84 protein-coding genes and 1 pseudogene (1 of these 85 running past the window's edge) are annotated in these 92,036 nt (G+C 72.6%); 51 read left to right on the top strand and 34 right to left on the bottom strand.

Annotation, left to right across the window (positions count from 1 at the left end):
* Positions 1-1,145, bottom strand: a 1,145-nt coding sequence (locus tag AMK13_RS08375) for an IS256 family transposase (protein ID WP_158077679.1), incomplete at its 3' end; no start/stop codon positions are given.
* 233 nt (positions 1,146-1,378) lie between these two features.
* Between AMK13_RS08375 and hemG the strand changes: the two genes are divergently transcribed.
* Both hemG and hemQ read left to right on the top strand, forming a co-directional pair.
* On the top strand, positions 1,379-2,809 hold the full coding sequence (gene hemG / locus AMK13_RS08370; protein ID WP_074001690.1) for a protoporphyrinogen oxidase: 1,431 nt from the start codon (positions 1,379-1,381) through the stop codon (positions 2,807-2,809).
* Positions 2,806-3,531: a hydrogen peroxide-dependent heme synthase gene (gene hemQ / locus AMK13_RS08365; RefSeq protein WP_049651284.1), complete on the top strand. Its 726-nt coding sequence runs from the start codon at positions 2,806-2,808 to the stop codon at positions 3,529-3,531. Before hemG ends, hemQ begins: the two co-directional genes overlap by 4 nt.
* A gap of 66 nt (positions 3,532-3,597) precedes the next feature.
* Here hemQ and AMK13_RS08360 read toward each other — a convergent pair whose 3' ends face one another.
* The 4 genes and pseudogenes from AMK13_RS08360 to AMK13_RS46390 all read right to left on the bottom strand — a co-directional run bounded on the left by AMK13_RS08360 (position 3,598) and on the right by AMK13_RS46390 (position 7,621).
* Positions 3,598-4,185 carry a hypothetical protein gene (locus tag AMK13_RS08360; RefSeq protein WP_074001689.1) on the bottom strand — a complete coding sequence of 196 codons (588 nt, stop codon included), beginning with the start codon at positions 4,183-4,185 and terminating at the stop codon, positions 3,598-3,600.
* Positions 4,186-4,250: 65 nt separating this feature from the next.
* Positions 4,251-5,033 (bottom strand): TIGR04222 domain-containing membrane protein, encoded by a 783-nt coding sequence (locus AMK13_RS08355; protein ID WP_074001688.1) that lies wholly within the window; start codon positions 5,031-5,033, stop codon positions 4,251-4,253.
* An 89-nt stretch (positions 5,034-5,122) separates the two neighbouring features.
* The gene (locus AMK13_RS08350) at positions 5,123-6,208 is read right to left on the bottom strand and encodes a TIGR04222 domain-containing membrane protein (protein ID WP_074001687.1); all 1,086 of its coding nucleotides are present in this window, start codon (positions 6,206-6,208) and stop codon (positions 5,123-5,125) included.
* Positions 6,209-6,332: 124 nt separating this feature from the next.
* Positions 6,333-7,621: pseudogene (locus AMK13_RS46390) on the bottom strand (DUF692 domain-containing protein).
* Between the two features lie 327 nt (positions 7,622-7,948).
* Between AMK13_RS46390 and AMK13_RS08340 the strand changes: the two are divergent.
* The 7 genes from AMK13_RS08340 (at position 7,949) to AMK13_RS08310 (ending at position 14,864) form a co-directional block, all read left to right on the top strand.
* The gene (locus AMK13_RS08340; protein ID WP_074001686.1) at positions 7,949-8,908 is read left to right on the top strand and encodes a GNAT family N-acetyltransferase; all 960 of its coding nucleotides are present in this window, start codon (positions 7,949-7,951) and stop codon (positions 8,906-8,908) included.
* Positions 8,909-9,128: 220 nt separating this feature from the next.
* Positions 9,129-10,139 carry an MBL fold metallo-hydrolase gene (locus AMK13_RS08335; protein WP_074001685.1) on the top strand — a complete coding sequence of 337 codons (1,011 nt, stop codon included), beginning with the start codon at positions 9,129-9,131 and terminating at the stop codon, positions 10,137-10,139.
* 107 nt (positions 10,140-10,246) lie between these two features.
* Positions 10,247-12,223: an ATP-binding protein gene (locus AMK13_RS08330; protein WP_074001684.1), complete on the top strand. Its 1,977-nt coding sequence runs from the start codon at positions 10,247-10,249 to the stop codon at positions 12,221-12,223.
* Positions 12,220-12,651 carry a roadblock/LC7 domain-containing protein gene (locus AMK13_RS08325; protein ID WP_049649591.1) on the top strand — a complete coding sequence of 144 codons (432 nt, stop codon included), beginning with the start codon at positions 12,220-12,222 and terminating at the stop codon, positions 12,649-12,651. Before AMK13_RS08330 ends, AMK13_RS08325 begins: the two co-directional genes overlap by 4 nt.
* Positions 12,648-13,001 (top strand): DUF742 domain-containing protein, encoded by a 354-nt coding sequence (locus tag AMK13_RS08320; RefSeq protein WP_049649592.1) that lies wholly within the window; start codon positions 12,648-12,650, stop codon positions 12,999-13,001. The genes AMK13_RS08325 and AMK13_RS08320 overlap by 4 nt, the downstream gene beginning before the upstream one ends.
* Positions 13,002-13,071: 70 nt before the next feature.
* A complete protein-coding gene (locus AMK13_RS08315; protein ID WP_079272039.1) occupies positions 13,072-13,674 on the top strand; it encodes a GTP-binding protein in 603 nt (200 codons plus the stop codon).
* The gene (locus AMK13_RS08310) at positions 13,671-14,864 is read left to right on the top strand and encodes a cytochrome P450 (protein WP_049649594.1); all 1,194 of its coding nucleotides are present in this window, start codon (positions 13,671-13,673) and stop codon (positions 14,862-14,864) included. The genes AMK13_RS08315 and AMK13_RS08310 overlap by 4 nt, the downstream gene beginning before the upstream one ends.
* A 73-nt stretch (positions 14,865-14,937) precedes the next feature.
* On the opposite strand, the gene msrB is transcribed toward AMK13_RS08310, so the two are convergent.
* From msrB to AMK13_RS08290, 4 genes are all read right to left on the bottom strand, one after another.
* The gene (gene msrB / locus AMK13_RS08305) at positions 14,938-15,342 is read right to left on the bottom strand and encodes a peptide-methionine (R)-S-oxide reductase MsrB (protein ID WP_049649595.1); all 405 of its coding nucleotides are present in this window, start codon (positions 15,340-15,342) and stop codon (positions 14,938-14,940) included.
* A gap of 40 nt (positions 15,343-15,382) precedes the next feature.
* On the bottom strand, positions 15,383-16,792 hold the full coding sequence (gene murC / locus AMK13_RS08300; RefSeq protein ID WP_074001683.1) for a UDP-N-acetylmuramate--L-alanine ligase: 1,410 nt from the start codon (positions 16,790-16,792) through the stop codon (positions 15,383-15,385).
* Positions 16,793-16,912: 120 nt separating this feature from the next.
* Positions 16,913-17,374, bottom strand: coding sequence for an indole-3-glycerol phosphate synthase (locus AMK13_RS08295; protein ID WP_107086353.1), 462 nt, complete (start codon positions 17,372-17,374; stop codon positions 16,913-16,915).
* Between the two features lie 57 nt (positions 17,375-17,431).
* Positions 17,432-18,217: a pyrimidine reductase family protein gene (locus tag AMK13_RS08290; RefSeq protein ID WP_074001682.1), complete on the bottom strand. Its 786-nt coding sequence runs from the start codon at positions 18,215-18,217 to the stop codon at positions 17,432-17,434.
* Between the two features lie 148 nt (positions 18,218-18,365).
* Here AMK13_RS08290 and zapE point away from each other — a divergent pair, with 148 nt between their 5' ends.
* The 6 genes from zapE to AMK13_RS08260 all read left to right on the top strand — a co-directional run bounded on the left by zapE (position 18,366) and on the right by AMK13_RS08260 (position 24,341).
* Complete coding sequence (gene zapE / locus AMK13_RS08285) at positions 18,366-19,412, top strand: cell division protein ZapE (protein ID WP_241852830.1); 1,047 nt, start codon at positions 18,366-18,368, stop codon at positions 19,410-19,412.
* 58 nt (positions 19,413-19,470) lie between these two features.
* Entirely contained in the window at positions 19,471-19,848 is a 378-nt protein-coding gene (locus AMK13_RS08280) for a type II toxin-antitoxin system RelE/ParE family toxin (protein ID WP_074001680.1), read from the top strand.
* Complete coding sequence (locus tag AMK13_RS08275) at positions 19,845-20,153, top strand: helix-turn-helix domain-containing protein (RefSeq protein WP_049649601.1); 309 nt, start codon at positions 19,845-19,847, stop codon at positions 20,151-20,153. The genes AMK13_RS08280 and AMK13_RS08275 overlap by 4 nt, the downstream gene beginning before the upstream one ends.
* 44 nt (positions 20,154-20,197) lie before the next feature.
* Positions 20,198-22,288, top strand: a complete 2,091-nt coding sequence (uvrB, locus tag AMK13_RS08270; RefSeq protein WP_049649602.1) for an excinuclease ABC subunit UvrB — start codon at positions 20,198-20,200, stop codon at positions 22,286-22,288.
* A gap of 267 nt (positions 22,289-22,555) precedes the next feature.
* Positions 22,556-23,134, top strand: a complete 579-nt coding sequence (locus AMK13_RS08265; RefSeq protein ID WP_049649603.1) for a TerD family protein — start codon at positions 22,556-22,558, stop codon at positions 23,132-23,134.
* Between the two features lie 226 nt (positions 23,135-23,360).
* Positions 23,361-24,341 carry a TerC family protein gene (locus AMK13_RS08260; RefSeq protein WP_049649604.1) on the top strand — a complete coding sequence of 327 codons (981 nt, stop codon included), beginning with the start codon at positions 23,361-23,363 and terminating at the stop codon, positions 24,339-24,341.
* A 103-nt stretch (positions 24,342-24,444) separates the two neighbouring features.
* On the opposite strand, the gene AMK13_RS08255 is transcribed toward AMK13_RS08260, so the two are convergent.
* The gene (locus tag AMK13_RS08255; RefSeq protein WP_049649605.1) at positions 24,445-25,098 is read right to left on the bottom strand and encodes an MBL fold metallo-hydrolase; all 654 of its coding nucleotides are present in this window, start codon (positions 25,096-25,098) and stop codon (positions 24,445-24,447) included.
* A 48-nt stretch (positions 25,099-25,146) separates the two neighbouring features.
* Complete coding sequence (locus AMK13_RS08250) at positions 25,147-25,875, bottom strand: maleylpyruvate isomerase family mycothiol-dependent enzyme (protein ID WP_074001679.1); 729 nt, start codon at positions 25,873-25,875, stop codon at positions 25,147-25,149.
* 279 nt (positions 25,876-26,154) lie between these two features.
* Between AMK13_RS08250 and uvrA the strand changes: the two genes are divergently transcribed.
* From uvrA to AMK13_RS08195, 11 genes are all read left to right on the top strand, one after another.
* Positions 26,155-29,067, top strand: coding sequence for an excinuclease ABC subunit UvrA (gene uvrA / locus AMK13_RS08245; RefSeq protein ID WP_049649607.1), 2,913 nt, complete (start codon positions 26,155-26,157; stop codon positions 29,065-29,067).
* A gap of 107 nt (positions 29,068-29,174) precedes the next feature.
* The gene (locus AMK13_RS08240) at positions 29,175-29,609 is read left to right on the top strand and encodes a Rieske (2Fe-2S) protein (RefSeq protein ID WP_074001678.1); all 435 of its coding nucleotides are present in this window, start codon (positions 29,175-29,177) and stop codon (positions 29,607-29,609) included.
* Positions 29,610-29,693: 84 nt separating this feature from the next.
* Positions 29,694-31,733 (top strand): excinuclease ABC subunit UvrC, encoded by a 2,040-nt coding sequence (uvrC, locus tag AMK13_RS08235; RefSeq protein ID WP_074001677.1) that lies wholly within the window; start codon positions 29,694-29,696, stop codon positions 31,731-31,733.
* Between the two features lie 118 nt (positions 31,734-31,851).
* A complete protein-coding gene (rapZ, locus tag AMK13_RS08230; protein ID WP_234348205.1) occupies positions 31,852-32,736 on the top strand; it encodes an RNase adapter RapZ in 885 nt (294 codons plus the stop codon).
* Positions 32,737-32,799: 63 nt separating this feature from the next.
* Complete coding sequence (locus AMK13_RS08225; RefSeq protein ID WP_079271949.1) at positions 32,800-33,897, top strand: gluconeogenesis factor YvcK family protein; 1,098 nt, start codon at positions 32,800-32,802, stop codon at positions 33,895-33,897.
* Positions 33,888-34,868, top strand: coding sequence for a DNA-binding protein WhiA (whiA, locus tag AMK13_RS08220; RefSeq protein WP_049649611.1), 981 nt, complete (start codon positions 33,888-33,890; stop codon positions 34,866-34,868). The genes AMK13_RS08225 and whiA overlap by 10 nt, the downstream gene beginning before the upstream one ends.
* A gap of 306 nt (positions 34,869-35,174) precedes the next feature.
* A complete protein-coding gene (gene gap, locus AMK13_RS08215; RefSeq protein WP_049649612.1) occupies positions 35,175-36,182 on the top strand; it encodes a type I glyceraldehyde-3-phosphate dehydrogenase in 1,008 nt (335 codons plus the stop codon).
* A 154-nt stretch (positions 36,183-36,336) separates the two neighbouring features.
* On the top strand, positions 36,337-37,548 hold the full coding sequence (locus AMK13_RS08210; RefSeq protein ID WP_074001676.1) for a phosphoglycerate kinase: 1,212 nt from the start codon (positions 36,337-36,339) through the stop codon (positions 37,546-37,548).
* 6 nt (positions 37,549-37,554) lie between these two features.
* Positions 37,555-38,340 carry a triose-phosphate isomerase gene (gene tpiA / locus AMK13_RS08205; RefSeq protein WP_049649614.1) on the top strand — a complete coding sequence of 262 codons (786 nt, stop codon included), beginning with the start codon at positions 37,555-37,557 and terminating at the stop codon, positions 38,338-38,340.
* 87 nt (positions 38,341-38,427) lie between these two features.
* On the top strand, positions 38,428-38,664 hold the full coding sequence (secG, locus tag AMK13_RS08200; RefSeq protein ID WP_049649615.1) for a preprotein translocase subunit SecG: 237 nt from the start codon (positions 38,428-38,430) through the stop codon (positions 38,662-38,664).
* Between the two features lie 205 nt (positions 38,665-38,869).
* Positions 38,870-39,157: an RNA polymerase-binding protein RbpA gene (locus AMK13_RS08195; RefSeq protein ID WP_030238413.1), complete on the top strand. Its 288-nt coding sequence runs from the start codon at positions 38,870-38,872 to the stop codon at positions 39,155-39,157.
* A gap of 96 nt (positions 39,158-39,253) precedes the next feature.
* Here AMK13_RS08195 and pgl read toward each other — a convergent pair whose 3' ends face one another.
* From pgl to tkt, 5 genes are all read right to left on the bottom strand, one after another.
* Complete coding sequence (gene pgl, locus AMK13_RS08190; protein ID WP_049649616.1) at positions 39,254-40,042, bottom strand: 6-phosphogluconolactonase; 789 nt, start codon at positions 40,040-40,042, stop codon at positions 39,254-39,256.
* Positions 40,039-41,151, bottom strand: coding sequence for a glucose-6-phosphate dehydrogenase assembly protein OpcA (gene opcA / locus AMK13_RS08185; protein WP_074001675.1), 1,113 nt, complete (start codon positions 41,149-41,151; stop codon positions 40,039-40,041). The genes pgl and opcA overlap by 4 nt, the downstream gene beginning before the upstream one ends.
* The gene (gene zwf, locus AMK13_RS08180; RefSeq protein WP_049649618.1) at positions 41,148-42,704 is read right to left on the bottom strand and encodes a glucose-6-phosphate dehydrogenase; all 1,557 of its coding nucleotides are present in this window, start codon (positions 42,702-42,704) and stop codon (positions 41,148-41,150) included. The genes opcA and zwf overlap by 4 nt, the downstream gene beginning before the upstream one ends.
* A 61-nt stretch (positions 42,705-42,765) precedes the next feature.
* Entirely contained in the window at positions 42,766-43,908 is a 1,143-nt protein-coding gene (tal, locus tag AMK13_RS08175) for a transaldolase (RefSeq protein WP_074001674.1), read from the bottom strand.
* Positions 43,909-43,988: 80 nt separating this feature from the next.
* Complete coding sequence (gene tkt, locus AMK13_RS08170) at positions 43,989-46,088, bottom strand: transketolase (RefSeq protein ID WP_074001673.1); 2,100 nt, start codon at positions 46,086-46,088, stop codon at positions 43,989-43,991.
* Between the two features lie 462 nt (positions 46,089-46,550).
* On the opposite strand from tkt, the gene AMK13_RS08165 reads away from it, so the two are divergent.
* A complete protein-coding gene (locus AMK13_RS08165) occupies positions 46,551-47,498 on the top strand; it encodes a heme o synthase (RefSeq protein ID WP_074001672.1) in 948 nt (315 codons plus the stop codon).
* A 65-nt stretch (positions 47,499-47,563) separates the two neighbouring features.
* Here AMK13_RS08165 and AMK13_RS08160 read toward each other — a convergent pair whose 3' ends face one another.
* Positions 47,564-48,205 carry a DUF2461 domain-containing protein gene (locus AMK13_RS08160; protein ID WP_049649621.1) on the bottom strand — a complete coding sequence of 214 codons (642 nt, stop codon included), beginning with the start codon at positions 48,203-48,205 and terminating at the stop codon, positions 47,564-47,566.
* Positions 48,206-48,278: 73 nt separating this feature from the next.
* Here AMK13_RS08160 and AMK13_RS08155 point away from each other — a divergent pair, with 73 nt between their 5' ends.
* A complete protein-coding gene (locus AMK13_RS08155) occupies positions 48,279-48,605 on the top strand; it encodes a hypothetical protein (RefSeq protein WP_053111946.1) in 327 nt (108 codons plus the stop codon).
* A 70-nt stretch (positions 48,606-48,675) separates the two neighbouring features.
* On the opposite strand, the gene AMK13_RS08150 is transcribed toward AMK13_RS08155, so the two are convergent.
* On the bottom strand, positions 48,676-49,656 hold the full coding sequence (locus tag AMK13_RS08150; protein WP_074002120.1) for a COX15/CtaA family protein: 981 nt from the start codon (positions 49,654-49,656) through the stop codon (positions 48,676-48,678).
* A 258-nt stretch (positions 49,657-49,914) separates the two neighbouring features.
* On the opposite strand from AMK13_RS08150, the gene AMK13_RS08145 reads away from it, so the two are divergent.
* Both AMK13_RS08145 and AMK13_RS08140 read left to right on the top strand, forming a co-directional pair.
* A complete protein-coding gene (locus AMK13_RS08145) occupies positions 49,915-51,234 on the top strand; it encodes a choice-of-anchor A family protein (protein WP_074001671.1) in 1,320 nt (439 codons plus the stop codon).
* Between the two features lie 413 nt (positions 51,235-51,647).
* The gene (locus tag AMK13_RS08140) at positions 51,648-52,325 is read left to right on the top strand and encodes an LAETG motif-containing sortase-dependent surface protein (RefSeq protein WP_158077678.1); all 678 of its coding nucleotides are present in this window, start codon (positions 51,648-51,650) and stop codon (positions 52,323-52,325) included.
* Positions 52,326-52,400: 75 nt separating this feature from the next.
* Here AMK13_RS08140 and AMK13_RS08135 read toward each other — a convergent pair whose 3' ends face one another.
* Both AMK13_RS08135 and AMK13_RS08130 read right to left on the bottom strand, forming a co-directional pair.
* Complete coding sequence (locus tag AMK13_RS08135; protein ID WP_074001670.1) at positions 52,401-53,177, bottom strand: ABC transporter permease; 777 nt, start codon at positions 53,175-53,177, stop codon at positions 52,401-52,403.
* Positions 53,178-53,197: 20 nt separating this feature from the next.
* Complete coding sequence (locus AMK13_RS08130; protein WP_074001669.1) at positions 53,198-54,124, bottom strand: ABC transporter ATP-binding protein; 927 nt, start codon at positions 54,122-54,124, stop codon at positions 53,198-53,200.
* Between the two features lie 154 nt (positions 54,125-54,278).
* On the opposite strand from AMK13_RS08130, the gene AMK13_RS08125 reads away from it, so the two are divergent.
* From AMK13_RS08125 to AMK13_RS08090, 8 genes are read left to right on the top strand one after another with little or no spacing between them, the layout of a single operon-like run.
* Positions 54,279-55,103: a helix-turn-helix transcriptional regulator gene (locus AMK13_RS08125; RefSeq protein WP_259316761.1), complete on the top strand. Its 825-nt coding sequence runs from the start codon at positions 54,279-54,281 to the stop codon at positions 55,101-55,103.
* 50 nt (positions 55,104-55,153) lie between these two features.
* Positions 55,154-56,569 (top strand): Fe-S cluster assembly protein SufB, encoded by a 1,416-nt coding sequence (gene sufB, locus AMK13_RS08120; RefSeq protein WP_049650590.1) that lies wholly within the window; start codon positions 55,154-55,156, stop codon positions 56,567-56,569.
* A 54-nt stretch (positions 56,570-56,623) separates the two neighbouring features.
* Positions 56,624-57,853 (top strand): Fe-S cluster assembly protein SufD, encoded by a 1,230-nt coding sequence (gene sufD, locus AMK13_RS08115; RefSeq protein WP_074001668.1) that lies wholly within the window; start codon positions 56,624-56,626, stop codon positions 57,851-57,853.
* A 5-nt stretch (positions 57,854-57,858) separates the two neighbouring features.
* On the top strand, positions 57,859-58,176 hold the full coding sequence (locus tag AMK13_RS08110) for a bifunctional 3-phenylpropionate/cinnamic acid dioxygenase ferredoxin subunit (RefSeq protein ID WP_049650588.1): 318 nt from the start codon (positions 57,859-57,861) through the stop codon (positions 58,174-58,176).
* A gap of 6 nt (positions 58,177-58,182) precedes the next feature.
* Positions 58,183-58,947: a Fe-S cluster assembly ATPase SufC gene (gene sufC / locus AMK13_RS08105; protein ID WP_074001667.1), complete on the top strand. Its 765-nt coding sequence runs from the start codon at positions 58,183-58,185 to the stop codon at positions 58,945-58,947.
* The gene (locus AMK13_RS08100) at positions 58,944-60,203 is read left to right on the top strand and encodes a cysteine desulfurase (RefSeq protein ID WP_049650586.1); all 1,260 of its coding nucleotides are present in this window, start codon (positions 58,944-58,946) and stop codon (positions 60,201-60,203) included. The genes sufC and AMK13_RS08100 overlap by 4 nt, the downstream gene beginning before the upstream one ends.
* 19 nt (positions 60,204-60,222) lie before the next feature.
* The gene (sufU, locus tag AMK13_RS08095) at positions 60,223-60,675 is read left to right on the top strand and encodes a Fe-S cluster assembly sulfur transfer protein SufU (protein WP_049650585.1); all 453 of its coding nucleotides are present in this window, start codon (positions 60,223-60,225) and stop codon (positions 60,673-60,675) included.
* Between the two features lie 21 nt (positions 60,676-60,696).
* Positions 60,697-61,074 (top strand): metal-sulfur cluster assembly factor, encoded by a 378-nt coding sequence (locus AMK13_RS08090; RefSeq protein WP_079271946.1) that lies wholly within the window; start codon positions 60,697-60,699, stop codon positions 61,072-61,074.
* A gap of 238 nt (positions 61,075-61,312) precedes the next feature.
* On the opposite strand, the gene AMK13_RS08085 is transcribed toward AMK13_RS08090, so the two are convergent.
* The 4 genes from AMK13_RS08085 to AMK13_RS08070 all read right to left on the bottom strand — a co-directional run bounded on the left by AMK13_RS08085 (position 61,313) and on the right by AMK13_RS08070 (position 64,983).
* Positions 61,313-62,203 (bottom strand): hypothetical protein, encoded by an 891-nt coding sequence (locus tag AMK13_RS08085; RefSeq protein ID WP_074001666.1) that lies wholly within the window; start codon positions 62,201-62,203, stop codon positions 61,313-61,315.
* A 142-nt stretch (positions 62,204-62,345) separates the two neighbouring features.
* Entirely contained in the window at positions 62,346-62,777 is a 432-nt protein-coding gene (locus AMK13_RS08080; RefSeq protein ID WP_074001665.1) for an NUDIX hydrolase, read from the bottom strand.
* A gap of 161 nt (positions 62,778-62,938) precedes the next feature.
* Positions 62,939-63,553, bottom strand: coding sequence for a GNAT family N-acetyltransferase (locus tag AMK13_RS08075; protein ID WP_079271945.1), 615 nt, complete (start codon positions 63,551-63,553; stop codon positions 62,939-62,941).
* Positions 63,554-63,576: 23 nt separating this feature from the next.
* Positions 63,577-64,983 carry a hypothetical protein gene (locus AMK13_RS08070; protein WP_198959327.1) on the bottom strand — a complete coding sequence of 469 codons (1,407 nt, stop codon included), beginning with the start codon at positions 64,981-64,983 and terminating at the stop codon, positions 63,577-63,579.
* Between the two features lie 371 nt (positions 64,984-65,354).
* Between AMK13_RS08070 and AMK13_RS08065 the strand changes: the two genes are divergently transcribed.
* The 6 genes from AMK13_RS08065 to alaS all read left to right on the top strand — a co-directional run bounded on the left by AMK13_RS08065 (position 65,355) and on the right by alaS (position 71,792).
* Positions 65,355-66,188 carry an aspartyl/asparaginyl beta-hydroxylase domain-containing protein gene (locus AMK13_RS08065; protein ID WP_074001664.1) on the top strand — a complete coding sequence of 278 codons (834 nt, stop codon included), beginning with the start codon at positions 65,355-65,357 and terminating at the stop codon, positions 66,186-66,188.
* A gap of 36 nt (positions 66,189-66,224) precedes the next feature.
* Entirely contained in the window at positions 66,225-67,097 is an 873-nt protein-coding gene (locus AMK13_RS08060) for a hypothetical protein (protein WP_074001663.1), read from the top strand.
* Positions 67,094-67,693 carry an LOG family protein gene (locus AMK13_RS08055; RefSeq protein ID WP_241852795.1) on the top strand — a complete coding sequence of 200 codons (600 nt, stop codon included), beginning with the start codon at positions 67,094-67,096 and terminating at the stop codon, positions 67,691-67,693. Before AMK13_RS08060 ends, AMK13_RS08055 begins: the two co-directional genes overlap by 4 nt.
* Positions 67,690-68,241: an orotate phosphoribosyltransferase gene (locus AMK13_RS08050; RefSeq protein ID WP_074001662.1), complete on the top strand. Its 552-nt coding sequence runs from the start codon at positions 67,690-67,692 to the stop codon at positions 68,239-68,241. Before AMK13_RS08055 ends, AMK13_RS08050 begins: the two co-directional genes overlap by 4 nt.
* Complete coding sequence (locus tag AMK13_RS08045; protein ID WP_063780102.1) at positions 68,238-68,906, top strand: HAD family hydrolase; 669 nt, start codon at positions 68,238-68,240, stop codon at positions 68,904-68,906. The genes AMK13_RS08050 and AMK13_RS08045 overlap by 4 nt, the downstream gene beginning before the upstream one ends.
* 228 nt (positions 68,907-69,134) lie before the next feature.
* Positions 69,135-71,792, top strand: coding sequence for an alanine--tRNA ligase (gene alaS / locus AMK13_RS08040; RefSeq protein WP_074001661.1), 2,658 nt, complete (start codon positions 69,135-69,137; stop codon positions 71,790-71,792).
* Positions 71,793-71,861: 69 nt separating this feature from the next.
* Here alaS and AMK13_RS08035 read toward each other — a convergent pair whose 3' ends face one another.
* The gene (locus tag AMK13_RS08035; RefSeq protein ID WP_158077677.1) at positions 71,862-72,323 is read right to left on the bottom strand and encodes a GNAT family N-acetyltransferase; all 462 of its coding nucleotides are present in this window, start codon (positions 72,321-72,323) and stop codon (positions 71,862-71,864) included.
* Between the two features lie 427 nt (positions 72,324-72,750).
* Positions 72,751-74,085 carry an MFS transporter gene (locus tag AMK13_RS08030; protein ID WP_079271943.1) on the bottom strand — a complete coding sequence of 445 codons (1,335 nt, stop codon included), beginning with the start codon at positions 74,083-74,085 and terminating at the stop codon, positions 72,751-72,753.
* A 361-nt stretch (positions 74,086-74,446) separates the two neighbouring features.
* Between AMK13_RS08030 and AMK13_RS08025 the strand changes: the two genes are divergently transcribed.
* Positions 74,447-76,063, top strand: a complete 1,617-nt coding sequence (locus tag AMK13_RS08025) for a hypothetical protein (protein ID WP_107418699.1) — start codon at positions 74,447-74,449, stop codon at positions 76,061-76,063.
* Between the two features lie 26 nt (positions 76,064-76,089).
* Here AMK13_RS08025 and AMK13_RS08020 read toward each other — a convergent pair whose 3' ends face one another.
* Positions 76,090-76,563: a VOC family protein gene (locus AMK13_RS08020; RefSeq protein ID WP_049650575.1), complete on the bottom strand. Its 474-nt coding sequence runs from the start codon at positions 76,561-76,563 to the stop codon at positions 76,090-76,092.
* 148 nt (positions 76,564-76,711) lie between these two features.
* Here AMK13_RS08020 and AMK13_RS08015 point away from each other — a divergent pair, with 148 nt between their 5' ends.
* Together AMK13_RS08015 and AMK13_RS08010 are read left to right on the top strand one after the other, a co-directional pair.
* Positions 76,712-78,022 (top strand): hypothetical protein, encoded by a 1,311-nt coding sequence (locus AMK13_RS08015; protein ID WP_143204503.1) that lies wholly within the window; start codon positions 76,712-76,714, stop codon positions 78,020-78,022.
* Positions 78,023-78,243: 221 nt separating this feature from the next.
* Complete coding sequence (locus tag AMK13_RS08010; RefSeq protein ID WP_049654998.1) at positions 78,244-79,734, top strand: alkaline phosphatase PhoX; 1,491 nt, start codon at positions 78,244-78,246, stop codon at positions 79,732-79,734.
* A gap of 36 nt (positions 79,735-79,770) precedes the next feature.
* Here AMK13_RS08010 and AMK13_RS08005 read toward each other — a convergent pair whose 3' ends face one another.
* A complete protein-coding gene (locus tag AMK13_RS08005; RefSeq protein WP_241852794.1) occupies positions 79,771-81,372 on the bottom strand; it encodes a PucR family transcriptional regulator in 1,602 nt (533 codons plus the stop codon).
* 388 nt (positions 81,373-81,760) lie between these two features.
* Here AMK13_RS08005 and pruA point away from each other — a divergent pair, with 388 nt between their 5' ends.
* Positions 81,761-83,389 (top strand): L-glutamate gamma-semialdehyde dehydrogenase, encoded by a 1,629-nt coding sequence (gene pruA / locus AMK13_RS08000; protein ID WP_049654997.1) that lies wholly within the window; start codon positions 81,761-81,763, stop codon positions 83,387-83,389.
* 160 nt (positions 83,390-83,549) lie between these two features.
* Positions 83,550-84,479, top strand: coding sequence for a proline dehydrogenase family protein (locus AMK13_RS07995; protein ID WP_049654995.1), 930 nt, complete (start codon positions 83,550-83,552; stop codon positions 84,477-84,479).
* 65 nt (positions 84,480-84,544) lie between these two features.
* Here AMK13_RS07995 and AMK13_RS07990 read toward each other — a convergent pair whose 3' ends face one another.
* Positions 84,545-85,105 carry a Uma2 family endonuclease gene (locus tag AMK13_RS07990; protein ID WP_074002113.1) on the bottom strand — a complete coding sequence of 187 codons (561 nt, stop codon included), beginning with the start codon at positions 85,103-85,105 and terminating at the stop codon, positions 84,545-84,547.
* Between the two features lie 153 nt (positions 85,106-85,258).
* Between AMK13_RS07990 and AMK13_RS07985 the strand changes: the two genes are divergently transcribed.
* A complete protein-coding gene (locus AMK13_RS07985; RefSeq protein ID WP_049654991.1) occupies positions 85,259-85,951 on the top strand; it encodes an RraA family protein in 693 nt (230 codons plus the stop codon).
* Between the two features lie 17 nt (positions 85,952-85,968).
* Here AMK13_RS07985 and AMK13_RS07980 read toward each other — a convergent pair whose 3' ends face one another.
* The 4 genes from AMK13_RS07980 to AMK13_RS07965 form a co-directional block, all read right to left on the bottom strand.
* Positions 85,969-86,457: a GNAT family N-acetyltransferase gene (locus AMK13_RS07980; RefSeq protein WP_074002112.1), complete on the bottom strand. Its 489-nt coding sequence runs from the start codon at positions 86,455-86,457 to the stop codon at positions 85,969-85,971.
* A gap of 101 nt (positions 86,458-86,558) precedes the next feature.
* Positions 86,559-87,524, bottom strand: a complete 966-nt coding sequence (locus tag AMK13_RS07975; protein ID WP_049654985.1) for an SGNH/GDSL hydrolase family protein — start codon at positions 87,522-87,524, stop codon at positions 86,559-86,561.
* Positions 87,525-87,648: 124 nt separating this feature from the next.
* Entirely contained in the window at positions 87,649-88,944 is a 1,296-nt protein-coding gene (locus AMK13_RS07970; RefSeq protein WP_074002111.1) for a TerD family protein, read from the bottom strand.
* A gap of 172 nt (positions 88,945-89,116) precedes the next feature.
* A complete protein-coding gene (locus tag AMK13_RS07965; RefSeq protein ID WP_143204502.1) occupies positions 89,117-90,325 on the bottom strand; it encodes a hypothetical protein in 1,209 nt (402 codons plus the stop codon).
* Between the two features lie 329 nt (positions 90,326-90,654).
* On the opposite strand from AMK13_RS07965, the gene AMK13_RS07960 reads away from it, so the two are divergent.
* Positions 90,655-91,155 carry an SsgA family sporulation/cell division regulator gene (locus tag AMK13_RS07960; RefSeq protein ID WP_074001657.1) on the top strand — a complete coding sequence of 167 codons (501 nt, stop codon included), beginning with the start codon at positions 90,655-90,657 and terminating at the stop codon, positions 91,153-91,155.
* Between the two features lie 30 nt (positions 91,156-91,185).
* Here the strand turns inward: AMK13_RS07960 and AMK13_RS07955 are convergent, their stop codons facing one another.
* On the bottom strand, positions 91,186-92,036 hold the 3' portion of the coding sequence (locus AMK13_RS07955; protein ID WP_074001656.1) for a helix-turn-helix domain-containing protein. 586 nt of this gene lie beyond the right edge of the window; the window shows 851 of its 1,437 coding nt (coding positions 587-1,437); its start codon lies beyond the right edge, outside the window; it ends in the stop codon at positions 91,186-91,188.

Genomic DNA, 92,036 nt, shown 5'->3' with positions numbered 1-92,036 from the left:
GCCAGGTAGAGGCGTTTCAGGGCGGCCTGCTCGTTCGGGAAGTGGCCGCAGGCGCTGGCGGCCCGGCGGTAGCGGGAGTTGAGGCTCTCGATGGCGTTGGTGGTGCAGATGATCTTCCGGATCTCGGTGTCGAAGCCGAGGAAGGGGACCATCTCGGGCCAGGCTCTCTCCCACAGTCGCACCACCGCCGGGTAGTTCGCCTCCCAAGCGGCCGTGAACTCGGCGAAGCGGTCCAGGGCCGCGGCCTCGCCTGGTGCGGTGTAGACGGGTTTGAGGTCTCGGGCCACCGCTGCCCAGTCCCGCTTGGCGGTGTAGCGGAAGGAGTTCCGCAGGAGGTGGACGATGCAGGTCTGGACCACGGTCTGCGGCCAGACTTGGGCGACGGCGTCGGGCAGTCCGGTCAGGCCGTCGCAGACCAGGATCAGGCAGTCCTTGACGCCTCTGTTCTTGATCTCGGTCAGGACGGACTGCCAGTACTTCGCGCCCTCGCCGCCGCCGGTGGTCCACAGGCCCAGGATGTCGCGGTAGCCGTCGGCGGTGACGCCCAGGACCACGTAGACGGGCCGGTTGGCGACCTGCCCGTCGCGGACCTTGATGTTCACGGCGTCGACGAACAGGACCGGGTATACCTCGTCCAACGGACGGCTTCGCCAGTCGGCCATGCCCTCCAGGGTCCGGTCGGTGATCGTGGAGACGGTCTCCTTGCTGGTGGTCATGCCGTAGACCTCGGCCAGGTGAGCGACGATCTCACCCGAGGTCAGGCCCTTCGCGGTGAGCGAGACGACCAGGTTGTCCAGACCCTCGGTGCGACGCGAATGCCTCGGCACCACCTTGGGCTCAAAAGTCCCGGCCCGGTCCCGCGGGACCTCGACGGTGACCGGGCCGGCCTCGGTCATCACCGTCTTCGAGCGGTAGCCGTTGCGGGCGTTGCCGCCCTTGCGGGAGCTACGGCCCGACCCGGCGGTGCCGGCCAGGTGCTCGTCCATCTCGGCTTCCAGCGCCTCCTGGAGCAGGTGCCGGGTCAGCTGCTGCAGCAGTCCGCCCTCGCCCAGCAGCTGCATCCCGCCGGCCCTGGCCTGCTCGGCCGCCAGCTCGGCGACCGACGCCACCACATCCGACCCGCCGGTGTTCTTCCTCGGACCCATGTCCAAGGCATCGGCCGATCCCTGCCCCGACGAAACCGATCCGTCAGGAACCGACTCGATCCGGTGATCCGACAGCGAGCTCATCAGTGTCTCCCTTGATCAGGGTGTCCACCGAATTCATGACACTCCCCCTCTCGGTCGGGACCGTACCGGGAGCGACGGTCACCGGCCTGCTCTTTTCGGGTGTGCAGCGGATTGAGGGTCCGGTGTAAGGGTCTGCGAGACTGCGGAGCATGTCGGATGCACAGGTCGTCGTCGTCGGTGGTGGGATCGCGGGGCTGGCTGCGGCCGCCTTCCTGAGCGGGGCGGCCGGGGGGCCGGCGCGGGCGCGGGTGACGGTGCTGGAGGCGTCCGGGCGGGTCGGCGGGAAGCTGTGGGGCGGGGAGGTCGGCGGGGTCCGGGTGGACCTCGGGGCCGAGTCGGTGCTGGCCCGGCGGCCGGAGGCGGTGGAGCTGGCGCGGGCGGTCGGGCTCGGCGGGGAGCTGGAGCCGCCGACCACCGCGAAGGCCGCGATCTGGACCCGCGGCGCGCTGCGGCCGCTGCCCGGCGGGCAGGTGATGGGCGTTCCCGGTGATCTGGAGGCGCTGGCCGCCTCCGGGGTGCTGACCGACGAGGGCCTGGAGCGGGCCCGGCACGAGCGGAGCACCGAGGTCGGCGACGACGTCGCGATCGGCCGCTACGTCGCCGACCGGCTGGGCCAGGAGGTGGTGGACCGGCTGGTCGAGCCGCTGCTCGGCGGCGTCTACGCGGGCCGCGCCGAGGAGATCTCGCTGCGCGCCGCCGTGCCGCAGCTGCTGTCGATCGCGCGTGACGGCGGCTCGCTGGTCGCGGGGGTGCACGAGCTGGCCTCGCGGCCGAAGGTGGTCGGCACCCCGGTGTTCCAGGGCCTGCGCGGCGGTCTCGGTACGCTGCCCGGCGCGGTCGCCGCGGCCTGTGTCCGGGCGGGGGTGGACCTGCGCACCGACGCCCCGGTGGACGAGCTGCGCCGCACCCCCGACGGCTGGCGGGTGGTGACCGGCGGCGAGGTGCTGCACGCGGACGCCGTGGTGCTGGCCGTCCCGGCGCCCGCCGCGGCCCGGCTGCTGCGCGAGGACGCCCCGGCGGCCGCCACCGAGCTGGACGCCGTCGAGTACGCGGGCATGGCCCTGGTCACCCTGGCCTTCCGCCGCGCCGACCTGGCCGAGCCGCCGAGCGGCAGCGGCTTCCTGGTGCCGCCGGTGGACGGGCGGCAGATCAAGGCGTCGACCTTCTCCTCGAACAAGTGGGGCTGGCTGGAGCGCTCCGCGCCGGACGCGTTCCTGCTGCGCACCTCGCTGGGCCGGTACCGCGAGGAGGAGGCGCTGGGGCTGCCGGACGAGGAGTTGGTGGCGCGGTCGCTGGCGGACCTCAGGGAGGCGATCGGGCTGACCGCCCGGCCGTACGACACCTTCGTCTCGCGGTTCTCGGCCGGTCTGCCGCAGTACCCGGTGGGGCACCTGGACCGGGTGGCCCGGGTGCGGGCGGCGGCGGGGCGGGTGGGGAAGCTGGCGCTGTGCGGCGCCGCGTACGACGGGGTGGGCATTCCGGCGTGCATCGGTTCGGCGGCCGCCGCCGCGGCCGCCGTCGACAGACTGCTGACCCCGGCGACCGGGGAAGGTTCCACGGAGAGGACAATGGGCGCATGACTGAGAGCGTTGAGCGGGAGCCGGAGCAGCGGCCCGAGAAGAAGAAGGCGCGCGACCTGAACCAGGTCATCCGCTACACCATGTGGTCGGTGTTCAAGCTCAAGGGCGGCCTGCCCGAGGACCGCACCGCCCTGGCCGCCGAGGTGGACGAGCTGTTCGCGCAGCTGGACGCCAAGGACGTGACCGTGCGCGGCACGTACGACGTCTCCGGTCTGCGCGCGGACGCCGACATCCTGGTCTGGTGGCACGCCGCCGACTCGGACGACCTCCAGGAGGCGTACAACCGCTTCCGCCGCACCGGCCTCGGCCGGCTGCTGGAGCCGGTCTGGTCGAACATGGCGCTGCACCGCCCGGCCGAGTTCAACAAGTCGCACATCCCGGCCTTCCTGGCCGACGAGCGCCCGCGCGACTACGTCTGCGTGTACCCGTTCGTCCGCTCCTACGAGTGGTACCTGCTGCCGGACGCCGAGCGGCGCGCGATGCTCGCCGAGCACGGCCAGATGGCGCGCGGCTACCCGGACGTGCGGGCCAACACGGTGGCCTCGTTCGCGCTCGGCGACTACGAGTGGCTGCTCGCCTTCGAGGCGGACGAGCTGCACCGGATCGTCGACCTGATGCGCGACCTGCGCCCCTCCCGGGCCCGGCTGCACGTCCGCGAGGAGGTGCCGTTCTTCACCGGGCGCCGCAAGCCGGTGAGCGAGCTGCTGAACGGCCTGGTCTGATGAACGGCCTGGTCTGAGCGGCCCGGCCGGAGCGGCCCACGGCTCCCGGAGGCCGGTTCCCCCTTGTCACACGGGGGAGCCGGCCTCCGTGCCGTCGCGGTCCGGTCGCGGACCGGCGAACTCGCGCAGCACGGAGGTGTAGTGGTCGCCGAGGCCGACCCGGGTGACGTCGCGGAGCCGGTACTTGGTCGGCTGCGGGTACCAGCGCGCCTCGGTGTCGACCTCGTGCAGCCGCAGTGAGCGGGGGCGCAGCCCGGTGACGGTGCCGACCCGGCAGACGTCCGGATCCAGGTGTTCGGTGTGCAGGGTGATCAGGCCGTACTCGGCGCAGGCGGCGGTGAGCAGCCCGGACAGGTCGTCCAGCGGCAGGTCGGCGCCGGGCGGGCGGACCGGCCACAGGCCGCGGCGGCGCAGCGCCCGTACGGTCAGGCCCTCCTCGCCGCCCCGGTCGCGGACCTTGCGCAGGTCGGTGGTGCGGACGGCGCTCCAGCCGTCGAGGCGGTGGTCCGTACAGCCGGCGAGCAGGGTCCAGACCGGGCCGGTGCCGAGGACGAAGCCCTCCAGCCGGTCCGCGCCGGGGAGGGTCCGGTGCAGCCGGACGAGCCGGCCCTCGGCCCGGGCGCGGTCGAGTACGGCGTGGTGGTGCTGGTCCATGGGCGGGAGTCTGCCCTGGTGGGAGGGGTCGGCGCAGCCGGTTTTCCCGGCTGTTGGCCGCCGCCCTAGCCGCGGTGCGGGCGCAGGGCGGCGCGGAGCCGGGCGTCGGGCAGGGCGGCGGGGCCGTTCATGGCGACGGCGGTGAGCAGTTCGCGCTCCTCGTCGTCGGCCAGGCCGCGCTGGCGGGCCGGGCGGACCTCGCGCAGCACCTCCTGCCCGATCGGGGAGGCCCAGCGGGTGTACGGGTAGACGTCGACGCGGGCCATCAGCAGGGTGCCGGAGGTGAGCACCAGCGGCAGCGAGAACCAGGCGAGCGGGGCGAGGGTGTCACCGCCGGTGAAGCCGTCGAGGGCCAGCGAGGCGGCCAGCAGGAGCAGGGACAGCAGCAGCGCGTGCCGGACCTGCCGGATCACCACCACGGTGTTGCGCTGAACCAGGGCCGGGGTGGCCAGGCCGGCCAGGGCGAGCCGGGCGCCGATCTCCAGCACGTTGGGGTGCTCGGCGACCGCCTGGCGCAGCTCGTCGGTGCGGCACTGGCCCTCGGGGCCGACGGTGGCGATGACCGCCCGCTCCAGGCGGCTGCGGCCCCTGGGGTCGACCACGGTGGTCCAGCCGGTGTGCGCCAGGTGGAGCCGTCCGCGGCCGGCCATCAGGACGAGGGCGAGTTCGACCACCCGGCCCGGGCCGCCGGCCAGGTAGGCGGTCTCGTACAGGCCGATGCCCACGGCTTCGGGGGGCCGCAGGCCGTTCTGGTCGGCGAGGGCGTCGGCGGTGGCGGTCATCCGGACCAGTCGGACGCAGGACAGGACAGCCGCGACACAGGCCGGTATGAGGAACAGCAACCACATGGGCTTGTTGTATGCCTGTGCCGACTGCGCGCGGAACGCCTTCCCGGTTCGCGATACCGAACTGTGACATCCGCCGGGTGCCGCCGGAGTCAGGAGCCGCAGCCGCCACCGCCGCAGCTCGACCCGCAGCTGGAGGACGACGAGGAGCCGCAACTCGACGAGCTGGAGCCGCAGCTGGAGGAAGAGGAGCCGCAGCTCGCCGAGGAGGACCCGCAGCCGGACGAGCCGCAGCCGGACCCGGAGGAGCCGGAGGAACCGGAGTCGGAGGAGCCGCACCAGGCGGCGGAGCCACCGTCGGAGCCGGAGGAGCAGGAGGACCCGGACGTGCCCGACGACGAGGACGAGGAGGTCGCGGAGCCGTTCGCGGCGGTGGCCTGCCGGAAGAACTCCTCGTCGTCGGTCGACGCGGCCAGCATCGCGGCCTCCAGCTCCGGCTCCCCCAGCCCGGCGGCGGCCAGGCCGCCGAGCGCGAGCGCGCCCAGCAGTGCGCCGCCGGCCAGCCGGGGCGACACCCCGGCATTGGGCTTCCACGGCCCCTGCATCAGGGACAGCTGGCGCTGCCCGGCCGGGGTGATCCGGCTCTTGACGAGCGGGGTGACGAGCAGCGAGACGACGCCCACGATCAGCAGGATGACCGGGATCCAGAGCTTCGGGCGCTCGTGGCCGGCGGCGCCGTCGTCGAGCAGCGGGGCGGCCACCATGGAGGCCGCCACCAGGAGCAGCGCGAGCCAGAGCAGCCGGCGGGCGGTGCGGGCCCGCCGCAGCCGCTCGGGGCGGCGCATCAGGCCGCGGTCGGCGAGCCGGTCGCCGATCTCCTGGACGGCGGTGGAGCGCATCACGGTGCGGCGCAGCGGGCCGAGCTGACGGCTCCCGGTCGGTCCGACGGCGTCCTGGACGGCCTTGTCGACCGCGTCGTACGGCTTGGCGCCGGTGAGCGTGACCAGGCCGGAGCGGCTGACCACGGCCTGCTCGCTCATGTGCATCCGGACCAGGGCGGTGTCGAACACCCGCGCCGGCCCGCCGGACAGGAACGCGGTGTCGAGCAGCGGCAGGCCGCGGCCGGGCAGGCCCTTGGCGTACCGGACCTGGCCGATGCGCTGCCGGGTCCGGACCGCGTGGACCGCGGCGGCCGCCAGCAGGACGGCCGGGACGATGAAGTAGCTGTTGTGCCACATGGGCGGTTCCCCCCGAGGTGGTGATGGTTCGTCAGGGCCCGGTGGCCCCGCGGTCGCCGACGGCCGGCCGGGTGTCCGACAGTCGACGGCTGCCGGCTACCGGCTACCGGCTACCGGTTACCGGTTACCGGCGCAGGGCCCGGCGCAGGCGGGTGAGCGGGCCCGGCGGTCGTACGGGGGCCGGGTGGAGCCACTGCTCCAGGGCCCGGCGGTGGTCGGCGGCGAGCGGGCCGCCGTCGGTGAGCACCCACTGCGCGAAGGCCCGGGCGTCGGCCCGGTAGCCGCCGGTCTGCGGGTGGGAGCGGGCGTAGTCGAGGAAGAGCGGCCCGTACCCCGCCCCGAGCGTACGGGGCAGGTCGGGGGCCACCTTGGCGGTGGTGTCCCGCCGCTTGGCGGCCAGGCCGGTGGACTGGGCGCGGACCTGGCGTTCGTCGAAGCCGGGCGGGACGGGGCCGCCGGCCACCAGGGCGGCCAGCAGCTCCTCCTGGCGCCGGGCCAGGCGCCGCCGGGCGGCGGCGAGGTCCTGGTCGGCGGTGTCCCGTGCGGTCCCGGTCAGGTCGGTCATCGTCGGGTGCTCCCCTCCAGCACCCGGCGGATGGCGTCCAGTTCACCGGCCAGCTCGCTGGGCGGCGGGAAGTTGGCGTCCCGCTCCAGCAGGACCCCGGGCGGGGCGGTCCGCGCGCACAGCTCGGCCAGCACCTCCAGCACCGGCTCGGTGACGGGGTGGGCGTGGGTGTCGTGCCAGACGCCGTCGACCAGGGTGCCGCCCGCGACGTGGACGTAGGCGAGCGCCTCCAGCGGCAGGCGGTCGAGCTCGGCGGCCGGGTCGATGCCGAGGTTGACCCGGTTGGTGTGCAGGTTGGCGACGTCGATCAGCAGCCGGACGCCGGTGCGCTCGACCAGCTCGGCTAGGAACTGGCCCTCGGTGAACTCGTCGTCCGGCCAGGCGAGCTGGGCGGCGATGTTCTCCAGGGCGAGCGGCACCGGCAGCTGGTCCTGGGCGATCCGGACGTTCTCGGCGATCACCCGCAGCGAGTCCCGGGTGCGGGGGACGGGCAGCAGGTGGCCGGCCTCCAGGCCGCCGGCCCGGACGAACGCCAGGTGCTCGGTGACCAGCGGGGAGCCGAGCGCCAGCGCGGCCTCGGCGAGCCGGGCGAGGCGGGCGGGGTCGGGCAGGTCGGCGCCGCCGAGGCCGAGGCCGACGCCGTGCGGGACGACGGTGACGCCGCGTCCGCGCAGGACGGTCAGGGAGTCGGGCAGGTGGTCGGCGCAGATGTTCTCGGCGACCACCTCGACCCAGTCCAGGCCGGGCTGGCGCTCGACCACGGTGTCGATCTCGCCGCGCCAGCCGAGGCCGACGCCCAGGCGGGGCGCGGCGTCCCGGGAGGCGGTGTCCCGGGGCGCGGTCGCCAGCGGTGCGGCGTCCTGGGGCGCGGTGTCCCGGGGTGCGGTGGCCAGGGCAGGGGAAGTCATCGGTTCGCCCCCTTCGGAGGGCCGGGTGGGAGAGCCGTCGACCGGTGCGGCGTCGTCGCCGGACCCGTGCGGCCGTGTTGCTGAGGATGTCCCCGGGTGGGGTGGCTGCCAAGCCTCACCCGGTCTTCTCAGAGCATTATTTGAGCATGTCGTTCCGGTCGTGAGGGACTTGGGTCCCGAGCCCGGGCCGTCCCCCGCAGGTGGGGGTGCCCTCCGGCGGATAAATCGGAGGCGCCGGGCGGGTGGGCGCGGCTAGCGTGGGAATCCATGACTTCTTCGAATTCCTCCCCCCTGACGATCCGGGACTTCCGTCCCGAGGACGCCGAGGCCGTGGCCGCGGCCCACCGGGCCGGGCGTGAGCACCTGGTGCTCTCCGCCGAGACCCTGCTCTGGCTGAACGGCCGGCCGAGCCCCGAGGAGCACTTCCGCACCTTCGTCGCCGAGCTGGACGGCCGGGTGGTCGGCGCGGTGCGCTGCGGGGTGGTGCTCGGGACGTCGGTCGCGGGTGTCGGCTACGCCAACGGCAGTGTGCTGCCCGGGTTCCGGCGGCGCGGCGCGGCCACCGCGCTGCTGGCCGCGGCCGAACGGCACCTGGTCGGGCACGGGGTGACGGAACTGCACACCTGGATGGACGACGAGCCCGCCTCGGTGGCCTTCGCCACCGCCCGGGGGTACCGGCTCGGGCGCACCATGCAGTTCGCCGGACGGGACCTGGCGCTGCCGCTGCCGCCGGCGCCCGTACGGCCGCCCGGCGTCGAGCTGCGCCCGGCCGCGGACTGGGCGGCCGACCCGCACCCGGTGTTCCTGGTCGAGGCGGACGCCATCCTGGACGAGCCCGGCAGCGAGGTGCCGATGGACGCCCTGGAGTACGAGGACTGGCTGCGCGACGACTGGAACCGGCCGGACCGGGACCTGGCCCTGAGCGTCGTCGCCGTGGTGGACGGCCGGCCGGCCGCGTTCAGCATGGTGCAGACCGACGGGGTGGACCGCTACTGGTCCGCGTTCACCGCCTGCCACCGGGAGTTCCGCGGCCGCGGGCTGACCAAGTCGGCCAAGCTGGAGTCCCTGCGGCTCGCCGCCGAGGCGGGCCTCCGGCACGCGTACACCAGCAACGACACGACCAACGGGCCGATGTTGGCGATCAACGCCTGGCTGGGCTACGAGCGCTGCGCGGCGGAGCGCAAGGGGATCAAGCGGCTGGGGCGGCCGTCGGAGCAGGACGCCTGACGCCGCCGGGCCGCGTCCCCGGACGCGGCCCGCGCCCGTACCTGTAGCCGTGCCCGTTTCGCCCCCGGTTTCGCAGTGGCGGGGGCCGGGCCACTTCGGCCAGATGTGGTCCAGACCACGTGGGACGAATCGGGACAGCCCGGGCTGCTTCGGGCGCGAAGTGGCTTGAACTGTAATGGTTTTGCTCCACTCCTGTCACGACCTGGGCATAATCGCGCACATGACGATCAGCCGTGCGAACGTGAGCGCGATTGCCGAGGACCTGTACGTGTGGCTCCCGCCGAAGCGGGGGTGGGGCCTGGCCAACTGCGGCCTGCTGGCCTCGGAGACCACCGCGCTCTGGATCGACACGCCGTACGACCCCTCGATGGCCGGGGAGTTCCTCGCCGCGAGCCGGCGGCTGCTGCCGGACGGGGTCGGGGTCGACCGGGTGGTCGTCACCCACGCCAACGGGGACCACCTGTGGGGCGCCGGGGTGCTGCCGGACGCCGAGGTGATCGCCACCCGCGAGGCGCTGGAGCACATCCACTGGGAGCCCACCCCGCAGCAGCAGCACGCGCTGGTCGCCAACAGCGACCCGGACTCGCCGCTCGGCGGCTACCTGAAGGAGCACTTCGGGCAGTTCGACTGGTCCGGCACCGAGCCGGTGCGCCCCGACACCGTCTTCACCGGCGAGCTGGAACTGACCGTCGGCCGCTACCCGGTGCGGATCACCAGCCTGCCCGCCGCCCACACCGGCGGCGACCTGCTGGTCCACCTCCCGCACCAGCGCGCGGTGTTCACCGGCGACGTGATCTTCTCCTCGACGCCCGAGCAGCCCGGCGACCACCCCTCGCACTGGGCCGGACCGCTGGAGAACGTCATCGGCGCCTGCGAGCAGGCCCTGGCCACCGGCGCGGAGATCTTCGTCCCCGGCCACGGCCCGGTGCTCGACCGTGACGGCGTCCGCGAGCACATCGGCTACCTCGCCTACGTGCGCGAGCGCGCCCACGCCCTGCACGCCGCCGGGATACCCGCGCTGGACGCCGCCCGGCGGGTGATAGCCGAGCAGCGCCACCCCGAACTCGGCCTGCCCGAGCGGCTGGTGATCACCGTCGCGGCCGAGTACCGGCACCTGGACGGCTCGGCGGCCCCCGGCGCCCTGGAGGCCCTGGGCCAGGTCGCCCTGGTGGCCCGGGAACTGGCCGAGGACGAGGCCCGCGCCCAGCGCCCGCGCACCGCCCGGCCCTGACCCCGCCAGGGCCCGGCACCGCCCGATCCTGATCCCGTCCGGCCCCGTCGCCCGGTCGTCCCGGCCGCACCACCCGGTCCACCCCGCAAGCACCCCCGAGGACTTCGATGACGCAGATCGCGCTGATCGTCCTGGCGCTGGTCGCCGCCGCGGCCGCGGCCGTGCTCGCCCGCGGCCGGGCCGTCGCCGTCACCCGGGCGACGGCCGCCGAGACCGCGCTCGGCCGGGGCGAGGAGCGCGCCCGGACCGCCGAGGGCCGGCTCGCCCGCGCGGAGCAGCAGCAGCGCGACGCGCAGGAGGCCGCCCGGCGCTCCGCCGAGGAGGCCCGGCGGGCTGAGGAGCGCACCCGGGCCGCCGAGGACAGCGTCCGCGAGGCGCAGGAGGCGGCCCGGCAGGCGCAGGACACCGTCCGGGACGCCATGCAGCAGGGCTCCGCCGCGACCGCCCGGGCCGAGCAGGCCGAGCGCGCGCTCGCCGAGGCCGAGGCGCGCGGCACCGCGCTGCTCGCCGAGATCGGCCACCTCGCCCAGGAGCGGGTCGCCGCCACCGCCGTACGGCTCACCCACGGCAACGCCCCGCTGGTCGGCCCGCTGGACCCGCAGGCTGTCGGCCCGGAGGCGGTCCGGGCGTTGCAGGGCGTCCTGGACGCCGCCCAGGCCGCCCTCGCCGACGAGCGCGAGCGGGTGGACGCCGCCGCCCGCGCCGCCATGCGCGGCGCCACCTCCCGGATCCAGACCCTGCTGTACCAGATCCAGAGCCTGGTCCAGCAGCTCCAGCACGAGAACGACGACCCCCGGCTGCTGGAGGTCGACTTCCGCAACGAGGTCGCGCTGCGCCGGATCCAGACCATCGCGGTGCTCTGCGAGGCCTGGCCGGGCCTGGCCCGCACCGACTCGCCGCTCGCCGAGGTGGTCGTCGGCGCGCTCTCCCGGGTGCCCGGCTACGCCCGGATCAAGGTCGCCAACCACCTGCGCGAGCAGCGCCTCGCCGTGGTCGCCCGGGCCGCCGAGCCGATCGCCGTCACCATCGCCGAGCTGCTCGCCAACGCCACCGCCTGCTCCCACCCGGAGACCGACGTCCCGGTCACCGTCCAGCAGGGCGGCCGCGGCGCGCTGGTGATCATCGACGACAGCGGCATCGGCATGGACGAGGACCAGCTGCGCCGCGCCCGCCGGCTGCTGGCCGGCCCGCCCGACATGCTGCTCACCGAGCTCGGCAACCCGCCCAAGACCGGCTTCGCGGTGATCGGCAAGCTGGCCCGCCAGTACGGCTTCTCCTGTCACATCGAGCCCTCGCCGTACGGCGGCATGCGGACCATCCTGCGCATCCCGGCCGCGCTGGTGACCGTCGTGGACGACGAGCAGCCGCTGTCGGTGCTCACCCCGCTGCCGCTGCGGGCCGGCTCCGGCCCGGCCCCGGCGCCCACCGTCGCGGCCGTCCCGCCGATGCGCGACGCGGACGAGCAGGACGGCCCGCGGCTCGCCGACCGCCACAACCAGCCGGGCCCGCACCCGGCCCCGGCCATCCGCGTGGTGCCCGACCCGGTCGCGGACGGCCCGGTCGCGGACGGCCCGGCGGGGGAGGGCCAGGCGGGTGCGTCCGTCCCGGCCGAGCCCGGCCCGGACGCCCCCGCGACGGACACCCCCGCGACGGACACCCCCGCGACGGACACCCCCTCGACGGACGCGTCCGCGGCCGACGACGGCACCGGCTTGCCGACCCGGCGCCGCCGCCGTCCGCTGGCCGCCGAGCAGCCCGCCGCCGTACGGCCGGCCGCCGCGAAGCCCGCTCCCGCCCGCGCGGCCGCGCGCACCCCCGAGCAGGCCGCCGCCCACTGGCAGGCGCTGCAGCAGGGCACCGACTCCGGCCGGGCCGCCGTGGCCCGGGCCGAGCGCGAGGAGGCCGCCGGCTCCGCACCCGGCCGGACCACCCCCGGAAACAGCGACAGCACCACCGGCACGACCGGCACCACCGGCATGAGCGCCACCGGTGGCAGGACCGCCACCACCCCCGGCGACACCACCGCCGACCGCGACCCCGGTGACCCGAGCACCGGTCCGACCTCAGAAGGAGCCGAGCAGTGAGCAGCACGCCCAGCCCGACCGCCACCGACGAGATCTCGTGGGTGCTGACCCCGCTGCTGGAGCTCCCGGGGGTGCTGCACGCCGTCATCGCCACCGGGGACGGCCTGGTCGAGGGCGCCTCGGACGGCCTGGAGCGCGCCTCGGCCGAGCGGGTCGCCGCGATGACCGCCACCGTGCACGCCGCCGCCCGGGCCTTCACCGCCGCGTTCACCGACGTCGAGCGGCCCCGGCTGGCCCAGACCGTGGTGGAGTCCGACCTCGGCTACGCCGTCGTGGTGCCCGCCGGGGAGAACACCTCGCTCGCCGTCTTCACCTCGCCGGACGCCCAACTCGGCAACGTCGCCTACCAGATGCAGCTGCAGGTCGCCGCCCTCGGTCGCGCGCTCGCGAGCCCGACCCGGCGGCAGGACGACGACGTCCGGTCATGACCGCCGTCCCCCGCAGGCGGATGGTGCCCGCCTACCTGGCCACCGGCGGCCGCAGCCGCCCCGGCACCAAGGGCTTCGAGCGGCTGACCGTGCTGTTCGCCGACCGCGCGGACCCGCCGGAGGCGCTCGACCCCGAACACCGCCGGCTCTGGGAACTGCTGCGCCCCGGCGCGCTGACCGTGGTGGAGGCCGCCGCGCACCTGAGCCTGCCGGTCAGCGCCACCGTCTTCCTCGCGGCCGACCTGGTCGAGGCGGGCTGCCTGCACGCCCGCGCGCCGATCCCGCGCGCCCAGCAGACCGACCGCTCCATCGTCGAGAGGCTCCTCGTTGGACTCCGTGCGCTCCGGTGACCCGGCCGCCCGGCCGGAACCGGAAGACCAGAGCCGGGTGGGCTACCTGCCCGACCAGGACCAGACGCTGATGAAACTGGTGGTGGCCGGCCCGTTCGGGGTCGGCAAGACCACCCTCATCCGGACCCTCTCCGAGATCGCCACCCTGCACACCGAGGAGGCGATGACCGAGACCGGCCGCCCGGTGGACGACCTGGCCGGCGTACCCGGGAAGTCCACCACCACCGTCGCCGTCGACTTCGGCCGGCTCACCCTGCCCGGCAACGTGGTGCTCTACATGTTCGGCACCCCCGGCCAGCGCCGCTTCTTCCCGCTCTGGCAGGACATCGCCCGCGGCGCGGTGGGCGCCCTGGTGCTCGCCGACACCCGCCGGCTGGCCGACTCCTTCGAGATCATGGACATGGTCGAGGAGCAGGGCCTGCCGTACGCCGTCGCCGTCAACCGCTTCCCGGACGCGCCGGACCACCCGGTCGAGGTGCTGCGCACCCACCTGGACCTGCACGCCGCCACCCCGCTGCTGCTCTGCGACGCCCGCGAGCGCGACAGCAGCCTGGACGCGCTGATCGCGCTGGCCGAGCACGTCCTGGAGGCCCTGCCCGCCGCCCCCGCCGGCCCGGACCCCGCCGGCCCGGACCCCGTAACCTCGGACCCCGCCACCCCGGAGCAGCCGTGACCGTCGAGTCCCGCCCGACCCCGATCCACGGCCCGGTCTTCGCCGCCGACCCCCAGCTGGTCTACGAGCGGCTGCGGCGGCACGGCGCGGTCGCCCCGGTGGAGATCGCACCCGGCGTCGAGGCCCTGCTGGTCACCGACTACCAGGCCGCGCTGGACCTGCTGCGCGACACCGACACCTTCTCCAAGGACTCCCGGGCCTGGCAGCGGACCGTCCCGCCGGACTCCCCGCTGCTGCCGGTGCTCGGCTACCGCCCGACCGCGCTGTTCAGCGACGGCGAGACCCACGCGCGCTACCGGGCGGTGATCACCGACGCCCTCGCGCTGTTCGAACCGCACCGGCTCCAGCGCCAGGTCGCCGAGACCGCGCACCGGCTGATCGACCGCTTCGCCGCCGTCGGGCACGCCGACCTGATCGCCGAGTACGCTCGCCGGCTGCCCGCCTTCGCGCTCACCACCTGGTTCGGCGTGCCGCAGGAGCAGCGCGAGGAGGTGGTGGACGCGATCACCGGGCTGATCGAGTCCACCGCCCGGGCCGGCGCCTCGTACGGGAAGCTCCTGGCGGTGGTCACCGCGATGGTCGCCGAGCGCCGCGAGCGCCCCCGGCACGACCTCACCTCGATGTACGTCACCCACCCCGTCGGGCTGGACGACGACGAGGTGATCCGGCAGATCACCCTGACCCTGATCGCCGGGCACGAGCCGACCACCAACCTGATCGGCAACGCCCTGCTGCGCCTGCTCACCGACGCCCGCTACGCCGGCTCGCTGTTCGGCGGGGCGATGACCGCCCACCAGGCGATCGACGAGGTGCTCTGGCACGAGCCGCCGATGGCCAACCTCTCGGCCCACTACCCGCGGTACGACATCACCTTCCACGGCCGCGAGATCAAGGCGGGCACGCTGGTGCTGGTCTCGTACGCGGCCGCCAACTCCCAGGCCGCGCCGCCCACCGACGGCGGCGGGCTGCGCAGCGGCGAGAGCGCCCACCTGGCCTGGGCGGCCGGCCCGCACGCCTGCCCGGCCCGGGACCCGGCCCTGCTGATCGCGATCACCGCCATCGAGCAGCTGGGCAGCCGCCTCAGCGACCTCGAACTGTCCACCCCCGCCGAGGACCTGCTCTGGCGCCCGGGCCCGTTCCACCGGGCCCTGACGCACCTCCCGGTCCGCTTCGCACCGGTCGAGGGGTAGGCCCGGACAGGCCCGTTATAGCGCGGAGGCCCGGACACCGTATGTGTCCGGGCCTCCGCGCGCGGGTCCGGCCCTACTCGGCCGGCTTCAGCGTCAGCGAGACGCTGTTGATGCAGTACCGCTGGTCCGTCGGCGTGCCGTAGCCCTCGCCCTCGAAGACGTGCCCGAGGTGCCCGCCGCAGCGGGCGCAGCGCACCTCGACCCGGCGCATGCCGAGCGAGGTGTCCTCGATGTACTGGACCCGGTCCCCGGCCAGCGGCGCGTAGTAGGACGGCCAGCCGCAGTGGCTGTCGAACTTGGTCTCGGAGCTGAACAGTTCGGCCCCGCAGGCCCGGCAGCCGTAGACGCCGACGGTCTTGGAGTCGGTGTACTCACCGGTGAACGGCCGCTCGGTGCCCGCCTCGCGGAGCACGTGGTACTCCTCGGGGCTGAGCTGGGCGCGCCACTCGGCCTCGGTCTTCTCGATCTCGTAGCTCATCACGGGCTCCCGGTCGCGGTGGACGTCGGACGGACGTACGTCAGACGTTGGAAGCAACGTTCGCGAGGTGCCGCAGGATTTCCGGGCCGAGGTTGGTGACGTCCCCGGCGCCCATGGTGAGCAGCAGGTCGCCCGGGCGGGCGAGGCCGGCCAGCAGGGCGGGGGCGGCGGCGAAGGAGTGCTCCGCGGTGACCTCGGCGCCGGCCCGGCGGGCCGCGTCGATGATCAGCTCGCTGGTCACGCCGGGGATCGGGTCCTCGCGGGCCGGGTAGATGTCCAGCACCACCGAGGCGTCGGCCAGCGCCAGCGCCTGGCCCATCTCCTCGGAGAGCTGCTGGGTGCGGCTGAACAGGTGCGGCTGGAAGACCACCAGCACCCGGCCCCCGCCGGTCAGGCCCTCGCGGATCGCCTCCAGGTCGGCGGTCATCTCGGTGGGGTGGTGGGCGTAGGAGTCGATCACCTGGACCCCGCCGGCCTCGCCCTTGAGCTGGAGCCGGCGGCGCACGCCGGTGTAGGCGCCGAGCGCCTTGGCCAGGTCGGCGGCCGGGACGCCCAGCGCGACGCCGGCGGCCAGCGCGGACACCGCGTTGTGGGCGTAGTGGCGGCCGGGCACCGAGACGGTGAAGCTCAGCTCGGCGCCGTCCAGCAGGACGGTGACCTCGCTGGTCATGCCGTGGGCGACCACCGAGAGCACCCGCAGGTCGGCGTCCTCGGCGGAGCCGACCGTCACCACGTTCAGGCCCTCGCGGCCGGCCACCCGGGAGGTGAGCTCGCGGGCGCCGTCGTGGTCGGCCGAGACCACCAGGGTGCCGCCGGGGACGATCCGGCCGACGAAGGTCTCGAAGGACTCGTAGATCTCCTCGATCGACGCGTAGTTGGCGTGGTGGTCCAGCTCCACGTTGAGCACGATCGCCACCTCGGGCGCGTACTTGTGGAAGCTGCGGTCGCTCTCGTCCGCCTCCGCGACGAAGATCTCGCCGGTGCCGTGGTGGGCGTTGGAGCCGGGCGCGTCGAGGTCGCCGCCGATCGCGTAGGACGGGTCCAGGCCCAGCTCGCCGAGGGCGACGGCGAGCATGCTGGTGGTGGTGGTCTTGCCGTGGGTGCCGGCCACCGCCAGCGCCCGGCGCCCGCCCATCAGCGCCGCCAGCGCGTCGGAGCGGTGCACCACCGGGATGCCGCGCTCGTGGGCGGCCACCAGCTCCGGGTTGTCGGCCCGGATCGCGCTGGAGACGACCACGCTGCTGGTGCCGTCCGGCACGTGCTCGGCGGCGTGGCCGACGTGCACGGTGGCGCCGAGGGCGCGCAGCGCGAGGACGGTCTCGGACTCCTTGGAGTCGCTGCCCGAGACGCTGGCCCCGCGCACGGCGAGGATCTTCGCCAGGCCGGACATCCCGGCGCCGCCGATGCCGATGAAGTGCGGGGCGTGCAGGTCGTGCGCGGCGTCGTTCAAGGCGTGGCTCCGTAGGGGCGGGGGCAGACAGGGCGGGCGGACGGGTCGGGAAGACGGAATCGTCCTCGCGGGCGGACCGCAAGGACGATTCTGCACCACCGGCGTGCCGGGCCGGTCGGGTCAGGAGTCGCTGGCGAAGAGCCTGAGCACGGGGACGCCCACCTTGTGCCGGGCCTGGGAGGCCCAGTCGCGGTGGAAGAACTCCTCCACGAAGTGCGGTGAGGTGAGCACCACGACCTCGTCCGCCCGCTGCTCCCCGACGACCGCGCGCAGCCGCTCCAGCGGCTTCTCCCCGACCAGCTCGCCGACCGCCTCGGCCCCGGCCGAGCGCAGGTGGCGCAGGCTGTGCTCCAGCGACTCGCCGGCCACGGTCGGACCGCTCTCGGACTCGTCGTGCTCGTGCACCACCTTGTCGAGGTGGCCGAGGGCGACGTCGTCGAGCGCCCGCAGCAGTTCGTCCTGCCGGCCGCGCGGCTGCATCAGGACGACGAAGGACACCTTCTCCTCGCCGTGGAGCGTGGTGACGAGCTCCACGTCCGCGTCGGAGAGAGCCTTTTCGATCATCAGTACCGTCTTGAACACGTGAGTCCCTTCCAGTGGCCGGCCCCCGGGCCCCGGCATCCCATAACGGGATCACGATCAGGGGGTCACGGGGTTGTCCGAACCGGGGTGACGCAGGTAGCGGGTGAAGAGGAATCCTTTCTGCTCGATCAATGAGACCAGCCGCATCCGCTGCACGTCCGGCATTCGGGCATCGTGCAGGATGCGCGGCGCGTCGCCGCCGGTGAGCAGCGGAGCCAGCGACAGGCACAGCTCGTCCAGCAGGCCGGCCGCCGCCAGCTGCCCCAGCAGGCGCGGGCCGCCCTCGGTCAGCAGCCTGGTCCAGCCCCGTTCGGCCAGGGCCGCCACGCCCGCCCGCAGGTCCACCGAACCGGTGCCGGCGAGCACCAGGTCGGCCACCCCGGCGACCGCCCGGCGGCGCTCCGCGGGGGCGTCCTCGGTGGTGACGACCACCGTCCTGACCAGCGGCTCGGTGAACAGCGGCGCGGTCAGGTCCAGCTCCAGCGAGCGGCTCACCACGGCGATCGCCGGGGCGGGCGCCTGCCCCGCCGCCGCCCGGGCCGCCGCGAACTCCTTGCGGGCCCGGGCCGGCCGGTAGCCCTCGGCGCGGACCGTCTCCGCGCCCACCACTACCACGTCCGACAGCGCCCGCAGCACCCCGAAGATCCGCTTGTCGGCATCGCCGGAGAGGCCCTCGGACAGCCCGTCCAGCTTGGCCCCGCCGTCCAGGCCGGACACCATGTTGGCGCGCAGCCAGGGGCGCCCCTGATTCACCTGTTCGGGGTACGCGTAGACGGCGGCGAGCGATTCCAGTGCGGCCGGATCGGCGAGCCGCCCGCCCAGCGGGCTGATCAACTGTTGCATGTCCCCAGTCTTCCACCGCGGGCCGTGGGCCGTTCGGGGCCGCGGGTCGACCGGCTCGGGGCCGCGGGTCGTTCGGACGGCGTACGGGGCAGGCGTACCCTCTACTGATGTGCCCGCAGCCTCCCACTCCGCAACCGCGACCGAGCCGATAGCAGCCGCACACGCCTCCGGCTCCCCGATCGCGCTCACCGACCGCCGACCCGTCGTGCCCGCCGAGCGGCTGGTCGCCGAGATGGTCCCGCCGCCCCGGTTCGCCGACGTGAGCTTCGGGACGTACATTCCGGACCCGACCCAGCCGAGCCAGTACGAGGCCGTCCAGGTCCTGGAGCAGTTCGCGGCGACCCTCGGCGGAGGAAACGGTTCCGCGCCCAAGCGCAGCTGGTTCCGCCGCTCCGCCCCCGCGCCCACCGGCCCGGCCGGGGTCTACCTCGACGGCGGCTACGGCGTCGGCAAGACCCACCTGCTCGCCTCGCTCTGGCACGCCGCCCCCGGCCCCAAGGCCTTCGGCACCTTCGTCGAGCTGACCAACCTGGTCGGCGCGCTCGGCTTCCAGCAGGCCGTGCGGACCCTCTCCGGGCACACGCTGCTCTGCATCGACGAGTTCGAGCTCGACGACCCGGGCGACACCGTGCTGGTCTCCACCCTGCTCGGCCGGCTGGTCGACAACGGCGTGAAGCTGTGCGCCACCTCGAACACCCTGCCGGAGAAGCTCGGCGAGGGCCGCTTCGCCGCCGCCGACTTCCTGCGCGAGATCCAGGGCCTGTCCGCGCACTTCCGCCCGATGCGGATCGACGGCCAGGACTACCGCCACCGCGGCCTGCCGGACGCCCCGCCGCCGTACACCGACGAGGCCGTCACGGCCGCCGCGGCCCGCACCCCCGGCGCCTCGCTGGACGACTTCGACGCCCTGCTCGCCCACCTCTCCGCCGTCCACCCCAGCCGCTACGGCGCGCTGCTGGACGACGTCGCCGCGGTCTGCCTGCGCGGCGTCCGCCAGATCGACGACCAGTCCACCGCGCTGCGCCTGGTCGTGCTGGCCGACCGGATGTACGACCGCGAGCTGCCGATCACCGCCTCCGGCCTCCCCTTCGACCAGGTCTTCCCGGAGGAGATGCTGCGCGGCGGCTACCGCAAGAAGTACCTGCGCGCCATCTCCCGCCTGGTCGCCCTCGCCCGGGACAGCGCCAAGGCCTGACCCGTGACCCTCCCCCTCGCTCGGCAGTTGTTCCCACTGCCGAGCGAGGGGGAGAGGCATGACCGGTGACGAGTCCAGGGCGGGCTACGGGATCGAGATCGAGCCCGAGGTGCGGGTGTGGCTCCAGAACTGCCCGACCGTCGAGTACCGGGCGGCCGAACGCGCCGCCGACCGCCTCGCCGAGGACGGCGAGGCGCTGTCGTTCCCGTTGGCGAGCCACCTGGGCGGCCCGCTGCGCGAGTTGCGGATCGGGTCCATGCGCATCACGTACTGGCTCGCGCCGGGGCGGAGGGCTGTGCTGCTGACGGTCTTCCGCAAGACTAGGAACCGCGAGACCGATCAGGTCGAACGGGCGCGCCGCGCGCAGAAGGTCTGCGAGGCGGAGCACGGGCCCGCCGCCGATCACGAGATCTACGACCGGGAGGAGCAGCGATGAGCAGCGGCTACCACACCCGTTGGACCGTGCCGGCGGAGCACCGGGAGAGCGAGGAGTACCGCGCGGCCGGGCGGCGGATGGCGCTGGCCGAGGCCGTGTACGCCCGACGCTCCGCGCTCGGGTGGACACCCGCCGAGCTCGCCGAGCGGGCCGGGCTGGACGAGGAGACCGTCGAGGGCATCGAGGAGAGCGGGGTCGATCCGACCCTTCCGCTGATCGAGCGACTCGCCGCCGCCTTCGACTCCGTCGTGCGGATCGACCCCGCCCGGGAGCCGGCCATGAGCTTCGAGGCCCACGCGGCCTGATCGAACCGGCCTCGCTTGTCGGTGGTGGGTCGTACCGTTGAGTGGTGCGTCCCATCACGAGTATTGAGCGGTCCGTGGCGCCTTTCGAGGTCGTCAGCCCCTTCCAGCCGAACGGTGACCAGCCGGCGGCGATCGCCGAGCTGGAACGGCGGATCAGGGGAGGGGAGAAGGACGTCGTGCTGCTCGGTGCCACCGGCACCGGCAAGTCGGCCACCACGGCCTGGATGATCGAGAAGCTGCAGCGGCCCACCCTGGTGATGGCGCCGAACAAGACGCTGGCCGCGCAGCTGGCGAACGAGTTCCGCGAGCTGCTGCCGAACAACGCGGTCGAGTACTTCGTCTCGTACTACGACTACTACCAGCCCGAGGCGTACGTCCCGCAGACGGACACCTACATCGAGAAGGACTCCTCGATCAACGAGGAGGTCGAGCGGCTGCGCCACTCGGCGACCAACTCGCTGCTCACCCGCCGGGACGTGGTGGTGGTGGCCTCGGTCTCCTGCATCTACGGCCTCGGCACCCCGCAGGAGTACGTGGACCGGATGGTGCGGCTCAAGGTCGGCGAGGAGATCGACCGGGACGAGCTGCTGCGCCGCTTCGTCGACATCCAGTACGCCCGCAACGACGTGGCCTTCACCCGCGGCACCTTCCGGGTCCGCGGCGACACCATCGAGATCTTCCCGGTCTACGAGGAGCTCGCCGTCCGGATCGAGATGTTCGGCGACGAGATCGAGGCGCTGTACACCCTGCACCCGCTCACCGGCGAGATCATCAGCCAGGACGACTCGGTCCACGTCTTCCCCGCCTCGCACTACGTGGCCGGCCCCGAGCGGATGGAGCGCGCGGTCAACGGCATCGAGGCGGAGCTGGCGCTGACGCTCGCGAAGCTGGAGAAGCAGGGCAAGCTGCTGGAGGCCCAGCGGCTGCGGATGCGCACCACCTACGACATCGAGATGCTGCGCCAGATCGGCACCTGCTCGGGCGTCGAGAACTACTCGATGCACTTCGACGGCCGCGAGCCCGGCTCCCCGCCGAACACCCTGCTCGACTACTTCCCGGAGGACTTCCTCCTGGTCATCGACGAGTCGCACGTCACCGTCCCGCAGATCGGCGCGATGTACGAGGGCGACGCCTCGCGCAAGCGCACCCTGGTCGAGCACGGCTTCCGGCTGCCCTCCGCGATGGACAACCGCCCGCTGAAGTGGGAGGAGTTCCTGGAGCGGACGGACCAGACGGTCTACCTGTCGGCGACGCCCGGCCCGTACGAGCTGTCGCGTGGCGACGGCCAGGTCGAGCAGATCATCCGCCCGACCGGCCTGATCGACCCCGAGGTGATCGTCAAGCCGACCGAGGGCCAGATCGACGACCTGGTGCACGAGGTCCGCAAGCGGGTCGAGCGGGACGAGCGCGTCCTGGTCACCACGCTGACCAAGAAGATGGCCGAGGACCTCACCGACTACATGCTCGGCCTGGACATCCGGGTCCGGTACCTGCACAGCGACGTGGACACCCTGCGCCGGGTGGAGCTGCTGCGCGAGCTGCGGGCGGGCCGGTACGACGTGCTGGTCGGCATCAACCTGCTGCGCGAGGGCCTGGACCTGCCCGAGGTGTCGCTGGTGGCGATCCTGGACGCCGACAAGGAGGGCTTCCTGCGCTCCGGCACCTCGCTGATCCAGACGATCGGCCGTGCGGCCCGCAACGTCTCCGGCCAGGTCCACATGTACGCGGACAAGATCACCCCCGCGATGGAGAAGGCCATCGACGAGACCAACCGCCGCCGGGCCGTGCAGCAGGCCTACAACAAGGAGCACGGGATCGACCCGCAGCCGCTGCGCAAGAAGATCGGCGACATCCTGGACACCCTCGCCCGCGAGGACGTGGACACCGACGAGCTGCTCTCCACCGGCTACCGGAACCAGGGCAAGGGCAAGGCCCCGGTCCCGGCGCTGGGGGCGGAGCGCAAGCCGGCCAAGTCCCTGCCGGCCGCCGAACTGGCGGACCTGATCCAGGAGATGACCGACCGGATGCACACGGCCGCCGCCGACCTCCAGTTCGAGGTCGCGGCCCGGCTGCGCGACGAGGTCAAGGAGCTGAAGCGGGAACTGCGGCAGATGCGCGAGGCCGGAGTGGCGTAGCCGCACCCGCGGGGGCGCACCCGTACGGCGCCGGGCCTGGCCGGAATGACACCGGTCAAGTCCGCGGGTGTCTCAGCCTTGCCACAAACGGGCAGACCCGGGGGAGCCCGGGGTGCCGCAGGCCCTAGGCTGGCCTGCGGCATCGTGCCCTCGGGACGGGGTTTGCGGGCCGTACGCAGAGGGGGCCTCAGCCGGGGGACGGCGACGGGGTGTTCCACCGTGGAGCCGCTCGGCTGTGACCGCGCGGCCGGCAGAGAGGACAACGTCGTGTCGGTGAACCTGGCCAAGGGGCAGCGGGTCAGCCTCCAGAAGGGGCAGGGCGGCGCCCTGACCGTGGTCCGGATGGGCCTCGGCTGGCAGGCCGCCCCCAAGCGCGGGCTGTTCGGCAGCCGCACCCGGAAGATCGACCTGGACGCCTCGGCGCTGCTGTACGCCGAGCGGACCCCGTCCGACGTGGTGTTCTTCTCGCACCTGGAGAGCAACGACGGCTCCGTGCGGCACACCGGAGACAACCTGGAGGGCGGTTCCGGGGCCGAGGACGACGAGGCGATCCTGGTCGACCTGGTGCACGTGCCCGTGAACATCACCCAGGTGGTGTTCACGGTGAGCTCGTACACCGGGCAGACCTTCGCCGAGGTGCAGAGGGCGCACTGCCGGCTGGTGGACGAGGCCACCGGGCTGGAGCTGGCCCGCTACGAGCTGGCGGGCGGCGGGCCGCACACCGGGCAGATCATGGCCAAGGTGGTCCGGGACGGCGACGGCGGCTGGGAGATGCAGGCGATCGGCGCGCCGGCGAAGGGGCGGACCTTCCAGGACCTGCTGCCGGCGATCGAGCCGTTCCTGTAGCCGGCCGCGTAGCCGGTCCAGCAGCCCGCTCCGCACGGTTCTTTACCTTCTTTACCTTCCCTTGGGATTGCTGTTACTCTCGTTGGCAGCGGAGGGGAGTATTCCTCGACAGCCGACCCCGTCATCACGGGTGCCCGTCGTGGCACCCCGGGGCGCTGGCCCGACGGGCGGAAGAGACCTCCGGCAGTGACGATGACTGTCTCGCCTACCTGCCGGAGGAGCAGTAGTGGACGTTTCCGTAACCATGTGGGTTTCCACGATCCTGGTGCTGATCGCACTGGTCGTGGCGGACTTCTTCATCGGAGGGCGCAAGCCGCACGAGGTCTCGATCAAGGAGGCCGGGATCTGGACGGCCGTCTGGGTCGCCCTGGCGGTGCTCTTCGGTGGCTTCCTCTGGTGGCACTCCGGTGGGGAGCCGGCGGGCGAGTTCTTCGCCGGCTACATCACCGAGAAGTCGCTCAGTGTCGACAACCTCTTCGTGTTCATCCTGATCATGGGCAAGTTCGCGGTGCCCAGGATCTACCAGCAGCGCGTGCTGATGTTCGGTGTGATCATCGCGCTGGTGCTCCGGGCGGTGTTCATCGCCGGCGGCGCCGCGCTGGTCGCCGAGTTCTCCTGGGTGTTCTTCATCTTCGGCGCCTTCCTGATCTGGACGGCCTGGAAGCTGATCAAGGAGGCCCGCGCCGAGGACGAGGGCGACGAGGAGTTCGAGGAGAACCGCGTCCTCAAGTCGATCACCCGCCGCTTCCCGGCCACCGAGGACTACCGCGGCACCAAGCTGTTCGTCCGGGAGAACGGCCGCCGGCTGATCACCCCGATGCTGGTCGTCATGCTGGCGATCGGCACCACCGACGTGCTGTTCGCGCTGGACTCGATCCCGGCGATCTTCGGCCTGACCCAGGACCCGTACATCGTCTTCACCGCCAACGCCTTCGCCCTGATGGGGCTGCGCCAGCTGTACTTCCTGATCGGCGGCCTGCTGAAGAAGCTGGTCCACCTGTCGTACGGCCTGTCGGTGATCCTCGGCTTCATCGGCGTGAAGCTGGTGCTGCACGCCGCGCACGAGGCGGGCGCGACCTGGGCCCCGGAGATCGGCATCCCGTTCTCGCTGGGCTTCATCGTGGTCGTCCTGGCGGTCACCACCTTCACCAGCCTGCGGGCCGCGAAGAAGGCCGAGTCCGCCGAGCACGAGAAGCTCGACGCCTGACGCCTGACGCCTGACGTTCGTGCGCCGCACGGCGCCGGGCACCGCCGAGGCCCCCGCGACCGGAGACGGTCACGGGGGCCTCGGCCGTGCGGCGGGGGAGGGGCTACCAGCCGCGCTCGCGCCACTCGTCGAGGTGCGGGCGCTCGGCGCCGACGGTGGTGTCGGAGCCGTGGCCGGGGTAGACCCAGGCCTCGTCGGGGAGGGCGTCGAAGATCTTCTCGGTGACGTCCCGGTAGAGGGTCCGGAAGGCCTCCGGGTCGCCCCAGGTGTTGCCGACGCCGCCCGGGAAGAGGCAGTCGCCGGTGAAGACGTGCTGGTGGCCCTGCGGGTCGTCGTAGACGAGCACGATGGCGCCCGGGGTGTGGCCGACCAGGTGCCGGACGGTGAGCTCCACCTCGCCGACCCGGAGCGTGTCGCCGTCCGCGAGCAGCAGCTCGGTGGGGACGTCGATGCCCTCGGCGTCGTGCTCGCCGGCGGCCGTCCGGGCACCGGTGGTGGCGACCACCTCGGCCAGCGCGCCCCAGTGGTCGTGGTGGCGGTGGGTGGTGACCACCGTTTCGAGGTCGTCCCCGACGGTCTCCAGCAGCACCGGCGCGTCGGCGGCCGCGTCGATCAGGAGCTGTTCGTCGGTGGCCCGGCAGCGCAGCAGGTAGGCGTTGTTGTCGTACGGGCCGACGGCCACCTTGGTGATGATCAGGTGGGCCAGTTCCCGCACGTCCGGCGGTCCGCCGACCTTGACCGCTCCGTGGTACGTCATCCGTCTGCTCCTCGTCGTGTGGATCTCCCTGGCATCATCCTCGCGCCGTCAGCCCATGGGGGGAAGCGGGGGCAGGGCGGTGTCGGGGGTGCGGTGCAGGGCGTCGCCGGCGGAGCGGCCGGAGAGCCAGGCGGTGAGGGCGCGGACGGGGCCCCGGACGGTGAGGGCGGGCTCGCCGGTGCCGATGACGGCGCGGTCGTCGGTGTCGTCGGCGACCAGCTCGACGGCGGGCAGGCCGGCCTCCCCGGCCAGGCCGGCGGCGAGCTTGCGGAACTGGGCGGCGGCGAAGTCCTCCGGCCAGTCCGCCGGGGTGTGGCCGGCGGCCAGGTCGACGTGGTGGTACTCCAGCTCCAGCAGGCGCTTGTGCGGGATCTGGTGGGCCGGGAAGACGTAGCCGAAGCGGTGCTTGACGGACGCCGCCCAGGCGTCGTCGGTCAGCTGCGCGGCGGCGGCCAGGAAGCGCTCGTGGGACGCGCGCAGGTCGGCGAGGTGGGCGTCGAGCGGGCGGGGCGCGTCGCGCTCGATGTCCTGGTCGCGGGCCTCGTGGCTGGCGTACTGCGGGACGTCGGTGCCGGTGCGGGCGCCGGTCAGCAGGTTGACCAGGGAGTCGGCGTTGCGGGCGAGGTGGGCCAGTACGTGGCCCTTCGTCCAGCCGGGGAGGGCGGAGGGCTCGGCGACGGCGTCGGGCTTCAGCCCGGCGACGGTGCGCAGCAGGCGCCCGGTGCTCTCCTCGACCTGGCCGAGCCAGGAGTCGGCGGCGGACCTCGGGTCGGTCATCGAATCTGCCTTCCGTGCGGAACGGGGCGTTGCCCGGAGCGGGCTTCGCTCGTTGACCAGGTGACGCTATCGCCGAATCCGGGCCCTGAGCAGGGGGTTTTCGGGTACGCGCACCGTGCGGGTACGGACGGCCCGGGGGGTGGCCTCACTCGTTCGGGTGGTCCCGGCTGGACAAGGTCGATATTCGAACGTCTGAGCTATAGGCTGGCTGCCGCATCCTGGAAGAAGCAGCACATCCCAACGCAAGCCCTCTCGCCCCGGAGAAAGGCGCCAGAAGCAGTGGCCGACCGCCTCATCGTCCGCGGTGCTCGCGAGCACAACCTCAAGAACGTCTCGCTCGACCTGCCCCGCGACTCCCTCATCGTCTTCACGGGCCTCTCCGGCTCCGGCAAGTCCTCGCTCGCCTTCGACACGATCTTCGCCGAGGGCCAGCGCCGCTACGTCGAGTCGCTGTCCTCCTACGCCCGTCAGTTCCTCGGGCAGATGGACAAGCCCGACGTGGACTTCATCGAGGGCCTCTCCCCGGCCGTCTCGATCGACCAGAAGTCCACCAACCGCAACCCCCGTTCGACCGTCGGCACCATCACCGAGGTCTACGACTACCTGCGCCTGCTGTTCGCCCGGATCGGCAAGCCGCACTGTCCGCACTGCGGCCGCCCGATCGCCAAGCAGTCGCCGCAGGCGATCGTGGACAAGGTGCTGGAGCTCGCCGAGGGCACCCGGTTCCAGGTGCTCAGCCCGGTGGTGCGCGAGCGCAAGGGCGAGTTCGTCGACCTCTTCGCCGACCTCCAGTCCAAGGGCTACTCCCGCGCCCGGGTCGACGGCGGGACGATCCAGCTCGCCGAGCCGCCGAAGCTCAAGAAGCAGGAGAAGCACACCATCGAGGTGGTCATCGACCGCCTGACCGTGAAGGACAGCGCCAAGCGGCGGCTCACCGACTCGGTGGAGACGGCCCTGCGGCTGTCCGGCGGCATGGTCGTGCTCGACTTCGTCGACCTCCCCGAGGACGACCCGGAGCGCGAGCGGATGTACTCCGAGCACCTCTACTGCCCGTACGACGACGTGTCGTTCGAGGAGCTGGAGCCGCGCTCGTTCTCCTTCAACTCGCCGTTCGGCGCCTGCCCGGACTGCTCGGGCCTGGGCAACCGGATGGAGGTCGACCCGGAGCTGGTGGTGCCCGACGTCGAGCGCTCGCTGGACGAGGGCGCGATCCACCCGTGGTCGGCCGGGCACGCGAAGGAGTACTTCCAGCGCCTGATCGACGCGCTGGCCGGGGAGCTCGGCTTCCGCACCGACATCCCCTGGGCCGGGCTGCCCGCCCGCGCGAAGAAGGCGCTGCTGTACGGGCACAAGCACCAGGTGGAGGTCCGCTACCGCAACCGCTTCGGCCGCGAGCGCTCGTACAGCACCGGCTTCGAGGGCGCGATCCCGTTCATCCAGCGCCGGCACACCGAGGCGGAGAGCGACAGCAGCCGCGAGCGCTTCGAGGGCTACATGCGCGAGGTGCCCTGCCCGACGTGCCAGGGCACCCGGCTCAAGCCGGTGGTCCTCGCGGTCACCGTCGAGGGCAGGTCGATCGCCGACGTCTCCTCGATGTCGATCAGCGACTGCTCCGAGTTCCTCGGCGCGATGCGGCTCAACGCCCGGGACAAGCAGATCGCCGAGCGGGTCCTCAAGGAGGTCAACGAGCGGCTGCGCTTCCTGGTCGACGTCGGCCTGGACTACCTCTCGCTCGACCGCGCGGCCGGCACCCTGTCCGGCGGCGAGGCCCAGCGCATCCGGCTGGCCACCCAGATCGGCTCCGGCCTGGTCGGCGTGCTGTACGTGCTGGACGAGCCGTCCATCGGCCTGCACCAGCGGGACAACCACCGGCTGATCGAGACGCTGGTGCGGCTGCGCGACATCGGCAACACCCTGATCGTCGTCGAGCACGACGAGGACACCATCAAGACGGCGGACTGGGTGGTCGACATCGGCCCGGGCGCCGGCGAGCACGGCGGCAAGGTGGTGCACTCCGGTTCGCTGAAGCAGCTGCTCACCAACAAGGAGTCGCTGACCGGCCAGTACCTCTCCGGCAAGCGGTCCATCCCGATCCCGGCCACCCGCCGCGAGCGGGACAAGAAGCGCCAGCTGACGGTCCACGGCGCCCGCGAGCACAACCTCAAGGACGTCACGGTCGGCTTCCCGCTCGGCACCTTCACCGCGATCACCGGTGTCTCCGGCTCCGGCAAGTCGACGCTGGTCAACGACATCCTGTACACCCACCTCGCCCGGGAGCTGAACGGCGCCCGCAGCGTGCCCGGCCGGCACACCCGGATCACCGGCACCGACCAGGTGGACAAGGTGGTGCACGTCGACCAGTCGCCGATCGGCCGCACCCCGCGCTCAAACCCGGCCACCTACACCGGGGTGTTCGACCACGTCCGGCGGCTCTTCGCGGAGACGCAGGAGGCCAAGGTCCGCGGCTACCTGCCCGGCCGGTTCTCCTTCAACGTCAAGGGCGGCCGCTGCGAGAACTGCTCGGGCGACGGCACCATCAAGATCGAGATGAACTTCCTGCCGGACGTCTACGTGCCGTGCGAGGTCTGCCACGGCGCCCGGTACAACCGGGAGACGCTGGAGGTCCACTACAAGGGCAAGTCCATCGCCGAGGTGCTGGACATGCCGATCGAGGAGGCGCTGGGCTTCTTCGAGGCCGTCCCGGCGATCGCCCGGCACCTGCGGACGCTCAACGACGTCGGCCTCGGCTACGTCCGGCTCGGCCAGTCGGCGCCGACGCTCTCCGGCGGCGAGGCGCAGCGCGTCAAGCTCGCCTCGGAGCTCCAGAAGCGCTCCACCGGGCGGACGGTCTACGTGCTGGACGAGCCCACCACCGGCCTGCACTTCGAGGACATCAGCAAGCTGATCAAGGTGCTCAGCGGGCTGGTGGAGAAGGGCAACACGGTGATCGTCATCGAGCACAACCTCGATGTGATCAAGACCGCCGACTGGATCGTCGACATGGGCCCCGAGGGCGGCTCCGGCGGCGGCACGGTGGTCGCCGAGGGCACCCCGGAGCAGATCGCCGCCGTCCCGGAGAGCCACACCGGCAAGTTCCTGCGGGACATCCTGCCGGCCGGTTTCGCGGACGCCCCGGCCGCCGCCCCGGCGAAGAAGGCGCCGCGCAAGCGCGCGGCCGCCGCGAAGAAGTAGCCCCGTCCGCCCACCCCGCCGCACCCGGGGACTCCCGGGAGCGGCGGGGTGGGCGCGACATAGACTTCCGTGGTCCCCGCAACAGCCGTACCCGTAGGAGCGCACCGATGTCCGAGGCCCCCGAGACCAGCCCCACCGCCTCCCGCCGCACCGTGCTCTGCGGGGCCGCGGCCGTCCTGGCGGCCGGCGGCACCGTGGCGGTCACCGGGTGCAGCTCCTCGTCCTCCAGTGGCAGCGCCCCCAAGGGCCCGGTCGACCTCGGCCCGGCCTCGGCCGTGCCGGAGGGCGGCGGCAAGGTCTTCCGCGAGCAGAAGATCGTGGTGACCCAGCCCACCGCCGGCCAGTACAAGGCGTTCAACGCCCGGTGCACCCACGCCGGCTGCCTCGTGGACCAGGTCAAGAACAACCAGATCCAGTGCCCCTGCCACGGGAGCCGGTTCGCCATCACCGACGGCGCCGTGCAGGACGGGCCGGCCTCCTCCCCGCTGCCCGCCTACACCGTCACGGTCGAGGCCGGCAACCTCAAGGTGACCCCGAGCTGACCGAGTTGAGCGCCTCCCGACCGCCACGGTCCCCCCTGACGATCTCCGCCCCGCGGCCCCGGCCCCACTCGGTACGGTGGACCCATGGCTGACCCGAGCACCTACCGCCCGGCGCCCGGTGCGATCCCGACCTCCCCCGGCGTCTACAAGTTCCGCGACGCCCACGGCCGGGTCATCTACGTCGGCAAGGCCAAGAGCCTGCGGCCGCGCCTGTCGTCCTACTTCCAGGACCTGGCCGGCCTGCACCCGCGCACCGCGACCATGGTCACCACCGCCGCCTCGGTGGAGTGGACGGTGGTCGCCACCGAGGTCGAGGCGCTCCAGTTGGAGTACTCCTGGATCAAGGAGTACGACCCGCGGTTCAACGTCAAGTACCGCGACGACAAGAGCTATCCGGAACTCGCCGTCACCCTGAACGAGGAGTACCCGCGGGTCCAGGTGATGCGCGGGGCGCACAAGAAGGGCGTGCGCTACTTCGGCCCGTACGGGCACGCCTGGGCGATCCGCGAGACGGTCGACCTGCTGCTGCGCGTCTTCCCCGTCCGCACCTGCTCCAACGGCGTCTTCAAGCGCGCCCGCCAGGTCGGCCGGCCCTGCCTGCTCGGCTACATCGGCAAGTGCGCCGCGCCCTGCGTCGGCAAGGTCTCGGCGGACGAACACCGCGCGCTGGCCGAGGACTTCTGCGACTTCATGGCCGGGCGCACCGGCAACTACCTGCGCCGGCTGGAAGACGAGATGCAGGAGGCCGCCGCCGAGCTGGAGTACGAGAAGGCGGCCCGGCTGCGGGACGACATCGGCGCCCTCAAGCGCGCGATGGAGAAGAACGCCATCGTGCTCGCCGACGCCACCGACGCCGACCTGCTGGCCCTGGCCGAGGACGAACTCGAGGCCGCCGTGCAGATCTTCCACGTCCGCGGCGGCCGGGTGCGCGGCCAGCGCGGCTGGGTCACCGACAAGGTCGAGGACGTCGACACCGCCGGCCTGGTCGAGCACGCCCTCCAGCAGCTCTACGGCGGCGGCGAGTCCGTCCCGCGCGAGGTGCTCGTCCCCGCCCTGCCGGAGCCGGCGGAGCCGGTCCGCGAGTGGCTCGGCGGCCTGCGCGGCAGCCAGGTCGACCTGCGCGTGCCCCAGCGCGGGGACAAGAAGGACCTGATGGCCACCGTGCAGCGCAACGCCCAGCAGGCGCTGGCGCTGCACAAGACCAAGCGCGCCTCCGACCTCACCACCCGCAGCCGCGCCCTCCAGGAGATCGCCGACGCGCTGGAGCTGGACTCCGTCCCGCTGCGCATCGAGTGCTACGACATCTCCCACCTCCAGGGCGAGGACGTGGTCGCCTCCATGGTCGTCTTCGAGGACGGCCTGGCCCGCAAGAGCGAGTACCGGCGCTTCCAGATCAGGGGCTTCGAGGGCCAGGACGACGTCCGCTCGATGCACGAGGTGATCAGCCGCCGCTTCCGCCGCTACCTCCAGGAGCGCGAGCAGACCGGCGAGTGGGCCGTCCCCGAGGAGGACGACCCCGACACCGCCGCCGCCGGCACCCGGGACGAGGAGGGCCGCCCCAAGCGCTTCGCCTACCCGCCCCAGCTGCTGGTCGTCGACGGCGGCCAGCCGCAGGTCGCCGCCGCCAGGCGCGCCCTGGACGAACTCGGCATCGACGACGTCGCGCTGTGCGGCCTGGCCAAGCGCCTGGAGGAGGTCTGGCTGCCCGGCGAGGACGACCCGGTGGTGCTGCCCCGCTCCAGCGAGGGCCTCTACCTGCTCCAGCGGGTCCGCGACGAGGCGCACCGCTTCGCGATCAGCTATCAGCGCAACAAGCGTTCCAAGCGACTCACCGCCGGGGAACTGGACTCCGTCCCGGGCCTCGGCGAGACTCGCCGCCGGGCGCTGCTCAAGCACTTCGGTTCGCTGAAGAAGCTCCGGGCCGCCACCGTGGACGAGCTCTGCGAGGTACCCGGCATCGGACGCCGCACCGCGCAGACTGTTGCGGAGGCGTTGTCGTCCCGTACACCCGCCGCACCCGCGGTCAACACCGCGACCGGCGAGATCATCGAGGACGGGGCCGAGCAGGCCGCCGGGCCGGTGGCCGCAGCACCCCAGACCGCACCATCCCAGGAGACGCCATGACGGCCGACGCCGCCCGTCAGCCGGTGTGCCCCGGCCCCGCCCGCCTGCCCGGGCCGGGGAAGGGCGGCCGAGCCGTACGCGTACTCCCCAGCAGAAAGACCGAGAGCGGGGAACCGAAGTGACCGTGTCAGACGTGGCCGAGAACGCGCCGGAGCTGGTGATCATCTCCGGTATGTCCGGAGCCGGCCGCTCCACCGCCGCCAAGTGCCTGGAGGACCTCGGCTGGTTCGTGGTGGACAACCTGCCGCCGGCCCTGATCCCGACCATGGTCGACCTGGGCGCCCGTTCCCAGGGCAACGTCGCCCGGATCGGCGTGGTCGTGGACGTCCGCGGCCGGCAGTTCTTCGACGACCTGCTCACCTCGCTGGACGAGCTGGAGAAGCGCGGCGTCCGGCTGCGGGTCGTCTTCCTGGACTCCTCCGACGAGGCGCTGGTGCGCCGCTTCGAGAGCGTCCGCCGCCCGCACCCGCTGCAGGCCGACGGCCGGATCGTGGACGGCATCGCCCTGGAGCGCGACCTGCTGCGCGACCTGCGCGGCGAGGCCGACCTGGTGATCGACACCTCCAACCTCAACGTGCACCAGCTGCGCGCCAAGCTGGACGCCCAGTTCGCCGACCACGACGAGCCCGAGCTGCGCGCCACCGTGATGTCCTTCGGCTTCAAGTACGGCCTGCCGGTCGACGCCGACCTCGTGGTGGACTGCCGCTTCCTGCCCAACCCGCACTGGGTGCCCGAACTGCGGGCCCGTACCGGCACCGACGCGGACGTCGCCGGCTACGTCTTCCAGCAGCCCGGAGCCAACGAGTTCCTGGACGGCTACGCCCAGCTGCTGCGCATCATCACCGAGGGATACCGCCGCGAGGGGAAGCGCTACATGACGCTTGCCGTAGGCTGCACCGGTGGCAAGCACCGAAGCGTCGCCATGTCCGAGCGTCTGACCAAGCGTCTCATCGCCGACGGAGTCGAGACGGTGCTCGTCCACCGTGACATGGGACGGGAGTAACCGCCGCCGCCCTGCCGGGCCCGCCGGCGGAGTGGTCGGCGGGCCGAGGAACGCGAGGTGAGTGTGGCGGGATACGTGCCCGGGCGGCAGCCGCAGAGCAGGACCGGTGACCGGGCGGGCAGCCCGGCCCGGCCCACGGCGCCGGGCCGTCCGCGCAGCAGTCCCGCCCGCGCCAACCCGGCCCCGAGGATCACCGCGCTCGGCGGCGGGCAGGGCCTGTCGGCCTCGCTGTCCGCGCTGCGCCGGCTCACCAGCGACCTCACCGCCGTGGTCACCGTCGCCGACGACGGCGGCTCCAGCGGCCGGCTGCGCGAGGAGCTGGGCGTGCTGCCCCCGGGCGACCTGCGCAAGGCGCTGGCCGCGCTGTGCGGGGACGACGACTGGGGCCGCACCTGGTCCGAGGTGATCCAGCAGCGCTTCACCGGCAACGGCGAGCTCGGCGGCCACGCCGTCGGCAACCTGCTGATCGTCGCGCTCTGGGAGAAGCTGGGCGACCCGGTCGCCGCGCTGGACTGGGTCGGCCGGCTGCTCAACGTGCAGGGCCGGGTGCTGCCGATGTCGGCGGTGCCGCTGGACATCGAGGCGACCGTCCGCGGCCACGACCCGGCGCGCCCCGGCGAGGTCACGGCCGTCCGCGGCCAGGCCGACGTCGCGGTCACCCCGGGCACCGTGCAGTCGATCCGGCTGCTGCCGGACGAGCCGCCCGCCGTCCCGGAGGCGGTCACCGCCGTCCGGGAGGCGGACTGGGTGGTGCTCGGCCCCGGCTCCTGGTTCACCAGCGTGCTGCCGCACCTGCTGGTGCCCGAGCTGGCCGCGGCGCTCACCGAGACCCGCGCCCGCCGCCTGCTCACCCTGAACCTGGCCCCCCAGCCCGGGGAGACCGAGGGCTTCACCCCGCAGCGCCACCTGGAGGTCATCGCCGACCACGCTCCGAACCTCGCGGTGGATGCGATCCTGGTGGACGAGCGCGCCGTCACCGGCGGGGCCTTCGGCCAGGCCGACCTGGACGGCCTGGCGAAGGCCGCCGAACGGATGGGCGCGGCTCTGGTGCTCGGCTCGGTGGCCCGCACCGACGGGACGCCGCGACACGACCCCGAGCTGTTGGCGGCAGCGTACGACCGGATTTTCCGGACACATGGAAGGATCGGGCCATGGCGATGACTCCAGCGGTGAAGGACGAGATCAGCCGGCTCCCGGTCACCCGGGCCTGCTGTCGCAAGGCGGAGGTGTCGGCGATCCTGCGGTTCGCGGGCGGGCTGCACATCGTGAGCGGCCGCATCGTGATCGAGGCGGAGCTCGACACCGGAGCGGCGGCACGGCGGCTGCGCAAGGACCTGCTGGAGATCTTCGGGCACTCCTCCGACCTGGTGGTGATGGCCCCCGGCGGGCTGCGCCGAGGCAGCCGCTTCGTGGTCCGGGTCGTCAAGGACGGCGAGCTGCTCGCGCGCCAGACCGGGCTCGTGGACGGCCGCGGACGCCCGATCCGGGGCCTGCCCCCGGCGGTCGTCTCCGGGGCCACCTGCGACGCCGAGGCGGCCTGGCGCGGGGCCTTCCTGGCGCACGGCTCGCTCACCGAGCCGGGCCGCTCCTCCTCGCTGGAGATCACCTGCCCCGGCTCCGAGGCCGCCCTCGCCCTGGTCGGCGCCGCCCGCCGGCTCGGCATCCCGGCCAAGGCCCGCGAGGTGCGCGGCGTGGACCGGGTGGTGATCCGCGACGGCGACGCGATCGGCGCCCTGCTGACCCGGCTCGGCGCGCACGAGTCGGTGCTCGCCTGGGAGGAGCGCCGGATGCGGCGCGAGGTGCGCGCCACCGCCAACCGGCTGGCCAACTTCGACGACGCCAACCTGCGCCGCTCGGCCCGCGCCGCGGTGGCGGCCGGCGCCCGGGTGGCCCGCGCGCTGGAGATCCTCGGCGACGAGGTGCCCGAGCACCTGGCCGCGGCCGGCCAGCTGCGGATGCAGCACAAGCAGGCCTCGCTGGAGGAGCTGGGCGCGCTCGCCGACCCGCCGCTGACCAAGGACGCGGTGGCCGGCCGGATCCGTCGCCTGCTGGCGATGGCCGACAAGCGGGCCTCCGAGCTGGGCCTGCCCAGCACCGAGGCGAGCCTCACCGACGAGATGGCGATGAACTGACGCCCACGGTCACGCCCCGTGATCACGAAGGCCGGTGCCCGGACCCCCGGGCGCCGGCCGCGGTCGTTTCCGGACAGCCGCGACACTCCCGAATTGGTAGAGACCACTGAGCTGGGACCAACTGCCCGGCGGGCCAGGGCCGGACGGCCTGAAATGGGGTTTGGGGCACGCCACGCCCGGTCTCACCAGGCGGCGCGATGTGCCGTCCCAGGCCCCGGAGGGGTAGGGTCGTAGGCGGTCGGGGACTTCCCAAATCTCACCCCCGCCGGGCCTCGCGCCCGGCGTACCTAACGAGGAGATCGGTTCGTGACGATCCGGGTAGGCATCAACGGCTTCGGCCGCATCGGCCGCAACTTCTTCCGCGCGGTCAAGGCTCAGGGCGCGGACATCGAGATCGTCGGTGTCAACGACCTCACCGACACGAAGACCCTGGCTCACCTGCTCAAGTACGACACCACCCTGGGCACCCTCCAGGCCGAGGTCTCGCACACCGAGGACAGCATCACCGTCGACGGCCACACCTTCAAGGTGACCGCCGAGCGTGACCCCGCGAACCTCCCGTGGGCCGCCCTGGGCGCCGACATCGTCGTCGAGTCCACCGGCATCTTCACCAAGGCCGAGGCCGCGAAGAAGCACCTCGCCGCCGGCGCGAAGAAGGTCATCATCTCGGCGCCCGCCACCGACGAGGACGTCACCATCGTCCTGGGTGTCAACGACGAGAAGTACGACGCCGCCAACCACCACGTCATCTCCAACGCCTCCTGCACCACCAACTGCGTGGCGCCGATGGCGAAGGTCCTGAACGAGAGCTTCGGCATCGTCAAGGGTCTGATGACCACCGTCCACGCGTTCACCAACGACCAGGTGACCCTGGACTTCCCGCACAAGGACCTGCGCCGTGCTCGTGCGGCCTCGCAGAACATCATCCCGACCTCGACCGGTGCCGCCAAGGCGACCGCCCTGGTCCTGCCGGAGCTGAAGGGCAAGCTGGACGGCACCTCGCTGCGCGTCCCGGTCCCGACCGGCTCCATCACCGACCTGGTCGTGACCCTCGAGCGCGAGGTCACCAAGGACGAGGTCAACGCGGCCTTCCAGAAGGCCGCCCAGGAGGGCCCGCTCAAGGGCATCCTGGCCTACACCGAGGACCCGATCGTCTCCTCGGACATCGTGAACGACCCGCACTCCTGCATCTTCGACTCGCAGCTGACCATGGTCCAGGGCAACCAGGTCAAGGTGCTCGGCTGGTACGACAACGAGTGGGGCTACTCGAACCGCGTGGTCGACCTGGTCGGCCTCGTCGGCGGGCAGCTCTGACCTCGCGGGAGCTGACGTGATGTAGGGGCGAGGGCCCGGTCGGCGTACGGTGCCGACCGGGCCCTCGTTCCGCGCTCAAGGACTTCTCAGGCGGCCCCTGCGCCGTGCCGCCTCACTGCGCATCAACCATCTCCCCAGGAGAATCCGAATCCCCGTGAAGACCATCGAAGAGCTCATCGAAGCCGGTGTCGAAGGCAAGCGCGTCTTCGTGCGCGCCGACCTGAACGTGCCGCTGGACGGCCGCACGATCACCGACGACGGCCGCATCCGCGCCGTCGCGCCGACCATCGCCAAGCTGGCCGCGGCCGGCGCGAAGGTGGTCGTCGCCTCGCACCTCGGCCGTCCCAAGGGCGCGCCGGACCCGCAGTTCTCGCTCGCCCCGGCGGCCGAGCGCCTCGGCGAGATCCTCGGCAAGGGCGTCGCCTTCGCCACCGACACCGTCGGTGACAGCGCCGCGGCCACCGTCGCCGCGCTGGCGAACGGCGAGGTCGCGCTGCTGGAGAACCTGCGCTTCAACGCGGGCGAGACCAGCAAGGACGACGCCGAGCGCAAGGCCTTCGCCGAGCAGCTGGCCGCGCTGGCCGACCTGTACGTGGGCGACGGCTTCGGCGCCGTGCACCGCAAGCACGCCTCGGTCTTCGACCTGCCGGCCCTGCTGCCGCACGCCGCGGGCGACCTGATCGCCACCGAGGTCGGCGTGCTGAAGAAGCTCACCGAGGACGTGGCCCGCCCGTACGTGGTGGTGCTCGGCGGCGCCAAGGTCTCCGACAAGCTCGGCGTGATCGACAACCTGCTGGAGAAGGCCGACCGGATCCTGATCGGCGGCGGCATGGCGTACACCTTCCTCAAGGCCAAGGGCCACGAGGTCGGCATCTCGCTGCTCCAGGCCGACCAGATCCCGACCGTCCTGGAGTACCTGGCCCGGGCCGAGGCGCGCGGCGTCGAGTTCGTGCTGCCGGTCGACGTCCTGGTCTCCGCCGAGTTCCCGGACCTCAAGACCAAGGCTCCGGCGAACCCCTCGACCGTCGCCGCGGACGCCATCCCGGCCGACCAGGAGGGCCTGGACATCGGCCCCGGGACCCGCGAGCTGTACGCGGCCAAGCTGGCCGACGCGGGCACCGTGTTCTGGAACGGCCCGATGGGCGTCTTCGAGCACCCGGACTACGCGAACGGCACCAAGGCCGTCGCGCAGGCCCTGCTCGACAGCGACGCGTTCACCGTGGTCGGTGGCGGCGACTCCGCCGCGGCCGTCCGCATCCTGGGCTTCGACGAGACGAAGTTCGGGCACATTTCGACCGGCGGCGGCGCCAGCCTCGAGTACCTGGAGGGCAAGACCCTCCCCGGTCTCGCCGCTCTGGAGGACTGACAGCACATGACCGACCGTCTCCCGCTGATGGCGGGCAACTGGAAGATGAACCTCAACCACCTTGAGGCCATCCAGCACACCCAGAAGCTGGCCTTCGCGCTGGCCGACAAGGACTACGCGGCCGTCGAGGTCGCCGTCCTGGTGCCGTTCACCGACCTGCGCTCGGTGCAGACCCTGGTCTTCGGCGACAAGCTGAAGATCAAGTACGGCTCGCAGGACATCTCGCAGCACGACGGCGGGGCCTACACCGGCGAGGTCTCCGGCCCGATGCTGGCCAAGCTCCAGTGCACCTACGCGGTGATCGGCCACTCCGAGCGCCGCCAGTACCACGGCGAGAACGAGGAGATCGTCAACGCCAAGGTGAAGGCCGCCTACCGCGCCGGGGTCACCCCGATCCTGTGCGTCGGCGAGCCGCTGGAGATCCGCAAGGCCGGCACCCACGTCGAGTACACCCTGGCCCAGCTGGACGGCGGCCTGGCCGACGTCCCGGCCCACCAGGCCGAGTCGATCGTGGTCGCCTACGAGCCGGTCTGGGCGATCGGCACCGGCGAGGTGGCCACCCCGGAGGACGCGCAGGAGGTCTGCGCCGCCATCCGCGGGCGGATCGCCGAGCTGTACGACGCCGAGCTGGCCGGCAAGGTCCGGGTGCTGTACGGCGGTTCGGTGAAGTCGTCGAGCGCGGCCGGCCTGATGGCCAAGCCCGACATCGACGGCGGCCTGGTCGGCGGTGCCTCGCTGGACGCCGACGAGTTCGTCAAGATCGTGCGCTACCGTGAGCAGGCAGTAGGCTAACGCCGCCGCAGCAACGTAGGCTTTGGGGCCGGACCGCCGTACGCGGCCCGGCCCCTTCGCCGAAGATACGAGAGAGTTGGTCCCGTCGTGGTTCTCGGGTTCTCGATTGCCCTGATCATCTTCAGTCTGCTGATGATCCTTCTGGTGCTGCTGCACAAGGGGAAGGGCGGCGGCCTGTCCGACATGTTCGGCGGTGGCTCGATGTCCACCGGCGGCGGTTCGGCGGTGGCCGAGCGCAACCTGGACCGCATCACCATCGTGGTCGGCCTGGGCTGGTTCGCCTCCATCATCGTCCTCGGCCTGCTGATGAAGTCCTCGGTCTGACGTAACCCTGACGCCCCGTCGCCCGAGCGCCTATCCTGGGACGGTCGGGTGCGGAGGCGGTGGTGGCGGAGGCTTAACTCCTGCTTACACTAGGACGACTTTCGCCACCGACGCGCACCGCGGCGGGTCGGCGCACCAGTACGCAGGGAGTCAGACCGTGGCAAGTGGCAATGCCATCCGTGGCAGCAGGGTCGGGGCCGGCCCGATGGGCGAGGCGGAGCGCGGCGAGTCCGCCCCGCGCAACCGGATCTCCTTCTGGTGCGCGAACAAGCACGAGACCCGTCCCAGCTTCGCGGCCGAAGCGGCGATCCCGGACACCTGGGACTGCCCGCGCTGCGGCTTCCCGGCCGGCCAGGACCAGCACAACCCGCCGGCGCCCTCGCGCAACGAGCCGTACAAGACCCACCTCGCCTACGTCCGCGAGCGGCGCACCGACGCCGACGGCGAGGCGATCCTGGCCGAGGCGCTGGCGAAGCTCCGCGGCGAGATCTGAGCGGAGCGCAGGAGCGGAACGCAGCGGTCCGGACAGAACAGCGCGAAGGGCGCCCCCGTCGGTGACGGTGGCGCCCTTCGGCGTTGCCGGATCCGGTCAGGCCGAGGCCGGCGGGTAGAGCTGCGGCGGGATCCGCTCCGCGGCGGCGCGGTCCAGCAGCCACAGGGTGCGGCTGCGGCCGTACGCGCCGGAGGCGGGCGCCTGGAGCTCGCCGGGGCCGGACAGGGCCAGCGCGACCGCGCCCGCCTTGTCCTCGCCGGCGGCCAGCAGCCAGACCTCGCGGGCGGTGCGGATCGCCGGGAGGGTGAGCGAGACCCGGGTCGGCGGGGGCTTGGGGGCCCCGCGCACGCCGACCACGGTCAGCTCGGTCTCCCGGACGCCCGGGTGCTCGGGGAAGAGCGAGGCGACGTGGGTGTCCGGGCCGACGCCGAGCAGCAGCACGTCGAAGGCCGGGACGCCGAGCCGGTCGCCCGGCCCGGCCGCCTTCGCCAGCTCCTCGGCGTAGCGGGCGGCGGCGGCCTCCACATCCGAGCCGTCCACCCCGTCCGAGGCGGGCATCTCGTGCACCCGCGCCGGGTCGAGCGGGACGGCGTCCAGCAGCTCGGCGCGGGCCTGGACGGCGTTGCGCTCCGGGTCGGCGGCGGGCAGGAAGCGCTCGTCGCCCCACCAGAGGTCCAGCCGGCCCCAGTCGACCGCGTCGCGCGCCGGGGAGGCGGCGATCGCGGCCAGCAGGGCGTTGCCGTTGCGCCCACCGGTGAGCACCACCGAGGCGCTGCCGCGGGCGGCCTGGGCGTCCACGATCCGGGTGATCAGCCGGGCCGCGGCCGCCTGGGCCATCAGCTCCTTGTCCCGGTGGACGACCAGCTGCGGGGTCGCGTTGGTCATGCGCCGTCCTTGCCGGTGCGCTTGCCGGCGGCCTTGCGGGCGGGCTTCTTCTCCGCCGTCCCGGCGGTCACCCGCTCGGGGTTGGCCACGGCCTGCTCCACGGCCGCCTCGGCGGCCTCCTCGACGGCCTCCTCCGCGACCTCGCGGGCGACCAGCTCGGCCGCCGCGGTCTCGGCGTTGGACGGCTCGTGCAGCCGGTCGACGGGCGTGCGCACGGCCGTCGCGTAGATGTCGTCCGGGTCCAGGCGGCGCAGCTCCTCGGCGATCAGCTCCGAGGTCTCGCGCCGCTTGAGCGCCACCTGGCGGTCCGGCGAGCCGGGCATGGAGAGCGTGCCCAGCAGGCCGTCCGGGCGGTCCAGGGTGATGTCCCCGTCCTTGGTGCGCAGGTGCACCGCGGTGATGCCGGGGCCGTTGGTGACGACCCGCTCGACGGGCACCTGGAGCCGGTTGGTCAGCCAGAGGCCGAGCAGCTCGACGCTGGGGTTGTAGGACTCGCCCTCGACCACCGCGGAGACGATCGTGGACGGCCGCTGGTCCAGCGCGGCGGCCAGCATCGAGCGCCAGCCGGTGACCCGGGTCCAGGCCAGGTCGGTGTCGCCCGGGGTGTAGCTCTGCGCGCGCTGGGCGAGCTGGCCGACCGGGGACTCGGCGGTGACGGCGTCGGTGATCCGGCGCTGGGCGATCGAGCCCAGCGGGTCCTGCGCCGGGTGGTGCGGAGCGTTGTCCGGCCACCAGACCACGGTCGGGGCGTCCGGCAGCAGCAGTGGCAGGACCACCGACTGGGCGTGCGCGGCGAGTTCGCCGTGCATCCGCAGGACGACCGTCTCGCCGGAGCCGGCGTCGGAGCCGACCAGGATCTCGGCGTCCAGCCGGGTCTCGGCGCGGGCCCGGGGCGAGCGCCCGGCGCGCTTGATCACCGCGAGGGTGCGCATCGGGTGCTCGCGGGAGGCGTCGTTGGCGGCCTTGAGGGCGTCGTAGGCGCTGCCCTCGTCGGTCACGATCACCAGGGTGAGCACCATGCCGGCGGCGCCCGAGCCGCGGGCCCGGCGCGCCTCCATCAGCGCGGCGTTGATCTTGCTGGACGTCGTGTTGGTGAGGTCGATCTTCATGGCCGGCGCCAGCTCCTGCCGTCTCGTGCGAGCATCTCGTCCGCCTCGACGGGACCCCAGGTCCCCGCCGCGTACTGGGCGGGCTTGCCGTGGGTGTCCCAGTACTTCTCGATCGGGTCGAGGATCTGCCAGGAGAGCTCGACCTCCTGGTGGCGCGGGAACAGGTTGGCGTCGCCGAGCAGCACGTCGAGGATGAGCCGCTCGTACGCCTCCGGGCTGGACTCGGTGAAGGACTCGCCGTAGGCGAAGTCCATCGTGACGTCCCGCACCTCGAAGGAGGTGCCCGGCACCTTGGAGCCGAACCGCACCGTCACGCCCTCGTCCGGCTGGACCCGGATGACCAGGGCGTTCTGCCCCAGCTCCTCGGTCGCGTAGGAGTCGAAGGGCAGGTACGGGGCGCGCTGGAAGACGACCGCGATCTCGGTGACCCGGCGGCCCAGGCGCTTGCCGGTGCGCAGGTAGAACGGGACGCCCGCCCAGCGGCGGTTGTTGATCTCCAGCTTGATGGCCGCGTAGGTGTCGGTCTTGGAGTCGGGGTCGATGCCGTCCTCGTCCAGGTAGCCGACGACCTCCTCGCCGCCCTGCCAGCCGGCCGCGTACTGGCCGCGCACGGTGTGCCGGCCGAGGTCGGCCGGGAGCTTGACGGCGCTGAGCACCTTGAGCTTCTCGGCCACCAGCGCCTTCGGGTGGAAGGAGGCGGGCTCCTCGATGGCGGTGAGCGCCATCAGCTGGAGCAGGTGGTTCTGGATCACGTCACGGGCGGAGCCGATGCCGTCGTAGTAGCCGGCCCGGCCGCCGATGCCGATGTCCTCGGCCATGGTGATCTGCACGTGGTCGACGTACGACCGGTTCCAGATCGGCTCGAACATCTGGTTGGCGAAGCGCAGCGCCAGGATGTTCTGGACCGTCTCCTTGCCCAGGTAGTGGTCGATCCGGAAGACCTCGTCCCGGGGGAAGACCTCGTGGACGACCTTGTTGAGCTCCTGCGCGCTCTCCAGGTCGTGGCCGAAGGGCTTCTCGATGACCGCGCGGCGCCAGGAGCCCTGCGGCGGGTCGGCCAGGCCGTGCTTCTTGAGCTGCTGGACGACGGTGGGGAAGAACTTCGGCGGGACGGACAGGTAGAAGGCGAAGTTGCCGCCGGTGCCCTGGGCCTTGTCCAGCTCCTCGATGGTCTCGCGCAGCTTGTCGAAGGCCTCGTCGTCGTCGAAGGTTCCGTGGACGAACCGCATGCCCTTGGCGAGCTGCTGCCAGACCTCCTCCCGGAACGGGGTGCGGGCGTGGTCCCGGACGGCGTCGTGGACCTCCTTGGCGAAGTCCTCGTCGTCCCACTCGCGGCGGGCGAAGCCGACGAGGGAGAAGCCCGGCGGAAGCAGACCGCGGTTGGCCAGGTCGTAGATGGCCGGCATCAGCTTCTTGCGGGACAGGTCGCCGGTGACCCCGAAGATGACCAGACCGGACGGCCCCGCGATGCGCGGGAGCCGTCGGTCGGAGGGGTCACGAAGCGGGTTGACGGGGGCGGGCGGGAGGTCGTCCGCGTCCGATTCCGGAGTCAACTCGGGGAAATCAGTGCTCACTTGATGGGCTCCGCTTTCGTGCGCTGGCTGTGAGCAGGGGTCACTTCTCGTCGGCGAAGGAGGCGAGCGAGGCGGTGACGGTGTCGAGCAGCTCGTTCCAGGACTGCTCGAACTTCTCGACGCCCTCGTCCTCCAGGAGCTGGACGACGTCGTCGTAGTCCACGCCGGCGGCGGCGATCGCGTCCAGCACGGCCTTGGCGTCGGCGTAGTTGGGGACGATCGTGTTGCCGGTGACCACGCCGTGGTCGCCGGTGGCCTCCAGGGTGGCCTCGGGCATCGTGTTGACGGTGCCGGGGGCGACCAGCTCGGTGACGTACAGGGTGTCCGGCAGGGCCGGGTCCTTGACGCCGGTGGAGGCCCACAGCGGGCGCTGCGGCTTGGCGCCGGCGGCCTCCAGGGCGGCCCAGCGGGCGCTGCCGGCGGTCTTGCCGTCGACGCTGCCGAAGACCTCCTCGTACGCCTGGTAGGCGAGGCGGGCGTTGGCCAGCGCGGCCTTGGAGCGCAGGTCCTTGGCCTCGCCGCCGATCTTGTCCAGGCGCTTGTCGATCTCGGTGTCCACGCGGGAGACGAAGAAGGAGGCGACCGACTCGATCTGGGAGAGGTCCAGGCCCTTGGCCTTGGCGGTCTCCAGGCCGGTCAGGTAGGCGTCGATGACGGCCTTGTAGCGCTCCAGCGAGAAGATCAGCGTGACGTTGACGCTGATGCCCTTGCCGATGACCTCGGCGATCGCGGGCAGGCCGGCCTTGGTGGCGGGGATCTTGATGAAGACGTTCGGGCGGTCGACCAGCCACCACAGCTGCTTGGCCTCGGCCACGGTGGTGGCGGTCTCGTGCGCCAGGCGCGGGTCGACCTCGATGGAGACCCGGCCGTCGCGGCCGTTGGAGGCGTCGTAGACCGGGCGCAGCACGTCGGCCGCGTCGCGCACGTCCGAGGTGGTGATCATGCGGATCGCCTCGTCGGTGGTGACCTTGCGGACGGCGAGGTCGCGCAGCTGGCCGTCGTAGGAGTCGTCGCCGGAGCCGGCGATGGCCTTCTGGAAGATGGTCGGGTTGGTGGTCACGCCCACCACGTGCTTGTTCTGCACCAGTTCGGCCAGGTTGCCGGAGTTCAGCCGCTTGCGGCTGAGGTCGTCCAGCCAGATCGCAACGCCTTCGTCGCTGAGGCGCTTCAGTGCGTCAGTCATGGTGCTTCAGTCCCTTGTTCTTGCTTCGTGGGGTGGTCGGGAGGGGGCCGCGTGCCCGCGTGCGGGCGGCCCGGGGGCCGCTAGCGGTTGACGGCCTCGAGGGAGCGCAGGGCGTTGTGGGCCTCGGCCACCACGCGCTCGGTGGTGATGCCGAACTCCTCGAACAGCACCTTGTAGTCGGCGGAGGCGCCGAAGTGCTCCAGCGAGACGATCCGGCCGTGGTCGCCGACCAGCTCGCGCCAGCCCTGGGCGATGCCGGCCTCGACCGAGACGCGGGCCTTGACCGACGGCGGCAGCACGCTGTCGCGGTAGGCCTGGTCCTGCTCCTGGAACCACTCGAAGGACGGCAGCGAGACCACCCGGGTGGCGATGCCCTCGGCCTCCAGCGCCTCGCGGGCCTGGACGGCCAGCTGGACCTCGGAGCCGGTGCCGAGCAGGATCACCTGCGGGTCGCCGGTGGAGGCCTCGGCCAGGATGTAGCCGCCCTTCGCGGTGCCCTCGGCGGAGCCGAAGACCTCGCGGTCGAAGGTCGGGACGCCCTGGCGGGTCAGCGCCAGGCCGACCGGGCCGGGGTGGCTGGTGTGGCGCTCGACGATGGTGCGCCAGGCGACGGCGGTCTCGTTGGCGTCGGCCGGGCGGACCATGGCCAGGCCCGGGATGGCGCGCAGCGAGGCCATGTGCTCGACCGGCTGGTGGGTCGGGCCGTCCTCGCCGAGGCCGATCGAGTCGTGCGTCCAGACGTAGGTGACCGGCAGCTTCATCAGCGCGGCCAGGCGGACGGCCGGGCGCATGTAGTCGGCGAAGACCAGGAAGGTGCCGCCGTAGACCCGGGTCTTCCCGTGCAGGGCGATGCCGTTCATGGTCGAGCCCATGGCGTGCTCGCGGATGCCGAAGTGGATCGTCCGGCCGTACGGGCTCGCCGACTTCAGCGGGTTGCCCTCGGGCAGGAAGGAGCTGTCCTCGTCGATGGTGGTGAGGTTGGACTCGGCGAGGTCGGCCGAGCCGCCCCACAGCTCCGGGATCACCGCGCCGATCGCCTTGAGGGTGTCGCCGGAGGCCTTGCGGGTGGCGACGTCCTTGCCGGCAGGGAAGGACGGGACGGCCTTCTTCCAGCCCTCGGGCAGCTCGCCGGCCTCGATGCGGTCGAACTCGGCCGCGCGGTGCGGGTTGGCGGCGCGCCAGGCCTCGAAGCCCTGCTGCCACTGGTCGCGGGCGGCCTTGCCGCGCTTGATGACCTGGCGGGCGTGCCCGATGACCTGGTCGCTGACCTCGAAGGTCTTCTCCGGGTCGAAGCCCAGGACCTTCTTGGTGGCGGCGATCTCGGCGGCGCCGAGCGCGGAGCCGTGGGCCTTGGCGGTGTTCTGGGCGTCCGGGGCCGGCCAGGCGATGATCGTCCGCATCGCGATCATCGACGGGCGGGAGGTCTCGGCCTTGGCCGCGGCCAGCGCCTCGGCCAGGGCGGCCACGTCGATGTCGCCGTTGGACTTCGGGGTGACGCGCTGGACGTGCCAGCCGTACGCCTCGTAGCGCTTGAGGACGTCCTCGGAGAAGGCGGTCTCGGTGTCGCCCTCGATCGAGATGTGGTTGTCGTCGTAGACGGCGACCAGGTTGCCCAGCTTCTGGTGGCCCGCCAGCGACGAGGCCTCGGCGGAGATGCCCTCCTCCAGGTCGCCGTCGGAGACGATCGCCCAGACCGTGTGGTCGAAGGGGGACTCGCCGGCCGGGGCCTCCGGGTCGAACAGGCCGCGCTCGTAGCGGGCGGCCATCGCCATGCCGACCGCGTTGGCGATGCCCTGGCCCAGCGGGCCGGTGGTGGTCTCCACACCCGCGGTGTGGCCGTGCTCGGGGTGGCCGGGGGTACGGCTGCCCGCGACGCGGAAGGCCTTCAGGTCGTCCAGCTCCAGGCCGTAGCCGGCGAGGTAGAGCTGGGTGTAGAGCGTCAGGCTGGTGTGGCCGGGGGAGAGGACGAAGCGGTCGCGTCCGACCCAGGACGGGTCGGTCGGGTCGTGGCGCAGGAACCGCTGGAAGATCAGGTACGCGGCCGGGGCCAGCGACATGGCCGTCCCGGGGTGTCCGTTACCGACCTTCTGGACAGCGTCCATGGCCAGGACGCGCGCCGTGTCAACGGTGCGCTCATCCAGATCGGTCCACTCGAATGCGTTCGTCGGCGCAGTGCTCACCCTGTCTCAGGGCTCCTTCCATTGTGAAGAGTGACCCCGTGAATGGGGACCGGGTCGGCCACGGCGCTGTGGTCCCGACGCTGGGTGGTGCCGGTCACGGAGGGTAGATCCCGCTTCTGTCCGCGAGCCTACCGTCCGGGGTGCGGCTCACCCTCCGTGCTGGGACAACCGGCAATTCCGCATGCAGATTCCCACTGGAGCGGTGCGGATGGATTTGTCCCAGACTCTCCCGGTTCGCGCCGTCGCGCCGCTCCGGTGGTCAGGACGGGCTAGCGGACCCGGCGGAGGCGCTCGACGGCCCCGCCCGGGCGGTTCACCCGGGGGTGTGCGTTCCGCCTCGCCGGGGGACCCCGGAGCCGGATGGGATATATGGAACGTCTATGGTGTCGTGGTACGCGCAGAGCGGACGATTCGGGACCCTTCGTTCCTGTGGACGCCTGCGAAGATTCATCTTCAGTTGGGGTGTTAGTGACCGCCGTCGAAACCCGTCCCGCCGGGGTCACCGGGGCGACTCCTGCGCACCGGCCGTTCGGGGCCCGTGTCGGCGCGTTCGTCGCATTGACCAAGCCGCGGATCATCGAGCTGCTGCTGATGAGCACCGTGCCGGTGATGTTCCTGGCCCAGCAGGGCGTGCCGAACATGCTGTTGGTGCTGAAGGTCGTCGTCGGCGGCTACCTCTCGGCCGGCGGCGCCAACGCCCTCAACATGTACATCGACCGCGACATCGACGCGGTCATGTCGCGCACCGAGCGGCGTCCGATCGTCACCGGGATGGTGTCGCCGCGCGAGGCGCTGGTGTTCGGCATCGTCCTCGCCGTCGTCTCGACGCTTCTGCTGGGCTTCGGGGTCAACTGGCTGTCGGCCTGGCTGGCGCTCGGCGCGCTGCTGTTCTACGTGTTCGTCTACACGCTGGGGCTCAAGCGGCGCACCTCGCAGAACATCGTCTGGGGCGGCATCGCCGGCTGCATGCCCGTCCTGATCGGCTGGTCCTCGGTGACCAACTCGGTGTCCTGGGCCGCGGTGATGCTGTTCCTGGTCGTGTTCTTCTGGACGCCGCCGCACACCTGGGTGCTGTCGATGAAGGTCCGCGACGACTACGAGCGGGCCGGCGTGCCGATGCTGCCGGTGGTCAAGGGCAACGTGGCCGTCGGCAAGCAGGTCGTCGCCTACTCCTGGGTGATGGTGGCGGTCTCGCTGGCGGTCTGGCCGCTGGGCCACATGAGCTGGCTGTACCCGGTCGCCGCGGTGCTGCTGGGCGGGGCCTGGCTGCGCGAGGCGCACGCGCTGTACGGGCGGGCCAAGGCCGGGATCGTGGGCGCGAAGCTCAAGGAGATGCGGCTGTTCCACTGGTCGATCACCTACCTGTCGCTGCTGATGGTGGTCTGCGCGATCGACCCGTTCGTGAAGTAGAGGCTTACGAAGCAGAGGCTTACGCGAAGAGCCCCGGTCCAGGCGGACCGGGGCTCTTCGCGTTCTCAGCGGGCGGGCAGCTCGGAGGGGCCGACGTGGCCGTCCAGCCAGTCCCGCAGCGGCTGGGAGGCGTGCAGGAAGCCGGCGATCCGGGTGTGGGCGGCGCGGGTGCCCAGCCACTTCGCGGGCTCCCACTCCTGCCAGGCCACCAGGCCCTTGTGGCGCAGCAGCCCGATCCGGGGGTGGTCCTTGGGGTAGCCGCGCGGGGCCGACTTGAGGGAGTCCCGGCCCACGACCAGCGGGCCCTGCTGCTCCACCCGGGCGATCACCCGCTCCAGCTCCGCGCCGGTGACGTCCTCCGCGACGGCGGCGCGGTAGCGCTCCAGCTGGTCGGGGGCGAGCTGGTAGAGGCCGTTGCCGCAGGCCAGTCCGTCGGCGGAGAGCTGGATGTAGCCGCCGCTCTCCAGATGGGCGCCGATGTGGGTCTTGTACGGGGACTTGTCGGCGCTGAACCGGACGTCGCGGTTGGGCCGGAAGATCTTCCCCGGCCCGAACTCCGGCTCCAGTTCGGCGAGCAGCAGCTCCATCGGGGCCCGGACGACGCCGTCGTAGACGTCCTTGTGGGCCTGCCAGAAGGTCTTGGAGTTGTCGGCTTCCAGGTGCTCGTAGAAGTCGAGCGCCTCGGCCGGCCAGCCGGAGAAGGTCACCCCTCCAGTATGTGGCCCGGTGCACAGGGCGCTCCCGTCGCCAGCGGCGCTACCGGTGGGTAGCATGCGGGGCATGAGCAGCGCAGAGACCGCCACCGCCGCGCCGGACGCCCGCACCGAGCGCCGCGCCAAGCGCATCGCCAAGCACCTCACCAGCTTCGCCCGCGAGCACGGGGGCGGCGACGCCGTCGTTGAGTACGTCGGCTCCGTGGCCACCCGCATCGTGGTCGTCGGCGCGGACGGCGCCTGGGGCGACCAGGTGGCCCCCAGCTACGCCGTGGGCAAGCGCGCCGCCGAGCTGGCCGGGCTGACCCTGCACGACGACTTCGAGGGCGAGCTGGGCCTCAAGGTCAAGACCGGCGCGTACGAGTGGAAGCGGATGGCCGGCATCCAGATCTGACCGCGTCCCGGTACGACGAACGGCCCGGTTCCCCCCACGCGGGGGAGCCGGGCCGTCGGCGTGTGCGCGGTCAGACCGAGGCGGGCTGCGGGGTCTGGGCGGGGAGCTGGTCGGTGACCGCCTCGGCCCCGCGGGTGCGCAGGGCGAGGGGGACGCGCAGGGCGGCGATCCAGGTCAGTGCCGCGAGGAGCATGTGGAGGCCGACCATCAGCTCGGGGGCGTCGGTGAAGTACTGGATGAAGCCCAGGACGCCCTGGAGGAGGAGGACGGCCAGCAGCTCCTTGGTGCGGGACCTGGCCGCCTGGGGGGCCTTCACGGCGGCGAGGACGAAGATCACCGCGATGGCCAGGCCCACGGACACGAACGCGAAGTCGGCGTGGAACTGGGCGAGGCGGTCGTAGTCGATCGGGATGCGCGGGACGATCTTGTTGTCCTTGGGCGTGCCGGGGTGGTGGCCGGCGCCGGTCACCAGGGTGCCGGCCGCGACGAGCAGGCCGATCACGGTGACCAGGACGTAGGACAGCTGGTGGACCGGGCGGGGCACCACGAGCGTCGGCGGGCCGTCGCCCTCCTTGGACCGCTCCCACATCAGCAGCGCGACCCAGACCAGGGCCATCGCGGCGATCATGTGCAGCGCCACGGTGTACGGGTTGAGGCCGGTCAGCACGGTGATGCCGCCGAGCACGGCGTTGCTCATCACCAGCCAGAACTGGGCCCAGCCGAGCCGGGTCATGCTGTGCCGCCAGGGCCGGTGGCAGCGGGCGGCCAGGATGGCCCAGCCGACGGCGGCGCTCAGCACGTAGGTGAGCATCCGGTTGGTGAACTCGACGATGCCGTGGAAGCCCATCTCGGCGGTGGGCGTCAGGCTCTCGTCGGTGCACCGGGGCCAGGTCGTACAGCCGAGGCCGGAGGCGGTGAGGCGGACGGCGCCGCCGGTGACGACGATCACCACGCTCATCACCAGCGCGGCGAACGTGGCACGCCGGACCATCTCGGCGGATGGCTGCCAGCGCTCGGCGAGCAGGGAGAAGGGATTAGGCACGCGGTCAATCGTAGGCGGCCTTACAGGCGATCTTGGGGCGGGGCACGGGCCGCGCGGCGGTGTGACGCGGGTGGTGCGGCGGGAGGCGGCGGAGCCGGCGGGCGGCGACACGCTGGGGTGCGACACGCGGACAAACCGGGGTGGTTCGGTCAAGGAGGTTATTGGTCTTGACCAATCACCCGTTTGGCCGAAAGAGTGCGGATTGGTCCATACCTTTTTGAGGACCCCTCCCCCCATCTACGCCCGCACGCAAGCGGAGACCTGCACATGCGCATACCCATTTCCGCCGCCGCGCTCGCGGTAGGCGGCTCGCTCGCACTGGCCGGGCTCGTCGCGCCGGCCGCCCAGGCCGTCGGCACCGACCAGGAGTGCCGCAGCCTCGGGGTCGCCAACCTCTACGGCGAGTTCATCGAGGGCGACGACACCCACACCCCCGACGCCGAGGGCGCGGTCGCGGTCGGCGGCAACGCCGACTTCACCGGCGGCTTCTCGGTCGGCCAGGAGCTCACCCAGGCCCAGGTCGACGCGCTGCCGGGCAAGAACGCCCTGGTCGTGGCCGGCAAGCTCACCGGCCACAACACCCAGGTGATGAAGGGCAACGGCGTCTTCGGCTCCAAGGCCGACGGCGCGGTGGCCCAGGCCCACGCCGGCACCGTCAACCAGGGCCCCTCGCCGATCGACTTCAAGGCCGAGTTCGCCAAGCTGCGCGCCGCCGCCACCTCGCTGGCCGCCGTCCCGCAGACGGCCGGCGCCACCGTCCAGGCCGAGGGCGGCAAGCTGACGCTCACCGGCGGCGACGCGAAGTACAACAGCTTCACCGTCGACGCGGCGAAGCTGCAGGGCGCCAAGGACGTCTACCTCAAGGTGCCGGCCGGCTCGGTGACGGTGGTCAACGTGACCGGCGGCTCGTACGACATGGCGGCGGCCGGGACCACCGGCTTCCACCTGTGGGACGAGGGCAAGAAGGCCTTCGTGCTGGACGACAAGCTCCAGAGCGCGGCGGGCGGGGCGATCCGGTCCAGGCTGCTCTGGAACTTCCCGACCGCCACCAAGGTGGTCAAGAACAGCCAGGCCGCCTGGGCCGGCACCGTGCTCGCGCCGAACGCCGCCTTCGACCTCGGCAGCGGCGGCCCGGTCAACGGCTCGGTGATCGCCGCCTCGCTGACCGGCAAGGGCGGTGCCGAGACGCACCACTACCCCTTCACCGGCTGCCTGCCGGGCACCACCGTCCCGACGCCGTCCGGCACCCCGACGGTGCCGCCGACCGTCCCGCCGACCGTGCCGAGCGGCTCGCCGTCGGCCACGCCGAGCGCGTCGACCGCCCCGAGCGGTTCGGCGAGCCCCTCGGGCGGCCCGTCCGCGTCGACGAGCGGCAAGCCCAGTGCGAGCGGCAGCCCGTCGGCCGGCGGCTCGACGGCCGCTCCGACGGCCTCGGGCAGCCCGTCCGCCCAGCCGGACGCCGGGGGCAACCTGGCGCACACCGGTTCCGGTCCGGTGCTGCCGCTGGCGATCGGCGGCGCGGTCGTGCTCGCGGCCGGCGGCGCGATCGTGGTGGCCGCCCGGCGCAAGGCGGCCCGGAAGGCCTGAACCGGCTGAGCCCGCGATCCGGACGGGAACGCCGGAAACGCGGGCGCGTCGGAGGCACGGGAGTGTCGGAAAGAACGGAAAGGTCGGAAACGACGGAAAGGCCGGAATGGCCCGGCGTTCGTCGGCTGACCGAATCGGAGCCCTCGGTGATTGAACCTGATCACCGGGGGCTCCGTTCTTCCCTGAAGTGGCGAAGTCCATTCAGGTTTGCCGAATCCGCGTTCTGCGAGGTGACGGCTGTGATGGGCTGGCCCAAGCACATCGGAAGACGGACGGACAGTCGATATCCGGTCGTGCGGCGGGGTGTGGCGGGGTGCGGGAGTGCCGGTAGAGTCCCCCGGACAGTCGTAGCGGGCCACCGCGTACCACTCAACACGCCTGCTGCGCACGACCGTTCGGAGGGGAACAAAGTAATGGCGCGACAGCAGCGGCACTTCGCGATCGGCGCGACGGCACTCGCCGGCACGGCTGCGGCCGGTTTTCTCCTGCCTCTGGCACTGGCCACCAATGCCTCGGCGCACGTGCCGAGTTGGTCGGTGACCTGCGACAAGATCGTGATCGATCTGATCAACTACAGCCCCAAGGCCGACGTGAAGAACACCGTCAGCCTCACCATCGACGGCGAGAAGGTCCTGGACGCCAAGGCCTTCCCCGCGGAGTTCCACGGCTCCTTCCCGGTGAAGGACCACGATGCCCCGATCAAGGCGAACCTGGTGGTCACCACCACGGAGAACCCGAACGAGAAGGGCTGGAACATCAACGAGACCAAGACCATCGAGCCGTGCCACACGCCGACTCCGACCCCGACCCCGACCCCCACCAAGACCCCGACCCCGACTCCCACCCCGACGCCCACCGCGACCCCGACTCCCACCCCGTCGGTGACGCCCCCGGCCACCCCGGCCCCGTCGGTCACCCACACCCCGAGCAAGACCCCGACCCCGTCGCCCTCCGCCAGCGCGCCGGCGCTCGCCCAGACCGGTAGCAGCGACGCGACCCCGATGATCGCGGCGGCCGGCGGCGGCGTGCTGCTGGTCGGCGGCGCGCTCGTGCTGCTCGCCCGCAAGCGCCGTGGCGGCAGCGAGAGCTGACGCCAGGTCAGTCGACAACGGCAACGCCCCCCGGCCGCCAAGTGGCCGGGGGGCGTTGTGCGTTGCCGCCGCCGGTCACTCCCAGCGGAAGAAGCGGGCGGCCGCGGCCAGGCCGAGCACCGACCAGCCGGCCAGGATGCCGAGGTCCGCCCACGGCACCCCGGCGCCGGCCTGGAGCACCGACCGCAGGCCGTCCGAGAGCGCCGAGATCGGCAGCAGCTCCAGCACCGGGCGCACCGCGTCGGGGAACCTGCCCAGCGGCACGATCACCCCGCCGGCGAGCAGCAGCAGGATGAACACCAGGTTGGCGCCGGCCAGGGTGGCCTCGGCCTTCAGGGTGCCGGCCATCAGCAGGCCGAGCCCGGAGAAGGCGGCGGTGCCGAGGACCAGCAGCGCGGCGACCGTCAGCGGGTTGCCGTGCGGGGACCAGCCGAGGGCCAGGGCGATCACCGACAGCAGCGCGACCTGCAGCGCCTCCGTCACCAGGACGCAGCCGGTCTTGGCGGTCAGCAGCGCCCAGCGCGGCAGCGGGCTGGCGCCGAGCCGCTTCAGCACGCCGTAGCGGCGCTCGAAGCCGGTGGCGATGGCCTGGCCGGTGAAGGCGGTGGACATCACGGCCAGCGCGAGCAGGCCGGGGGCCAGGAAGTCGACCCGCTTGCCGGGGCCCTCGACCGCGACGATGTCCACGGCGGAGAACAGCACCAGCAGCACGGTCGGGATGACCACGGTGAGCAGCAGCTGCTCGCCGTTGCGCAGCAGCATCCGGGTCTCGAACGCGGTCTGGGCGAGCAGCATCCGGCCGACGGGCGCGGGGCCCGGCTTGGGGGAGTAGTCCGTCGTGGCGGCGCTCATGGTTCCCTCACTGCGTTCGCTCATGAGCGGAGCTCCCGTCCGGTCAGGTCGAGGAAGACGTCCTCCAGGCTGCGGCGCTGGACGGACAGCCGTTCGGGCAGGATGCCGGAGGCCGCGCACCAGCCGGTGACGGCGGCCACCAGCTGCGGGTCGACGGGCGCCTCGACGCGGTAGCTTCCGGGGGCGGTCTCGGTGGCGGTGGCGCCCTCGGGCAGCTCCTTGAGCAGCGGGCCGAGGTCGAGCCCGGGCGGGCCGTCGAAGTGCAGCGTGCTCTCGGCGCCGCCGCGGCACAGCTCCTCGGTGGTGCCGTCGGCGATCACCTTGCCGCGGTCGACGATGGCGACCCGGTCGGCGAGCTGCTCGGCCTCGTCCATGTGGTGGGTGGTGACGACCACGGTGACGCCGTCCCGGCGCAGGTCGCGCACCAGCTCCCAGGTGGCCCGGCGGGCCTGCGGGTCGAGGCCCGCGGTGGGCTCGTCCAGGAAGACCAGCTCGGGGCGGCCGACCACGGCCATCGCCAGGGCGAGCCGCTGCTGCTGGCCGCCGGACAGCCGGCGGTAGGTGGTGCGGCCGCAGGAGCCGAGGCCGAGGCGTTCGACCAGGGCGTCCACGTCCAGCGGGTGGGCGTGCAGCTTGGCGGTGTGCCGCAGCATCTCGACGGCGCGCGCGCCCGCGTACACGCCGCCGGACTGCAACATGACGCCGATCCGGGGCCGCAGCGCGGCGCCCTGGGTGACCGGGTCGAGGCCGAGGACGCGGACGGTGCCGCCGTCCGGACGGCGGTACCCCTCGCAGGTCTCGATGGTGGTGGTCTTGCCGGCGCCGTTGGGGCCGAGGACGGCGGTGATCGCGCCGGCCGGGATGGTGAGGTCGAGGCCGTCCACCGCGAGCTTGTCGTCGTAGCGTTTGACCAGCCCGGCGATCTGGACCGCGGGTTCGGAGTGCATACCGGCGAGTGTAAGAGGGCCTGACGCGCCGGCCGGACGGCGGCTCGGTGATCGTTTTCCCAGGTCAGGTAAGGCTAACCTGCGTGACAGATGACACCGGTGAGGCCTGGGTCACGGCTTGTCCCGGCGGAAGTAATTACGCAACACTGGTGTTGTGAAAAACATGCGCGAGCACGCCCAGCAGCGGGAGGCCGAGTCGGCCTCCTCCTGTGACGTGCCCGTGACGGCGGCCGAGGTGCTGCTGGAGGGCCACCGGGCCACCCGGGACCGGGTCGCGCGGTCGATCCTGGACCACGGCCCGTCCTCCGCCGCCGACCTGGCGAACCGGCTCGGCCTCACCGCCGCCGCCGTCCGCCGCCACCTCGACGGCCTGGTCGCCACCGGTCTGGTCGAGTCCCGCGAACAGCGGGTCTACGGCAGCCGCGGCCGGGGCCGTCCGGCCAAGGTCTTCGCCCTCACCGACGCCGGCCGGGACGCCTTCTACCAGGCGTACGACCAGCTCGCCGCCGACGCGCTGCGCTGGATCGCGGACTCGGTGGGCGGCGGCAAGGCGGGCGAGGAGGCGGTCGCCGCCTTCGCCCGCGCCCGGTTCGGCAAGCAGGCCGAGAAGTACCTGGAGGCCCTGCGCCTGGCCGCCGCCGGAGAGCGCCCCGAGGCGCTGGCCCAGGCGCTCAGCGCGGACGGGTACGCTGCCACGGTGCGGCGTGTCCCGTCGGCCGCGGCCAAGGCCCCGGCGGGCGCCCAGCTCTGCCAGCACCACTGCCCGGTCGCGCACATCGCCGAGCAGTTCCCGCAGCTCTGCGAGGCGGAGACCGAGGTCTTCTCCCAGCTCCTGGGCACCCATGTGCAACGGCTGGCCACGATCGCCCACGGCGACGGGGTCTGCACCACCTATGTGCCGGCACCCGGTGCCGCATCGTCGTCCGCCCAGCCCCCGGCGGGACGCGGCTCCGATGCGATGCCGACTGCCAGTACATGAAAAATTCCGTGTCCACCGAAGATTCAGCGTCCGCGCGTTAGGAAGCTCGCATGACTGACACCGTTTCGCACCCCGAGCTCGAAGGCCTCGGCAATTACGAGTACGGCTGGGCCGACCCGGACACCGCCGGTGCCGCGGCCAAGCGCGGGCTCAGCGAGGACGTCGTCCGCGACATCTCGGCGAAGAAGAACGAGTCCGAGTGGATGCTGAACCTGCGGCTCAAGGGCCTGAAGCTGTTCGGCAAGAAGCCCATGCCGACCTGGGGCTCCGACCTCACCGGCATCGACTTCGACAACATCAAGTACTTCGTCCGCTCCACCGAGAAGCAGGCCGAGTCCTGGGAGGACCTGCCGGCGGACATCAAGGCGACGTACGACAAGCTCGGCATCCCGGAGGCGGAGAAGCAGCGCCTGGTCGCCGGCGTCGCCGCCCAGTACGAGTCCGAGGTCGTCTACCACCAGATCCGCGAGGACCTGGAGGAGCAGGGCGTCATCTTCCTGGACACCGACACCGCGCTGCGCGAGCACCCGGAGATCTTCAAGGAGTACTTCGGCACGGTGATCCCGGCCGGCGACAACAAGTTCGCCGCGCTGAACACCGCGGTGTGGTCCGGCGGCTCGTTCATCTACGTGCCGAAGGGCGTGCACGTCGACATCCCGCTGCAGGCCTACTTCCGGATCAACACCGAGAACATGGGCCAGTTCGAGCGGACGCTGATCATCGTCGACGAGGACGCCTACGTCCACTACGTCGAGGGCTGCACCGCCCCGATCTACTCCTCCGACTCGCTGCACTCGGCGGTCGTGGAGATCATCGTCAAGAAGGGCGGCCGCTGCCGCTACACGACCATCCAGAACTGGTCGAACAACGTCTACAACCTGGTCACCAAGCGTGCCGTGGCGTACGAGGGCGCGACCATGGAGTGGGTCGACGGCAACATCGGCTCCAAGGTCACCATGAAGTACCCGGCCGTCTACCTGATGGGCGAGCACGCCAAGGGCGAGACCCTCTCGATCGCCTTCGCGGGCGAGGGCCAGCACCAGGACGCCGGCGCCAAGATGGTGCACATGGCGCCGAACACCTCGTCCAACATCGTCTCCAAGTCGGTGGCACGCGGCGGCGGCCGGACCTCCTACCGCGGTCTGATCGAGATCGGCGAGGGCTCCAAGGGTGCCAAGTCCAACGTGCTGTGCGACGCGCTGCTGGTGGACACCATCTCTCGCTCGGACACCTACCCGTACGTGGACGTCCGCGAGGACGACGTGTCCATGGGCCACGAGGCGACCGTCTCCAAGGTCAGCGAGGACCAGCTCTTCTACCTGATGAGCCGCGGCATGACCGAGTTCGAGGCGATGGCGATGATCGTCCGTGGCTTCGTCGAGCCGATCGCGCGCGAGCTGCCGATGGAGTACGCGCTGGAGCTCAACCGGCTGATCGAGCTGCAGATGGAGGGCGCGGTCGGCTGACCTCCGGCCGCCGCCGTCCACTCATTTCCGAGGAAGAGAGCACTACGAACAGCCATGGCTGAGCAGAACACCACCGGCTCCACCACCGCCGGTTCGATCGAGGTCGGCACGGCCGGCGCGGGCGCGCAGCTCGCCGGCCCCGGCACCGGCCGCACCACGGTCCAGCAGCCGATCGACGCGCGCGTCGCGGTCAAGCCGTCCTTCGACGTGAACGACTTCCCGGTGCCCACCGGCCGCGAGGAGGACTGGCGGTTCACCCCGCTGCACCGCCTCGGCGGGCTGCACGACGGCACCGCCGCCGCTGCCGAGCGCGGCGAGGACAAGGTCGAGTTCACGCTGCCGGACGGCGTCACCGCCGAGACCGTCGGCCGGGACGACGCCCGCCTGGGCAAGGCCGGCAAGCCGGTCGACCGGGTCGCCGCGCAGGCGTTCAGCGCCTTCGACCAGGCCCTGGTCGTCACCGTCCCCAAGGAGTCGGTGCTGGCCGAGCCGGTCCGGATCGACGTGCGCGGCGAGGGCGGGGTCCGCTTCGCCCACGTGGTGATCGACGTCAAGCCGTTCGCCGAGGCCGTCGTGGTGCTCAACCACGCGGGCACCGGGACCCGGGCCGCCAACGTCGAGCTGCTGGTCGGCGAGGGCGCCAAGCTCACCTTCGTCTCCGTCCAGGACTGGGACCGCGACGCCGTCCACGTCGCCCAGCACAACGCGCTGGTCGGCCGGGACGCCTCCTACAAGTCCGTGGTCGTCACCTTCGGCGGCGACCTGGTCCGGCTGCACCCGCGGGTCAACTACGCCGGCCCCGGCGGCGAGGCCGAGCTGTTCGGCCTCTACTTCGCCGACGCCGGCCAGCACCTGGAGCACCGCCTGGTCGTCGACCACGACACGCCGCACTGCCGGTCGAACGTGGCGTACAAGGGCGCGCTCCAGGGCCAGGACGCCCACGCGGTCTGGGTCGGCGACGTGCTGATCCGCGCCGCCGCGCTCGGCACCGACACCTACGAGCTCAACCGGAACCTGGTGCTCACCGACGGCGCCCGGGTCGACTCGATCCCGAACCTGGAGATCGAGACCGGCGAGATCGTCGGCGCCGGCCACGCCTCGGCGACCGGCCGCTTCGACGACGAGCAGCTGTTCTACCTGCGGTCCCGCGGCATCCCGGCCGACGAGGCCCGCCGCCTGGTGGTCCGCGGCTTCTTCGCCGAACTCGTCCAGCAGATCGGCGTCGCCGAGATCCAGGACCAGCTGATGGAGAAGATCGAGGCCGAGCTGGAAGCGGCGGTCTGATCCAGATGACCTTCCTCCGTGCCTGCGCGCTGAACGACCTCCAGGAGGACGTTCCCAAGCGCGTGGACCTCAACGGCGTGCCGGTCTCCGTCGTCCGCACCGACGAGGGGGTGTTCGCGATCAACGACACCTGCTCGCACGCGAACGTCTCGCTCTCCGAGGGCGAGGTCGAGGACTGCATGATCGAGTGCTGGCTGCACGGCTCCAGCTTCGACCTGCGCACCGGCAAGCCGTCCGGCCTGCCCGCCACCAAGCCGGTCGCTGTCTACCCCGTAAAGATCGAAGGGGACGATGTGCTCGTCTCCGTCAACCAGGAGTCCTGAGTACACATGGCAACCCTTGAAATCCGCGACCTGCACGTCTCCGTGGACGCCGAGAACGGCCCGCGCGAGATCCTGAAGGGCGTGGACCTGACCGTGAAGCAGGGCGAGACCCACGCCATCATGGGTCCGAACGGCTCGGGCAAGTCCACCCTCGCCTACTCGCTGGCCGGCCACCCCAAGTACACCGTCACCGGCGGCTCGGTGCTGCTCGACGGCGAGGACGTCCTGGAGATGTCCGTCGACGAGCGCGCCAAGGCCGGCGTCTTCCTGGCCATGCAGTACCCCGTCGAGGTCCCGGGCGTCTCGGTCTCCAACTTCCTGCGCACCGCCGCCACCGCCGTCCGCGGCGAGGCCCCCAAGCTGCGGCTGTGGGTGAAGGAGGTCAAGGAGGCGATGGCCGCCCTCCAGATGGACCCGGCCTTCGCCGAGCGCAACGTCAACGAGGGCTTCTCCGGCGGCGAGAAGAAGCGCCACGAGATCCTCCAGCTGGAGCTGCTCAAGCCGAAGATCGCGATCCTCGACGAGACCGACTCCGGCCTGGACGTCGACGCGCTGCGGATCGTCTCCGAGGGCATCAACCGGGTCCGCTCGACCGGCGAGGTCGGCACCCTGCTGGTGACCCACTACACCCGCATCCTGCGGTATATCAAGCCCGACCACGTCCACGTCTTCGCGGGCGGCCGCATCGTCGAGTCCGGCGGCGCCGAGCTGGCCGACAAGCTGGAGAACGAGGGCTACGAGGCGTATGTGAAGGGGGGCGCGTCCGAGTGACGCATCCGTTCGCGGGACTGCTCGACACCGACGCGATCCGCAAGGACTTCCCGGTCCTCCAGCGGGTGCTGCACGACGACAAGCCGCTGGTCTACCTGGACAACGCGGCGACCTCGCAGAAGCCGCGCCAGGTGCTGGAGGCGCTGAACGCCTACTACGAGCGGCACAACGCCAACGTCCACCGCGGCGTGCACGTGCTCGCCGAGGAGGCCACGGCGCTGTACGAGGGCGCCCGGGACAAGGTCGCGGCGTTCGTCAACGCGCCGAGCCGCAACGAGGTGATCTTCACCAAGAACGCCTCGGAGTCGCTCAACCTCGTTGCCAACATGCTGGCCTGGGCCGACGAGCCGTACCGGGTGGACGCCGACTCCGAGATCGTCATCACGGAGATGGAGCACCACTCCAACATCGTCCCGTGGCAGCTGCTCTCGCAGCGCAGCGGTGCGAAGCTCAAGTGGTTCGGGCTGACCGACGAGGGCCGGCTCGACCTGTCGAACATCGACGAGCTGATCACCGAGAAGACCAAGGTGGTCTCCTTCACCCTGGTCTCCAACCTGCTCGGCACCGTCAACCCGGTCGAGACGATCGTCCGCAAGGCCCAGTCGGTCGGCGCGCTGGTCGTCATCGACGCCTCGCAGGCCGCGCCGCACATGGTGCTCGACGTGCAGGCGCTGGAAGCCGACTTCGTCGCCTTCACCGGGCACAAGATGCTGGCCCCGACCGGCATCGGCGTGCTCTGGGGCCGCCAGGAGCTGCTGGAGGACCTCCCGCCGTTCCTCGGCGGCGGCGAGATGATCGAGACCGTCACCATGGGCTCGTCCACCTACGCCCCGGCGCCCCACAAGTTCGAGGCCGGCACCCCGCCGATCGCCCAGGCGGTCGGACTCGGCGCGGCCATCGACTACCTCCAGGGCATCGGCATGGAGAAGATCGCGGCGCACGAGCACGCGATCACCGAGTACGCCGTCGAGCGGCTGCTGGAGGTCCCGGACCTGCGGATCATCGGCCCGCGCACGGCCGTGGACCGCGGCGCCGCGATCTCCTTCACCCTCGGCGACATCCACCCGCACGACGTGGGCCAGGTGCTGGACGAGCAGGGCATCGCCGTGCGCGTCGGCCACCACTGCGCGCGGCCGGTGTGCCTGCGGTACGGAATTCCGGCGACCACGCGGGCGTCGTTCTATCTGTACTCGACGCCGGGCGAGGTCGACGCGCTGATCGACGGCCTGCACCACGTCCGGAACTTCTTCGGCTGAGGGACGGGGCAGGACGACCATGAAGCTCGACTCGATGTACCAGGACATCATCCTGGACCACTACCGCAACCCGAAGGGCAAGGGGCTGCGGGACGGCGACGCCGAGGTGCACCACGTCAACCCGACGTGTGGCGACGAGATCACCCTGCGGGTGAAGCTCGACGGCGCCAAGGTCACCGACGTCTCGTACGAGTCCCAGGGCTGTTCGATCAGCCAGGCCAGCGCCTCGGTGCTGAACGAGCTGGTGGTCGGCAAGACCGTCGGCGAGGCGCAGGCCGTCCAGGAGGCCTTCCTGGAGCTGATGCAGAGCAAGGGCCAGGGCGAGGGCGACGAGGAGGTGCTGGAGGACGCGGTCGCGTTCGCCGGCGTCTCCAAGTACCCGGCCCGGGTCAAGTGCGCCCTGCTCAGCTGGATGGCCTGGAAGGACGCCACCGCCCAGGCGCTCGCCAAGAACCCCGCCGTGAACGACTGACCCGCAGAGGAGGACAAGACCATGAGTGACGAAACCCCCTCCACTGCGGAGGAGCAGACCGGCACCGTCATCGTCGGCACCACCGCCGGCACTGTCTCGGTCGAGGACCTGACCGAGGCCCTGATGGACGTCGTCGACCCCGAACTGGGCATCGACGTCGTCAACCTGGGCCTGATCTACGGCATCCACATCGACGAGTCCGACGTGGCCACCATCGACATGACGCTCACCTCGGCGGCCTGCCCGCTGACCGACGTCATCGAGGACCAGGCCAAGACGGCCACCGACGGCCTGGTGCAGGACCTGCGCATCAACTGGGTCTGGATGCCGCCGTGGGGCCCCGACAAGATCACCCCCGACGGCCGCGACCAGCTCCGCGCCCTCGGCTTCAACGTCTGAGATCTGCTGTACGGTACGCCGCTGCCGCGCGAACCCTTGGGGGTCGCGCGGCGGCGGCGTTTTTGCGCAAACACCCGCGCATCATCTGCTGTGCTGCACAGGTCCCCCGCCGTTCCCCACCATCCACCCCCCACTCGCCTGCCGGCGGGTGCCCGCCCCCGCCCTGCGCCGCGTGCGGCGCAGATGGAGCAGGGCGACTACCTGCCGGAGTCCCTTCGGGCCGGTGGGACAGCGTGTCTCAGGCGGCGATGTGTGCAGGCCGACTGCCGGTCATCGCGGAGCGCAGAGCCGTTCGGACTCGGGCGGCACCTGCGGCTGCCACGTCCGCTCCCTGGCCGACCGTGAGGGTTCGGGTGGCCAGGCCGGCGCACGGGCGGCAGATGCCCGGTCGGGGCACGGGGTCGTGGCACTTGGCGCACTCGGCGTACCGGGTCGGTGGCCGTGCGGCGGGCCGGGCGGGTGGCAGCTTGTGCTCCAGGCGGTAGCGGAGCACGGCGGCCGCCGAGTGCATCGGGGTGGGCAGGCCCGGAAGCAGGGCGTGGGCCAGGTCGGCGGCGGTGCTGCCGCGGGCCAGCCACTGGGCGACCAGGGGAGCGAGTTCGCGCGCTTCGGCCTCGCCGAGGCGCAGGCGGGGTTCGGGTCGGATCACCCGGAACAGGGTGGCCACCGCTTCGCGGACCTCTTCGGTCTCGGAATCCTCCTCCTGTCCTTTCGACGTGAGGTCATCGGCCGGACTCGCGGGGAGGGTGGGTTCTTGCTGCCGGTCCTTTACAACAGGGCTGCCAGCAGCGCCGGTTGCCGCTCCACCAGGCGCCGGACGGGTGGCATCCGGCGCGAACCATGGTGTGTCGTACACGTGGGTCTCGGTGCGGATCGTGCCGTCCGGCATGCGGATCTTCTCGACCCGGTAGTAGCCGGCCTCGGTCAGCTCCTTCAGGGCCCTGCGGACGGCGCCGCGCCCCTGGGGGCTGGTGTCGGCCATGTGCCGGCCGTCCTCGCGCCAGCCGTCGGGCCGGGAGAGGAGGTCCGCGAGCAGGCCACGGGCGGTGTAGCTCAACCGCCGGTACTGGAGTACGGCGTTGGGCAGCACGGTGAAGTTGCGCACGGGGGCGCTACGATGGACGCGCATCGGGAGGTTGTACTCCTGTTGCCGGACCCCGGGGTGTTCCAGCACCGCCGGGGTCGCCTGTTTTCGATTGGATTACAGAACGTATCACGGTAATTGACACTGCGTGAGACGTTTGGGGTTGGTGGGTAGCTGCCGGCTGCGGCTACCTGGTGGCCGGGAGACTCCCGCGTTCGACGGCCGCGCGCAGGACGCTGGCGAAGTCCTGGGGCAGGAGGTTGACCGCGTCGAGGGCTTCGGTGGTGAGGGGGATCTCCTCCAGGAGGTACTCGCCTCGGCCTTCCTGGCTGAACTCGGGACCGGTGCGGTCCTCGAAGCTCCACTTGTCGACGGTGGCGAGGTAGAAGTCCTGGCGCTCGTCGTCGGTTTGGATGGTGTGGAGGAGGCCGACGATCTCGGCTTCGCCGGCGATCTCCTCACGGACCTCGCGCAGCAAGGCCTCCTCGGGACCGGCGTCGGTGGGCTCGATCTTGCCGCCGACGATCACCCAGTACGGGGCGATGCCGGGGCGGATGCGCTTGATCAGCAGCATGGTGTCGTTCGGGGTGAGGAGGACGGCGCGGACGCGGTGCTGAATGGTGGTCTGCTTCCTGTTCTCGATGGTCTCGGTGTTGTGGGGTGAGAGCCTGTCGGAGCTTAGGAAGGACGGCAGCGCCGTGTTGGCCAGGCGGGTAACGCCGGCCCCGCGCGAACTCGGTGATCACCACGTTCGGTATGGCCGGCTCGGTCACCCGGGATTCACCTCCGCCGCACGGCCTCGCCGCTGGGCGGGGCGGTGGACCGGTCGAGTGCGCTCGTCGTGTCGAGCCCGCCGATCGGCGTCCACTCATGTTCCAGGATCGAGTAGGTGATCGAGTCGCGCCAGGTGCCGCGGACGAAGACGTGGTCGCGGATGCGGCCGTCCTCGGTCATACCGGCGCGCAGGAGGGCGCGTGCGGAGGCTTCGTTGAGCGGGGAGCGGGCGGCCCAGATGCGGTGCAGGCCGAGGAGGTTGAAGCCGAGCGCGCACAGCAGGTGAACGGTCTCGGTGCCGTAGCCCTTGCCCCACGCGGCCTGGTGGAGGGCGAAGCCGACGGTGGCGGCCTGCTGCGGCTCGGTGGCCAGGCGCGCGTAGCCGATCAGCTCGTGTTCGCCGCGCCGGGTGACGGCGAGGCAGTACTCGGTTCGCGGGGTGGCGAGCGCGGAGTCGATGGAGCGGGCGGTGATCGCTTCGACCTGTTCGCGGGTGCGGGGTTCGAAGCTGAGGTGCCGGGTGGCCTCGGGGTCACCGTAGATCGCCAGGAGGTCGTCGGTGTCCTCGGGTTCGACTTCGCGCAGTGCCAGGTTGGGGCCGGTCAGGTGGAGTGGGGTCATGGCTGCGGAGCCTATCCGGGGGATCACCGGACGAGGGCCGAGGTGGGTATGGCGGTGAAGGCCTCGATCTCCTGGCGCAGACCGGCCGCCGCACCGCCGTTGCGGCGGTCGTCGCCTCGCAGGGCGGCGTGGACGCGTTGGGCGCTGCTGACGATGCCGAAGTTCCGTTGTTCGACGGGGAGGTCGAGCACGGGGCGGACGGCTTCGGCGGCGCCCTCGATCTCGCCGCGGGCGATGCGGGCGAGGGCGAGGTCGGTCTGGGCGCCGGCCTGGTCGCCGAAGGCCCACTCGTCCTCGGTGGCGTTGCGGTAGGCGGAGACGGCGGCTTCGGACTGGCTCTCGCCGAGGGCCGCGTCTTCGCCGAGCTGCACGGTGGCCTCGGCGACGTAGTAGAACTGGCGGGGCAGCGGGAAGGTCATGATGCCGCCGAAGGCGTCGAGGTCGTCGGGTTCGACGGTCGCGCGGGCCTCCTCGGCTTGCTGGATGGCGGTGCGGGTGGCCTCGCCGTCGCCGAGGAGGGAGTGAGCGCGGGCGGAGAGGCAGGCCAGCCAGACGCTGGTGGTGCCGCGGACGTCGCCGATGGCGCCCTGTCCGAGGGCGGCGTAGTCGGCGGCCTCGCCGGGGCGGCCGGCCCAGTAGGAGATCAGCGACTGGAGCGAGCGGACCCAGGCGCGCATGGCGTGGTGGTCGGCGTTGTCGGCGCAGACGAAGGCGGTGCGGGCCTGCATCATGGCTGCGCTCGGGTTGCCTAGGTCGTGGCTGGCCTTGGCGAGCATGCCGGAGGTGATCCCGGCGAGCAGGTACAGCTCTCGGGCCTGCGACGGCTTGACCCGTCCGTGTTCCAGCAACTGGAAGGTGAGGTCCTGGACCTCGACCAGGTCGCTGAGCAGGGTCGGCAGTGCCAGCTTCGGGTAGGCGGCGGTCAGCCGCCGTACCTCGTCGTTGATCTGGCCCAGGGTCTCCGAGCCGATGCTGCTGCCCTCCGCCATCGCGGTGAACCGAAGTGCACGACGAGCCGCCATCGTGACCTGCCTTTCCAATTCCGTGGTGCCCGCGTCGAAGCGGGGCTCGCTGCTGGACGGGCCACCGACAGGCAGTGCCGCTGCCTGCTCGGGTGGGAGGAGGACAGGGACCGGCCGTGGTGGCGGGACGGCGAACGAGGCGGTGGTAGCGGGCACGGATACGGGGCCAGCCGGTGCGGGTGCGAGGAGTTGGTCCACGCCGACGCCGAACATGGCCTCCAGCACCCGGCACTGGTCCGGGTAGGGGCGGGTCTTCACGGCGCCGCCGTACCAGCGCTCGAACTGCCGCTTGGAGACCGACAGACCCCGGAGCCGAGGGTCGCGCTCCTGCTCGGCGGCCGAGTTCGCCGTCGCCTCGAACCGGAGACGGAAGGTCTCGTAGACCTGCCAGTGTCGCTGAAGCGTCAAAACCCTGAGGAGTGTGGGAGTTTCAGCCACCGCGGATCATCTCCGTCCCCGTTCGTCTGTTCTGACGATAGCCATGGTCGCTCGACAGGAAACCCGTTCGAGGTCGTCCCGGCCCAGATGACGGCGGCCGTGACGGCAGTCATGACGCGTACCGACATGGTTCGCCTTTCGGGGCGGCGGGACGGTGACGGCAGCCGCGTCGTATCGGTGCCGCACCCGGCGCCGCCATCCTGAACGCCACCTCGCTGTCCGTGCATCACCGACAGCGAAGCGTGAGATCAAGGGCGCTGGGATCCGCGCCCGATCGACCCCATCCAGCACCACGTGCATTCCGGTTCGCCATGCCGCGAGCCGGCAACGGGAGGGAACCGATGGACGACACCCTGACCGCTCTGGCCGGGCAGATCGCCCAGCTGGACGCCGTGGACTCCGCCCACCTGGAGCGGATGCGCCACGAAGCCCTGACCGCCCAGGCCCCCTGGAAGGCGGAGTACGGCGCCTACCAGTCCGGCGGCTGGTGGACCACCTCGCTGATGAACGCCTCCGGCGACGCCGCCGACGTGACGATCGGCGACTGCGCCGCCCGGCCTACCGACCTGCTGGGCCGGATGCCGGCCACCGCCGCATTCCTGGCCGACCTCGGCCTGGACTTCATGTGGGTGCGGCTCGCCCGGCTGGAGGGCAACGCCTTCCTCTGGGAGCACCGCGACTACGACGACCTCGACCAGGTCGAGCGGCACCGGCTGCACGTCCCGCTGCACACCAACAGGTCCGCCTTCCTGGTCACCGGCGGCACCAAGGTGCACATGACGGGCGGGCGGATCTGGCGGCTCACGCCGACCTACGCCCACGGGGTGTGCAACCTGCTCGGCCCGGACCGGATCCACCTGATCGCCGACGTGTACGCCGACGACGCCTACCGGCACCTGGCCCGACGCCCCGCGCTCAGCCCGATGGTCGCGGAGCCGCTGCCCGTCGCCGACCAGACGGTCCTGGTCGCGCGGCTGGAGAGCGCCCGCAACATGGCCACCCTCGGCTACACGGAGGCGGCCGAGCGGATGCTGCTGCGGCTCTTCTACACCTACGCCCTGCCGGAGGGCACGGTCTACGACCTGATCGCCGAGCTGCACACCTCCCTCGGCGACATGGAAGCCGCGACGCGCTGGGAGACCGCCAAGCGCCGCCTGCTCGCCATCCCCGCCTGATCCCAGCCCGCACCTACGCCCGGAGGGAAGAAGCGCATGCCCACCCTGCAACTGGCGGCGATCACCCAGGCCAACCGGCCCGCGCAGCTGCCGCTGCTGTCGAAGCTCGCCGACATCCTGGCCACCTCCCCGGCGGTGACCCACCTGATGGTCCGCGGGTCGCTGGCCCACGGCACCGCCGACCGCCTGTCCGACGTCGACTTCGTCGCCGGTGTCCACGACGCCCGGTTCCCGTCGTTCGTCGAGGCCCTGGACACCCTGATGCCGGTCGAGGCCGGCGCCCTGCTGCCCGGCTGGCGCGACACGATCGTCGCCGACCTCGGCGGCGTCGGGATGGTCTTCCTCGTCCCGGACGAGGGCAAGCTCCACCAGATCGACCTCTACGTCGCACCGGCCTCCCGGATCCCGCGGCTGCAGGAGACGGTCAGCACCGCCGTCCTCCTCGACCGCCGGCCCGGACCGGTCACCGCGCCGGACGTCGCGGCGGCCGAGAGCTTCGCCGCCGCCTTCCTCGCCCGGCCGCGCTCCTGCGCCGAGCTGCTGATCGAACACCTGGTGCTGGCCGTCCTCCTGCACAAGCGGATCAAGCGCGGCCAGCGGTTCGTGGCGTACGCCGAGTGGCACCGGCTGCACACGGCCACGAAGGACCTGATCAAGACCGCCCTGGCCCCCGCCTCACGGTTCTGGGGCTGGTACCAGCTGCGCGAGGAGATCGCCGTCACCCCGATCGGCCGCGCCTGCCTGGGCGACCTGGACGCCGCGATCAGCGGCCCGGCCATCCCGGAGGCGGCCGACGTCACCGAGGCGATCGAGCGGGTGCTCGCCCTGGCCGAGCGGGCCTGCCCGCAGGCGCTCGACGGCCTGCACGACGCCGTCGCCGCCTACCGCACCTACCAGGAGCTGGTGTGAACGCACTCCACCTCGCGGGCCCGGCGGCCAGCCGGGCCCGCGAGGGCCTGACCGCCGTCTTCTTCGGCGGCGTCGTCCCCGCCTCCGCCCAGGAGGAGGCGCTGGCCGAGGAGATCGGCCGGGCCCTCGCCCAGGCCGGCTACCAGCTTCTGCACGGCGGCTACAACGGGCTGATGGAGGCCGCCGCCCGCGGAGCCGGAGGCCAGGGAGCCACGGTCACCGCCGTCACGCTGACCGGCAAACACGACGAGTGGGGCGCGTTCAACCCCCACACCACCCTGTCCGTCCACGTGCCCGACCCCGGAGCCCGCCTCAACCACTACCTGGAGAACGCCGACCTGGTCGTCGCCATGGGCGGCGGAGTCGGCACCCTCCACGAGCTGACCGCCGCCCTCTACTACGCGACCACCATCCGGCCCGTGCCGGTCTGTCTCGCGGGCGCGTCGGCCCTGCGCCTGCTCGCCTTCCTGCGCGAGGAGCGGTGGCTGTACGAGACCCCGACCCGGCCGCTCGGCTTCCTCGCCACCGTCGAGTCCGCCGACGCCTTCCGCGCCCACCTGGCCTCGCTCGACACCACCCCGATCGGAGGAGCATGACCACCCGTACCCCGTCGGCCGGCCTCGCCGCCCGACTCGCCGAAACCGCGTGCGTCAACGCCCCGTTCAAGCTCGCCGACGGCGGCCGGCTCGACGCGTACTTCGACGAGTACCGGCTCGCCTCCGACCCCGCGCTCCTGCGTGACACCGCCACCGCCATGGCCGACCTCGTCCCCGACGACGCCCAGGTGCTCGCCGGCATCGAACTCGGCGGCGTCCCCCTCGTCGTGGCGCTGTCCTCCGCCACCGGCCTGCCCGCCGTCTTCCTGCGCCGCAAGCCCAAGAGCTACGGGTCGTTCCACCAGGTCGAGGGCCTTCCCATCGACGGCCGACAGATCGTCCTGGTCGACGACGTGGTCCGTTCCGGCGGCCAGCTGCTCCACATGGCAAGGATCCTGCGGATGGTGGGCGGACCGGTCACCCACGCGCTGTGCGTCCTGGAGCGCCCGCTCGGCGGCCGGACGCTGCTGGCCGAGCACCGCGTCACGCTGCGCTCGCTGTTCACCGAGGCCGACCTGCCGGCGCCCCGGGCGGGTGGTGCCGCGTGAAGCGGGCCGTGCTCTTCGACCTCGACGGCGTCCTCGTCGACAGCCGGGACGCCCAACTCGCCACCCTGGCAGGCTATGCGACCGCTGCCCTCGGCAAGCGGGTGACCGTAGCCGATCTCCCGGCCGACGCCGCGACCACCCCGCGCGAGTACGTCCTCTCCGACCTCGGACTGGACGGATCGATCAACGAGGAAGGCTGGGCCGTGGCGAGCGCCACGGCCACCCTGACCGCCGAGGTGTTCCCGTACGTCGCCGGGACCCTCGCCGCGCTCCGCGAGGCCGGAGTCGGCACCGGTGTCGTCACCCTGCGAAGCCGCGAACGGGTCAACTGGCTGCTGCCGCAGGACATCCTCGACCGGCTGGACACCGTCGTCTGCTACGAGGACGCCCAGCCCAAGCCCGCCCCCGACGGCGTCCTGCTCGCCCTCGACCGGCTGGAAGTTTCTCCGAGGGCGGGCATCTTCGTCGGCGACACCGAGACCGACATCCACGCCGCCCACGCCGCGGGTGTCACCGCCGTCGGCGCAGGCTGGGGCTTCGCCGGCCCCGAAGCGCTCACCCGGGCCGGAGCCCACCTCGTGATGCCCCGCGCCGACCACGCCGCCTTCGTCCTGCCCCTGCTGGTCGGCATCGGCCGTCAGGAGGACAACTCCAAGCGATCTTGACCCCGGAGCCGCTACTGTTGGTGGCGCAGTCGCAGCGGACCGTCGCGTCCGTTGTCGGCTGCGCCACCTCAGAGCGACGGATACCGGAGTCATGGTCTACACCGTGGGGGCGCGAGCTATCTGCGCCGAGCTGGAGAACTGAGAACCACTCAGTCCTCGTTCTCGGCCCGGCTCGGCGTGTGATCACCCCCCACCTCTCCGCGACTCTTCCGTGAGGGCCCTACCGCCATGCGCTCGACGCAGATCCGCTCCACCTTCCTGGACTTCTTCACCTCACGCGGCCACCGCCACGTCCCGTCCAGCCCGCTCATCCCCTCCGACCCGACCCTGCTGCTGGCCAACGCCGGCATGAACCAGTTCAAGTCCTACTTCCTGGGCGAGGTCACCCCGGAGTACCCCCGCGCCACCACTATCCAGAAGTGCGCCCGCACCTCCGACATCGACAACGTCGGCCGTACCAACCGGCACGCCACGTTCTTCGAGATGATGGGCAACTTCTCCTTCGGCGACTACTTCAAGGCCGATGCCATCGCCTACGCCTGGGAACTCCTCACCCAGGGCTACAACCTGGAGAAGGACCGCCTCTGGATCACCGTCCACCAGGACGACGACGAGGCCGAACAGCTCTGGCGCAAGATCGGCGTCCCCGCCGAACGCATCCAGCGCCTCGGCGCGGACAACTTCTGGGACATGGGCGTCCCCGGCCCCTGCGGCCCCTCCTCGGAGCTCAACTACGACCGGGGCCCGGCCTTCGGGCGCGAGGGCGGACCGGCCGTCGACGGCGAACGCTACGTCGAGATCTGGAACCTCGTCTTCATGCAGTCCATGCGCGGCGAGGACGACGACGGCACCTTCCCGATCCTCGGCGACCTCGCCCAGCAGAGCATCGACACCGGCCTCGGCCTCGACCGCCTCGCCGCGATCCTCCAGGACGTCGAGAACGTCTGCAGCACCGACCTCCTCCTGCCCACCCTCACCACCGTCCAGGAACTCGCCGGCCGCGACTACCCGGGCAGCGGCTCCAGTGGTGAGGAGAAGGTCTCGTTCCAGGTCGTCTCCGAGCACGCCCGCTCCATCGCCTACCTCATCGCGGACGGCGTCCTGCCTGCCAAGGACGGCCGCGGCTACGTCCTGCGCCGCCTGATGCGCCGTGCCATCCGGCACGCCCGCATGCTCGGCATCGACCAGCCCGTCCTCGCCCCGGCCACCGCCAGCGTCATCGCCAACCTCGGCGACGTCTGGCCCGAACTCGCCGACCAGGCAAGCCTCATCGAGCAGGTCGTCACCGCCGAGGAGGAGTCCTTCACCCGCACGCTCACCCAGGGAACCAGGCTGCTCAACGCCGCCATCACCCGCAGCCGCGGCAGCCGCTCCACCACCCTCACCGGCGAGACCGTCTTCGAACTGCACGACACCTACGGCTTCCCCGTCGAGCTGACCATCGAGGCCGCCCGCGACGCCGGGCTCACCGTCGACGAGGACCGCTTCACCACCCTGCTCGCCGAACAGCAGAAGCGCGCCAAGGCCGGCGGCAAGGCCAAGACCGCCGAGGCCCTGCGCCGACAGGACGCCTACCGCGAACTGTCCTCCCGCCACGGCCGCACCGACTTCACCGGCTACGACCGCCTCGACACCGTAGCCACCGTCCTCGGCCTCATCTCCGACGGCGCCGTCGTGCCCGGCGCCGACCAGGGCAGCACGCTCGAACTGGTCCTGGACCGTAGCCCGTTCTATGCCGAGTCCGGCGGTCAGGTCGGTGACACCGGCACCATCCGCACGTCCTCCGGCGCGCTCCTGGATGTCTTGGACACCAGGCTCGGCCTGGAAGGCTTCCACGTCCACACCGTTCGCGTCCTCGAAGGCGAGATCCGCAGCGGCGAGCAGGCCGAAGCCCTCGTCGACGGCCCGCGCCGCGACGCCGTCGCCCGCTCCCACTCCGCCACCCACGTCCTGCACGCCATGCTCCACCGCACCCTCGGCGACCACGCCCGCCAGCACGGCTCCCTCGTCGACGCCGGCCGCCTGCGCTTCGACTTCGCCCACTTCTCCGCCGTCGACCCCACCCAGCTCGCCGCCATCCAGGCCCTCGTCAACGACCACCTCCTCGACGACCCCGAAGTCCGCATCTGGCACGCCACCCGCTCCGAAGCCGAGGCCGCCGGAGCCACCGCCCTCTTCGGCGAGAAGTACGGCGACCACGTCCGCATCGTCGACATCGGCGACTTCTCCCGCGAACTCTGCGGCGGCACCCACGTCCCCCACGGCGCGAACGCCGGCCCCGTCCGCATCCTCGGCGAAGCCTCCATCGGCTCCAACCTCCGCCGCATCGAAGCCCTCACCGGCCGCGACGCCCTTGCCTACCACGACACCGAACGCCGCCTCCTCGAAGAGCTGTCCGTGCTCCTCGGCACTCGCCCCCAGGACGCGCCCGAAGCCCTGCGCAAGCGCCTCGACGCCCTCACCACAGCCCAGCAGGAACTCGCCCGCCTTCGCGAGACCGAGCTCCGCACCCGCGCCCAGCACCTCGCCGCCACCGCCCGCACCGTCCCCGGCGGCCGGATCGTCACCGAGAAGGTGACCGACCTCGGCTCCGACGAACTCCGCACACTGGCCATCAACACCGCCGACCTCCTGGGCAGCGACCACGCCGTCGTCGTCCTCGGCACCGAACGCGACGGCAAGGCCCTCCTCGCCGCCGCCATCACCCGCAGCCTCCACGACACCGGCACCCAGGCCAGCCAGCTCCTCGTTCCAGCCGCCCGCACGGTTGGTGGCGGAGCCGGCGGCAAGGGCCCCGTCGCCAGCGCTGGTGGCCGCTACGTCGGAGCGCTCGACCAAGCGCTCGCCCTCGCGGCCCAGGACGCGACCCGAGTCCTCGACCAGTAGAGCCAGGTCACCCGGCATCCGCTGCTGGCCCTCTCACCAGGGAGGCCAGCAGCGCATGCCACCTCTGTTTCAGGTTGCCAGGTCCTTCAGCAGGACCACGCTCTCGTAGTTGGTCACATCCCACCGCCACGTCCCGACGGGCAGGTACCCCCGTCGGCGGTACCAGCCGACCAACTCGACGGCCTCGGCGGACGTATCGATGACAGCCACTGTGGACCCGAGCGCAACGACGCGCTCTTCCGCCAGCGCCAGCAGACGCTGCCCAAGCCCCGTTCCGCGGTACGCAGGATCCACTGCGAGTTGCCAAAACGAGCCGGCTCCCGCTGGTACCGGATATCCGGCAGGCATCGTGCACGGGGCCGCCACCGTCACCGATCCCACGAGCTTCGTGCCTCTGCACGCAACCCAGCACTCGCCCGCACCCAGCCGATGGGCTGTGTCCTGCACGGACTGGTAGGACGCGAAGAAGACCCTGCCGGCAGCCGCGTGATCAGCGTAGGCGCGATGGAGGAGGGCGGTCAGCTCTTCCACGGAGTCACCGGCAGCAAAGCGTCTCACCGTGAAACCCCTGGCCAGTGGGCCTGTCATACGTTCCATCGCTCACCGCCTCTCGTGGCCGACCAGCCTTCGGTCGCGCGGCCCTCGCACTCCTCCATCGTGGAACAAGAAGAACAAAGGGGGCCGCCGTTGTCCCACTGACCCGAAGGGGCTCTGGCAGGTTACGGCTGCTTGCTCAATCTCCGCGTGCTGTCCGGCCGGGCGGCCTGCGGCGAGGGCAGGGGCGGGCACCCGCCGGGAGGCGGGTGGGGGGTGGATGGTGGGGAACGGCGGGGGACTTGAACAGCGCAGCAGATGATGCGCGGGTTTCACCCGGCGGCGGGCGAAGCGGGGGTGGGAAGACGCCGCTGCCCGGGACTTCTTCGGAAGTCCCGGGCAGCGGCGTTCTGTGTGTGGGCCGTCAGGCGGTGGGCTTGGGTTTGCGGGCGACGGCGATGGCGAGGGCGGTGCAGGCGAGGGCGGCGAGGGCGGCGAAGCCGCTGACGGAGGGGAGGAGGCCGTAGGTCTGGACGAGGGCGCCGAGGGCGATGATGGGGGCGGAGCTGCCGAGGTAGACGATGACCCAGAGGGCGCTCAGTTCGGAGCCGCGGCGTTCCGGGTTCATCGCGGTGACGGCGCTGGTGAACAGGGAGCGGAAGGCGACGCCCTGGGAGACGCCGCCGAGGACGCTGCCGATGAAGAGCAGTGCCGGGGTGCCGGTGTACTGGGCGGCGACGACCAGGCCGAGGCCGGTGGCCAGGCCGGTCATGCCGAGGGCGGTCACCACGCGGTCGGAGGTCGGCGGGACGAGCAGCTGGGTGGCGGCGGAGGAGCCGAGCAGGAGGGCGGCCACGATCGCGCCGACCAGCTTGGAGTCGGTGTGCAGCAGCTTGGCGGCGAAGGCCGGGGCCAGGCTGAGGTAGACGCCGAACACCGCGTAGGAGATGAAGCCGGCGGTGGCGGCGAGCAGGAACTCGCGGCGCCCGGTGCGCGGCAGCCGCAGGCGCTGGGGGCGCAGGTGGGCCGGGGTGGTGATGCGGGGCGGGGAGGCCGGCGGGCGGCTGCGGCCGGGCATCCGGGGGTGGAGGAGGGCCAGCGGCACGCAGAGCGCGAGCAGGGCGATGGCGTGCAGCAGGAAGGGCGTCAGCAACGGTTCGGAGCCGCCGGCCAGCAGGGCGCCGACCACCGGGCCGAGGGCGACGCCGCCCGCGGAACAGGCCAGGGTGATCTTGGCGGCCAGGGTCGGGTGGTCGGGCAGCAGGTCGCCGAGGGCGGCTCCGGCGGCGCCGGTGGACAGGCCGACGGCGATGCCCTGGACGGCCCGGCCGGCGGCGAGCTGCCAGAAGCTGTCGGAGGTGGCGAACACGACGTCGCCGACGGCGGACAGCGCGACGGCGGGCAGGATCAGGGCGCGGCGGCCTAGGTGGTCGGACCAGTGGCCGACCACGGCCAGGACCGGGACCAGCGCCAGCACGTAGATCGCGAACAGGACGGTGGTGTCGAGCGCGGTGAGGTGCAGCCGCTGCTGGAGGAGCGAGTAGATCGGCGTGGCCAGGTTGGCGCCGATCAGCATCAGCAGCAGGGCGGCGGCCACCAGGCCGACGCGGACGCCGCGCAGCGCGTTCCAGCGGCTGATCGCGGCGAGCCGGAGCTGGGCGCGCGGCGCGAGCTCCGGGGGAAGCAGGGCCTCCGACAGTCGGCGTCCGTCGAGCTGCGCGGTGCGCAGGCCGGAGCCGGCGGGGGAGAGGTCCGCCATGGCAGGGGTCTCCTGTGGCCGGGCACCACCGGGGTCGGCGGGGTGTGCCGGCGCGCCCGTCCGGAGGCGCTGTGGTGGTGGCCGAGGGTACGGGCTCCCTGGTGGGGCGAGGTGAGCTGAAGAGGGCCCCTCCGGCCCGGGGTCGGGCGGAGGGCGGTTGGGCTTCGTTGCCCCGGTGGCACGCGCGGGGTGTGCGCGGTACCAGACCGAAGGATAAGGGGTGGGCGTACGCCCATGGCGCGCGCCCCTGGGTGCGCCCCGTACGGCCGGGCGTCGGGGGTGCCCGGCCTATACGCTGAGGTGATGGATCGGTACGCGGCGCTGTTGGGCTGACCGCTGGGCTGAGGGAGAGCGCACAACGATGGCCGGACGACGTCGCAAGAACACCGGGGCTTCGACGGGTGAGGGCGCGGCCGAGGCGGTGCTGCCCGCCGACCTGGAGCTCCAGGACCTCTACGGGGCGTTCGCCGCGCACGGGCTGGACGACGACGACCTGGACGACGCGGCCGTCCTGGTCCCGCCGGTGAAGCTGCCCGCCGAGCGCGAGCTGGCCGAGCAGGCGAAGGCCGTACCGATGTTCGGGTACGCGCTGGCGCTGGCCCGCTGGTCCGCCCCGCACCGGGAGGTGGACGAGTTCGGCGACCTGGTCGAGGCGGACCGGGCGCCCGCGGCCCGGCTGCTGGGCCTGGCCCCGGCCGAGGGCGAGGTGCCCGAGGAGGCCGAGATCGAGGCGCTGCGGGCCTGGTCGCTGGCCTGCGACCTGGACCTGGTGGAGCTCGGTACGACCGCGGAGGGCGAGCACGTCGCCGTCCCCGGCCCGGACCTGGAGCCCGCCGAGCAGGGCGACCCGGAGACCGTCCTGGAGCTGTGGCTGACCGCCGCCGGGATCGTCCGGGAGCTGGCCGTCGAGGCGGACTCCGGCCCGGAGGAGGGCGCCGAGGAGGCCGGGGCCGGGGAGGGCGAGGAGGACGAGGACGCGCTCTCCGAGGTCGAGGAGGCCCGTGACGAGGCCGCCGAGCTGCTGGACGAGGCCCTGCAGGTGCTCTACGAGACCACCGCCTTCGCCGAGCCCGGCAACGAGACCGTGCCGCTGGGCGTGCTGGCCGCGCTGCTGGTCGTCCCGGAGGGCGAGGAGCCCAGCGAGGAACTGCTCGGCGACATCACGGACGTGATGGTCGCGCTGGACCCGATGCTGGGCGACCTCGCCGAGCTCGGCCTGCTGGACTACCGCCCGATCGACCCCGAGCTGTTCGACGAGGAGGACGGCGAGGAGCCCGCCGTGGTCGGCGAGGAGCCGCTGGACGAGGAGGAGTCGGCCCGCTTCGGGCTGGTCCGGCTCACCCCGCTCGGCCAGTACGGCATCCGGCAGTGGCTGCTGGAGGACGGCTACGACGCGCCGCTGGTCGGCGACCTGGCCAAGGGGGACGCGGCCGAGCTGCTGCGCGGCGTGTGCGAGTCGGCCAACGTGCTGCCGGAGGAGGAGCTGCGGGCGTGGACCGCCGACCGGGAGCCGGTGGCGGCGGCGCGCGAGCTGCTCGCGGCGGCGCGCGGCTCCGACGGCTACGGCCCGCTGCGCCGGATGCTCGGCGTCTCGGCGCTCAACCTGCTCGGGCCGGGCGCGGAGCCGGCCGCCCGGGAGGTCATGGACGACCCGGAGCTGGGCGGTGCGGTGCGGGCCTGGCTGACCGCGCAGGGGGCGACGGACGTCCCGGTGCCGGACCGGGCGATGGCGCTGTGGACGGTGGTCGACACCTTCGCCGCCCAGCTGCTGGACAACGGCGGGGACGCCGAGCTGCTGGGCGAGCTGGTCGCCGACCTGCCGGTGAACGGCGATCCGGCGGGGTGGTTCGGCGAGCTGTGGCGGGTCGACCACCCGTACACGGCGGACGTCCTGGAGGCGATCGGGGAGCTGCACCCGGACCGGGCGCTGGCCAAGGAGGCGCGCAAGGCGGCGTTCAAGGCGCGCTCCAGGAGCTGAGCCTTCCGAGCGCACCGTACGGCGGTCTAGGGAAGGTCCAGTGAGCCGTCCTCGGTGAAGGGGAAGAACGGGTTGTGGGCCAGCTCCCAGAGATGGCCGTCCGGGTCCTCGAAGTAGCCGGAATAGCCGCCCCAGTCGGTCGGGACCGGCGGCTTGACCACCACGGCGCCGGCCTCGACCGCCGTCCGCAGCGCGGCGTCCACCAGCGCGGGGGACTCCAGGTTCACCGCGAGGGTGACGCCGCGGAAGGAGGGCTCGCCGGTGGCGGGCACGCCCGCGTCGGCGGCCAGCTCGTCGGTGGGGAAGAGGCCGAGCACCGAGTCGGCGGTGCGGAACCAGACGATCTCCGGGCTGGAGGCGGTGGAGCGCTTCCAGCCGAGCGCCTCGTAGAAGCGGGCGCTCTCGTCGAGGTCGGTCACCCCGAGGGTGACGATGCTGATCCGGGCGGGGAAGGCGCCCTGCCCGGTGCGGTCCTGTGCTGCGTCGTTCTGTGCTGTCATGCCGCCAGGTTAGGGAGGGCGGCTGACAACCGGGCGCCCTGACACGGCCACCACCCCCGTCCGGGGGCCGAGCTGATGACCCGGCAGCTGCGGCCACGTAAGGTGGCGTCAGCGGTGCGGGTGCGAGGTCTCGGGGGTGCGGCACAGGATGATGCGGGAGAGCGGCGGCAGGCACCAGAAGCGGGACGCCGGGTCCTCGGGGTCCGCCCCGGCTCCGGACCGGCCGGTCCGGGAGGACCGTTTCGCCGGTCGGCCCGCGGACCGGTCACTGGACCGGTCGGCCGAGCAGGGTGCCGGTCGGCCCGCGGGCAGGCCCGTCGACCGGTTCGCCGACCAGGAGGAGTTCTCCCGCCGGACCCTGGCGGCGGCCGACTTCCCGGTGTACGGCGTGGCCGCGGGGCAGGCTCCCGCGGGAGGGGTCCCCGCGGGCGGGACGATGACGGCCGACGGGGCGTTGGCCGGTGAGGCGCTGGCCGCCTTCGAGACCTCCGGCGGCGAGCTGCGCTGGGTCGAGGTCCAGTGCGGCGACTGGCGCTCGGCGGCCGGCCCGTACGTGACCGTGCGCACCTACCGGCCGGGGGCCGAGCCGGGCGAGCGGCTGCCCGAGCTGGAGGACCTGGTCGAGGACGAACGGGACCGCGTCTACGAGCAGTTGGGCGTCGACGAGGGCGACGGGCCGGGCCGGGTACGGGCGTTGCGCGCGTGGATCACGGTGGACGGCGAGCCCTGCGCGGTGGAGGTGCACGAGGACCGGCCGGTGCCGGAGCCCGGCGCCCCGGCGGCGGACGGTCCGGAGCCGGTGTGGGCCGGGCGGCTGCGGGTCGGCGGGCTGACCGTGACGGTGTGCGCGCGCGGGGTGGCCCCCGGCGCGGTGGAGCTCGGCGCGATCGGCGACTTCGAGGACTGCCTGCGCGGCCGCACCGAGCTGCTGCGCGACCTGGCCGCCCGGCGCGCCCGCCGGGTGCCGGTCGAGGAGCGTGAACTGCCGCCCGCCGTCGGGATGGAGGCGCACCGGGCGCTGATCGCACAGAGCGTCGCCGAGTCCGCCGCGATCGAGGCGCAGGTGCGGGTGGGGCGCACGCCGAGGCTGCCGCGCGGGCTGCGCGGGGAGGTCGGCGCGGTGCGCTGGGAGGCGGCGGTGCGCCAGCAGATGCGACTGGCCACCGAGACCCGGGAGGAGGCCGCGGCGGCGGTGACCTCGATGGTGAACCACCTCAACCGGCTGTCCCAGCAGACGCACTGGCTGGTCGGCACGGCTGAGGGGGAGGCGGCCGTCGAGGAGGTCGTCCGGTACACGGTGTTCGCGAGCGAGGTGGCGAGCCTGCCGGCGCAGCGGGCCTGGGCGCAGCTGTGGCGGGAGCGGCCGGGCGGCGGCGGGGCGGGGGTCTGGGAGGAGCAGCGGCTGGCCGAGCAGCTGTGGCTGTCGGCCTGGGAGCAGTGGCGGGCGGCGCGGCGCTGACGGGGGCGTCGGGTCGGGCGGGACGGGCGGGCCTGGCCTGGTGGGTCTGCGGGGCCCCGGTAAGGCGCCTCAGTAAAGCACAGGTCATGTGACGGTCATCAGTCGGCAAATGGCCGCCTGGGCGTGAGGTGGGCGTCATGCCGGGTTCACCCGCCCGGCGGAGCCTGCTGGGCGTCGGCATCCCGCACCGGCGCCCCCGCTCATCCTCAGGAGTTGCTGCCATGTCGCTGTCCCGTCGGGACTTCGTCAACCGTTCCACCCTCGTCGGGGCCGGCGTGCTGATCGCCGGCGGCGCCGAGGCGCTGGCCAGCGCCCCGGGCGCGATCGCCGCCCCGGTCGGCGGCGAGGCCCCGGTCGCCGCGGCCGCCGGGACCAACTCGGCCGGCGGCACCGCCGTCGGCTACGGCCAGCTGGTCCAGGACCCGGCCGGCCTGCTCTCCCTGCCGAAGGGCTTCTCGTACAAGGTCCTCAACCGGGCAGGCGTCACCAAGCTGCGCACCGGCGAGTTCACCCCGAGCAACCACGACGGCACCTCCGCCTTCGAGGACGAGCGCGGCGGCAACCTGATGGTCGTCAACCACGAGCTGGCCGGCGCCCGCGCCAACTGGCCGCACCCGGTGCCGCTGACCGAGGGCCACGTCTACGACCCGGGCGCGGCCGGCGGCTGCACCATCGTGCACGCCAAGCGGGACGGCTCGGTCGAGCAGTGGGTCGGCATCGCCGGCACCGCCACCAACTGCGCCGGCGGCGTGACCCCGTGGGGCACCTGGCTGTCCGGCGAGGAGACCGAGGACAAGGCCGGCAAGAACGGCTTCACCAAGGACCATGGCTACATCTTCGAGGTCGACCCCTTCGACGACGACTACAACCGGGACCCGCAGCCGGTGAAGGCCTTCGGCCGCTACGCGCACGAGGCCGTGGTCGTGGACCCGAAGCGCGGCCAGGTCTACCTGACCGAGGACGCCTCGAACCCGAACGGCCTGCTGTTCCGCTGGACCCCGCCGGCCGGCTTCAAGCACGGCCGCTACCAGCTGCGCAAGCTCGCCGCCGACGCCGGTGTGCTGGAGGCCTTCAAGGTCTTCGACGCCCAGGGCAAGTTCGTCGACGACCTCTCCCGCGCCACCAAGGTCGGCACCACCTACGGCGTGGACTGGGTCAAGGTCCAGGACCGCGACGCCAGGACCGTCTCGGTGCGCAAGCAGTTCAAGGACGGCGAGGTCAGCCGCGCCCGCAAGCTGGAGGGCATGTGGTGGGGTGACGGCGGCTTCTACTTCGTCTCCAGCTTCGCCCGTTCGGAGAGCCCGCTCCAGCACGACGGCCAGGTCTGGTTCTACAACCCGGCCCGCCGCACCATCACCCTGAAGGTGCTGCTGGGCGTCAACACCGACGTCTGGGGCGACCACGACAACTTCGACGGCCCGGACAACATCACCGTCTCGCCGTACGGCGGCATCGTGATCTGCGAGGACGGCGAGGGCGTCTCGCACCTGTTCGGCGCCACCGAGGACGGGCTGGTCTACCCGATCGCCCGCAACGAGCTGAACATCGGCACCGCCGAGAAGCCCGAGTTCAGCGAGTTCACCGGAGTGACCTTCTCGGACGACGGCAAGACCCTGTTCGCCAACATCCAGACCCCGGGCATCCAGCTGGCGATCAGCGGCCCGTGGCGCCGGCTGAACGAGCACAAGCGCGGCCAGGGCTACGGCGAGTGACGAACCGTCAGGAATGACCGTGCGGCTGCCCGCGGACTACTCGTCCGCGGGCAGCCGCAGTTGCAGCATCGCCAGCAGGCGCTGCTGCGGCTGGGCGAGGTCGATGCCGGTCAACTGCTCGGCGCGGCGCACCCGGTAGCGCAGGGTGTTGGGGTGGATGTGCAGGGCGTCCGCGGCCACCCGGACCTCGCCGAGCGCGTCCAGCCAGGCCAGCACCGACTCGGCGAGCCGGGTGCCGTGCCGGCGGTCGTACGCGGTGAGCGCGGTCAGCCGCGGGTCGCGCAGGCCGGTGCGCTCCTGGAGCAGCGCGAGCATCTCGCTGACCAGCACCTCCGCCTGGACGTCGATCAGCGCCGCGACGTCGAGGTCCACTCCGCCGCGGCCCATCGCGTCCAGGATGCGGTCCGCCTGGGCGCGGGAGTCGGGGACCTGGGCCAGGCCGTCGACGGTCGAGCCGATCGCGGCGCGCAGCGGGACGCCGAGGTGCTCCCGGGCGGCCGCCACCACCTCGAAGGCCCAGTCGCGCACGGTGGTCATCGGCAGGCCGGGCGGCAGCTCGGGCAGCAGCACGTACACCCGGGACTCGATCGGGGCGAGCAGCGCGGTGCGGTGCCGGGCGGCGGTGTGCACCGAGATCAGGCCGGTGACGTCGGAGCGGTGCAGCACGTCGGTGGTGTGCGCGCTGTAGGCCAGCACGGTGGCCGGGCGGCGCAGGTCCAGGCCGAGGTGGGTGGCGAGCGACTGGGGGCCGGTGGAGCCCTCCAGCAGGCCGGTCAGCAGCGTCTGGGTGAGCCGGACGTCGGCGGACAGCTCCCGGCGGCGGCGCACCAGCTGGGCGGCCGCGACCCGGGCGGCGCCGACCAGGGACTGCTCGGCCAGCGGGGCCAGCGGCTGGGCACCCTCCTGCACCCAGATGGTGCCGAGCGGCTGCGCCCCGGCCCGGATGCCGACCGCGAGGCGGCGGCGCAGGCCCAGCTCGGGGTGCGGCTCGACCGCGATCGGGGTGTCCGAGCTGCGCAGGTGCTGGAAGATGCCCCACTCGCGGAGCTTGGACAGGTACGGCTCCGGGCCCTGCCAGCCGAGGATGGACAGCCGGCGCAGGTCGTCGACCTCGTCGGAGTCGGAGGAGCGGGAGTAGGCCAGCACCCGGCTGGAGGTGTCCTCGATCGAGACGATGCCGTTGGTGAGGACGGCGACGGTCTGGGCGAGGGAGAAGAGGTCGCCCGCGTTGGGTTCGGGGGCGCCGGGGGCGTCCGGGGCGTCAGGGCCGGCGATGATCGCCCGGGCCAGCGAGTCGAGGTGCTCCCAGCGGGTCTCGCGGCGCACCGAGAGCAGGGCGACGCCCGCGTCGGTGGCGGCTTCGCGCAGCGCGTCGGCCTGGCCGGGGCCGTCCAGCTTCACCGCGACGGCGGCGGCCCCGGCCCGGCCGGCCGCGCGCAGGGCGGGCAGGGCGGCGCGGCCGCGGGCGCCGATCGCGAGCACCAGCTCGCCGGGGGCGGCGGTCGGCGGGTCCTCCGGGTCGAGGATCGCGACGTCGCGCACCGGGACGTCCAGGCCCAGCGGGGCGGCCTGCAGCTCGACCAGCGGTTCGCCGAGGGACATCAGGAGTTGACGGAGCGGCAGGCCGGGGGTGGTCACGCCGGTCCTCCTTCATCCGCTCGGACAACGTTTCGCGGTCGATTTTAGCCGGACGGACAGAGATTCGGCGTGGCCGCCGGACCGCGGCCCGGCGCGCGGGCGCGCCGGGTCCTGCCGACGGGCACCGGCGCGCGAGCCGCCTTCGTGGGCCGGGGGCGTGAGCCCGGAGGCGCGAGGTGGCGCGGGGTGGTGTGAAAGGTGGGGCGATCGGGGACGGTTCGTGACCGCGGCGTGACCGACTTCGTCGGGCCGGACAACGCCGTACGGGGGAATTTAGCCGCGCGGCCAATCAAGTCGCCCGGTGGCCAGGAATAGCGTTCGTGCTGTGGTCGGCGTGCAACCCGCGCCGGCAATCCCCCCGCACTGAACGAAGGAGAGCGTGCGCTCTATGGACGCTGTGACCCAGGTCCCCGCGCCGGTGAACGAGCCGGTCCACAGCTACGCCCCCGGGAGCCCGGAACGGGCCCGTCTGGAGGCCAAGCTGAAGGAGCTGGGCGGCCAGGAGCCGGTCCAGCTGACCATGACGATCAACGGTGAGCGCCGGATGGGCGGCGGCACCGAGATCCACGTCGTCCAGCCGCACAACCACGCGGCTCGGCTCGGCACCCTGCGCAACGCCACCCAGGCCGACGCGCAGGAGGCCATCGACACTGCCCTGGCCGCAGCCGAGGCCTGGCAGGCGCTCTCCTTCGACTCCCGCGCCGCGATCTTCCTCAAGGCCGCCGACCTGCTGGCCGGCCCCTGGCGCGAGACCCTGGCCGCCGCCACCATGCTCGGCCAGTCCAAGACCGCGCAGCAGGCCGAGATCGACACCCCCTGCGAGCTGGTCGACTTCCTGCGCTTCAACGTGCACTTCGCCCGCCAGATCATGGCCGAGCAGCCGATCTCCTCGGACGGCGTGTGGAACCGCAGCGACCACCGCCCGCTCGAGGGCTTCGTCTACGCGATCACCCCGTTCAACTTCACCGCGATCGCCGGCAACCTGCCGACCGCGCCCGCGCTGATGGGCAACGTGGTGCTGTGGAAGCCGTCCCCGACCCAGCAGTTCTCCGCGCACCTGCTGATGCAGCTGCTGGAGGAGGCCGGCCTGCCCAAGGGCGTCATCAACATGGTGACCGGCGACGGCCTGGCCGTCTCCGAGGTCGCGCTCAAGCACCCGGCGCTGGCCGGCATCCACTTCACCGGCTCCACCGCCACCTTCCAGCACCTGTGGCGCGAGGTCGGCACCAACATCTCCGGCTACCGCACCTACCCGCGGATCGTCGGCGAGACCGGCGGCAAGGACTTCCTGGTCGCCCACCCGTCCGCCGACCCGAAGGTCCTCAAGACCGCGATGACCCGCGGCGCCTTCGAGTTCCAGGGCCAGAAGTGCTCGGCGCTGTCGCGGGCCTACGTCCCGGCCTCGCTCTGGGCCGGCCTCAAGGACGAGTTCGCCGCCGAGGTCGACGGCCTCACCATGGGCGACGTCAGCGACCTGTCCAACTTCATGTCGGCCGTCATCGACGAGCGCTCCTTCGCCAAGAACAAGGCCGCGATCGACCGCGCCCAGGCCGACCCGCAGGTCGAGGTCCTCGCCGGCGGCACCTACGACGACTCGGTCGGCTACTTCGTCCGCCCGACCGTCCTGGTCTGCCAGGACCCGGCCGCCGAGTACTTCAAGGACGAGTACTTCGGCCCGATCCTGGCCGTGTACGTCTACGAGGACGAGAAGTACGAGGAGATGCTGACCCAGATGGAGTCGGTGTCCCCGTACGGCCTGACCGGCTCGATCATCTCCCAGGACCGCGCCGCGGCCCAGGATGCGATGCACAAGCTGCGCTTCGCCGCCGGCAACTTCTACATCAACGACAAGCCGACCGGCGCCGTCGTCGGCCAGCAGCCCTTCGGCGGCGGCCGGGCCTCGGGCACCAACGACAAGGCCGGCGCCAAGCAGAACCTGGCGCGCTGGACCTCGACCCGCTCGGTCAAGGAGACCTTCGTCCCGCCGACGGACTACCGCTACCCGCACATGGGCTGACCAGCCCCCTGACCAGCCGGCTCGTCCCGTAGCCACCGGTCACCCGCGACGCCCGGTCCCGCAGCCGGGCGCCGCCTCCCGGGGCGGCGGTGCCCCATCCCCGCACCGCCGCCCCGGCCCTTTCTGCCATCCTTAAGAAGCACCAGCTCCAGGAGTCACGATGCTCCGTTCCGCCCTTCTCGCGGCCTCCCGGTCCCCGCAGGTCCGCACCGTGGTCGAGAAGTTCCCGCCGACCCACGCGATAGTCGAGCGCTTCGTCGCCGGTGACGTCCTCGACGACGCCGTCACCGCCACCGACGACCTGATCGCCACCGGTCGCAAGGTCACCCTCGACCACCTCGGCGAGGACACCCAGGACGCCGCCCAGGCCGCCGGCACCGCCGAGGCCTACGAGCACCTGCTCAAGGCCCTCAAGGACACCGGCCTCGCGGCCGGCGCCGAGGTGTCGGTCAAGCTGTCGGCCGTCGGCCAGTTCCTCCCGGTGGACGGCGAGAAGATCGCGCTGGAGAACGCCCGCCGCATCTGCGAGGCCGCCGCCGAGGCCGGCACCACGGTGACCCTCGACATGGAGGACCACACCACCACCGACTCCACCCTCGCCATCGCGCGGGAGCTGCGGGCGGACTTCCCGTGGCTGGGCGTCGTGCTCCAGGCCTACCTGCGCCGCACCGAGGCCGACTGCCGCGACTTCTCCGGCGCCGGCTCGCGCGTGCGCCTGTGCAAGGGCGCCTACAAGGAGCCCGAGTCGGTCGCCTTCCAGGGCAAGCACGAGGTCGACCTCGCGTATGTCCGGGCCCTGAAGGTCCTGATGGCGGGCGAGGGCTACCCGATGATCGCCTCGCACGACCCCAACATGATCAAGATCGCCGGCCAGCTGGCCCAGTGGAACGGCCGCAAGCGGGACTCCTTCGAGTACCAGATGCTGTTCGGCATCCGCCCCGAGGAGCAGCTGCGCCTCGCCGCCGAGGGCAACACCATGCGGGTCTACCTCCCGTACGGCCAGGAGTGGTACGGCTACTTCATGCGCCGCCTCGCCGAGCGCCCCGCCAACCTGACCTTCTTCCTGCGCGCCATGGCCACCCGCGGCTGACCCGGCGCCCCAGGCCACGGCCCGCACCCCTGACGGGGGGTGCGGGCCGTCGCGCGTTGTCGACGTCAGAGGAACGGCTTCGTGTCGAGGTCGAAGTCGAACGGGGCAGGGAGCGCGAGCGGTTCGCCGAAGGCGGCGAGGTGCACCTCGGTGTACTCGTCGCGGTGCGGCTTGGCGAACAGACTGACCTGGGACTTCTCGCGGTCGATGAGGAGGTAGAGCGGGATGCCGGCCCGGGCGTAGCAGTGGCGCTTGGCGATGCGGTCCTGGTCGGGCTTGGCGGAGGTCACTTCCGCGACCATGGCGACGCCGTCCGGTTCCATCCAGGACGGTGCGCCCCGGAAGAGGCGGAGTTCCTCGGGGGCGAACGTGACGTCCGGGATGACGTGGTCCGCAGGGTGGTGCCCGCTGGCGACGAGGCGAAGTCCCTTGTTCTCCGACATCTGCATTTCGGTAGCCGACTTGCGCCACACCTGGCCGGTCAACTCGCTGATGAGATGGCAGTGGTAGCCGTCGACGGGGAGTCGGATGAGGATCTCGCCATTGACGAGTTCGGCCCTCAGGCCTTCGGGGGCGTCCAGGGCGAGAAACAGCTCGAGGAGGATCTCGTTATCCGTTGTGTTCATGAACGACCTCTCGACCGGATGCGTCGGAAGGCTATGCGCGGTGGGCACAAGCGGGGGCAGGGACTGCGTCATCGTCACTCGATGGTGTGAGTTCGGGGCGGGGCCTAGGATCTTCCTGCTGGTGAACTGGCTTTTCGAGTGGAGGAGTTGGGGATGCTGAAGGCTTTCGCGGAGCTGTCCACGCCGTTGGTGGCGGATGCCTGTGTGCGGCTCGGGGTGGGGGTGCGGGTGGCGCCGGCGGGGGTGGGGGCGGTGGTGGCCGGGGCCCGGGTGGCGGGGCGGGTGCTGCCGGTGCGGCACTACGGGAGCGTGGACGTGTTCCTGGAGGCGTACGGGGCGGCCCGGGACGGGGACGTGCTGGTGGTCGACAACGGCGGGCGGACCGACGAGGCCTGCATCGGGGACCTCGCGGTGCTGGAGGCGCGCGCTGCCGGGGTGGCCGGGATCGTGGTGTGGGGGCTGCACCGGGACACCCCCGAGCTGCGGGAGATCGGGCTGCCGGTGTTCAGTTACGGGGCGCTGCCGCTCGGCCCGGTGCGGTTGGACGACCGGGAGCCGGCGGCGCTGCTGACGGCCAAGTTCGGGCCGCACCCGGTGAGCGCCGAGGACGTGGTGTTCGCCGACCCGGACGGGGTGCTGTTCGTGCCCGGCGACCGGGTCGCGGAGGTGCTGGAGACGGCCGGCGGGATCGCCCGGACCGAGCGCGCGCAGGCCGCCCGGATCGCCTCCGGGGACACGCTGCGCCGGCAGACCTCCTTCGAGGAGTACCTGGAGCGGCGCGCCGCCGACCCGGCGTACAGCTTCCGGCGGCACCTGCGGCGGATCGGCGGGGCGATCGAGGAGTAGGAGCAGGGGTAACGGCTTTACAGCTTCCGGTACATGACGTGCAGGCCGACGTAGCCGTCCACGGGGTGGTCGAAGGCCTCGGGGACGGTGCCGACGACCTCGAAGCCGAGCGACTCGTAGAGCCGCACGGCGTGGTGGTTGTTGGCGACCACGGCGTTGAACTGCATGGCGCGGAAGCCGGAGCGGCGGGCCCAGTCGAGGGTGTACTCGACCAGGGCCCGCCCGATCCCCCGGCCGTGGTGGGCCGGGTCGACCAGGTAGCTGGCGCTAGCCACGTGCGAGCCGTTGCCGGGGCGGTTGCGGTTCATGGTGGCGGTGCCGAGGATCCGCCCGTCCCCGTCCACCGCGACCACCGTGCGGTTCGGGGCGGCGAGCATCCACCACTCCCGGCCCAGCTCGGAGGACATGTCCAGGGGGTAGGGGAAGGTCTCGCCGGCGGCGACGACGGTGTGGAAGAACGGCCAGATGTCCGGCCAGTCCTCGGGGACGGCTTCGCGGATGCGGATGGGAGCGGGCACGGGCACGGGCGCGGGCGTGGGCAGGGGCATCGGACCAGGATGATGCTCGAGGGGTGGGCGGGCCAGCGGTTTTCGGTCGGAGCGGCCGGTCAACCGCCGAGGACGGCCTTCTCGACCAGGGCGGCGGTGTGCGCCTGGCCGGTGGCGTTGGGGTGCACCACGGCGTACTCGAGGGGGAGGACGCTGGTCAGCACGCCGTCCAGCCAGTGGTCGGCGTCGCAGACGCTGTGGCCGGCGCTGGCGGGGTAGAGGTCCACGAAGGTGTCGCCGTGGGCGGCGGTGCTCCGGGCGACGAGCGCGTTGAGCGGTTCCACGATCGCGGTACGGGCCCAGACGAGGTCGCCGCCGGTGAAGGTGCCGAACTGCAGGAGGTTGCCGAACTGGCAGAGCCCGGCGTTCTCGGGGACGAGGTGCGGGTAGCCGACGGTGAGGATCCTGGCGGACGGGGCCTTGGCGTGCAGCGCGGTCAGCATCCGGTCGTAGCCGTTGCGCAGCCGGGCGAAGCGGTCGGGCAGGCCCGCGTCGAACTTGTCCTTGCAGGGCGTGCCCCGGCCGAGCTGGACGGCGCCGAGTTCGATGCAGCTCTTGAGGATCTCGGCGAAGCCGAGGTCGTTGCCGCCGATCCCGACGGTGACCAGGCCGGTGGCCGGGTCGACGGCGTCGATCTGCGGCGGGACGGGCGGGTAGGGGCCGTTCGGGTCGGTGCCGAGCGGCGGGAGCGGGCGGCCGAGCGGGGCCTGCGCGGTCACGTCGACGCCGTCGGTGGTGGCGCCGCTGCAGCTGACGTTTCGCAGGTCGGCCAGGGAGCCGAGGTCGCGGCGGATGATCTCGGGGTAGGAGTCGACGGTCCGGGCGCAGCCGTCGCGGGGCGCGGTCTCGTCGCCGGTGGCCTCGATGACCCCGGCGGTGTAGGAGTCGCCGAGGGCCGTCCAGCTCAGTGCGCCGGCGCGGGTGCCCGGCCGGGCGGCGGCCTGGGAGGTGGTCGGGGTGATCAGCCCGGCGGCGAGCACGGTGGCGGTGCCGGCGACGGCGAGGCGGGACAGGAAGCGTGGCACGGCTCTCCTCCTGGGGATAGGGGGAGAGTGCGGTTTCACCCTCCTGAGAGTCAATCGAGTCGCTCTGTGGACGACTTGATGCCTCGGGAGGGTGAAACCACGGGCAGGACGGTGACGCCGGGTGTCAGAGCGTCGCGGCGGCGGGCTCGATCATCGCCCGCGCGGTCTTGCCGTCGACGTACTCGCCGAGCGCCGTCATCTCCCACTCGCCGCCCGGGCGGCGGACCAGCTTGCACATCATCACACCGGTGTGGGGCTCGGAGTTGGTGAGGTCGAAGCGGACCAGCTCCTCCTCCGTCCGGGCGTCCAGCAGGCGGCAGTAGGCGTCGCGCACCTCGGTGAACCTCTGGCCGGAGAAGGAGTTCACGACGAAGACCAGCGCGTGGACCTCGGCCGGCAGGCCCTCCAGGTGGACGGTGATCGCCTCGTCGTCGCCGCCCTCGCCGCCGACCAGGTTGTCGCCGGAGTGGGAGATCGCGCCGTTGAAGATGCTCAGCTTCATGAACCAGGCCGTCTCCAGCCGCTTGTGGCGGGCGTCGAAGGCGAGGCAGGAGGCGTCCAGGTCGATGTCGCGGCCGCGGGCGGCGGACTTCCAGCCGAGGGCCATCCGGACGGAGGAGAGGAAGGGGCGGCCGTTCTTGACCAGGGAGACCGAGCTGCCCTTGACCAGGTTGACCCGGCCCTTGTCCAGGGTGACCTTGCCGGGGGCGGCCGGGGCCGGGGGCGCGGCGGGCGCCGGGGGAGCCGCGGGCGGGGCAGGGACGGCGGTCTGGCCGGTGGCGAGGGCGATCCGCGGGTCGATCGGGGAGGCCGCCGGTGCGGGCGGCACGGGCGGGGCGGCCGGCGGGGCCGGGAGCTGGATGGTCCGGTCCATCGGGGCCGGCGGTGCGGCCGCTGCCACCGGGGCGGCGGGCGCGGGGGCCGGGGAGTCGTCGACGGTGACGCCGAAGTCGGTGGCGATGCCCGCGAGGCCGTCGGCGTAGCCCTGGCCGACCGCGCGCACCTTCCAGGCGCCGCCCCGCTGGTAGACCTCGACCACGATGAGCGCGGTCTCCAGGCCCAGCCGGGGCGGGGTGAAGGTGACCAGCACCTCGCCGGTGTCGGCGTCGCGGACGGTGGCGGTGGGCTCCGTCCCGGCGAAGGTGGAGACCTGGTCGGCGGGGCTCGCGGTGACCACGATCTTGGTGATCCCGGCCGGGACGGCCCGGGTGTCGACGGTGATCGCGTCGGGGGTGCCGGCGGAGGCCGGGCGGTGGCTGACGCCGGGGCCGTTCGGGGCGTTGAAGAAGACGAAGTCGTCGTCCGAGCGGACCTTTCCGGCATCGGTCAGCAGCAGGCCGGAGACGTCCAGCGCCTTGGGCGCGGTGACCTCGACGGTCACTCGCGCGGCGGTCAGCGGTGCGTTGCCGCCTTGGGTCAGGACGGTGGGCACGGACTCCTCCTCGGGTGCGGAACGGCGGCCCGGCCGGGGCCGTTGGGGGCGCCGGGCCGGGTGCTGCCCACAGTAACGAACGAGGGTGCGGGGATGCGCCCGTCCGGCGGGCCCGGCTGTCGGATCGTCGGACGATCGTCCGCTGCGGGCCGTCGGCGGTTCAGCGGGCCGCGGCGGTCGGGGTCGCGGCCGGGGTGGACGCCGGTGCGGCGAGCGGCGTGGCGGCCGGGGTGCCGGGCGCGTACGGCTCGGCGGACGGCGGCGGCGGCGGGCCGAAGGAGCCGAGCGCCGCGACCGCGCGGGGGCGGTCGAGGGCGAAGGCGGAGACGCTCCAGCTCTCCGTCGGGGCCGACTTGCGCACCACGGCGGACGGGTCGGCCGCCGGACGGGCGCCGCGGACGCCGAAGGTGTAGCGGCCGGGCCGGACGTCGGTGCCGGGCGGCGTGGTGAAGCGGTAGACGAGGGTGCCGCGCTCCTGCTGGACGGTCACCACGGCGCCCGGCAGGTCGGTCCAGGCGGAGCCGGGGCCGGGGGCCGACTCGCCCGGGACGAGCCGGAACTCGGCCTGGAACGCGGTGACCGGCTCGGTGGCCGCGAGGGTGAGCTGGTGGCGCAGGCCGTCGCGGCCCAGCGGGGAGACCCGGGCGGCGCCGGTCAGCGCGTGGTCGGTGTCCGCGCTGTCGTCGGTGCCATCGGTGCCGTCGGTGTCCGGGGTGTCGCCGGTGTCCGCCGCGCCGTCGGTGTCGGGGACGGGCAGGGCGGGCGGCGGCGCCGGGCGGCCGGGGGTGGGCGGGCCGAAGCCGGGCTGCTTGGCGCCCGGGGCCGGGACGGAGACGGAAGGGGAGGGCGAGGGGCCGGCCGGGGCCGTGGCGCCGAGCAGCCCGGCCTCGGTGCCCGCGAGCTGGGTGCCTGAGGCGGGTGCGTCCTGCCCGGCCGAGGCCTGGCCGCCGGTCTGGGGTGCGCCCGGGACCGTCGCGCGGGGCGCGGGCGGGGAGGCGGCGACCGGGGGGTCCACCGAGCGGTGCGTGGACGGGTGCGTCGAGGGCCGGTTCGCGGCGGGGGAGGACGACGGGCCGTCGGTCGGGGTCTGCGCCGAGACCGCCTCGGCCTCCTCGGTGGCGCCCGGCGTGGGCGGCGGGGTGCTGCCGACCCGGGCGACGCCGGCCCGGCGGCCGATCCCCTGCTGTTCGTTGAGCAGCAGGGTGGTCGCGATGCTGATGCCGACCACGGTGGACATCGCCATCGCGGCGCCGGAGAAGCGCAGGGTGGGCAGCCGGAACAGGCCGCCGAACGGGCGCGGCCGCCCGTGCCGGCCCTGCCGTGCGGGCTCGTGCTGCACGTCCCGCGCGGTGTCCTCGCGCACAGCCACCGGACCCCTCCCTCCCCGAAGCCGCCGTCGCGTCGCCGTATTCTCCCACGCGCCGCCGCCGGGCCCGGCTCCGGCCGCGGAGGGCCGGTTCCACGCGGGCCCGCGTGGGGAGAGGGGAGAGCGTACCAGCGGGCGGCCGCGGCCCGGTCGCACCCCCTCCACTTCGCGGACATCCGTGCGCCACACGGAAGTTGACGCTCCGTCTGATAAGCGTCGGCAGGGGAAGGAAGGCCCGGCCGGGGGTTATTGCAACCCCCTTGCAACCCTTGCCCGCCGTACCGGGCGTGACGCAGGCTGAGGGCATCCCACGCCGTCCCGGAGAGACCGTCATGCCGTCCGACCCGCTGTCCGCAGCCTCCAGTGCACCCCTCGCCGCCACCCCCACGGGCGGCGATGGGGAGGTCTCCACCGCCGCTCCGGCGGCGGTGGAGGAGGTGCTGATCCTGCGGATCTCGCTGGGCGAGGAGGTGGTCGGCGAGGTGCGCACCCGGTTCCGGTTCACCGCCGCGCGCCCGTACGAGGTGCTGCTGACCTTCCACCTGGGGCGGCCGGACGAGGCGGACTGGGTGTTCTCGCGCGAACTGCTGCGCGACGGCCTGCGCGCGCTGAGCGGGCAGGGCGACGTCAAACTGTGGCCGGCGTACTGCCCGTGCCACGGCTCGACGCTGCACCTGGCGCTCGAATCCCCGCACGGCAGCGCGCTGCTGGAGGCCTCCAAGCCCCGGGTGCAGGCCTGGCTGGACCGCACCTACGCGCTGGTCTCCGAGCACCAGGAGCGCCACTGCGGCCCCACCGACGCCGAACTGGCCGCGCTGCTCGCCGAGGGCTGAGGCTCCGCCCCCGGAAGCCGGGACAGACCGTCAGCGGCGCTCCGGCGGCACGGCGGCGCACGGCGGCGCGAGGGGCGGCGCGCCGGGCAACCAGGCCGTCCCCGCCGCCAGCGCGGCCCGCAGCCGCCGGACGGCCGGGGCCGAGGAGGCGGGAAGCAGGTCGTACGGGTCGTCCGGCCCGTCCACGCTGACCAGCACCGACTCGGCGATCCGGTACGGCCGGTGGGCCAGCAGCCCGCCCAGGTAGCGGCGCAGCCGGGACAGCTCGGCGCGGACCGTCACCGTCCGGCCCGCGTCGCCGAACAGCGCCTCGGCGAGCTGGGCGGCGGTGCTGCCCTCGCGTCCGGTGGCGAGCAGGAGCAGCAGTTCGGCGTGGCGCGGGCTGAGCGGGTGCGACCAGCTGTCGGCCGCGCCCCGGACGGACAGCTCGGGGCGGTCCGGGCGGCGCAGGTCGAGCCGCAGGTGGGCGCCCTCGGCCTGTTCGGCGGTCACCGTGCCGGAGCCGTCCTCCTCGGGCGGCCGGACCGGGCGCACCAGCCAGCCGTCGGCGAGCGGCTCCAGCGCGCACTCGCCGAGGCCGGGCACCCAGTGCACGGTGGCCGGGGTCCAGCCCTCGCTGGGCACCCGCAGCCGGCTGGGCGGCGGCAGTCCGGCGGCGGCGGCGGTCCAGCCGGCCGCGTCGACCACCAGCGCCGGGCCGCCGACCCGGGCGAGCAGCGGGGCGGCCAGGGCGCGCAGCTGGTGCAGCGCCTCCAGCCGGTGGGCGCGCAGCTCGGCCTCGGCGAGCCGGGCGGCGGTGGCGGTGAGCTGGATCAGGAACGGGCGGACGCTGTGCGCCGGGCCGCTCAGGTTGATGGCGCCGACCAGCCGTCCGGTCCCGG

The organism is Streptomyces sp. CB02056 (genome assembly GCF_001905545.1).
Lineage (GTDB): Bacteria > Actinomycetota > Actinomycetes > Streptomycetales > Streptomycetaceae > Kitasatospora.
The sequence above is the reverse complement of the archived record's forward strand: the minus strand, read 5'-3'. Positions and strand labels throughout refer to the sequence as shown.

Excerpts from the sequence above, each read along its gene's own strand:
- hemG (WP_074001690.1), top strand. The coding sequence starts at position 1,379 with ATGTCGGATGCACAGGTCGTCGTCGTCGGTGGTGGGATCGCGGGGCTG.
- hemQ (WP_049651284.1), top strand. The coding sequence starts at position 2,806 with ATGACTGAGAGCGTTGAGCGGGAGCCGGAGCAGCGGCCCGAGAAGAAG.
- AMK13_RS08360 (WP_074001689.1), bottom strand. The coding sequence starts at position 4,185 with ATGGACCAGCACCACCACGCCGTACTCGACCGCGCCCGGGCCGAGGGC.
- AMK13_RS08355 (WP_074001688.1), bottom strand. The coding sequence starts at position 5,033 with ATGTGGTTGCTGTTCCTCATACCGGCCTGTGTCGCGGCTGTCCTGTCC.
- AMK13_RS08350 (WP_074001687.1), bottom strand. The coding sequence starts at position 6,208 with ATGTGGCACAACAGCTACTTCATCGTCCCGGCCGTCCTGCTGGCGGCC.
- AMK13_RS08340 (WP_074001686.1), top strand. The coding sequence starts at position 7,949 with ATGACTTCTTCGAATTCCTCCCCCCTGACGATCCGGGACTTCCGTCCC.
- AMK13_RS08335 (WP_074001685.1), top strand. The coding sequence starts at position 9,129 with ATGACGATCAGCCGTGCGAACGTGAGCGCGATTGCCGAGGACCTGTAC.
- AMK13_RS08330 (WP_074001684.1), top strand. The coding sequence starts at position 10,247 with ATGACGCAGATCGCGCTGATCGTCCTGGCGCTGGTCGCCGCCGCGGCC.
- AMK13_RS08320 (WP_049649592.1), top strand. The coding sequence starts at position 12,648 with ATGACCGCCGTCCCCCGCAGGCGGATGGTGCCCGCCTACCTGGCCACC.
- AMK13_RS08315 (WP_079272039.1), top strand. The coding sequence starts at position 13,072 with ATGAAACTGGTGGTGGCCGGCCCGTTCGGGGTCGGCAAGACCACCCTC.
- msrB (WP_049649595.1), bottom strand. The coding sequence starts at position 15,342 with ATGAGCTACGAGATCGAGAAGACCGAGGCCGAGTGGCGCGCCCAGCTC.
- AMK13_RS08290 (WP_074001682.1), bottom strand. The coding sequence starts at position 18,217 with ATGCAACAGTTGATCAGCCCGCTGGGCGGGCGGCTCGCCGATCCGGCC.
- AMK13_RS08280 (WP_074001680.1), top strand. The coding sequence starts at position 19,471 with ATGACCGGTGACGAGTCCAGGGCGGGCTACGGGATCGAGATCGAGCCC.
- AMK13_RS08275 (WP_049649601.1), top strand. The coding sequence starts at position 19,845 with ATGAGCAGCGGCTACCACACCCGTTGGACCGTGCCGGCGGAGCACCGG.
- AMK13_RS08255 (WP_049649605.1), bottom strand. The coding sequence starts at position 25,098 with ATGACGTACCACGGAGCGGTCAAGGTCGGCGGACCGCCGGACGTGCGG.
- AMK13_RS08250 (WP_074001679.1), bottom strand. The coding sequence starts at position 25,875 with ATGACCGACCCGAGGTCCGCCGCCGACTCCTGGCTCGGCCAGGTCGAG.
- AMK13_RS08240 (WP_074001678.1), top strand. The coding sequence starts at position 29,175 with ATGTCCGAGGCCCCCGAGACCAGCCCCACCGCCTCCCGCCGCACCGTG.
- uvrC (WP_074001677.1), top strand. The coding sequence starts at position 29,694 with ATGGCTGACCCGAGCACCTACCGCCCGGCGCCCGGTGCGATCCCGACC.
- whiA (WP_049649611.1), top strand. The coding sequence starts at position 33,888 with ATGGCGATGACTCCAGCGGTGAAGGACGAGATCAGCCGGCTCCCGGTC.
- tpiA (WP_049649614.1), top strand. The coding sequence starts at position 37,555 with ATGACCGACCGTCTCCCGCTGATGGCGGGCAACTGGAAGATGAACCTC.
- AMK13_RS08195 (WP_030238413.1), top strand. The coding sequence starts at position 38,870 with ATGGGCGAGGCGGAGCGCGGCGAGTCCGCCCCGCGCAACCGGATCTCC.
- pgl (WP_049649616.1), bottom strand. The coding sequence starts at position 40,042 with ATGACCAACGCGACCCCGCAGCTGGTCGTCCACCGGGACAAGGAGCTG.
- opcA (WP_074001675.1), bottom strand. The coding sequence starts at position 41,151 with ATGAAGATCGACCTCACCAACACGACGTCCAGCAAGATCAACGCCGCG.
- tal (WP_074001674.1), bottom strand. The coding sequence starts at position 43,908 with ATGACTGACGCACTGAAGCGCCTCAGCGACGAAGGCGTTGCGATCTGG.
- AMK13_RS08155 (WP_053111946.1), top strand. The coding sequence starts at position 48,279 with ATGAGCAGCGCAGAGACCGCCACCGCCGCGCCGGACGCCCGCACCGAG.
- AMK13_RS08145 (WP_074001671.1), top strand. The coding sequence starts at position 49,915 with ATGCGCATACCCATTTCCGCCGCCGCGCTCGCGGTAGGCGGCTCGCTC.
- AMK13_RS08140 (WP_158077678.1), top strand. The coding sequence starts at position 51,648 with ATGGCGCGACAGCAGCGGCACTTCGCGATCGGCGCGACGGCACTCGCC.
- AMK13_RS08135 (WP_074001670.1), bottom strand. The coding sequence starts at position 53,177 with ATGAGCGCCGCCACGACGGACTACTCCCCCAAGCCGGGCCCCGCGCCC.
- AMK13_RS08130 (WP_074001669.1), bottom strand. The coding sequence starts at position 54,124 with ATGCACTCCGAACCCGCGGTCCAGATCGCCGGGCTGGTCAAACGCTAC.
- sufB (WP_049650590.1), top strand. The coding sequence starts at position 55,154 with ATGACTGACACCGTTTCGCACCCCGAGCTCGAAGGCCTCGGCAATTAC.
- sufD (WP_074001668.1), top strand. The coding sequence starts at position 56,624 with ATGGCTGAGCAGAACACCACCGGCTCCACCACCGCCGGTTCGATCGAG.
- AMK13_RS08110 (WP_049650588.1), top strand. The coding sequence starts at position 57,859 with ATGACCTTCCTCCGTGCCTGCGCGCTGAACGACCTCCAGGAGGACGTT.
- sufC (WP_074001667.1), top strand. The coding sequence starts at position 58,183 with ATGGCAACCCTTGAAATCCGCGACCTGCACGTCTCCGTGGACGCCGAG.
- sufU (WP_049650585.1), top strand. The coding sequence starts at position 60,223 with ATGAAGCTCGACTCGATGTACCAGGACATCATCCTGGACCACTACCGC.
- AMK13_RS08090 (WP_079271946.1), top strand. The coding sequence starts at position 60,697 with ATGAGTGACGAAACCCCCTCCACTGCGGAGGAGCAGACCGGCACCGTC.
- AMK13_RS08085 (WP_074001666.1), bottom strand. The coding sequence starts at position 62,203 with ATGCGCGTCCATCGTAGCGCCCCCGTGCGCAACTTCACCGTGCTGCCC.
- AMK13_RS08075 (WP_079271945.1), bottom strand. The coding sequence starts at position 63,553 with ATGACCCCACTCCACCTGACCGGCCCCAACCTGGCACTGCGCGAAGTC.
- AMK13_RS08065 (WP_074001664.1), top strand. The coding sequence starts at position 65,355 with ATGGACGACACCCTGACCGCTCTGGCCGGGCAGATCGCCCAGCTGGAC.
- AMK13_RS08060 (WP_074001663.1), top strand. The coding sequence starts at position 66,225 with ATGCCCACCCTGCAACTGGCGGCGATCACCCAGGCCAACCGGCCCGCG.
- AMK13_RS08050 (WP_074001662.1), top strand. The coding sequence starts at position 67,690 with ATGACCACCCGTACCCCGTCGGCCGGCCTCGCCGCCCGACTCGCCGAA.
- alaS (WP_074001661.1), top strand. The coding sequence starts at position 69,135 with ATGCGCTCGACGCAGATCCGCTCCACCTTCCTGGACTTCTTCACCTCA.
- AMK13_RS08030 (WP_079271943.1), bottom strand. The coding sequence starts at position 74,085 with ATGGCGGACCTCTCCCCCGCCGGCTCCGGCCTGCGCACCGCGCAGCTC.
- AMK13_RS08025 (WP_107418699.1), top strand. The coding sequence starts at position 74,447 with ATGGCCGGACGACGTCGCAAGAACACCGGGGCTTCGACGGGTGAGGGC.
- AMK13_RS08020 (WP_049650575.1), bottom strand. The coding sequence starts at position 76,563 with ATGACAGCACAGAACGACGCAGCACAGGACCGCACCGGGCAGGGCGCC.
- AMK13_RS08015 (WP_143204503.1), top strand. The coding sequence starts at position 76,712 with ATGATGCGGGAGAGCGGCGGCAGGCACCAGAAGCGGGACGCCGGGTCC.
- AMK13_RS08010 (WP_049654998.1), top strand. The coding sequence starts at position 78,244 with ATGTCGCTGTCCCGTCGGGACTTCGTCAACCGTTCCACCCTCGTCGGG.
- pruA (WP_049654997.1), top strand. The coding sequence starts at position 81,761 with ATGGACGCTGTGACCCAGGTCCCCGCGCCGGTGAACGAGCCGGTCCAC.
- AMK13_RS07995 (WP_049654995.1), top strand. The coding sequence starts at position 83,550 with ATGCTCCGTTCCGCCCTTCTCGCGGCCTCCCGGTCCCCGCAGGTCCGC.
- AMK13_RS07990 (WP_074002113.1), bottom strand. The coding sequence starts at position 85,105 with ATGAACACAACGGATAACGAGATCCTCCTCGAGCTGTTTCTCGCCCTG.
- AMK13_RS07985 (WP_049654991.1), top strand. The coding sequence starts at position 85,259 with ATGCTGAAGGCTTTCGCGGAGCTGTCCACGCCGTTGGTGGCGGATGCC.
- AMK13_RS07960 (WP_074001657.1), top strand. The coding sequence starts at position 90,655 with ATGCCGTCCGACCCGCTGTCCGCAGCCTCCAGTGCACCCCTCGCCGCC.